The 114139-nt window shown below is 70.5% G+C and carries 101 protein-coding genes and 2 riboswitches; of the genes, 33 read left to right on the top strand and 68 right to left on the bottom strand.

Annotated features, from left to right (window positions below; translation table 11 throughout):
- Positions 1-5: 5 nt before the first annotated feature.
- Complete coding sequence (gene dnaE, locus ACWD3I_RS33710; RefSeq protein ID WP_365396096.1) at positions 6-3545, bottom strand: DNA polymerase III subunit alpha; 3540 nt, start codon at positions 3543-3545, stop codon at positions 6-8.
- A gap of 202 nt (positions 3546-3747) precedes the next feature.
- Between dnaE and ACWD3I_RS33705 the strand changes: the two genes are divergently transcribed.
- From ACWD3I_RS33705 to ACWD3I_RS33685, 5 genes are all read left to right on the top strand, one after another.
- Entirely contained in the window at positions 3748-5073 is a 1326-nt protein-coding gene (locus ACWD3I_RS33705; protein ID WP_365396098.1) for a DUF2252 domain-containing protein, read from the top strand.
- Positions 5074-5157: 84 nt separating this feature from the next.
- Positions 5158-5850, top strand: coding sequence for a hypothetical protein (locus ACWD3I_RS33700; RefSeq protein WP_365396101.1), 693 nt, complete (start codon positions 5158-5160; stop codon positions 5848-5850).
- Between the two features lie 80 nt (positions 5851-5930).
- Positions 5931-6743 (top strand): thioredoxin domain-containing protein, encoded by an 813-nt coding sequence (locus ACWD3I_RS33695; RefSeq protein ID WP_365396104.1) that lies wholly within the window; start codon positions 5931-5933, stop codon positions 6741-6743.
- 79 nt (positions 6744-6822) lie between these two features.
- Complete coding sequence (locus tag ACWD3I_RS33690) at positions 6823-8481, top strand: alkaline phosphatase D family protein (protein ID WP_365396107.1); 1659 nt, start codon at positions 6823-6825, stop codon at positions 8479-8481.
- Positions 8482-8644: 163 nt separating this feature from the next.
- Entirely contained in the window at positions 8645-9634 is a 990-nt protein-coding gene (locus ACWD3I_RS33685) for a zinc metalloprotease (RefSeq protein WP_365396110.1), read from the top strand.
- A gap of 2 nt (positions 9635-9636) precedes the next feature.
- Here the strand turns inward: ACWD3I_RS33685 and ACWD3I_RS33680 are convergent, their stop codons facing one another.
- Positions 9637-10206, bottom strand: coding sequence for a dienelactone hydrolase family protein (locus ACWD3I_RS33680; protein ID WP_365396113.1), 570 nt, complete (start codon positions 10204-10206; stop codon positions 9637-9639).
- A gap of 107 nt (positions 10207-10313) precedes the next feature.
- On the opposite strand from ACWD3I_RS33680, the gene ACWD3I_RS33675 reads away from it, so the two are divergent.
- Entirely contained in the window at positions 10314-11429 is a 1116-nt protein-coding gene (locus ACWD3I_RS33675; protein WP_365396116.1) for a mechanosensitive ion channel family protein, read from the top strand.
- 7 nt (positions 11430-11436) lie between these two features.
- Here the strand turns inward: ACWD3I_RS33675 and ACWD3I_RS33670 are convergent, their stop codons facing one another.
- The 6 genes from ACWD3I_RS33670 to ACWD3I_RS33645 all read right to left on the bottom strand — a co-directional run bounded on the left by ACWD3I_RS33670 (position 11437) and on the right by ACWD3I_RS33645 (position 17141).
- Positions 11437-12177: an SDR family NAD(P)-dependent oxidoreductase gene (locus tag ACWD3I_RS33670; RefSeq protein WP_365396119.1), complete on the bottom strand. Its 741-nt coding sequence runs from the start codon at positions 12175-12177 to the stop codon at positions 11437-11439.
- A gap of 68 nt (positions 12178-12245) precedes the next feature.
- Positions 12246-13832, bottom strand: a complete 1587-nt coding sequence (locus tag ACWD3I_RS33665) for a Na+/H+ antiporter (RefSeq protein WP_365396122.1) — start codon at positions 13830-13832, stop codon at positions 12246-12248.
- Between the two features lie 109 nt (positions 13833-13941).
- Complete coding sequence (locus ACWD3I_RS33660; protein WP_365396125.1) at positions 13942-14412, bottom strand: GNAT family N-acetyltransferase; 471 nt, start codon at positions 14410-14412, stop codon at positions 13942-13944.
- Positions 14409-15353: an RluA family pseudouridine synthase gene (locus ACWD3I_RS33655; RefSeq protein WP_266893643.1), complete on the bottom strand. Its 945-nt coding sequence runs from the start codon at positions 15351-15353 to the stop codon at positions 14409-14411. The genes ACWD3I_RS33660 and ACWD3I_RS33655 overlap by 4 nt, the downstream gene beginning before the upstream one ends.
- A gap of 77 nt (positions 15354-15430) precedes the next feature.
- Complete coding sequence (gene lspA / locus ACWD3I_RS33650) at positions 15431-16030, bottom strand: signal peptidase II (protein WP_365396128.1); 600 nt, start codon at positions 16028-16030, stop codon at positions 15431-15433.
- 61 nt (positions 16031-16091) lie between these two features.
- Positions 16092-17141 carry a TraR/DksA family transcriptional regulator gene (locus ACWD3I_RS33645; RefSeq protein ID WP_365396131.1) on the bottom strand — a complete coding sequence of 350 codons (1050 nt, stop codon included), beginning with the start codon at positions 17139-17141 and terminating at the stop codon, positions 16092-16094.
- Between the two features lie 592 nt (positions 17142-17733).
- On the opposite strand from ACWD3I_RS33645, the gene ileS reads away from it, so the two are divergent.
- The gene (gene ileS, locus ACWD3I_RS33640; RefSeq protein ID WP_365396134.1) at positions 17734-20871 is read left to right on the top strand and encodes an isoleucine--tRNA ligase; all 3138 of its coding nucleotides are present in this window, start codon (positions 17734-17736) and stop codon (positions 20869-20871) included.
- A 193-nt stretch (positions 20872-21064) separates the two neighbouring features.
- Here ileS and ACWD3I_RS33635 read toward each other — a convergent pair whose 3' ends face one another.
- From ACWD3I_RS33635 to rsmH, 16 genes are all read right to left on the bottom strand, one after another.
- A complete protein-coding gene (locus ACWD3I_RS33635; RefSeq protein ID WP_365396137.1) occupies positions 21065-22291 on the bottom strand; it encodes a DivIVA domain-containing protein in 1227 nt (408 codons plus the stop codon).
- Positions 22292-22343: 52 nt separating this feature from the next.
- Positions 22344-22634 (bottom strand): YggT family protein, encoded by a 291-nt coding sequence (locus ACWD3I_RS33630; RefSeq protein ID WP_037937545.1) that lies wholly within the window; start codon positions 22632-22634, stop codon positions 22344-22346.
- Between the two features lie 49 nt (positions 22635-22683).
- On the bottom strand, positions 22684-23325 hold the full coding sequence (locus ACWD3I_RS33625) for a cell division protein SepF (protein ID WP_046263059.1): 642 nt from the start codon (positions 23323-23325) through the stop codon (positions 22684-22686).
- Between the two features lie 130 nt (positions 23326-23455).
- Positions 23456-24175 (bottom strand): YggS family pyridoxal phosphate-dependent enzyme, encoded by a 720-nt coding sequence (locus ACWD3I_RS33620; RefSeq protein ID WP_365396141.1) that lies wholly within the window; start codon positions 24173-24175, stop codon positions 23456-23458.
- A gap of 6 nt (positions 24176-24181) precedes the next feature.
- Positions 24182-24910 (bottom strand): peptidoglycan editing factor PgeF, encoded by a 729-nt coding sequence (gene pgeF / locus ACWD3I_RS33615; protein WP_365396144.1) that lies wholly within the window; start codon positions 24908-24910, stop codon positions 24182-24184.
- Positions 24907-26097 carry a cell division protein FtsZ gene (ftsZ, locus tag ACWD3I_RS33610; RefSeq protein ID WP_365396147.1) on the bottom strand — a complete coding sequence of 397 codons (1191 nt, stop codon included), beginning with the start codon at positions 26095-26097 and terminating at the stop codon, positions 24907-24909. The genes pgeF and ftsZ overlap by 4 nt, the downstream gene beginning before the upstream one ends.
- 276 nt (positions 26098-26373) lie before the next feature.
- Entirely contained in the window at positions 26374-27168 is a 795-nt protein-coding gene (locus ACWD3I_RS33605; RefSeq protein ID WP_365396150.1) for a cell division protein FtsQ/DivIB, read from the bottom strand.
- 25 nt (positions 27169-27193) lie between these two features.
- A complete protein-coding gene (gene murG / locus ACWD3I_RS33600; RefSeq protein ID WP_046263054.1) occupies positions 27194-28291 on the bottom strand; it encodes an undecaprenyldiphospho-muramoylpentapeptide beta-N-acetylglucosaminyltransferase in 1098 nt (365 codons plus the stop codon).
- Positions 28292-28297: 6 nt separating this feature from the next.
- The gene (ftsW, locus tag ACWD3I_RS33595) at positions 28298-29647 is read right to left on the bottom strand and encodes a putative lipid II flippase FtsW (RefSeq protein WP_365396153.1); all 1350 of its coding nucleotides are present in this window, start codon (positions 29645-29647) and stop codon (positions 28298-28300) included.
- Between the two features lie 20 nt (positions 29648-29667).
- Positions 29668-31086, bottom strand: a complete 1419-nt coding sequence (gene murD / locus ACWD3I_RS33590; protein WP_365396156.1) for a UDP-N-acetylmuramoyl-L-alanine--D-glutamate ligase — start codon at positions 31084-31086, stop codon at positions 29668-29670.
- Positions 31068-32141: a phospho-N-acetylmuramoyl-pentapeptide-transferase gene (mraY, locus tag ACWD3I_RS33585; protein ID WP_365396159.1), complete on the bottom strand. Its 1074-nt coding sequence runs from the start codon at positions 32139-32141 to the stop codon at positions 31068-31070. Before mraY ends, murD begins: the two co-directional genes overlap by 19 nt.
- The gene (locus ACWD3I_RS33580) at positions 32138-33538 is read right to left on the bottom strand and encodes a UDP-N-acetylmuramoyl-tripeptide--D-alanyl-D-alanine ligase (RefSeq protein WP_365396162.1); all 1401 of its coding nucleotides are present in this window, start codon (positions 33536-33538) and stop codon (positions 32138-32140) included. The genes mraY and ACWD3I_RS33580 overlap by 4 nt, the downstream gene beginning before the upstream one ends.
- A gap of 4 nt (positions 33539-33542) precedes the next feature.
- Positions 33543-35063 (bottom strand): UDP-N-acetylmuramoyl-L-alanyl-D-glutamate--2,6-diaminopimelate ligase, encoded by a 1521-nt coding sequence (locus ACWD3I_RS33575; protein WP_365396165.1) that lies wholly within the window; start codon positions 35061-35063, stop codon positions 33543-33545.
- Between the two features lie 174 nt (positions 35064-35237).
- Positions 35238-37199 carry a peptidoglycan D,D-transpeptidase FtsI family protein gene (locus ACWD3I_RS33570; RefSeq protein WP_451084254.1) on the bottom strand — a complete coding sequence of 654 codons (1962 nt, stop codon included), beginning with the start codon at positions 37197-37199 and terminating at the stop codon, positions 35238-35240.
- Positions 37200-37204: 5 nt separating this feature from the next.
- Complete coding sequence (locus tag ACWD3I_RS33565; RefSeq protein ID WP_365396170.1) at positions 37205-37723, bottom strand: septum formation initiator family protein; 519 nt, start codon at positions 37721-37723, stop codon at positions 37205-37207.
- A gap of 60 nt (positions 37724-37783) precedes the next feature.
- Entirely contained in the window at positions 37784-38740 is a 957-nt protein-coding gene (gene rsmH, locus ACWD3I_RS33560) for a 16S rRNA (cytosine(1402)-N(4))-methyltransferase RsmH (RefSeq protein ID WP_365396173.1), read from the bottom strand.
- A 354-nt stretch (positions 38741-39094) separates the two neighbouring features.
- Between rsmH and ACWD3I_RS33555 the strand changes: the two genes are divergently transcribed.
- The 4 genes from ACWD3I_RS33555 to ACWD3I_RS33540 all read left to right on the top strand — a co-directional run bounded on the left by ACWD3I_RS33555 (position 39095) and on the right by ACWD3I_RS33540 (position 44732).
- Positions 39095-39703 (top strand): beta-class carbonic anhydrase, encoded by a 609-nt coding sequence (locus tag ACWD3I_RS33555; RefSeq protein ID WP_451084253.1) that lies wholly within the window; start codon positions 39095-39097, stop codon positions 39701-39703.
- Between the two features lie 240 nt (positions 39704-39943).
- The gene (locus tag ACWD3I_RS33550) at positions 39944-40972 is read left to right on the top strand and encodes an AAA family ATPase (protein ID WP_266893611.1); all 1029 of its coding nucleotides are present in this window, start codon (positions 39944-39946) and stop codon (positions 40970-40972) included.
- On the top strand, positions 40972-42348 hold the full coding sequence (locus ACWD3I_RS33545) for a DUF58 domain-containing protein (protein ID WP_365396178.1): 1377 nt from the start codon (positions 40972-40974) through the stop codon (positions 42346-42348). Before ACWD3I_RS33550 ends, ACWD3I_RS33545 begins: the two co-directional genes overlap by 1 nt.
- Positions 42345-44732, top strand: a complete 2388-nt coding sequence (locus ACWD3I_RS33540; RefSeq protein ID WP_365396181.1) for a transglutaminase TgpA family protein — start codon at positions 42345-42347, stop codon at positions 44730-44732. The genes ACWD3I_RS33545 and ACWD3I_RS33540 overlap by 4 nt, the downstream gene beginning before the upstream one ends.
- Positions 44733-44909: 177 nt before the next feature.
- On the opposite strand, the gene ACWD3I_RS33535 is transcribed toward ACWD3I_RS33540, so the two are convergent.
- From ACWD3I_RS33535 to ACWD3I_RS33525, 3 genes are all read right to left on the bottom strand, one after another.
- The gene (locus ACWD3I_RS33535; protein ID WP_171144436.1) at positions 44910-45305 is read right to left on the bottom strand and encodes a DUF3040 domain-containing protein; all 396 of its coding nucleotides are present in this window, start codon (positions 45303-45305) and stop codon (positions 44910-44912) included.
- Positions 45306-45583: 278 nt separating this feature from the next.
- Positions 45584-46354, bottom strand: coding sequence for a methyltransferase (locus ACWD3I_RS33530; protein ID WP_365402240.1), 771 nt, complete (start codon positions 46352-46354; stop codon positions 45584-45586).
- Between the two features lie 174 nt (positions 46355-46528).
- A complete protein-coding gene (locus tag ACWD3I_RS33525) occupies positions 46529-47098 on the bottom strand; it encodes an SAV_6107 family HEPN domain-containing protein (RefSeq protein WP_365402244.1) in 570 nt (189 codons plus the stop codon).
- 187 nt (positions 47099-47285) lie between these two features.
- Here ACWD3I_RS33525 and ACWD3I_RS33520 point away from each other — a divergent pair, with 187 nt between their 5' ends.
- The 5 genes from ACWD3I_RS33520 to ACWD3I_RS33500 all read left to right on the top strand — a co-directional run bounded on the left by ACWD3I_RS33520 (position 47286) and on the right by ACWD3I_RS33500 (position 53344).
- Entirely contained in the window at positions 47286-48041 is a 756-nt protein-coding gene (locus ACWD3I_RS33520) for an ATP-binding cassette domain-containing protein (protein ID WP_365402246.1), read from the top strand.
- Positions 48013-50097 (top strand): YhgE/Pip domain-containing protein, encoded by a 2085-nt coding sequence (locus tag ACWD3I_RS33515; protein ID WP_365402249.1) that lies wholly within the window; start codon positions 48013-48015, stop codon positions 50095-50097. The genes ACWD3I_RS33520 and ACWD3I_RS33515 overlap by 29 nt, the downstream gene beginning before the upstream one ends.
- 44 nt (positions 50098-50141) lie before the next feature.
- Positions 50142-50759, top strand: coding sequence for a TetR/AcrR family transcriptional regulator (locus tag ACWD3I_RS33510; protein ID WP_365402252.1), 618 nt, complete (start codon positions 50142-50144; stop codon positions 50757-50759).
- A 386-nt stretch (positions 50760-51145) separates the two neighbouring features.
- Complete coding sequence (locus ACWD3I_RS33505; protein ID WP_365402255.1) at positions 51146-51763, top strand: DUF4126 domain-containing protein; 618 nt, start codon at positions 51146-51148, stop codon at positions 51761-51763.
- A gap of 66 nt (positions 51764-51829) precedes the next feature.
- Positions 51830-53344, top strand: coding sequence for a phytoene desaturase family protein (locus tag ACWD3I_RS33500; RefSeq protein ID WP_365402258.1), 1515 nt, complete (start codon positions 51830-51832; stop codon positions 53342-53344).
- A gap of 7 nt (positions 53345-53351) precedes the next feature.
- Here ACWD3I_RS33500 and ACWD3I_RS33495 read toward each other — a convergent pair whose 3' ends face one another.
- The 6 genes from ACWD3I_RS33495 to ACWD3I_RS33470 all read right to left on the bottom strand — a co-directional run bounded on the left by ACWD3I_RS33495 (position 53352) and on the right by ACWD3I_RS33470 (position 58381).
- Positions 53352-54293, bottom strand: a complete 942-nt coding sequence (locus ACWD3I_RS33495; protein ID WP_365402261.1) for an SCO2102 family sporulation regulator — start codon at positions 54291-54293, stop codon at positions 53352-53354.
- A gap of 56 nt (positions 54294-54349) precedes the next feature.
- Complete coding sequence (gene metF / locus ACWD3I_RS33490) at positions 54350-55273, bottom strand: methylenetetrahydrofolate reductase [NAD(P)H] (RefSeq protein WP_365402264.1); 924 nt, start codon at positions 55271-55273, stop codon at positions 54350-54352.
- A 98-nt stretch (positions 55274-55371) separates the two neighbouring features.
- A complete protein-coding gene (thiE, locus tag ACWD3I_RS33485) occupies positions 55372-56052 on the bottom strand; it encodes a thiamine phosphate synthase (protein WP_365402267.1) in 681 nt (226 codons plus the stop codon).
- A gap of 291 nt (positions 56053-56343) precedes the next feature.
- The gene (locus ACWD3I_RS33480; RefSeq protein WP_046261263.1) at positions 56344-56715 is read right to left on the bottom strand and encodes an Rv2175c family DNA-binding protein; all 372 of its coding nucleotides are present in this window, start codon (positions 56713-56715) and stop codon (positions 56344-56346) included.
- Positions 56716-56780: 65 nt separating this feature from the next.
- A complete protein-coding gene (locus tag ACWD3I_RS33475; protein ID WP_365402270.1) occupies positions 56781-57998 on the bottom strand; it encodes an NAD(P)/FAD-dependent oxidoreductase in 1218 nt (405 codons plus the stop codon).
- A gap of 32 nt (positions 57999-58030) precedes the next feature.
- Positions 58031-58381, bottom strand: a complete 351-nt coding sequence (locus tag ACWD3I_RS33470; RefSeq protein WP_365402273.1) for a hypothetical protein — start codon at positions 58379-58381, stop codon at positions 58031-58033.
- 52 nt (positions 58382-58433) lie between these two features.
- A riboswitch (TPP riboswitch) is annotated at positions 58434-58545 on the top strand.
- Here ACWD3I_RS33470 and thiO point away from each other — a divergent pair.
- The 6 genes from thiO to ACWD3I_RS33440 all read left to right on the top strand — a co-directional run bounded on the left by thiO (position 58543) and on the right by ACWD3I_RS33440 (position 64207).
- Positions 58543-59697, top strand: a complete 1155-nt coding sequence (gene thiO / locus ACWD3I_RS33465) for a glycine oxidase ThiO (protein WP_365402276.1) — start codon at positions 58543-58545, stop codon at positions 59695-59697. It overlaps the preceding riboswitch by 3 nt.
- Positions 59694-59894, top strand: a complete 201-nt coding sequence (thiS, locus tag ACWD3I_RS33460) for a sulfur carrier protein ThiS (RefSeq protein WP_266893578.1) — start codon at positions 59694-59696, stop codon at positions 59892-59894. The genes thiO and thiS overlap by 4 nt, the downstream gene beginning before the upstream one ends.
- Positions 59895-59897: 3 nt before the next feature.
- The gene (locus tag ACWD3I_RS33455) at positions 59898-60692 is read left to right on the top strand and encodes a thiazole synthase (RefSeq protein ID WP_365402279.1); all 795 of its coding nucleotides are present in this window, start codon (positions 59898-59900) and stop codon (positions 60690-60692) included.
- 118 nt (positions 60693-60810) lie between these two features.
- Positions 60811-62730: a Stk1 family PASTA domain-containing Ser/Thr kinase gene (pknB, locus tag ACWD3I_RS33450; protein WP_365402282.1), complete on the top strand. Its 1920-nt coding sequence runs from the start codon at positions 60811-60813 to the stop codon at positions 62728-62730.
- 60 nt (positions 62731-62790) lie between these two features.
- Positions 62791-63651 (top strand): deoxyribonuclease IV, encoded by an 861-nt coding sequence (locus ACWD3I_RS33445; protein ID WP_266893572.1) that lies wholly within the window; start codon positions 62791-62793, stop codon positions 63649-63651.
- A 76-nt stretch (positions 63652-63727) separates the two neighbouring features.
- Complete coding sequence (locus ACWD3I_RS33440; protein ID WP_365402285.1) at positions 63728-64207, top strand: DUF4396 domain-containing protein; 480 nt, start codon at positions 63728-63730, stop codon at positions 64205-64207.
- A 24-nt stretch (positions 64208-64231) separates the two neighbouring features.
- On the opposite strand, the gene ACWD3I_RS33435 is transcribed toward ACWD3I_RS33440, so the two are convergent.
- Complete coding sequence (locus ACWD3I_RS33435; RefSeq protein WP_365402288.1) at positions 64232-64864, bottom strand: sulfite oxidase-like oxidoreductase; 633 nt, start codon at positions 64862-64864, stop codon at positions 64232-64234.
- 176 nt (positions 64865-65040) lie between these two features.
- On the opposite strand from ACWD3I_RS33435, the gene bfr reads away from it, so the two are divergent.
- Positions 65041-65520 (top strand): bacterioferritin, encoded by a 480-nt coding sequence (gene bfr, locus ACWD3I_RS33430; protein WP_030596293.1) that lies wholly within the window; start codon positions 65041-65043, stop codon positions 65518-65520.
- On the opposite strand, the gene ACWD3I_RS33425 is transcribed toward bfr, so the two are convergent.
- Positions 65517-65750 carry a (2Fe-2S)-binding protein gene (locus ACWD3I_RS33425; protein WP_365402292.1) on the bottom strand — a complete coding sequence of 78 codons (234 nt, stop codon included), beginning with the start codon at positions 65748-65750 and terminating at the stop codon, positions 65517-65519. The genes bfr and ACWD3I_RS33425 overlap by 4 nt on opposite strands.
- 164 nt (positions 65751-65914) lie before the next feature.
- Positions 65915-67264 (bottom strand): class II 3-deoxy-7-phosphoheptulonate synthase, encoded by a 1350-nt coding sequence (locus tag ACWD3I_RS33420; protein WP_365402295.1) that lies wholly within the window; start codon positions 67262-67264, stop codon positions 65915-65917.
- A gap of 63 nt (positions 67265-67327) precedes the next feature.
- Between ACWD3I_RS33420 and ACWD3I_RS33415 the strand changes: the two genes are divergently transcribed.
- Entirely contained in the window at positions 67328-67417 is a 90-nt protein-coding gene (locus ACWD3I_RS33415; protein ID WP_373463852.1) for a trp operon leader peptide, read from the top strand.
- A 104-nt stretch (positions 67418-67521) separates the two neighbouring features.
- A complete protein-coding gene (locus tag ACWD3I_RS33410) occupies positions 67522-69411 on the top strand; it encodes an anthranilate synthase family protein (protein ID WP_365402298.1) in 1890 nt (629 codons plus the stop codon).
- On the opposite strand, the gene ACWD3I_RS33405 is transcribed toward ACWD3I_RS33410, so the two are convergent.
- The 8 genes from ACWD3I_RS33405 to ACWD3I_RS33370 all read right to left on the bottom strand — a co-directional run bounded on the left by ACWD3I_RS33405 (position 69363) and on the right by ACWD3I_RS33370 (position 79969).
- On the bottom strand, positions 69363-70358 hold the full coding sequence (locus ACWD3I_RS33405) for a 2-hydroxyacid dehydrogenase (protein WP_365402301.1): 996 nt from the start codon (positions 70356-70358) through the stop codon (positions 69363-69365). The genes ACWD3I_RS33410 and ACWD3I_RS33405 overlap by 49 nt on opposite strands.
- Positions 70359-70404: 46 nt before the next feature.
- On the bottom strand, positions 70405-71931 hold the full coding sequence (locus ACWD3I_RS33400) for a hypothetical protein (RefSeq protein ID WP_365402304.1): 1527 nt from the start codon (positions 71929-71931) through the stop codon (positions 70405-70407).
- 10 nt (positions 71932-71941) lie between these two features.
- Complete coding sequence (locus tag ACWD3I_RS33395; protein ID WP_365402307.1) at positions 71942-72298, bottom strand: hypothetical protein; 357 nt, start codon at positions 72296-72298, stop codon at positions 71942-71944.
- A 28-nt stretch (positions 72299-72326) separates the two neighbouring features.
- Complete coding sequence (locus ACWD3I_RS33390) at positions 72327-76037, bottom strand: CHAT domain-containing protein (protein ID WP_365402310.1); 3711 nt, start codon at positions 76035-76037, stop codon at positions 72327-72329.
- A 111-nt stretch (positions 76038-76148) separates the two neighbouring features.
- On the bottom strand, positions 76149-77177 hold the full coding sequence (locus ACWD3I_RS33385; protein WP_365402313.1) for a 6-phosphofructokinase: 1029 nt from the start codon (positions 77175-77177) through the stop codon (positions 76149-76151).
- Positions 77178-77309: 132 nt separating this feature from the next.
- Positions 77310-77984: a response regulator gene (locus ACWD3I_RS33380; protein ID WP_046261248.1), complete on the bottom strand. Its 675-nt coding sequence runs from the start codon at positions 77982-77984 to the stop codon at positions 77310-77312.
- The gene (macS, locus tag ACWD3I_RS33375) at positions 77981-79195 is read right to left on the bottom strand and encodes a MacS family sensor histidine kinase (protein WP_365402316.1); all 1215 of its coding nucleotides are present in this window, start codon (positions 79193-79195) and stop codon (positions 77981-77983) included. The genes ACWD3I_RS33380 and macS overlap by 4 nt, the downstream gene beginning before the upstream one ends.
- 27 nt (positions 79196-79222) lie before the next feature.
- On the bottom strand, positions 79223-79969 hold the full coding sequence (locus ACWD3I_RS33370) for a lysophospholipid acyltransferase family protein (protein WP_365402392.1): 747 nt from the start codon (positions 79967-79969) through the stop codon (positions 79223-79225).
- A gap of 160 nt (positions 79970-80129) precedes the next feature.
- On the opposite strand from ACWD3I_RS33370, the gene ACWD3I_RS33365 reads away from it, so the two are divergent.
- Together ACWD3I_RS33365 and ACWD3I_RS33360 are read left to right on the top strand one after the other, a co-directional pair.
- Positions 80130-80909, top strand: a complete 780-nt coding sequence (locus tag ACWD3I_RS33365) for an alpha/beta hydrolase (protein ID WP_266899679.1) — start codon at positions 80130-80132, stop codon at positions 80907-80909.
- Positions 80902-81465 carry a hypothetical protein gene (locus tag ACWD3I_RS33360; protein ID WP_365402318.1) on the top strand — a complete coding sequence of 188 codons (564 nt, stop codon included), beginning with the start codon at positions 80902-80904 and terminating at the stop codon, positions 81463-81465. Before ACWD3I_RS33365 ends, ACWD3I_RS33360 begins: the two co-directional genes overlap by 8 nt.
- 3 nt (positions 81466-81468) lie before the next feature.
- Here the strand turns inward: ACWD3I_RS33360 and ACWD3I_RS33355 are convergent, their stop codons facing one another.
- From ACWD3I_RS33355 to ACWD3I_RS33330, 6 genes are all read right to left on the bottom strand, one after another.
- Positions 81469-82191, bottom strand: a complete 723-nt coding sequence (locus ACWD3I_RS33355) for an endonuclease/exonuclease/phosphatase family protein (RefSeq protein WP_365402321.1) — start codon at positions 82189-82191, stop codon at positions 81469-81471.
- 113 nt (positions 82192-82304) lie between these two features.
- Positions 82305-83258, bottom strand: coding sequence for an ROK family glucokinase (locus ACWD3I_RS33350; RefSeq protein ID WP_266828183.1), 954 nt, complete (start codon positions 83256-83258; stop codon positions 82305-82307).
- Positions 83259-83346: 88 nt separating this feature from the next.
- Positions 83347-83844 carry a DUF5304 domain-containing protein gene (locus tag ACWD3I_RS33345; RefSeq protein WP_365402324.1) on the bottom strand — a complete coding sequence of 166 codons (498 nt, stop codon included), beginning with the start codon at positions 83842-83844 and terminating at the stop codon, positions 83347-83349.
- A 57-nt stretch (positions 83845-83901) separates the two neighbouring features.
- Positions 83902-85071: an ArsA family ATPase gene (locus ACWD3I_RS33340; RefSeq protein WP_365402327.1), complete on the bottom strand. Its 1170-nt coding sequence runs from the start codon at positions 85069-85071 to the stop codon at positions 83902-83904.
- A 20-nt stretch (positions 85072-85091) separates the two neighbouring features.
- On the bottom strand, positions 85092-85535 hold the full coding sequence (locus ACWD3I_RS33335; RefSeq protein WP_266893534.1) for an SRPBCC family protein: 444 nt from the start codon (positions 85533-85535) through the stop codon (positions 85092-85094).
- A gap of 104 nt (positions 85536-85639) precedes the next feature.
- Entirely contained in the window at positions 85640-86437 is a 798-nt protein-coding gene (locus ACWD3I_RS33330) for a metallophosphoesterase family protein (protein ID WP_365402331.1), read from the bottom strand.
- A 311-nt stretch (positions 86438-86748) separates the two neighbouring features.
- On the opposite strand from ACWD3I_RS33330, the gene ACWD3I_RS33325 reads away from it, so the two are divergent.
- A complete protein-coding gene (locus tag ACWD3I_RS33325) occupies positions 86749-88545 on the top strand; it encodes an AMP-dependent synthetase/ligase (RefSeq protein ID WP_365402334.1) in 1797 nt (598 codons plus the stop codon).
- Between the two features lie 19 nt (positions 88546-88564).
- Here ACWD3I_RS33325 and ACWD3I_RS33320 read toward each other — a convergent pair whose 3' ends face one another.
- Both ACWD3I_RS33320 and ACWD3I_RS33315 read right to left on the bottom strand, forming a co-directional pair.
- A complete protein-coding gene (locus ACWD3I_RS33320) occupies positions 88565-90202 on the bottom strand; it encodes a GMC oxidoreductase (RefSeq protein WP_451084252.1) in 1638 nt (545 codons plus the stop codon).
- A gap of 32 nt (positions 90203-90234) precedes the next feature.
- A complete protein-coding gene (locus tag ACWD3I_RS33315; protein ID WP_365402337.1) occupies positions 90235-91377 on the bottom strand; it encodes a glycosyltransferase family 4 protein in 1143 nt (380 codons plus the stop codon).
- Between the two features lie 158 nt (positions 91378-91535).
- On the opposite strand from ACWD3I_RS33315, the gene ACWD3I_RS33310 reads away from it, so the two are divergent.
- Entirely contained in the window at positions 91536-92774 is a 1239-nt protein-coding gene (locus tag ACWD3I_RS33310) for a glycosyltransferase family 87 protein (RefSeq protein WP_365402340.1), read from the top strand.
- A 506-nt stretch (positions 92775-93280) separates the two neighbouring features.
- On the opposite strand, the gene ACWD3I_RS33305 is transcribed toward ACWD3I_RS33310, so the two are convergent.
- Entirely contained in the window at positions 93281-94582 is a 1302-nt protein-coding gene (locus ACWD3I_RS33305) for an MATE family efflux transporter (protein ID WP_365402343.1), read from the bottom strand.
- Positions 94583-94673: 91 nt separating this feature from the next.
- Here ACWD3I_RS33305 and ACWD3I_RS33300 point away from each other — a divergent pair, with 91 nt between their 5' ends.
- Complete coding sequence (locus tag ACWD3I_RS33300; protein WP_365402346.1) at positions 94674-95204, top strand: PadR family transcriptional regulator; 531 nt, start codon at positions 94674-94676, stop codon at positions 95202-95204.
- Here the strand turns inward: ACWD3I_RS33300 and ACWD3I_RS33295 are convergent.
- The 5 genes from ACWD3I_RS33295 to ACWD3I_RS33275 form a co-directional block, all read right to left on the bottom strand.
- Entirely contained in the window at positions 95192-96382 is a 1191-nt protein-coding gene (locus ACWD3I_RS33295; RefSeq protein WP_365402349.1) for a hypothetical protein, read from the bottom strand. The two genes, ACWD3I_RS33300 and ACWD3I_RS33295, sit on opposite strands and share 13 nt — an antisense overlap.
- A 32-nt stretch (positions 96383-96414) precedes the next feature.
- The gene (locus tag ACWD3I_RS33290; RefSeq protein ID WP_365402352.1) at positions 96415-97428 is read right to left on the bottom strand and encodes a C40 family peptidase; all 1014 of its coding nucleotides are present in this window, start codon (positions 97426-97428) and stop codon (positions 96415-96417) included.
- Between the two features lie 249 nt (positions 97429-97677).
- On the bottom strand, positions 97678-98712 hold the full coding sequence (locus tag ACWD3I_RS33285; RefSeq protein ID WP_365402355.1) for a C40 family peptidase: 1035 nt from the start codon (positions 98710-98712) through the stop codon (positions 97678-97680).
- Positions 98713-98922: 210 nt separating this feature from the next.
- Positions 98923-100266 carry an NYN domain-containing protein gene (locus ACWD3I_RS33280; RefSeq protein WP_365402358.1) on the bottom strand — a complete coding sequence of 448 codons (1344 nt, stop codon included), beginning with the start codon at positions 100264-100266 and terminating at the stop codon, positions 98923-98925.
- Between the two features lie 37 nt (positions 100267-100303).
- Positions 100304-100543, bottom strand: coding sequence for a hypothetical protein (locus tag ACWD3I_RS33275; protein ID WP_037719539.1), 240 nt, complete (start codon positions 100541-100543; stop codon positions 100304-100306).
- A 163-nt stretch (positions 100544-100706) separates the two neighbouring features.
- Between ACWD3I_RS33275 and ACWD3I_RS33270 the strand changes: the two genes are divergently transcribed.
- Together ACWD3I_RS33270 and ACWD3I_RS33265 are read left to right on the top strand one after the other, a co-directional pair.
- Positions 100707-101447 (top strand): rhomboid family intramembrane serine protease, encoded by a 741-nt coding sequence (locus ACWD3I_RS33270; protein WP_365402362.1) that lies wholly within the window; start codon positions 100707-100709, stop codon positions 101445-101447.
- On the top strand, positions 101444-101725 hold the full coding sequence (locus ACWD3I_RS33265) for an Lrp/AsnC family transcriptional regulator (RefSeq protein ID WP_046261229.1): 282 nt from the start codon (positions 101444-101446) through the stop codon (positions 101723-101725). Before ACWD3I_RS33270 ends, ACWD3I_RS33265 begins: the two co-directional genes overlap by 4 nt.
- Here the strand turns inward: ACWD3I_RS33265 and ACWD3I_RS33260 are convergent.
- The 7 genes from ACWD3I_RS33260 to ctaE form a co-directional block, all read right to left on the bottom strand.
- The gene (locus ACWD3I_RS33260; RefSeq protein ID WP_365402365.1) at positions 101722-103923 is read right to left on the bottom strand and encodes a protein kinase domain-containing protein; all 2202 of its coding nucleotides are present in this window, start codon (positions 103921-103923) and stop codon (positions 101722-101724) included. The genes ACWD3I_RS33265 and ACWD3I_RS33260 overlap by 4 nt on opposite strands.
- Positions 103924-103986: 63 nt before the next feature.
- The gene (locus ACWD3I_RS33255; RefSeq protein ID WP_365402368.1) at positions 103987-105348 is read right to left on the bottom strand and encodes an aminotransferase class V-fold PLP-dependent enzyme; all 1362 of its coding nucleotides are present in this window, start codon (positions 105346-105348) and stop codon (positions 103987-103989) included.
- 144 nt (positions 105349-105492) lie between these two features.
- Positions 105493-105609: riboswitch (SAM riboswitch) on the bottom strand.
- A gap of 75 nt (positions 105610-105684) precedes the next feature.
- Positions 105685-106749: an anthranilate phosphoribosyltransferase gene (gene trpD / locus ACWD3I_RS33250; protein WP_365402371.1), complete on the bottom strand. Its 1065-nt coding sequence runs from the start codon at positions 106747-106749 to the stop codon at positions 105685-105687.
- A 120-nt stretch (positions 106750-106869) separates the two neighbouring features.
- Positions 106870-108510, bottom strand: coding sequence for a cytochrome bc1 complex cytochrome b subunit (qcrB, locus tag ACWD3I_RS33245; protein WP_365402374.1), 1641 nt, complete (start codon positions 108508-108510; stop codon positions 106870-106872).
- Positions 108507-109568, bottom strand: coding sequence for a cytochrome bc1 complex Rieske iron-sulfur subunit (gene qcrA / locus ACWD3I_RS33240; RefSeq protein ID WP_365402377.1), 1062 nt, complete (start codon positions 109566-109568; stop codon positions 108507-108509). The genes qcrB and qcrA overlap by 4 nt, the downstream gene beginning before the upstream one ends.
- Entirely contained in the window at positions 109565-110374 is an 810-nt protein-coding gene (qcrC, locus tag ACWD3I_RS33235) for a cytochrome bc1 complex diheme cytochrome c subunit (protein WP_046261223.1), read from the bottom strand. Before qcrC ends, qcrA begins: the two co-directional genes overlap by 4 nt.
- A 63-nt stretch (positions 110375-110437) precedes the next feature.
- Entirely contained in the window at positions 110438-111058 is a 621-nt protein-coding gene (gene ctaE, locus ACWD3I_RS33230; RefSeq protein ID WP_171141838.1) for an aa3-type cytochrome oxidase subunit III, read from the bottom strand.
- A 189-nt stretch (positions 111059-111247) separates the two neighbouring features.
- On the opposite strand from ctaE, the gene ACWD3I_RS33225 reads away from it, so the two are divergent.
- Entirely contained in the window at positions 111248-111649 is a 402-nt protein-coding gene (locus ACWD3I_RS33225) for a response regulator (protein WP_046261221.1), read from the top strand.
- Between the two features lie 9 nt (positions 111650-111658).
- Here ACWD3I_RS33225 and ACWD3I_RS33220 read toward each other — a convergent pair whose 3' ends face one another.
- The 3 genes from ACWD3I_RS33220 to ACWD3I_RS33210 all read right to left on the bottom strand — a co-directional run.
- Positions 111659-112921: a L,D-transpeptidase gene (locus tag ACWD3I_RS33220; RefSeq protein ID WP_365402383.1), complete on the bottom strand. Its 1263-nt coding sequence runs from the start codon at positions 112919-112921 to the stop codon at positions 111659-111661.
- 130 nt (positions 112922-113051) lie between these two features.
- Positions 113052-113450 (bottom strand): cytochrome c oxidase subunit 4, encoded by a 399-nt coding sequence (locus ACWD3I_RS33215; protein ID WP_365402386.1) that lies wholly within the window; start codon positions 113448-113450, stop codon positions 113052-113054.
- A partial coding sequence (locus ACWD3I_RS33210; RefSeq protein WP_365402389.1) for a cytochrome c oxidase subunit I occupies positions 113447-114139 on the bottom strand: 693 nt, incomplete at its 5' end. The genes ACWD3I_RS33215 and ACWD3I_RS33210, both read right to left, overlap by 4 nt.

Raw genomic sequence — 114139 nt, 5'->3', positions numbered from 1 at the left:
ATGCCCTATCCCGCCAGGCAGGACGGGCCGAGCAGCACCTTCAAGTCGCCGAAGAGCGCCGGGTCCGGCTTCACCCGGTGCCGGTCGAGGCGCAGGACCGTGGTCTTCGTCGGGCCCTGGAGTCTGATCCGGACCTCGCTCTCGCCCTTGTGGTGGGTGAGGATCTCACCGAGGCGGCTGATCATCGGCGGAGTGACCCTGGTGGCCGGGATGGTGAGGATCACGGGCGCGTTGGTGCCCGCGTTGGACAGGTCGGGGACCTGGAGTTCCATCGCCACCAGCCGGGGCACGTCCTCGCGCTTGTCGAGGCGGCCCTTGACGAACACCACGGCGTCCTCGACGAGTTGGGTCGAGACGAGCTGGTAGGTCGCCGGGAAGAACATGCACTCGATGGAGCCGGCGAGGTCCTCGACGGTGGCGATCGCCCAGGCGTTGCCCTGCTTGGTCATCTTGCGCTGGAGGCCCGAGATGATGCCGCCGATGGTGACGACCGCGCCGTCCGCGTGCTCACCTCCGGTGAGCTGGGCGATGCCCGCGTCGGCCTTGTCGGACAGCACGTGCTCCAGGCCGAAGAGCGGGTGGTCGGAGACGTACAGGCCGAGCATCTCCCGCTCCTGGGCGAGCAGGTAGGCCTTGTCCCACTCGTCGGTGGTGAACTCCACGTCGAGTCCGAAGCCGGGCTCGCTGGTCTCCTCCTCGCCCATCCCGCCGAAGAGGTCGAACTGGCCCTCGGCCTCCTTGCGCTTGACCTGCACGACGTTGTCGATCATCGGCTCGAAGTGCGCGGTGAGGCCCTTGCGGGTGTGCCCCATGGTGTCGAAGGCGCCCGCCTTGATCAGCGACTCCGTGGTGCGCTTGTTGCAGGCGACCGCCTCGACCTTGTCGAGGTAGTCGGGGAAGGAGGCGTACTTCCCCTTGGCCTTGCGGCTCCTGATGATCGACTCGACCACGTTCGTACCGACGTTGCGCACCGCTTCGAGGCCGAAGAGGATCACGTCGTCGCCCTGGGCGGCGAAGTTGTGCACCGACTCGTTCACGTTCGGAGGGAGCACCTTGATGCCCATGCGCCGGCACTCGTTGAGGTAGACGGCGGACTTGTCCTTGTCGTCCTTGACGGAGGTGAGCAGTCCGGCCATGTACTCGGCGGGGTGGTTGGCCTTGAGGTAGGCGGTCCAGTACGAGACGAGGCCGTACGCGGCCGAGTGCGCCTTGTTGAAGGCGTAGCCGGCGAAGGGGACCAGGACGTCCCACAGGGCCTTGATCGCCTCGTCGCTGAAGCCCTTCTTCTTGGCGCCCTCCTGGAAGAGGACGAAGTTCTTCGCCAGTTCGTCGGGCTTCTTCTTGCCCATCACGCGGCGCAGGATGTCGGCCTCGCCGAGCGAGTACCCGGCGATGATCTGGGCGGCCTTCTGCACCTGCTCCTGGTAGACGATCAGGCCGTAGGTGACCGCGAGGACCTCTTCGAGGGGCTCCTCGAGCTCCTTGTGGATCGGGGTGATCTCCTGGAGCTTGTTCTTGCGCAGCGCGTAGTTGGTGTGCGAGTCCATGCCCATCGGGCCCGGACGGTAGAGCGCCGAGACGGCGGAGATGTCCTCGAAGTTGTCGGGCTTCATCAGACGCAGCAGCGAGCGCATGGGGCCGCCGTCGAACTGGAAGACGCCGAGGGTCTCACCGCGCTGGAGCAGTTCGAAGGTCTTGGGGTCGTCGAGCGGCAGGGCCAGCAGGTCGAGGTCGATGCCCTTGTTGGACTTCACCATCTTGACGGCGTCGTCCATGATCGTCAGGTTGCGCAGGCCGAGGAAGTCCATCTTCAGCAGGCCGAGCGACTCGCACTGCGGGTAGTCCCACTGCGTGATGGTCACACCGTCCGTGTGCCGCACCCAGATCGGGGCGTGGTCGACGATGGGCTCGCTGGACATGATCACGCCGGCGGCGTGCACACCCATCTGCCGGACCAGGCCCTCGACGCCCTTGGCGGTGTCGATGACCTTCTTCACGTCCGGTTCGTTCTCGTACATCGCCCGGATCTCGCCGGCCTCGCTGTAGCGCGGGTGCGAGGGGTCGGTGATGCCGTTGAGGTCGATGCCCTTGCCGAGGACGTCGGCGGGCATGGCCTTGGTGAGGCGGTCGCCCATGGCGTACGGGTAGCCCAGCACGCGCGCGGAGTCCTTGATGGCGTTCTTGGCCTTGATCTTGCCGTAGGTGCCGATCATGGCGACCTTGTCGGCGCCGTACTTCTCGGTCACATACCTGATCACCTCGACGCGCCTGCGCTCGTCGAAGTCGATGTCGACGTCGGGCATGGAGACGCGCTCGGGGTTGAGGAACCGCTCGAAGATCAGGCCGTGCGGGATCGGGTCGAGGTCGGTGATGCCCATGGCGTAGGCGACGATCGAGCCGGCCGCGGAGCCTCGGCCGGGGCCGACCGCGATGCCGTTCTTCTTGGCCCACATGATGAAGTCGGCGACGACGAGGAAGTAGCCCGGGAACCCCATCTGGATGATGACGTCCATCTCGTACTCGACCTGCTTCTGCCGGTCCTCGGGGACGCCGCCCGGGAAACGGCGCTCCATGCCGAGGCGGACCTCCTCCTTGAACCAGGTGACCTCGGTGAAGCCCTCGGGGATGTCGAACTTCGGCATGAGGTTCTTCGCCTCGAACATGCCGGAGGTGTCGATCTGCTCGGCGACCAGGAGGGTGTTGGCACAGCCCTGCTGCCAGGCGTCCGAGGAGTCGACGGCGTACATCTCGTCCGTGGACTTCAGGTAGTAGCCGGTGCCGTCGAAACGGAAGCGGTCCGGGTCGGAGAGGTTCTTGCCGGTCTGGATGCACAGCAGGGCGTCGTGCGCGGTCGCCTCGTGCGCGTACGTGTAGTGCGAGTCGTTGGTCACCAGCGGCGGGATGCCGAGCTTCTTGCCGATCTCCAGGAGTCCGTCGCGGACCCGGCGCTCGATCTCGATGCCGTGGTCCATCAGCTCCAGGAAGTAGCGGTCCTTGCCGAAGATGTCCTGGTACTCGGAGGCCGCCTTCAGCGCCTCGTCGAACTGGCCCAGGCGCAGGCGGGTCTGGAGCTCGCCGGAGGGGCAGCCGGTGGAGGCGATGAGACCCTCGGACCACTGGGAGATGGTCTCCTTGTCCATCCGGGGCCACTTCTGCAGCCAGCCCTCGGCGTACGCGTCCGAGGACAGCTTGAAGAGGTTGTGCAGACCGGTCGAGTTGGCCGCCCAGATCGTCTTGTGGGTGTAACCGCCCGAACCGGAGACGTCGTCCCGCTTCTGGTGCGGCTGGCCCCACTGGATCTTGCGCTTGTTACGCCGGGACTCGGGGGCGACATAGGCCTCGATCCCGATGATCGGGGTCACCCCGGCCTTCTTCGCGGTGTGGAAGAAGTCGTACGCCCCGTGGAGGTTGCCGTGGTCGGACATGGCGATATGGGTCATGCCCATCTCGTTGCACGCGTCGAACATGTCCTTGAGCCGCGCGGCACCGTCCAGCAGCGAGTACTGGGTGTGGACGTGCAGGTGCGTGAACGGCGGCTTTGACACGGTTCGGCCTCCATGGAAAACGGTCGGCGACAGGCGGACGGACAGTTCGGGGGACAGCGTCGAAGTCTATGCCTCGGCACTGACACTCCGAGGGCTGCCCCGCGTACCTTCACAGCGAGGGTTTCGCGGGCACTTTCGTCCGGCCCCGCCCGTTGAGACGACAGAAACGCTGTCGTACACATGCACCAGGAGGCACCCAGCGATGTCGGTACCGCAGCTCAACGACGAGCCTCGCGGCGAGGAGATTCTCGCCGTCTTCGACACCGCCTTCGGCGAGCTCCTGGCCGCCGACCCGGCCGCGTTCCGAGTGAAGTTCCGGAAGATGGCGGCCTCGGCGTTCGCGTTCTACCGGGGTACGGCGTGCCTCTTCTACAACGACCTCGACTCGGACAAGCGGGGCGGCCCGTACCTGGACGAGCGCACCTCGCGCGTGTGGATCCACGGCGACCTGCACGCCGAGAACTTCGGCACGTACATGGACTCCACCGGCCGGCTGATCTTCAACGTCAACGACTTCGACGAGGCGTACGTCGGCCCCTTCACGTGGGACCTCAAGCGCTTCTCCGCCTCGATCGCCCTCATCGGGTACGCCAAGGCGCTCAGCGACGAGCAGATCACCGAGCTCGTCAAGGTGTACGCGGCCGCCTACCGCGAGCGCATCCACGCCCTGGCCACCGGCGCCAAGAGCGACGAGGTGCCGCCCTTCACCCTGGACACCGCCGAGGGCCCGCTCCTGGACGCGCTGCGCGACGCCCGCTCGCTGACCCGCTTCAGCCTCCTGGACTCGATGACCGAGATCCGCGACTTCGAGCGCCGCTTCGCGCCGGGCGGCGGCTCCATCGAGCTGGACGCGGCCACCCGCTACAAGGTGCTCGCCGCCTTCGACGGCTATCTGGAGACGCTGCCGGAGACCTCACTGACCCGCCCGGACTCGTACCGGGTGAAGGACGTGGTCGGCCGCCGCGGCATCGGCATCGGCTCGGCCGGTCTGCCGTCGTACAACATCCTCCTGGAGGGCCACAGCGACGCCCTCGAGAACGATGTGGTGATCTACATCAAGCAGGCCCAGACCCCGGCCGTCTCCCGGCACATCACCGACCCGGCGATCCGTGACTACTTCCAGCACGAGGGCCACCGCACGGTGCTCTCGCAGCGCGCCCTGCAGCAGCACGCCGACCCGTGGCTGGGCTGGACCGAGCTGGGCGGCTCGGGTCAGCTGGTCGCGGAGGTCTCGCCCTACGCCGTCGACCTGGACTGGGGCGACATCGACGACCCGGAGGAGATCGCGGCGGTCGTCGCCGACCTCGGCCGGGCCACCGCCACCATGCACGGGGCCGCGGACGACCAGTCCGGCGAGTCCCTGGTGCCGTTCTCGACCGAGCGGGCCATCGACGCGGCCATCGCGGCCGACGAGGACGGCTTCGCGGACCTGCTGGTCTCCTTCGCCCACGACTACGGGGCACGCGCGCGTACCGACCACCAGATCTTCGTGGACCTGTTCCGCAACGGCCGCATTCCGGGCCTCTGACCGAATCGATCGATAACGATAGGGCCGCTCACAGGGACCCTTTAGGGGTCCCTTACAGGCCCGCGTGACACACTCTCCTCCGCTATGGACATATCCGGGACCCGACTGCGAGCGCTCCGCGCGGCGCTGTTCACGGCACTCGTCGTGACACTCAGCACCGCGTCGCACGTGCTGCTGTCCCGGGTCCCGCTGCCTCTGAACACGGTGGCCCTCGTCGCGGCCGCCGTGTTCGTCCTCGCCTACGCCCTCGCCGGCCGCGAGCGGAGCTTCGGGCGGATCGCCGCCCTGCTGGTGCCGCTGGAGCTGGCCGCCGACACCGTCCTCACCGCCGGCCAGCACGTCTGTTACGGCGCGGCGGGCGGACCGGTCACCGGTCCGCTGCGCTCGGTCGGCTGGGACGTGTTCTGCGGTGACGGCAGCAGCGTCGGCAGCCCGCTGGCCCGTGTGACCGGCACCGACACCGACCGCCTCGCGGGCGCCCTCGCCCACGCCGACCCGCAGGCCGCCTGGCTGCTGCTCGGCGCGCACATCGGCGTCGGCCTCCTCGCCGCCGCCTGGCTGCGCCGCGGCGAGCGCGCCCTGGCCCAGCTGGTCGGCGCGGTGACGGCGACCACGTTCCGGCCGCTCCTGCTGGCCGTCGCCGCGGTGGCGGTACGACGGACCCCGGCGACCCGCGCCCCGCGGCACCCCGGTCGTCGTACGGCCGTCGTCCGCGACCGGATCCTCGTGCACTCCCTGGGACGGCGTGGACCGCCGTGCTCGGTCGCTGTCGCCTGACCGGACAGCACCCGAGCACCACCAGTCCCCCCCATGCATCCCGCACACGAGGTGTGCGCGTCCCCTTACGGAGATCACCCATGAGCAAGCGGAACAGCCAGGCGTCGAAGACGGCGGCCCGTGAGCGGCTGCGCCAGGAGCGCGAGCGCCAGGCCAAGAAGGACAAGATCAAGCGGCAGGTCATCGTCGCCTGCTCCCTCGTCGGCGTCCTCGCGATAGCCGGCGGCATCAGCTACGCGGTCGTCCAGGGCAACAAGCCGGACTACTGGGAGGCCGCGAAGGACGACAAGCTCGTCAAGCCGGCCAACACCACGGGCACGAACGGCACGACCGTCACCATCGGCAAGACCACCGCCAAGAAGACCCTCGTCATGTACGAGGACCCGCGCTGCCCCGTCTGCGCCTCGTTCGAGCAGACCGTCGGCTCGACCGTGGACAAGGACGTCGAGGACGGCAAGTTCAAGATCCAGTACGTCGGCGCCACCTTCCTCGACAACGGCCTGGGCGGCGAGGGTTCGAAGAACGGGCTCAGCGCGCTCGGCGCGGCGCTCAACGTCAGCCCCGAGGCCTTCCTCGAGTACAAGACCGCGATGTACTCGACGAAGTGGCACCCGGAGGAGTCCGACGACAAGTTCAAGGACGACGCCTACCTCATCAAGATCGCGAACACGGTCGACGCCCTGAAGGACAACAAGACGTTCCAAAACGCCGTGAAGAACGGCACCTACGACAAGTGGGCGCTGGAGATGTCCAAGACGTTCGACGACAGCGGGGTGACCGGCACCCCGACGCTGAAGATGGACGGCAAGGCGCTGACCGGTTCCGACGGCAAGAACGCGCCGATGACGGTGGCCGACTTCAACACGGCGCTCGAGGCGGCCCTCAAGGCCTGACCGACCGTCATCCGAAGAGCGGGCGAACTTTTACCGGTTCGCCCGCTCTCGTTCATACCGATCAGTAACCTGATCGGTCGTGACCAGTAGATTCAGAGCATCCGAGCGTCTCAACTCCCTGTCACCGCGCCGCCGTACGGTGGTCAAAGCCGCCGCTGCCGGCGCGGTACTGGCCGGCCCCCTCGCCGCCGCGATCCCGGCCCGCGCCGCCGAGGCCCCCGCCTTCCTGCACGGTCTCGCCTCCGGCGACCCGCTCCCGAACGGCGTCCTGCTGTGGACCCGGGTGACGCCCAGTGCCGGGGCGATACCCGGCTCCGGGCTCGGCCCGGACACCGAGGTCGGCTGGGTCGTCGCCAAGGACAAGGCGTTCACCGACGTCGTCGCCAAGGGCACCACGACCGCGACCGCCACCACCGACCACACCGTCAAGGCCGACATCCGCGGCCTGGAACCGGCCACCGACTACTGGTTCCGCTTCTCCGCGGGCGGCACCGACTCCCCGGCGGCGCGCACCCGCACCGCGCCGGCGGCGGACGCGGCCGTGACGAACCTCCGCTTCGGCGTGGTCTCCTGCGCCAACTGGGAGGCCGGCTACTTCTCCTCGTACCGCCATCTCGCGGCCCGCGGCGACCTGGACGCCTGGCTGCACCTGGGCGACTACATCTACGAGTACGGCACCGGCGAGTACGGGACGCGCGACACCGTCGTACGCCCGCACGCGCCGGCCCACGAGATCCTCTCGCTGGCCGACTACCGCACCCGGCACGGCCGTTACAAGACCGACCCGGACCTTCAGGCGCTCCACGCGGCCGCTCCGGTCGTCGCCATCTGGGACGACCACGAGTTCGCCAACGACGCCTGGTCGGGCGGCGCCGAGAACCACACCGAGGCCACGGAGGGTGCCTGGGCCGCGCGTCAGGCCGCCGCGAAGCAGGCCTACTTCGAGTGGATGCCGGTGCGCACGGCGATCGCCGGCACCACCTACCGGCGGCTGCGCTTCGGCAAGCTCGTCGACCTGTCGCTCCTCGACCTGCGCTCGTTCCGCTCGCAGCAGGTGGCCGTCGGCAACGGCTCGGTCGACGACCCGGACCGTACGCTCACCGGGCGCGCCCAGCTCGACTGGCTGAAGGCGGGGCTGAAGTCCTCCGACACCACCTGGCGGCTGGTCGGCAACTCCGTGATGATCTCGCCGTTCGCCATCGGCTCGCTCTCCGCGGACCTCCTCAAACCGCTCGCCGAGCTGCTGGGCCTGCCGAAGGAGGGGCTCGCCCTCAACACCGACCAGTGGGACGGCTACACGGACGACCGCCGCGAGCTCCTCGCCCATCTGCGCTCCCACGCGATCCGCAACACCGTGTTCCTGACCGGCGACATCCACATGGCGTGGGCCAACGACGTGCCGGTGAACGCCGGGACGTACCCGCTGTCCGCCTCGGCCGCCACGGAGTTCGTCGTGACCTCGGTGACCTCCGACAACCTCGACGACATCCTCAAGGTCCCCGAGGGCACGGTCACCGCGCTCGCGGCCCCGATCATCCAGCTCGCCAACCGGCACGTCCACTGGGTCGACACGGACCGCCACGGATACGGCGTCCTGGACATCACCGCCGAGCGGGCGCAGATGGACTACTACGTGCTGTCCGACAGGACGAAGGCGAACGCGACCTCGTCCTGGGCCCGTTCGTACCGCACGCGCAGCGGCACGCAGAAGGTCGAGCGGACGTACACCCCCGTGTAAGTCTCCTTCTGGCCAACGGCGGGTGGTGCGGGCCGCGTTCGTCCACGCAAGCGCCACTCGCCCGGCCAGAAGGCACAGGCTGAGCATGTACACGTAACCTCCCGGGCGGCGGCCAGGAAGATCTCTGCGTCCGCTCTCCCCGACGCATCCGGCAGGAGTCAGCATGCGTGCACTTGCCCGGATATCCCCCCTTGTGCGCAGACGCTTTCTCGGCACGGCCGTTGTGGCCGGAACCCTGGTGCTCACTCCCCTGTCGGCACCGACCGGAGTCGCGGCGGCCCAGGCTCCGGCCGCCGACTGCGCCGACACGGACACCCACACCGCGGCCCGCGAGGCCCGCCCGGCGCACGGCGGGACCGTCGCCGAGCCCAACGAGATCAGCGCCGCGAAGGCCCAGTCGATGGACGCCGATCTGCGCACCAAGCTCGACGAGCTGCCGTCCTCCGGCAGTCGCAGCCTCGCCGCGGCCGCCTCGACGACCATCCCGGTGTACTTCCACGTCATCCACGACGGGACGACCGGCCGGCTCGGCTCCTCCGACATCAGCGCCCAGCTGAACGTCCTGAACGCGGCCTACGCCGGCCAGGGCACCGGGAACGTCGACTCCGGCTACCGGTTCACGCTGGCCGCCACCGACTACACCGACAACGCGGCCTGGTACAACGTCGGTTACGGCTCCACGGCGGAGAAGGCGATGAAGACCGCCCTGCGCAAGGGCGGCGCGAACGCGCTCAACGTCTACACCGCCAACCTCGGCGACGACCTCCTCGGCTGGGCCACCTTCCCCAGCTCCCACAAGTCCAGCCCCTCGATGGACGGCGTCGTCCTCCTCGACGAGTCCCTGCCCGGCGGCTCGGCCACCAACTACGACGAGGGCGACACCGCGACCCACGAGGTCGGCCACTGGATGGGGCTGTACCACACCTCCCAGGGCGGCTGTAACGGCAAGGGCGACTACGTCGACGACACCCCGGCCGAGAAGAGCGCCGCCTACGAGTGCTCGGTCGGCCGCGACACCTGCACCGACAAGACGGGTGTCGACCCGATCCACAACTTCATGGACTACACGTACGACGACTGCATGTACCGGTTCACCTCGGGTCAGGTGACGCGGATGCAGCAGAACGGGGCCGCCTACCGCGCCGCGGGCTGACCCTAGAGGGATTCCAGGAAGCCGAGCGCCACCCGCCAGGTGGCCTCGGCGGCCTCCTCGTCGTAGTCCGGCAGGTCGGGGTCGGTGTAGAGGTGGCCGGCCCCGGCATATCTGTACACCTCGACGTCGGCGCCGGCCCGGCCCATCTGCAGATACCAGGAGCTCAGCCAGTCGTCGGTCTCGAACTGGTCCGGCTCGGCCACATGCAGCTGGACCGGCAGGTCGTCCACGGACGCGTTGGCCGCGATGTCCGAGGTGCCGTGCAGAAGCAGCAGCCCGCGCGCCTTGTCGTCACCGAGGGCGAGGGTCTGCGCGACGGAGGCGCCGAACGAGAACCCGGCGTACACCAGGCCCCGCTCCGAGTAGGCCGCGGCGGCCAGCACGGCCCGCTTGAGCAGTTCGTCCTTGCCGGTCCGCTCCTTGAACTCCATGCCCTCCTCGACCGTCTCGAACGTATGCCCCTCGAAGAGGTCCGGCGTCCACACCTCGTGCCCGGCGGAGCGCAGCCGGTCGGCGGCCTGGCGTACGGCGGGCCTCAGGCCGTAGGTCGAGTGAAAGAGCATGATGTTCATGAGGCCATGGTGCCAGCCGGGTACGACAGTGCCGTTCCGCGGCCGTACCCACATCGCCGCCGAAGTCACATGTTCATGTCCGCCCCGGGCCGGTTAGGTTCGGGGACATGGAGAACGTACTCCGCCCGCTGATCGTGATCGGTGGCTCGGTTCTGCTCACGCTGGTCATCGGCTGGGCCACGGACCTGCTGCTGCGCAAGGCCGACGAGCGGCACAACGAGACCCCGCTGTGGGGTCTGCTGCGCCGTGGCCGCATCCCCTACCAACTCGTGATCTGCGCGGCCCTGCTCAGAGGTTCCTACGACGAGGCACGGCTGCTGCGGGAGCACCGGGTCGGCATCGGGCAGGCCCTGACGCTGGTGCTGATCGGGGCGACGGCCTGGCTGGTGATCCGGATCGCGGCCGCGGTCGTCGAGACGACGTACACGCGCTACGCGCGCGCCAGCCGCGACCCGGCCCGGGTCCGCCGCGTGCGCACCCAGGTGACGCTGATCACGCGGGTGGTCGCCGCCGTCGTCGGTGTGGTCGCGGTCGCCGCGATGCTGCTGACGTTCCCGCCGATGCGCGCGGCCGGCGCCTCGCTGCTGGCCTCGGCCGGCATCCTCGGCATCGTCGCCGGTGTCGCGGCGCAGTCCACGCTGAGCAACATGTTCGCGGGGCTGCAGATCGCGTTCGGCGACATGGTGCGCATAGGGGACACGGTCGTCGTGGACGGCGAATGGGGCACGGTCGAGGAGATCACGCTGACCTTCCTGACCGTGCGGACGTGGGACGAGCGCCGGATCACGATGCCCGTCTCCTACTTCACGTCGAAGCCGTTCGAGAACTGGTCGCGCGGCGGTGCCCAGATGACCGGCATCGTCTACTGGCATCTGGACCACTCGGCGCCGATGGAGGCGATGCGCGAGAAACTCCGCGACATCCTCCGCGGCTGCCCCGCCTGGGACGGCCGCGCCTGCGACCTGACCGTCACGGACTCCACCCCGAACACCATGCAGGTGCGAGCCCTGGTGACCGCCAAGGACGCGGACGACATCTGGACGGTCCGGGTCACGGTCCGCGAGCGCATGATCCAGTGGCTGTCCGAACAGCACCCGCACGCCCTGCCCCGCGTCAACACCGCGGACGCGTCCCTGCCACCGGGCACCAACGGCAACCGCCCGTCCCCCTCCCCGGACGGCACCCCCCGCCGTGCCCACGAGCCCCCGAGGACCGGCCGCTGACGGCCACTCACCGACCCCGCTCGGCACCCCCGTTGACCTGCACGATCTGCGAGGTGACATGCCCGGCGCCCGGCGAGGCCAGCCATTGCAGGGTGCCGGCGATGTCCCCGGGCGTCCCGGCGCGACCGTTCGCGGTGTCGGCGACGAGCCGTGCGCGCCGGGCGGGGTCGATGGCCGCCCCGAAGAACTCGGTGTCCTCGATGTAGCCGGGCGCGACGACGTTCACGGTGATCCCGCGCGGTCCGAGCTCCCGGGCCAGGTCATGGGCGTACGGATGCAGTCCGGCCTTGGCCGCCGCGTACGCCCCGCTGCCGGACCCCCGGTAGGCGGCGATGGAGCTGACGAACAGCACCCGCCCGCCGGACTCGGCGAGCCGGTCCTTCAGTGCCTCGGTGAGCAGCGCCGCGGTCAGCAGATTGAGCCGGAAGTTGACGGTCCAGGCGTGCGCGACGGCGTCCAGCGGATCGTCCCCGGAAGCGGGCGGTTCGAGCTGCCCGGTCCCGCCCGCGCTGTGGACCAGCACATCCACGGTCCCCAGCTCCCGGGCGACGAACCCGGCGACCTCACGCACCTGCGCCGTATCGCTGAGATCGGCCGCGTACGTCAGCGCCCCCGGCACCCCGGCCTTCTCCAGCACCTCGGCCCGCCGCCCGAGCAGCAGCACCCGATCCCCGTCCGCCGCGAAGGCCTGCGCCGCCGCGAGCCCGATCCCCGTACCGCCACCACTGATCACGATGTTGCGAGACATGCCCCCACCCTAGGAAGGGCCGCCCGCATCGTCGCCGCCCTTCACACGATTGCCATACGACGGACAGATCACCGCAGGCTGCGCACGTCGAGGTGTCTCAGCACCCGGTCCACGACCTCGGGATCGGCTCCCGGCTCACTGCGTGCCGCCAGCACCTCGTGCCGCGCGGCGCTCATCATCTCGCCCTGGATCCGCCGGATCCTCCTCAGCCGCTTCACCCGCTGCTCGTGCGCCTCCCGCCGCTCCTCGTCCGCCATGTCCGGGCTGATCCGCACCCCGATCTCGAACGCCCGCCGCAGCAGCTGCTCGGTCAGCTCCTCCGACAGCTCCTCGACCTCCTCGATCTCCTTCAGCCTGCGTTTGGCCGCCTTGGCCGCCCGGATCGCCAGCGTCTTCTCGAACTCCTTCTCCCGCTCGGTGTCGGCCTTCACGCCGAGCTTCTTCACGAGCCAGGGCAGGGTCAGTCCCTGGAGCACGAGGGTCGCCATGATGACGCCGAACGCGATGAAGACGATCTCGTCCCGGTCGGGAAAGGCGGACCCGTCGTCGGTCTTCAGCGGGATCGCCAGGGCCAGCGCCACGGACGCCACCCCGCGCATCCCGGACCACCACATGACGACGGTCTCCCGCCAGGTCATCGGGATCTCCTCGTCGTAGTCCTGCTTGGCGTGCAGCCGCTTGGCGACCCAGGTCGCGGGCAGCAGCCACAGCAGCCGTACGAGGACGACGACCCCCACGATCGCGGCCGCCCAGCCGAGCATCTCGCCCCACCGCCCGGACGCGGTCCGGATGGCGTTGTGCAGTTCGAGCCCGATCAGCCCGAAGGCCACGCCGGTGACCAGCGTGTCGACGATGTCCCAGAACGCGTGCCCGGCGAGCCGTGTGAGCACGTCGTCGGCGTCGGTGGCGTACTCGGCGAGGAAGAGGGCGGTGGTGAGCACGGCGAGCACCCCGGAGCCGTGCAGCTCCTCGGCCAGCACATAGGAGGCGTACGGCACGAGGAGGGTGAGGCCGATCTGCAGGGTCGCGTCGTCGAGCAGATCCATGAGCTTGTTGGCGCCCCAGCCGAGGGCGACGCCGACGACGACGGCGACCACGGCGGACAGCACCAGGTCCAGGCCGGCCCGCCAGGGCGAGAACGTGCCGCTGACGGCCGCGGCGATCGCCACGTGGTACAGCACGATCGCCGTCACGTCGTTGAAGAGCCCCTCGCCCTCCAGGATCGACACCAGTCGGCGCGGCAGCCCGAGCTGCCCGGCGACGGCGGTCGCCGCGACCGGGTCGGGCGGTGCGACCAGCGCCCCGAGGGCCACGGCGGCGGCGATCGGCAGCCCCGGCACGATCGCGCCCGCGACGACGGCCACACACAGGGTGGTGACGAACACCAGCGCCACGGCGAGCAGGAAGATCGGCCTGATGTTGGCCGCGAACTGCCGCCAGGAAGTCCGCCGTACGGCGGCGTAGAGCAGCGGCGGCAGCAGGAGCGGCAGGATCAGCTCCGGCGAGATCTCGACGTTGGGCACGAAGTCGAGCAGCGCGAGGACGATCCCGAGCAGGGTCATCAGCACCGGTGCCGGCAACCCGACCCGGTCCCCGACCGGGACGCTCACCACGGCCCCGAGCAACAGCACGAACAGCAGGGCCAACTGATCCACGGTCAGGACTCCGATGAGCTCTGGGGCGTTCGGACGACAGACCTCAAGCCTGCCACGCCACGGTTCTCACCAGCGTTTCGGCACCCTGTGTCACAGAGCGCACTCCGCGCTACAGAGCGCGCCGCATCCCCTGGTGCGCTATCCCCGCCTCCAGGTACTCCGGCCCGTACGCCTCGTACCCCAGCCGCTCGTAGAACCCCAGCGCATGTGTCTGCGCGTGCAGATCCACCGCCGCCAGCCCCAGCGCGCGTGCCGCGTCCTCGATGCCCCGCACGAGCGCGACACCGACCCCCAGGCCGCGCGCATCCTGGGTGACGGCGAGCCGCCCGAGCGATCCCAGCGTCAGGTCACCGCCGACCTTGTCCGCGGCGGGAGAGCCGTACAGCAGCCGTCCGGTGCCCAGCGGCACCCCGTCGTCCCGCACGGCCAGCACGTGCACGGCGACGGCGTCGTACGCGTCGTACTCCAGGTCCTCCGGCACTCCCTGCTCGGCGACGAAGACCTCCTTGCGCACCGCGAAGCACAGCTCGCGGTCGGCGGGGTCCTCGGCGACCCGGACCGCGTACGACGGCAGGCTCATCCGTACGTCTCCTCGCGGACCTGGTCCAGGGCCTTCTGCAGGTCGGCCGGGTAGTCGCTCTCGAACTCGACCCACTGTCCGTCCCCGGGGTGCTCGAAGCCGAGGCGGACGGCGTGCAGCCACTGGCGGCTCAGGTGCAGCCGCTTGGCGAGGGTCGGGTCGGCGCCGTAGGTCAGGTCGCCGACGCAGGGGTGGCGGTGGGCGGCCATGTGGACGCGGATCTGGTGGGTGCGGCCGGTCTCCAGCTTCACGTCGAGCAGGGAGGCCGCGCGGAACGCCTCGATGAGGTCGTAGTGGGTGATCGACGGCTTGCCCTCGGCCGTGACCGCCCACTTGTAGTCGTGCTGGGGGTGGCGGCCGATGGGCGCGTCGATGGTGCCGCTCGTCGGGTCCGGGTGGCCCTGCACGAGCGTGTGGTAGCGCTTGTCGACCGTGCGCTCCTTGAACTGGCGCTTGAGCGAGGTGTACGCCCGCTCCGACTTGGCGACCGTCATGAGGCCTGAGGTGCCCACGTCCAGCCGGTGCACGATGCCCTGGCGCTCGGCGGCGCCGGAGGTCGAGATGCGGTAGCCGGCGGCGGCGAGACCGCCGATGACGGTCGGCCCGCTCCAGCCCGGCGAGGGGTGCGCGGCGACGCCGACGGGCTTGACGATCACGACCACGTCATCGTCGTCGTGCACGATCTCCATGCCCTCGACGGGCTCGGCGACGATCTGCACGGGCGCCGGCGCCTGTGGCATCTCCACCTCGAGCCAGGCGCCGCCGTGGACCCGCTCGGACTTCCCGACCACCGACCCGTCGACCGCGACCTTCCCCGCGGCGGCGAGTTCGGCGGCCTTGGTACGGGAGAAGCCGAACATGCGGGAGATGGCGGCGTCGACACGCTCGCCCTCCAGGCCGTCGGGCACGGGCAGGGTACGGATCTCGGGAATCGGGCTCACCCGACGAGTATGCAGGACAGCGCCGACGGCCCCGACGCGAGCCTGTGGAAAACCCTCGGCCGGGACCCCTCGGCCCCTCAGTCCTTGTGGACGGTCCCGTCCGGGTCGAGGCCCTTGAAGGACAGCAGCACGATCAGGATGCCGCCGCACACGATCGCCGAGTCGGCCAGGTTGAACACCGCGAAGTGCTTGGGCGCGATGAAGTCCACGACCGCGCCCTCGAAGACGCCGGGCGAGCGGAAGATCCGGTCGGTGAGGTTGCCGAGCGCACCGCCCAGCAGCATGCCCAGCGCGATCGCCCAGGGCAGGCTGTAGAGCTTGCGGGCGAGCCGGGCGATCACCACGATCACGGCGGCCGCGATCACCGTGAAGATCACGGTGAAGGCCTCGCCGAAGCCGAAGGCCGCGCCCGCGTTGCGGATCGCCTCGAACTTCAGCCAGTCCCCGATGATCTCGATCGGCGCATGGTGCTCCAGCTTGGCGACCACGATCATCTTGCTGACCAGGTCGAGGACGTACGCGAACGTGGCGACCGCGAACAGCACGGCGATCCGCCGCTTTCCCCTGGGCCGCGCCTCGGCGCTGCCCTGCCCCTCCGCACCGGACGACTGCTCCGGCTCGGTCTCCGCTCCCTCCGGGGAGTCCGGCGTACCGATGATGCGCTCCGCCTCTGCCACGTGAGTCCCTCGACCTAGGTACCTGACTGAGGACGAGGGTACGGCACGCCCCACCGCACCCTCAGTACCGGCGTTCCTGCTTCTGCTTGCACTCCACACAGAGCGTGGCCCGCGGGAAGGCCTGCATACGCGCCTTGCCGATGGCGTCGCCGCAGTTCTCGCACAGGCCGTAGGTGCCCGCGTCGAGCCGCTCCAGGGCGCGCTCGGTCTGGATCAGCATCTCGCGCGCGTTGGCCGCGAGGGCCATCTCGTGCTCGCGTGTGATGTTCTTCGTGCCGGTATCGGCGTCGTCGTCGCCCGCGCCGTCCCCGGAGTCCCGCATCAGGCCCACCAGGGACTGCTCGGACGTCGTGATCTCGGCGCCCAGCCGCAGCGCCTCGGACTGCAGCTCGGCACGCGCCTCCGCGACCTCCTCCGGCGTCCAGGGGTCCTCGCCGGGGCGGACCGCGAGCTCGCCCGGCTCCACCGCCGCGGCGAGGCGTGCCTTGGGAACGGCGGTCTTCGCCGCCGTGGCCGTGCCAGGAGTCTTCTTCGCAACCACCGTCGTGGCTCCCGTCTGCTTCGCGGCCTGCGCCGCGCCCGCCTTCTCGGCCGTGCTCTTGCCGGCCGCACTCTTCGTGGAGGTGCTCTTCGTCGAGGTGCTCGTCGCGGCAGCGGTCCTCTTGGCTGCCGTCTTTTTGGCAGCCGCCTTCTTGGCAGCCGCCTTCTTGGCAGTCGTCTTCTTGGCAGCCGCCTTCTTGGCAGTCGTCTTCTTGGCAGCCGCCTTCTTGGCAGTCGTCTTCTTGGCAGCCGCCTTCTTGGCAGTCGTCTTCGTGGCCGCCGTCTTCGTGGCCGCCGTCTTCTTCGCGGCGGCCTTCTTGGCCGCCGGTCTCTCGGACCCCTCCTCCTCGACGGCCTTCCGCGCGGGAGCCGCCTCGGACGCCGTGGCCTTCTTGGCCGGGGTCTTCTTCGCGGCGCCGCCCACCGTCTTCACGGCCTTGGCGGCACCCCCCTCGGCACCCCCCTGTGCGCTCTTCTTCCCACCCACGTCCTTGGCCGCACCACCGGAGGCCTTGGCAGCCCCCGAACTGCCCGACGCCGACTGCTGTACGGCGGTCTTCTTCGCCACCATGGCCGCGGCCCCTTCACATATTGTGATCTTGCACGCGAATCGTGCTGGGACGATAAATCGACTCGAGTCCCACGGCAACGGGGCACACCGCCCGATTCGCCCGGCTCGCGCACGGGGCGCGCCGAACCTGCATGCGTTGTGCCCAGCTCCCCGCCGGGTAATCCGCCGTGCCGTGCGTCCCAGAATCCGAACGTGCGTACCGCTCCATTCGGGTCACTCCCCGCCGTGCGACGCCCGCGTCCCCCGGGCCCGGAAAACCGGTCGGCCGCTGTCCGTGCGGCGCCGTACACTGGGCGGAGCGAAAAGCATGGATGGGGACGAGTAGCGGCGTACGCAGCCCAGAGCGACCCGGGGACGGTGGAAGCCCGGGGGCGAGCGCGACGTGAAGATCACCCCGGAGCCGCCGGAAGAAGCCCCCACGTGGGGTGGTAGACCCGGCATCGCGACCCCAATGAGGGGGCTCATCGGTGTGGAAGGCGCACCGGGGAGCCAAGGAGGGTGGTACCGCGGGAGCGCGCCGAAACCGGCGTACACAAGACAGCTCTCGTCCCTCCGGACGGAAGGCAGCAAGTCCGCCGGAGGAAGCTCGCTGATGACATCGCCTACGTACCGCCAGGTGCCCGCCCAGGTCGACCTGCCCGCCCTCGAGCACGCCGTGCTCGATTTCTGGCGCGAGCAGAAGATCTTCGCCAAGAGCCTGGAGCAGTCCGAGGGCCGCCCCGAGTGGGTGTTCTACGAGGGCCCGCCCACCGCCAACGGCATGCCCGGCGCCCACCACATCGAGGCGCGCGTCTTCAAGGACGTCTTCCCCCGCTTCCGCACCATGCGCGGCTACCACGTGGCCCGCAAGGCCGGCTGGGACTGCCACGGCCTCCCGGTGGAGCTCGCGGTGGAGAAGGAGCTCGGCTTCTCCGGCAAGCAGGACATCGAGGCGTACGGCATCGCGGAGTTCAACGCCAGGTGCCGCGACTCCGTGCTGCGCCACACCGACGCCTTCTCCGAGCTGACGACCCGCATGGGCTACTGGGTCGACCTCGACGACGCCTACGTCACGATGGACCCCGAGTACATCGAGTCGGTCTGGTGGTCGCTCAAGGAGATCTTCAACAAGGGCCTGCTGGTCCAGGACCACCGTGTCGCCCCCTGGTGCCCCCGCTGCGGCACCGGCCTCTCCGACCACGAGCTGGCGCAGGGCTACGAGACGGTCGTCGACCCGTCCGTGTACGTCCGTTTCCCGCTCACCTCCGGTCCGCTCGCCGGTGAGGCCGCGCTCCTGGTGTGGACGACCACGCCCTGGACGCTGGTCTCCAACACCGCGGTCGCCGCCCATCCCGACGTCACCTACGTCGTGGTGACCGACGGCCAGGAGAAGCTCGTCGTCGCCGAGCCGCTCGTCGCCAAGTCGCTCGGCGAGGGCTGGGAGACCACCGGCCAGTCCTTCACCGGCACCGAGATGGAACGCTGGACCTATCAACGTCCGTTCGAGCTCGTGGAGTTCCCGGAAGCGGCACATTTCGTCGTCAACGCCGAATACGTCACGACCGAGGACGGTACGGGCCTGGTCCACCAGTCCCCCGCCTTCGGTGAGGACGACCTCAAGGTCTGCCGCGCGTACGGCCTGCCCGTGGTGAATCCCGTCCGCCCCGACGGCACCTTCGAGGAGGACGTCCCCCTCGTCGGCGGCGTCTTCTTCAAGAAGGCGGACGAACAGCTCACCGCGGACCTCCAGCAGCGCGGCCTCCTCTTCAAGCACATCCCGTACGAGCACAGCTACCCGCACTGCTGGCGCTGCCACACCGCGCTCCTCTACTACGCGCAGCCGTCCTGGTACATCCGCACCACCGAGGTCAAGAACCGTCTCCTCCAGGAGAACGAGAAGACCAACTGGTTCCCGGACACGGTCAAGCACGGCCGGTACGGCGACTGGCTGAACAACAACATCGACTGGGCGCTGTCCCGCAACCGCTACTGGGGCACCCCGCTGCCGATCTGGCGCTGCGAGGACGACCACCTGACCGTGGTCGGCTCCCGCGCGGAGCTCACCGAGCTGACGGGCACGGACCAGGCGGGCCTGGACCCGCACCGCCCGTTCATCGACGACGTCACCTTCGACTGCCCGCAGTGCGCGAAGACCGCCACGCGCGTGCCGGAGGTCATCGACGCCTGGTACGACTCGGGTTCGATGCCCTTCGCGCAGTGGGGCTACCCGTACAAGAACAAGGAGCTGTTCGAGAGCCGGTACCCGGCGCAGTTCATCTCCGAGGCCATCGACCAGACGCGCGGCTGGTTCTACACCCTCATGGCCATCGGCACCCTGGTCTTCGACAAGTCCTCGTACGAGAACGTCGTGTGCCTCGGCCACATCCTCGCCGAGGACGGCCGCAAGATGTCCAAGCACCTGGGCAACATCCTGCAGCCGATCCCGCTGATGGACCAGCACGGCGCGGACGCGGTGCGCTGGTTCATGGCGGCCGGCGGTTCCCCGTGGGCGGCCCGCCGCGTGGGCCACGGCACGATCCAGGAGGTCGTCCGCAAGACGCTCCTGACGTACTGGAACACGGTCGCCTTCCAGGCCCTGTACGCGCGTACGTCGAACTGGGCGCCGTCCGCGGCCGACCCGGCCCCGGCCGACCGCCCGGTCCTGGACCGCTGGCTGCTGTCCGAACTCCACGCGCTCACCGACCAGGTGACGCAGGCTCTGGAGGCGTACGACACCCAGCGCGCCGGCAAGCTCCTGTCCGCGTTCGTCGACGACCTGTCCAACTGGTACGTCCGCCGCTCCCGTCGCCGCTTCTGGCAGGGCGACAAGGCCGCGCTGCGCACGCTGCACGAGGTCGTCGAGACGGTGACGAAGCTGATGGCCCCGCTGACCCCGTTCATCACCGAGCGGGTCTGGCAGGACCTGGTGGTTCCGGTCTCCCCGGGCGCCCCGGAGTCGGTGCACCTGGCGTCCTGGCCGGAGGCGGACCTCGACGCCATCGACCCGGAGCTGTCGAAGCAGATGGTCCTGGTGCGCCGGCTCGTGGAGCTGGGCCGGGCCACGCGCGCGGAGTCGGGCGTGAAGACCCGTCAGCCGCTGTCCCGTGCGCTCATCGCCGCGACCGGCTTCGACGCCCTCGACCGTGAACTGCACGCGCAGATCACAGAGGAGCTGAACGTCGAGTCCCTGGCGTCGCTGAGCGAGGTCGGCGGCAGCCTGGTGGACACCACCGCCAAGGCCAACTTCCGCGCCCTGGGCAAGCGTTTCGGCAAGCGCGTCCAGGACGTGGCGAAGGCCGTCGCGAACACCGACGCGGCCGCCCTGTCCCTCGCCCTGCGCGAGGGCACGGCGTCGGTCGAGGTCGACGGCGAGACGATCACCCTGGCCCCGGACGAGGTGATCATCACGGAGACACCGCGCGAGGGATGGTCGGTGGCGTCCGACTCGGGTGCGACGGTCGCTCTCGACCTGGAGATCACCGAGAAGCTGCGGCAGGCAGGCCTCGCCCGTGACGCGATCCGTCTGATCCAGGAGGCCCGCAAGAACAGCGGCCTCGACGTGGCCGACCGCATCGCGCTGCGCTGGACGTCCACGGACCCGGCGGTGATCGCGGCCCTGACCGAGCACGCGGGCCTGATCGCCGACGAGGTCCTGGCGACCGCCTTCAACCAGGGTGAGGCGGACGCCACATACGGCGATGCCTTCACCGACGAGGGTCTGTCGCTGACGTTCCGCCTGCGCAAGGCGTAACCGCAGGACAGCCGAGGGCCCGGTCCCCCCACTCGGGGGGCCGGGCCCTTCCGGTTCCCTCGCCTGCACAGACACAAGCGCAGGCGCAAGCACAGGCACGGCGATCAACACGCGTAAAAGGGGCGAGCCCCGGACCGGAGTCCAGGGCTCGCCCCTTTGAACGCTGCCGACGCCTAAGGCGTACTACAACTCGTCAGTTGTCGTCCTCGTCGATGAGGAACCCGCGCATCGGCGACGGGGCCTGGCCCATCGGGCCGGGGCCCTGCGGCCGGACCGGAGCCATCGGCTGGGTCATCGCGGGCGACATCTGCTGCTGGCCACCGTAGGACGGCGCCGCCGGAGCCGGGGCTCCGCCCATGCCGCCCGGGTTGCCGCCGTACGACGGGGCGCTCGCGCCGGCCGGGGCCATGGAAGGCGCCGGGGACGGCGGAAGCGACGCGGTCGCGGGCGTGCGCGGCGGGGCCAGCGAGTCGTCGGCCTGGGTCTCCAGCTGACGCAGCTGCGACTCCAGGTAGGACTTCAGCCGCGTGCGGTACTCGCGCTCGAAGCCACGCAGGTCCTCGACCTTGCGCTCCAGCGTGGCGCGGGCGGACTCCAGGGAGCCCATCGCGACGCGGTGCTTCTCCTGCGCGTCCCGCTCCAGGGCGTCCGCCTTGGCACGGGCGTCACGCTCAAGACCCTCGGCACGCGAACGCGCCTCGCCGACGATCTTGTTGGCCTCGGAACGCGCCTCGGCGATCGCCTGGTCGGCGGTCTGCTGGGCCAGCGAGAGGACACGCGCGGCGCTGTCGCCACCGGGACCCTGACCGGGGCCGCCCATGGGGCCACCGCCCATGGGGCCACCCATCGGACCGCCCATGGGGCCGCCCATCTGCTGCTGCATGGGGGGCTGGCCACCCATCGGACCCTGGCCCATCGGACCCTGACCCATCGGACCGGGACCCTGACCCATCGGGCCGGGACCCTGCGGGCCACCCTGACCGCTGGGACCGGCAGGCAGCTGCGGCGCACCGCTCGGCAGCTGGGGCGGGCCACCCATGGGGCCGCCCATCTGCTGCTGCGGCGGGCCCGATATGCCGGCCGGCACGGGGCCGCCGGGCCCACGCATGCCCTGCTGCGGCATTCCACCCTGCTGGGGCATACCCTGCTGCGGCATACCCTGCTGCTGCATTCCGCCCTGCTGCTGGTCCTGGGGGCCGCCGGGGCCCTCCGGAGGCTTGCGCATGTTCTGCTGGTTCTGGGCAGCAGCACGCGTCGCCGCGGCCAGTTTGGCGCGCAGGTCCTCGTTCTCGCGCAGCAGGCGCGTCAGTTCGGCTTCGACCTCATCGAGGAAGGCATCGACCTCGTCCTCGTCATAGCCTTCTCGGAGGCGGACGGTCGTGAACTGCTTGTTCCGCACGTCCTCGGGGGTCAACGGCATCTCTTCACCTCAACGTAGTCATCGGCAGTCGGCAAGACCGTATCGTCCACTGTCACCTCGCGAGATTCCCCACGATGGAGATCAAGATGTAGACGATGATCATCAGTACGAAGAAGGACAGGTCGAGCGCCACGCCCCCGAGACGCAGCGGCGGGATGAACCGCCGCAGAAGCTTCAGCGGTGGATCGGTGACAGTGTAGGTGGCCTCCAGAACGACCACCATCGCCTTGCCAGGTTGCCACGAGCGGGCGAACTGGAAGACGTAGTCCATGACCAACCGGAAGATGAGCACGATGAGGAACACCATCAGCGCGATGTAGATCACCTGCGCGAACACGCCCATGGCCTGTCTTTCCCTCTCCCCTGTTCCTACTTCTTACCGGTCGGCTGTCTCAGCTCTGATTGAAGAACCCGCCCTCTGCGATACGGGCCTTGTCCTCCGCCGTGACATCGACGTTAGCAGGCGACAACAGGAACACCTTCTGCGTCACCCGCTCGATGCTGCCGTGAAGACCAAACACCAAACCAGCCGCAAAGTCGACAAGTCGCTTGGCGTCTGTGTCATCCATCTCAGTCAGATTCATGATCACCGGGGTGCCCTCACGGAAGTGTTCCCCGATGGTACGGGCCTCGTTGTAGGTCCGCGGGTGAAGCGTGGTGATCCGGTAAGGCTCTCGTTCCGACACGACCTTGGGCATGATCACCGGTGCGTTCTTCTCCAGGCTTTGACGTTCTTGTGTGATGGACGCCACGGGCGCGATCCGCGCGGGACGTCCGGATTCAGCGGCCAGCGAAGCGGAACGGGCGATCGGCTCACGCGACACCGACGGCTGTACGATTCGCACCTCTTCGTCCCTTTGGGACTGATGTGCGCTGTGCGCCTGGTGCACCGGCTCATGCCGCCGGTGGTCACGCTCGGGCTCCGGGTCCAGTTCGGGTTCGAAGTCGTCATCGGGGTCGAAACCGCGGCCGTCGTAACCATCGTCCTCCACGAGGCCGAGGTAGACCGCCATCTTGCGCATCGCGCCGGCCATGCTCTGAGTCCTCCGCTCTGTGGTGGATCGGCTGACGAACTGCCAAGTGCCCGCGATCCACGTGGTCGTTACACCCGCCTTTCGGCGGTAATGACCATATTTTCTGCTGTGGTCCGACTTCCTGGCGACGTTACCCGAGCCTCGCGCGGACTCCGAGTACCGCCGTACCGACGCGCACATGTGTCGCTCCGGCCGCCACGGCCTGCTCGAGATCCGCACTCATCCCTGCCGACACCATGTTCGCAGCCGGATGGGCTCGGCGCAGGTCGGTCGACAAATCCATCAACCGCTCGAACGCAGCGAGTTCGCGTCCCGCGTAAACACCGGTGAGCGGCGCGACGGTCATCAGACCCGCCAGCCGCAGACCCGGCGCCTCCGCCACGAGTTCGCCCAACTCTTCGATTCCATCGGGTCCGACGCCCCCGCGCTCCCCGCGTCCGCCTTCGCTCGCGTCGAGCGCGACCTGGATCAGACAGCCGAGTTCCCGCCCCTGCCGCTCCGCTTCCCTGGAGAGCGCCGTGACGAGTCGACCACGGTCGACGGATTGCACCATATCGGCATAACCAGCCACAGAACGCACCTTGTTGGTCTGCAGCTGGCCCACGAAATGCCAAGTCAGCGGCAAATCCGAACACTCGGCGGCCTTGGGTGCCGCGTCCTGGTCCTTGTTCTCGGCGACGTCGCGCACCCCGAGTTCCGACAGCATGCGCACATCGCTCGCGGGGTAGGTCTTGGTGACCACGATCAGGGTCACCTCCTCGCGCTTGCGGCCCGCGGCCGCGCACGCGGCGGCGATCCGGTCCTCCACCTGCGCCAGGTTTGCGGCGAGTTCGCCCTTACGGTCCGTCATGCTCTCTCAGTCCAGCCAGACATATCCCGCGAGTCGCCCCGTGGTGCGATCGCGGCGGTACGAGTAGTGGTCGCCCGACTCGAGCGTGCACACCGGCGACTGCTCCCGGTCGCGCACCCCGAGCCGTTCGAGCTGCGCGTGCACTCCGGCGGTCACGTCCACCGCGGGAGTGCCCCAGCTCGTCTCGGCGTACGCCGCCGGTTCGACGGCGGCCACGTCGGCGCGCATCGCGTCCGGCACCTCGTAGCACCGGCCGCAGACGGCGGGTCCGGTGCGGGCGACGATCCGGGCGGGCTCGGCGCCGAGTTCGGTCATGGCCCGTACGGCGGCGGGAACGACCCCGGCGATCATGCCGGGCCGCCCCGCGTGGGCCGCGCCGACGACTCCGGCGACGGGGTCGGCGAGCAGAACGGGCGTGCAGTCGGCGGTGAGGACGGCGAGGGCGAGGCCGCGCTCGGCGGTGACGGCGGCGTCGACCTCCGGCACCGGACGGTCACCCCATGCCTCGGAGACCACGGCCACCTCCGCCCCGTGCACCTGGTTCATCCAGACCACCCGGCCGGGGTCGATCCCCAGCGACTTGGCGGCCAGTTCGCGATTCGTGCGTACGGCGCCGGCGTCGTCGCCGACCGCCCCGCCGAGGTTGAGCTCCTCGTACGGAACGGCGCTCACCCCGCCCCACCTGTCGGTGAAGGCGAAGTGCGCGCCGCTCACGGTGTCGCGCTGTCCTATCACTTCAGGAAGTCCGGCACGTCCAGCTCCTCGGCCGCACTGTCCGAGTAGGTCCGCGACGGCGGGACCGGCGGGGCGACCGGGAGGTCGGCCACCGGCTCGGGCTCCGGCTCCTCCTTCGGCGTGACGCTGCCGAGCGAGCCGAAGGACGGGCGGGACTCGGTCTGCCGTGCCGGAGTGGGCTCCTCGCGGCGGGCCGAGGTCGAGGTCGAACCGAGGACGGTGTCCCGACGGGCCGGCGGCTGGCCGCCGTCGAAGCCGGCCGCGATCACCGTGACACGTACCTCGTCGCCGAGGGCGTCGTCGATGACCGCGCCGAAGATGATGTTGGCCTCGGGGTGGGCCGCCTCGGAGACCAGCTGGGCGGCCTCGTTGATCTCGAACAGACCGAGGTCGGAACCACCGGAGATGGACAGGAGGACGCCGCGGGCGCCGTCGATGGAGGCCTCGAGGAGCGGCGAGGAGATCGCCATCTCGGCGGCGGCCACCGCGCGGTCGTCGCCGCGGGCCGAGCCGATGCCCATGAGCGCCGAACCGGCCTCGGACATGACCGACTTGACGTCGGCGAAGTCGAGGTTGATCAGACCGGGCGTGGTGATGAGGTCGGTGATGCCCTGGACACCGGAGAGCAGGACCTGGTCGGCCGACTTGAAGGCGTCGAGGACCGAGACCTGGCGGTCCGAGATGGACAGCAGCCGGTCGTTGGGGATGACGATGAGGGTGTCGACCTCTTCGCGGAGTTCCGCGATGCCGTCCTCGGCCTGGTTGGCGCGACGGCGGCCCTCGAAGGTGAAGGGGCGGGTGACCACGCCGATGGTGAGGGCGCCGAGATTGCGGGCGATGTTGGCCACGACGGGCGCGCCGCCGGTACCGGTGCCGCCGCCTTCGCCGGCCGTCACGAAGACCATGTCGGCCCCCTTGAGGACCTCCTCGATCTCCTCGCGGTGGTCCTCGGCCGCCTTGCGGCCGACGGCCGGGTTGGCTCCGGCGCCGAGTCCGCGGGTGAGTTCGCGGCCGACGTCGAGCTTGACGTCGGCATCGCTCATCAACAGCGCCTGAGCGTCGGTGTTGATGGCGATGAACTCGACGCCCTTGAGACCGACCTCGATCATCCGGTTGATGGCATTGACACCACCGCCGCCGACACCGATGACTTTGATGACTGCGAGGTAGTTCTGCGGTGCTGCCACGTCGAAGGCCTCTCGCCTCGAGTTACGTGTCGTCGTCTCGCGGGTGATGCGATACGCGACGGATGCCGAATGGGACGGTCCATAGCGCCGACCCGAACCCTAACGTTGAAGTTTAGGGTTACCAGTGTGTCTGTTCCCTGGAGTCTTCTGAACAGGACACTAAGTCGACAAGTGGCGCACGTTCAACGAACACGCCGAACCTCCCGTTTTTCTTTTCACCCTATGTGATCAGCCGTAGCGGTAGCCAACCAGGGTGCTGGCCTGCGCGAATGTACGTCAACTCCCTGATGACGCAGGGGCGGTGGGGACCGAGACGTCGAAGTACCGCGCATCGGGCGCCGCTTTCAGAAGAGCGGTGAGCGTACGGGCCTTGGCGGCACCCTTCTCGCCACTCCCCCACGCAACCGTCCTGCCGTCGCCCAACTCCAGTGAGATGTCGTCGTACGAACGCACCTTGACGGTCCGGACACTCCTCGCGACGGCGGCCGGAATGTCACCGGCGACCCGGACGGCTTCGCGCACGAGCCGGTCCTCGCCGAAGCGGCGCAGACTTGCGGCCGCGGAGCCCGACTCGGAGACCGTCAATTCCAGTGCGGGAACGTCTTTCGGGGCTTGGGAAACCGTGGCAAAACGGACGCCTTCGTCGTCCACTTCGACAAACTTTCCGCCCTTTTCGACAATCAGAACCGGAGTGCGCTCGACCACTTTCAGGTCGATTCCATGAGGCCAGGAGCGGGCCACGTCAACCGAGTCAATTCGGGGCAATTTCCGGAGCAACCGTGCCTCAATCGCATCGGTGTCGACGGAAACCAGCGGCGATCCGACCGGTACGTCGGCCGCCTCGCGTACCTGTCCGGGCGTAAGAACATCGGTACCGGAGACTGCCACCCGCTCCACGCGCAGCCACTGCGAGCCGTACAGGGCCCAGACGCCGCCCGCGCCCAGCAGGACCAGCACGACGGCGAGAACGATGATCGTACGAGGCCGAGGCACCCTCAACCGTCGGACAGGGGGCGGGCCGGACGACTCCTGCTGGCGTTCACCGCGCTCGGCGGTCGTCGTTCCGGCCACGCTGCCTGCCCTTCGTCACATGTGCCTAGCGGTGTGCACGGTTGGCGGCGATCGCCTCGTACACCATGCCGACGAGCAGGTCGTCGGCGTCCCGGCGGCCGAACTCGGCGGCGGCGCGGGACATCTGGTAGAGCCGGTGCGGGTCGGCGAGCACGGGCAGCACGTTCTGCTGGACCCACTCGGGGGTGAGCTCCGCGTCGTCGACCAGCAGACCGCCGCCGGCCTTGACCACCGGCTGGGCGTTGAGCCGCTGTTCGCCGTTGCCGATGGGCAGCGGGACGTAGGCGGCCGGCAGTCCGACGGCGGAGAGTTCGGCGACGGTCATCGCGCCCGCACGGCAGAGCATCATGTCGGCCGCGGCGTACGCGAGGTCCATCCGGTCCACGTACGGTACCGGGATGTACGGGGGCATCCCCGGCATCTGGTGCACCTGCGGCAGTTCGTTCTTCGGGCCGACCGCGTGCAGGACCTGGATGCCGGCCTGCTGGAGCCAGGGGGCGACCTGCTGGACGACCTCGTTGAGCCGGCGGGCGCCCTGGGAGCCGCCGGAGACCAGGAGGGTCGGCAGGTTGGGGTCGAGGCCGAACATCGCGCGGGCCTCGGGGCGGACCGCGGCCCGGTCGAGGGTGGCGATCGTGCGACGCAGCGGGATGCCGATGTAGCGGGCGCCCCGGAGCTTGCTGTCCGGCGTGGAGACGGCGACCTGGGCGGCGTACCGCGAGCCGATCTTGTTGGCGAGGCCGGGGCGGGCGTTGGCCTCGTGGATGATGATCGGCACCCCGAGCCGCTTGGCGGCGAGATAGCCGGGCAGGGCCACGTAACCGCCGAAGCCGACGACGGCGTCCGCCTTGGTGCGCTCCAGGATCTGCTCGGCGGCCTTGATCGTGCCGCGCAGCCGGCCCGGGACGGTGATCAGCTCAGGGGTGGGTTTGCGTGGCAGCGGCACCGCCGGGATCAGCGCGAGCTCATAGCCGCGCTGCGGGACGAGCGTGGTCTCCAGGCCGCGCTCCGTGCCGAGGGCCGTGATCCCCACGGTCGGGTCCTGCCTGCGCAGGGCGTCCGCGAGGGCGAGCGCGGGCTCGATGTGGCCGGCGGTCCCCCCACCGGCGAGTACGACATGCACCGAAATTCACCGCTCTCCGGACGAACGCGCCGAGGCACGCCGTCGCATCGTGTTCCATCTCCGAGGCCCCGTGGGCCCCCCGCCACCCCGCTTTCTACCAAAGCGGGGCTGCCGCAGCGAAAGCGCTGCCCGTGCAGCGGGCTCGTCACGTGCGAAGGCGATCAGCAGCCCGATGGCGAACATGGTCGGCAGCAGGGCGGATCCTCCGTAGGAGAACAGCGGGAGCGGGACACCGGCGATCGGCAGCAGGCCGAGCACCGCACCGATGTTGATCACCGCTTGTGCGGTGATCCAAGTGGTCACGCCTCCCGCGGCATACCTGACGAAGGGGTCCTCCGTGCGGCCGGCCACGCGGATACCCGCATAGCCTAGAGCCGCGAAGAGGGCCAGCACCGACAGCGTCCCCGCCAGGCCCAGCTCCTCACCGGTGACGGCGAAGATGAAGTCCGTGTGCGCTTCCGGGAGTTGGCCCCATTTTTCCACACTGGCGCCGAGCCCGGAGCCAAAGATTCCGCCGGATGCGAGCGCGTAGATTCCGTGCACGGCCTGCCAGCAGGCGTCGCCCGGGCCCGGGTCGGTGGCGCCGATGCACTGGAGCCGGGCCATCCGGTTGGGGCTGGTCTTGATGAGGATCACGCCGATCGCGGCGGCGACCGACAGTACCCCGACGAACAGCCGGGTCGGCGCCCCCGCGAGCCACAGAAGGCCGAAAAGGATCGCTGTGAGGATGATCGCGGTACCCATGTCGCCGCCGAGCATGATCAGCCCGAGCAGCATGAAGGCGACCGGGACGAGCGGCACCAGCATGTGCTTCCACTGGGTCAGCAGCTTCTTGTCCTGTTTGCGGGCCAGCAGGTCGGCGCCCCACAGCACCAGGGCGAGCTTGCCGAACTCACTGGGCTGGACCTGGAAGGAACCGCCGAGCGCGATCCAGTTCTGGTTGCCGTTGACCGCCATCCCTATCCCCGGCACCTGCACCAGCGCCATGAGGAACACGGCGCCCGCGAGGATCGGGTAGGCCAGCGCCCGGTGCAGCTTCACCGGCATCCGCGAGGCGACGAGCAGCAGTACGGCGCCGATCGCGGCGGCCAGGAGCTGTTTGCGGAAGAAGTACGAGCCCGGCAGCGACATCTGCAGCGCCTTGATCTGGGAGGCCGAGTAGACCATCACCAGACCGAGCACGGTGATCAGCAGACTGCCGCCGAGGATCAGGTAGTACGCCGTCAGCGGCCGGTCCCAGGCGTTGCGCGCGCGTGTGTAGAGCCGTTGGACGGGATTCTGGCGCGCTGTCCGGGAAGCGGCGGGGCGTCTGACGGCCCGCTGCACGGGCGGTCGGCCGGTACGGCTGCTGGGCATCAGAGCCTCCGCTACGTCGGTCAGGAGCCGAGTTCGCGAACCGCCTCCGCGAACGCGTCACCGCGCTTGTTGTAGTTGGTGAACATGTCCATGGAGGCACAGGCCGGGGCCAGCAGCACCGTGTCGCCGGGCTGTGCCAGCCGCTTCGCCTCCGTCACCGCCTGGAGCATCGCCCCAGTGTCGGTCCGGTCGAGGTCGACCACGGGTACTTCCGGCGCGTGTCGCGCGAGGGCTTCGCGGATCAGAGCCCGGTCGGCGCCGATCAGAACGACAGCACGAAGTCGCTTTGCCGACTTGGCGACCAGTTCGTCGAAGGAAGCGCCCTTGGCGAGCCCGCCCGCGATCCAGACGATGGACTCGTACGCCGCCAACGAGGCTTCCGCCGCGTGGGTGTTGGTGGCCTTGGAGTCGTCGACATAGGCGACGCCGTCCACGTCGGCCACGTGCGCGATGCGGTGCGCGTCCGGAGTGAAGGCCCGCAGACCGTCCCGTACGGCCTTGGGGGGCACCCCGAAGGCGCGTGCGAGCGCCGCCGCGGCAAGGGCGTTGGCGATGTTGTGCGGGGCCGGCGGGTTGACGTCGGAGATCTCGGCGAGCTCCTGGGCGTTCTTCTGCCGGTTCTCGACGAAGGCGCGGTCGACCAGGATGCCGTCCACGACGCCGAGTTGGGAGGGGCCAGGGGCGCCGAGGGTGAAGCCGATGGCCCGGCAGCCCTCCTCGACGTCCGCCTCGCGCACCAGGTCCTCGGTGGCCCTGTCGGCCACGTTGTAGACACAGGCGACGCGATTGCCCTCGTAGATACGGCCCTTGTCGGCGGCGTACGCCTGCATGGAGCCGTGCCAGTCGAGGTGGTCCGGCGCCAGGTTCAGGACGGCGGCGGAGTGGGCGCGCAGGGAGGGGGCCCAGTGGAGCTGGTAGCTCGACAGCTCCACGGCGAGTACGTCGTACTGCTCCTCGCCGAGCACCGCGTCCAGCAGGGAGACGCCGATGTTGCCGACGGCGGCGGTGCGCAGGCCGGCCGCCTTCAGGATGGACGCCAGCATCTGGGTGGTCGTGGTCTTGCCGTTGGTGCCCGTGATCGCGAGCCAGGGGGCCGCGTCGGGGCCGCGCAGCCGCCAGGCGAGCTCCACGTCGCCCCAGACCTCGACGCCGGCCTCGCGGGCCGCCGTGAACAGCGGCTTGTCGGGCTTCCAGCCGGGTGCGGTGACGATGAGCTCGGTGCCCTCGGGCAGGGTCGCACCGTCGCCGAGACGCACCGGGATGCCCAGTGCCTCCAGTTCGGCGGCCTGCTCACGCGCGCGTGCGTCGTCGCCGTCGTTGACGACCGTGACGATCGCTCCACGCGCGTGCAGCACCTTGGCCGCCGGGACGCCGGAGACGCCGAGTCCGGCGACGGTGACGTGCTTCCCCTGCCAGTCGGTCACTTTTCCGCTGCCCATCCCGCGTAGAAGAGCCCCAGGCCGACGATCACACAGATGCCCTGGATGATCCAGAAACGGACCACGACAAGGACTTCCGACCAGCCCTTGAGTTCGAAGTGGTGCTGGAGCGGCGCCATTCGGAAGACACGCTTGCCGGTGAGCTTGAAGGAGCCGACCTGGATGACGACCGACATCGTGATGAGGACGAACAGACCGCCCATGATGGCCACGAGGAGCTCGGTGCGGGAGCAGATCGCCAGGCCCGTGAGGACACCGCCGAGGGCGAGCGAACCGGTGTCGCCCATGAAGATCTTCGCCGGCGAGGTGTTCCACCACAGGAAGCCGAGGCAGGCGCCCATCAGCGCCGAGGCGATGACCGCGAGGTCCAGGGGATCTCGCACCTCGTAGCAGGCCCCCGGGTTGGTCAGGGTGGTCGCGTTGGCGCAGGACTCCTGGAACTGCCAGACACCGATGAAGGTGTAGGCACCGAAGACGAGTACGGAGGCGCCGGTGGCCAGGCCGTCCAGACCGTCCGTCAGGTTCACGCCGTTCGACATCGCGAGGATCATGAACAGCGCCCAGACCACGAACAGCACCGGGCCGATCTTCCAGCCGAAGTCCGTGATGAACGACAGCTTGTCGGAGGCCGGGGTGTTGTTGCGGGCGTCCGGGAACATCAGCGCGAGCACCGCGAAGCTGATGCCGACGATCAGCTGACCGGCCATCTTGGCCTTGGCCCGCAGGCCCAGCGAGCGCCGCTTGACGATCTTGATGTAGTCGTCGAGGAAGCCGACCAGACCCATGCCGACCATCAGGCCGAGCACCAGCAGACCCGAGTAGGTCGGCGGGTAGCCGGTGATGATCTTGGACAGGAAGTAGGCGGCCACCGTCGCGAAGATGAAGGCGATACCGCCCATCGTCGGCGTACCGCGCTTGCTGGCGTGCTCACGCGGGCCGTCGTCGCGGATGTACTGGCCGTACCCCTTGCGCGCGAGCAGCTTGATCAGCAGCGGGGTGCCGACCAGGGTCAGGAACAGACCAATGACTCCTGCGAACAGGATCTGCTTCATCATCGGGCGGCAACCTCACCCTCGGCGCCGAGCAGCGCCGTGGCGACGCTCTCCAGGCCGACCGAACGGGACGCCTTCACGAGTACGACGTCTCCCGGGCGCAGCTGACTGCGCAACAGGTCGACCGCCGCCTGTGCGTCGGACACGTGCACCGACTCCTCACCCCACGAACCCTCGTTATATGCGCCCAGTTGGAGCCAGGACGCTTCCCTGCCCCCGACCGCGACGAGCTTGCTGACGTTGAGCCGGACGGCGAGCCGTCCGACCGCGTCGTGCTCGGCGAGCGCCTCGTCCCCGAGCTCGGCCATCTTGCCGAGCACCGCCCAGGTCCGCCGCCCCCGGCCCATGGCTGCCAGGGCGCGCAAGGCGGCCCGCATGGACTCTGGGTTGGCGTTGTAGGCGTCGTTGACGACGGTCACGCCGTCCGGGCGCTCGGTGACCTCCATCCGCCAGCGGGAGAGGGAGCCCGCCTCGGAGAGCGCGGTGGCGATCTCTTCCGCGGACATACCCAGCTCATGGGCGACGGCGGCCGCTGCGAGCGCGTTCGACACGTGGTGCTCACCGTACAGGCGCATGGTCACGTCGCTTGCACCGGAGGGTGTGCGAAGCCTGAAGGAGGGCTGTCCGGTGTCCGTGAGTCTCACGTTCTCGGCGCGTACGTCCGCTTCGTCGGACTCTCCGAAAAGGATCACCTTCGCCTTCGTACGGGATGCCATGGCCCGTACGAGAGGATCGTCGGCGTTGAGAACGGCCGTGCCGTCCGCCGGCAGACCCTCGACGATCTCTCCCTTGGCCTGCGCGATCTGCTCCCGGCCGCCGAACTCGCCGATGTGGGCGGTGCCGACGTTGAGGACGAGGCCGATCTTCGGGGGCGTCAGATCCGTGAGGTAGCGGATGTGGCCGACGCCGCGGGCGCCCATCTCCAGGACGAGGAACCTCGTCTCGTCGGTGGCGCTGAGGGCGGTCAGCGGCAGCCCGATCTCGTTGTTGAGCGAGCCGGGGGTCCACACCGTCGGGGCCTTGCGCTGCAGCACCTGGGCGATCAGGTCCTTGGTGCTGGTCTTGCCCGCCGAGCCGGTCAGGGCGACGAGGGTCGCGCCGAGACGTCGTACGACATGACGGGCGAGGGCACCGAGGGCCCGCTGCACGTCGTCCACGACGATCGCGGGCACACCGACGGGCCGCGACGCCAGTACGGCGACCGCGCCCGACGCGACGACCTGCTCCGCGAAGTCGTGGCCGTCGACGCGTTCGCCGACGAAGGCGACGAAGAGACTGCCGGGCTCCACCTCGCGGGAGTCCCGGACCACGGATCCGGTGACCTGGACGGACGGATCCGGTATGTCGTGGGTCTGCCCGCCGACGACTGAGGCGATCTCGGCGAGAGAGAGGGCGATCACAAGTTCATCCCTGGGTCTTCTGGATGGCTTCTCGAAGCACCTGGCGGTCGTCGAAGGGACGGACCACTCCGGCGATGTCCTGGCCCTGCTCGTGGCCCTTGCCCGCGACCAGCACGGTGTCGCCCGGCTGTGCGCGGGAGACGGCGGCGACGATCGCGGCGGCCCGGTCCTCGAAGACCTGGACCTCGCCGCGCTCGTGTGCCGGTACGGACGCCGCACCCTCGAGCATGGTTGCAAGGATCGCGAGCGGGTCCTCCGAGCGGGGGTTGTCGGAGGTCAGTACGGCGGTGTCGGCGAGCCGGGCCGCGGCGGCGCCCATCGGCGCGCGCTTGGTCGTGTCGCGGTCCCCGCCACAGCCGAGCACGATGTGCAGCTTGCCCTCGGTGACCTTGCGGAGCGCTTTGAGAACGGACTCGACGGCGTCCGTCTTGTGGGCGTAGTCCACGACCGCGAGATACGGCTGACCGGCGTCCACGCGCTCCAGGCGCCCCGGCACGCCCGGCACCGCGGCGATGCCGTCGGCGGCGGTCTGCGGGTCGAGGCCCGCGGCGGCGAGAGCGGTGATCGCGGCGAGGGTGTTGGCCACGTTGAAGGGCCCGGCGATCGGTGACCTGGCGGCGATCCGCTCGCCCTTGGGGCCGACCACGGTGAACGTCGAGTCCATCGGACCGACCTGGACGTCCTCGGCACGCCAGTCGGCGTCGGGGTGGCCCTCGGCGGAGAAGGTGACGACCGGGACCGTGGCTTCCTTGGCGAGCCTGCGGCCGTACTCGTCGTCGACGTTGACCACGCCGAGCCGGCTGCGTTTCGGCGTGAAGAGCTGTGCCTTGGCCCGGAAGTAGTCCTCCATGTCGGAGTGGAACTCCATGTGCTCCGGGCTGAGGTTGGTGAAGACGCCGATGTCGAAGACACAGCCGTCGACCCGGCCGAGCACCAGCGCGTGGCTGGACACCTCCATCGCGACCGCCTCGACACCGCGCTCGCGCATGACCGCGAACAGGGCCTGGAGATCGGTGGCTTCGGGGGTGGTGCGCTCGGACTTGATGCGCTCGTCACCGATCCGCATCTCGACGGTGCCGATGAGTCCGGTGTTTCGGACGGCCTTCAGGCCGCCCTCCACCAGGTACGCGGTGGTGGTCTTTCCGGAGGTGCCGGTGATGCCGATCTGGAGCAGATCGCGGCCCGGACGGCCGTAGATGGTGGCCGCGAGTTCGCCCATCCGCGCGCGCGGGTCGTCGACGACCAGCACCGGAAGCCCCGTCGCCGCGGCGCGTTCGGCGCCGGTCGGGTCGGTCAGCACGGCGACCGCGCCGAGGCCGGCGGCCTGGGTGACGAAGTCGGCGCCGTGCAGGCGGGCACCCGGGAGGGCGGCGTACAGGTCGCCGGGGCGGACGGCCCGCGAGTCATGGGTGATGCCCGTGACCTCCGCGGTGTTCCCCGGCTGTTCGGCACCCAGTTGACCGGCGAGCTCCGCGAGGGGTGTGGCGGAGACCTGAACCGGCCTGGGCGGCCCGGGATATGTCACGGGATGGCCCTTCTGGGTGGTTTGGGACTGATCAGCGTGTGGCACGGCGGTGAGCGTACCGGGCACACCCCGTTCGGAGCGAAGTGAGGGCACGGGCGCGCCCTGGTTCCCGGAATCGGGAGTGATCGTTGTCACGAGCTGGTTCCTGGGTGGTTCCGTGCCGAGCAGTGCAGGTCAGGGTTTGAAGGTGACGGGGAGGCTGGCGGACTTGGCCCCGGTGGGCGGGACCTGGAGGGTCTTCAGGGCGAACTCCATGACCTGCTTGTAGACGGGTCCGCAGATCTGGCCGCCGAAGTAGCTGCCCTTGGTGGCGTTCTGGATGGCGCAGTAGACGGTGACGCGGGGGTTGTCGGCGGGCGCGAATCCGGCGAACGAGGAGGTGTAGCCGTGGTACTTGCCGGTGGCCGGATCCACGCGGTTGGCCGTACCCGTCTTGCCCGCGACCCGGTAGCCGGGAATGCGCGCCTTGGCGCCGGTGCCCTCCCGGTCGTCCACGACCGACTCCAGCATCCGGGCGAGGGTCTTCGCCGTCTTCTCGCTGATCACCCTGGACTTCTCGGGCTTCGCGGCGGGCGTGAAGCGTCCGTCGGGTCCCTGGGTGCCGCGGACGAGCGTGGGTTCGACGCGTACGCCGCCGTTGGCGATCGTCGAGTAGACGGACGCGGCCTGCATCGCGGTGAGGGAGACGCCCTGGCCGAAAGGAATCGTGTACTGCTGCGAGGTCGACCAGTCCTGCGGCGCCGCGAGGATGCCCTTGGTCTCGCCGGGGAAGCCGAGGCCGCTGTAGCTGCCCAGGCCGAACTTGCGCAGATACGAGTAGAGGACCTGGTTGGCCTGCGCCTGGGTCTTGCCGAGCTGGCCGGTCGCCAGGATGGTGCCGATGTTGCTGGACTTGGCGAGCACGCCGTTGAGCGTGAGGTACCAGGTCTCGTGGTCGATGTCGTCCTTGAAGAGCCGGTCGCCGCGGTGCAGCCGGTTGGGCACGACGACGTGCGTCTGCGGCGTGGCGACGTTCTCCTCCAGCACGGCGGCCATCGACATGACCTTGGCGGTGGAGCCGGGCTCGTAGGCGTCCTCCAGAGCCCAGTTGTGCAGGGTGCTCGGATCGGCCTGGGACAGGTCGCCCGGGTCGAAGCCGGGCGAGTTGGCCATGGCGAGGATCTCGCCGGTCTGTGTGTCCTGCACTATCACGTACCCGCGGTCCGCCTTGGACTTCTTCACCTGCTCGGTGATGGCGTCCTGCGCGGCCCACTGGATGTCCCGGTCGATGGTGAGCTCGACGTCGCTGCCGGGGACCGCCGGGGTCTCGGTGGAGCCCGCGGTCGGGACCTGGCGGCCGCCGGACTGGGCGTAGCGGATCTTGCCGTCCTTGCCGGACAGCAGGGTGTTCAGCTTCTGCTCGACCCCGCCGCCGCCCTTGCCGTCTGCGTTGACCCAGCCCAGTATCCCGGCGGCGAGGTCGCTGTTCGGGTACACGCGCTTGCTGGTGGCGACCGCGAAGACACCGGCGAGGACATTGACGGTGGTGCGGTCGTCGTCGGCCTTGGTGGCCAGTGCGCTCTTGAGGTCCTTGATCTGCTTCCAGACCTGCGGCGTCTGCCGGCCGGCGAGCTTGACGTACTGCCCCTTGGTCCGCAGCTTCTCGGTCAGCCCGGTCTGGTCCTGGCCGAGGATCGGGGCGAGCAGGGCGGCGGCCTGCTCGGGTCCGTCGTCGATCTTGAGCTGCTCGCGGCTGAAGAGCGTGGGGTCGGCCGTGATGTCGTACGCGTCCACGCTGGTCGCCAGGGCCACGCCGGAGCGGTCGGTGATCTGGCCGCGCTCGGCGGCCAGGGTGTAGCCGACGTACCGGTTCTGCTCGGCCTTGGCGGCGTAGGTGCCGGCGTCGACGGCCTGGACCTGGAGCAGCCGTACGGAGAAGGCGATCAGTACGAGGGTCAGGCCGAGGCCGACCATGCGGAGCCGGGGCCGGGGACTGCCGAGCCGGATGATGCGCGGGCCAGTGGGGCGCGCGGCCTGGGGGCGGGGCGCCGGGCGGCGGGCCGGGCGGGCTCCGGGGCCCGCGGGGCGCCGTCGGGCGTCGGGGGCGGGCCTGGTGGGTCCGGGCACGCGGCGGCGCGGCGGTTCCCTGTCGGACACTTCCGTCACCTGCCGGGGGTCGGGGTCGCGGAGGACGGGGCGGTGGAGGGGGTGGGCGTGGGAGTCGGAGTGGGCGACGGCGAAGGGGGCGCCGACGTGGCGGTCAGCGGGACGATCGCCTCGGGCGGCTGTACGACCTGGGCCGAGGACTGTTCGGCCGCGGCGCCCGGGACGCCCTTGACGGTGCCGTCGGGGTCGAGGAAGGCGGGATCGCCGCCGGGGACCATGCCGAGCTCTCGGGCGCGGCGCTGGAGGGCGTCCGGGGCGGAGTAGGAGTCGATGTCCCGCTGGAGGGCCTGCTCCTGGTCGGTGAGGCTCTTGGTCTCCTTCTGGAGGTCGTCGAGTTTGAACGACCCTTCGGAGAGCGCGGAGTTCAGCACGAGGAGCCCGATGAGACCGCCGCCCAGAAGCAGGACGACGAGGAGGACGAACGGGGTGCGGGCGGCCTGCCCTCGGCCCCCCGTGGTCGGGAAGAGCCGTGCCAGCCGAGCGGCCCGGCCCTTGAGTTCAGGTTTCCTGCTCACTGCACCTCCAGTGAGTCCGGTTTCCGTACTCGCTCACGCGCCCCGGCCCCCTCGTGTCCGTCATTCCAGCGCCTCCCTGATGCGCTCGGCGCCGCGCAACCGCGCGGGAGCCGCTCGCCGGTTCTCGGCGATCTCTTCCTCCGTGGGAAGTTCGGCACCGCGCGTGAGCAGCTTGAGCCGCGGCTGGTACTGCTCGGGGACGACCGGCAGCCCGGGGGGCGCGGTGGTGGCGGCACCGGCCGCGAACACCTGCTTGACCAGGCGGTCCTCGAGCGAGTGGTACGACAGGACGGCGATCCGCCCGCCGACCGCGAGGGCCTGCACGGCGGCCGGGATCGCCCGCTCCAGGACGGCCAGTTCACCGTTGACCTCGATGCGCAGCGCCTGGAAGGTGCGCTTGGCCGGGTTGCCGCCGGTGCGCTTGGCGGCCTGCGGCAGGGAGTCCCGGATCAGCTCGACGAGCCGCGCGCTGTAGGAGAAGGGCTCCTTGTCGCGCTCGCGCACGATCGCGGACACGATCCGCTTGGCCTGCTTCTCCTCGCCGTACGCCCGCAGGATCCGTACGAGTTCGCCGGCCGGGTAGGTGTTGAGGACCTCGGCGGCGCTGACGCCGGTCGTCTGGTCCATGCGCATGTCGAGCGGGGCGTCCTGGGCGTAGGCGAAGCCGCGGTCGGCCTCGTCGAGCTGCATGGAGGAGACGCCGAGGTCGAAGAGGACGCCCTGCACGCGCGGGAGGCCGAGCCGCTCCAGCACCTCGGGCAGCTCGTCGTAGACCGCGTGGACGAGGGTGGCGCGCTCCCCGTACGGCGCGAGGCGCTCGCCGGACAGGCGCAGGGCCTCCTTGTCGCGGTCGAGGGCGACGAGCCGGGCCTCGGGGAACTGCTGGAGGAGGGCCTCGCTGTGGCCGCCGAGGCCGAGCGTGCAGTCGACGACGACCGCTCCGGGGGCCTGGAGGGCGGGGGCCAACATGTCCAGGCACCGCTGGAGCATCACCGGGACGTGTCGACTCTGGCTCAAGGGGCCCTCTCAGATCCGGCGAGGCGGTACGCACCGCCGGGTCCCCGCCCGCTCGTGAAGGGGAGGCCTGCCGGCGCCAAGAGCGTCAGCCGGCCGGGAGCGGGAGGAGGCCGAGCCGTACGTGCGCGCCGCGCACGTGGGGAGATCCGGCGACCTGGCCGGTTTCTCCTGGGGAATTCAGTCCAGCAGGGAGACCTCGCCTCCCGCTTCGCGTCACTTTAGTCCACGGTGACTCGCGGTCAATCAACCGGCCTGCGCGTCGCGGCCCGGCTCCGGGACGGAGCGACGGGCCACCGGAAATCACCCGCTCGGACGCATACCGCCCGCTGTGGGTTACCTCACACGAAGGACGTGATGACGCTCTTTTTCCCTTCTCACGACAGGACCGGAACGGCTGTGACCAGTACCGTCGTGGCTATGACGACTTCTGCATCCGGCGCCACCGCAACCGAAGGCGCCATACCGGGCGACACCGTCACCGACCGTCTCGTCGAGGCGAACGAGCGGTACGCCTCCGCCTTCACCGACCCCGGCATGGACGCCCGTCCCGTCCTGCACGTGGCCGTGGTGGCCTGCATGGACGCCCGTCTCGACCTGCACAAGGCGCTCGGCCTGGAGCTCGGCGACTGCCACACCATCCGCAACGCGGGCGGCGTGGTCACCGACGACGTGATCCGTTCGCTCACCATCAGCCAGCGCAAGCTCGGCACCCGCAGCGTCGTGCTCATCCACCACACCGGCTGCGGCCTGGAGCAGATCACCGAGGACTTCCGCACCGACCTGGAGATGGAGGTCGGCCAGCGCCCGGCCTGGGCCGTGGAGTCCTTCCGGGACGTCGACCAGGACGTACGGCAGTCCATGCAGCGGGTGCGCACCTCGCCGTTCCTGTTGCACGCCGACGACGTCCGTGGCTTCGTGTTCGACGTGAAGACGGGCCTGCTGCGCGAGATCGACCCCTCCTGACCCACCACCGAAGCTGTCGTTCTCCTGTTGATTTCCGGTTCAGGGGTGCCCAAAAGGCCGCAAGCCCCGACATATCGCGGGCAGTTGTCCACAGGCGAGTGACACGAATCGGTAACGGCAGCCAGAATGCGTGGATGGACGTCGCGCGGAACCTTTTCCGGGCGGTGTCCGTGATTCGGGGTGGGCCGGTCCGCAACGCAGAGCGTCGGCCCGGAGAAAGAACGGGCCGAGGAGGGCCGGGTGACGACCTATGACGATCGAGCGAGCCTCACAGATCTGACTGCCACTGTGGAGCGTGTCCGCAGTTCGGTAGAGGGTGTGATCGAGGGCAAGCCCGAGGTCGTACGGCTTTCGCTGACCGTACTGCTCGCCGAAGGGCATCTTCTGATCGAGGATGTACCGGGCGTCGGCAAGACCATGCTCGCGAAGGCACTGGCGCGGTCCATCGACTGCTCGGTGCGGCGTATTCAGTTCACGCCCGACCTGCTGCCCTCGGACATCACCGGGGTGTCCATCTGGGATCAGCAGCGCCGGGACTTCGAGTTCAAGCCGGGGGCGATCTTCGCGCAGATCGTGATCGGCGACGAGATCAACCGCGCCTCGCCGAAGACCCAGTCGGCACTCCTGGAGTCCATGGAGGAGCGGCAGGTGACCATCGACGGGCAGACGTACGAGCTGCCGAGCCCGTTCATGGTGGTGGCCACACAGAACCCGGTCGAGATGGAGGGCACCTATCCCCTGCCGGAGGCCCAGCGCGACCGCTTCATGGCGCGGGTCTCCATCGGCTACCCCAGCGCGGAGGCCGAGCTGCAGATGCTCGACATCCATGGCGGGGCGAGCCCCCTGGACGACCTCCAGCCGGTGGCGCACGCGCACGACATCGTGAAGCTGGTCGACGCCGTCCGCGGCGTCCACGTCGCCGACACGGTCCGGCGGTACGCGGTGGAGCTGGTCGCCGCCACGCGCACCCACCCCGACCTCAGACTCGGCGCCTCCCCGCGCGCGACGCTGCATCTGCTGCGCGCGGCGAAGGCATCCGCCGCCCTGAGCGGCCGGGAGTACGCGCTGCCGGACGACATCCAGGCGCTCGCCGTCGCTGTCCTGGCCCACCGGCTGCTGCCCACCGCCCAGGCACAGCTCAACCGGCGTACGGCGGAGCAGGTGGTGCAGGAGATCCTGCAGCGCACCCCGGTGCCCCAGCAGCAGGGCGGCGCCGGGCTCGGGCACGGCACGCAGGCGTACGGCCAGCAGCCGCCGCGGAGGCTGTGATGACCACCGCCGCCGGGCCGGCCCACAGCGAGGCCGACCGGGGCGACAAGGGCGGGGTGCGCACCGCGCTGGCCGGTCTGACGACCCGCGGCCGTTCGTTCCTGGCCGCCGGGATCGCAGCCGCCATCTGCGCGTACGTCCTGGGGCAGAGCGATCTGCTCCGGGTCGGGCTGCTCCTCGCGCTGCTGCCGCTGGTCTGCGCGACCGTGCTCTACCGCACCCGCTACCGGGTGGCCGGCAGCCGCCGGCTCTCCCCCGCGCGCGTGCCCTCCGGCAGCGAGGCCCGTGTCCATCTGCGGATGGACAACGTCTCGCGGCTGCCCACCGGTCTGCTGATGCTCCAGGACCGGGTGCCGTACGTCCTCGGCCCGCGTCCCCGCTTCGTGCTGGACCGGGTGGAGGCGGGCGGCCGCCGCGAGGTGTCCTACCGCGTCCGCTCCGACCTGCGCGGCCGCTATCCGCTGGGCCCGCTCCAGCTGCGTCTGACCGACCCGTTCGGCATGTGCGAGCTGACCCGGTCCTTCTCGTCGTACGACACCCTGACGGTGATCCCGCGCGTGGAGCCACTGCCGCCGGTGCGCTTCGCCGGTGAGGCGAAGGGCTACGGCGACGGGCGGAACCGCTCGCTCGCCCTGGCCGGCGAGGACGACGTCATCCCGCGCGGATACCGCTACGGCGACGATCTGCGGCGGGTGCACTGGCGTTCCACCGCGCGCTACGGCGAGCTGATGGTGCGCCGCGAGGAGCAGCCGCAGCGCGCCCGCTGCACGGTGCTGCTGGACACCCGGGGCCTCGCCTTCCGCGGCGCGGGCCCCGACTCGCCCTTCGAGTGGGCCGTGTCGGGCGCGGCGTCGGCGCTGGTGCACATGCTCGAACGGGGCTTCTCCGTACGACTGCTGACGGACACCGGCAGTTCGGTGCCCGGCGAGGGCGCGGACGGCTTCGCGGGCGCGAGCCAGGAGTCGGCGGACGCGGCCGGGCTGATGATGGACACCCTCGCGGTGATCGACCACTCCGACGGCACGGGTCTGTCCCGGGCCTACGACTTGCTGCGCGGGGGCAACGAGGGACTGCTGATCGCCTTCTTCGGCGACCTCGACGAGGAGCAGGCCGCGGTGGCCGCCAAGATGCGTCAGCGCAGTGGCGGCGCGGTCGCCTTCGTGCTGGACGGCGGCCGCTGGGGGCGGGAACCGACCGATGTGGCCGGCCCGTTGGACAGGAGCGAGGAGCGGTTGCGGATGCTGCGCGAGGCGGGCTGGACGGCGCTGAGCGTGCCGCGTGGCGCCTCCTTGAGCGATTTGTGGCGCCAGGCGGACCGCGAGCGCACCGGCATCGGTGCGACGAGCGGGCCGGGCAGTGAGGGGGCACGCGCATGAGCGGGCGGGCACGACTGGCGCTGTGCGCCTGGGCGGCCACCCTGATGGCGTCCTGCGCCCTGCTGCCCCTGGTCGAACCGGCCTCGTGGATCCTGCAGGCGGCCTTGCTGCTCGGTGTCCAGTCGCTGGTGGGCGCGGCGACCCGGCGGGTGCCGCTGGCGCGGCCGCTGACCGTGGCCGCACAGGCCCTGGTCACGCTGATGATGCTGACCCTGGTCTTCACCCGGGAGCAGGCGGTCGCCGGGCTGGTCCCGGGTCCGGAGGCGTTCCAGCGGTTCGCCGATCTGTTCCAGCAGGGCGGCGACGACGTCGCGCGGTACGCGATCCCGGCACCGCTGGAGTCCGACGGCATCCGGCTGATGATCCTCGGCGGTGTGCTGGTCATCGGCCTCGCGGTGGACACCCTCGCCGTGACCTTCCGCAGCGCGGCTCCGGCCGGGCTGCCGCTGCTGGCGCTGTACTCCGTCGCAGCGGGGCTCTCCGACGGTGGCGCCGACTGGCTGTGGTTCCTGGTCGCGGCGGCCGGCTATCTGATGCTGCTGCTGTCCGAGGGACGCGACCGGCTCTCCCAGTGGGGCCGGGTCTTCGGCGGGGCACCGCGCACCCCGGGCGGCGAGCCCGGCGTGGTGGCGCCGGTCCGCACCGGGCGGCGCATCGGCGCGGTCGCGCTGGGGCTCGCCCTGGTGGTGCCGGTCGCGCTGCCCGCGATGGACGGCGGCCTCCTGGACGGCACCGGGGCGGGTGTGGGCGGTGGCAGCGGGAGCGGCGGCACCATCTCCGCGGTGAACCCGCTGGTGTCCCTGCGCGACAACCTGAACGTGGACGAGGACCGCCAGGTCCTGTCCCTGCGCACCGAGCCCGAGGACCAGGGCAGCCTCTATCTGCGGATCGTCTCGCTGGACGACTTCGACGGCCGGACCTGGAAGCCGTCCAAGCGCAACATCGAGAAGGTGCCGGACCAGCTGCCCACGCCGATCGGCCTCGGCGCCGACATCCGGCGCGCCGAGATCACGACCAGTGTCACGGCCGCCAAGGACTACCGCCAGGACTGGCTGCCGATGCCGTACCCGCCCAGCGGTGTGCGGATCGACGGGGACTGGCGCTACGAACCCGAGGGCATGACCCTCGTCGGCGACCACGACCAGACCACGAGCGGGGCGGCGTACGAGGTCAAGAGCCTTGTCGTGCAGCCGACGGCGGAGCAGCTGGCGGCCGCCCCGGCGCCGCCCGGGGACATCAGGCGCGACTACACCGAGGTGCCCGACTCGCTTCCGGCGGTCGTGGCCACCACGGCTCGTGAGGTCACCCAGGGCTCCGCGAACCACTACGAGCAGGCGGTCAAGCTCCAGGAGTACTTCTCCCTGACGGGCGGTTTCCAGTACGACACCCAGGTGCAGGTCGGCTCCGGCTCCCAGGCGATCGCCCGGTTCCTGAAGGACAAGCAGGGCTTCTGCGTCCACTTCTCCTTCGCGATGGCGGCGATGGCCCGCACCCTGGGCATCCCGGCCCGGGTGGCGGTGGGCTTCGCGCCGGGTACGCCGCAGGCCGACGGCACGGTGTCGGTGGGGCTGCGGGACGCCCACGCCTGGCCCGAGCTGTATTTCGAGGGCGTGGGCTGGACCCGCTTCGAGCCCACCCCGACCCGGGGCACCCAGCCCGAGTACACGCAGACGGACAGCCCCGACAGCAACCTGCCCGACCCGGGCGTCCCGTCCCGGTCGGCGAGCGCCGCGCCCTCCACCGCCCCCTCGGCGAGCGAGAGCTGCACGGCGGAGCAGAAGAAGCTGGAGGCGTGCCCGAGCGAGTCCGCCGCGGCCCTGCCGGTCACGGACGGCGGTGGTCCGAAGTGGACCGTCGTGCTCGCATGGGTCCTCGGCGGGCTCGCCGCGCTGGCGATCCCGCTGGCCCCGATGGTGTGGCGCCGCCGCACCCGGGCGGTACGGCTGGGGGCGCACGGCCGCAGCGAGGCGGACGCGGCGCTGCACACCCTGGCGGTCTGGCTGGAACTGACCGATACCGCGTGGGACTTCGGGATCCTGCCGGACGATTCGCAGACCCCGCGCAAGGCGGCGGCGCGGATCGTGAGACTGGGGCATCTCGACCCGACGGCCGCGACCGCGGTGCACCGGGTGGCGGACGCGGTGGAGCAGGTTCTCTACGCGCCGCGGCCGCGCCCGACGGCGGGGCTCGCGGAAGACGTCCGACAGGCGATCGCCGGACTGGCCGTCCCGGTGACCCGGCGTACGAAGCTGCGGGCGATGTTCGCGCCGCGTTCAACCGTACGAGTGGTGTGGGCGGTCTCGGAGTGGTGGACCGGTGTGACGGCCCGTGCGGCGGCGGCCAGGCCGACGCTGCGCAAGCAGCCGTCGGGCCAGGAGGGCTGAGTCCGCGGAGCAACGGCTGAGGCCCCGACCCGTGCGAGCGGGTCGGGGCCTCAGCCGTTGGGTCGGACGCTGATCGGGCGATCACCGAAGGGGCGATCGGCGCCGTCAAAAGGGCGTGCGTGAGGGGGTGACCACCCGCCGGGTGGTCACCCCCTCACGCATCAGCTATTGGTCGAGCTAATGGCCGCCCTGCTCGTCGCGGCGCTTCTGCCAGCGCTGCTCGATACGGTCCATCATGGAGCGCTTCTGCCTGGCCTGACGGCGCGCGTGCGGGGCACCGGCCGCGGGCTGTTCACCCGGCTTGGGGGCCTTGCGCCAGCCGGTCACGGCGAGTACCGCACAGCCCAGCATGACGAGGAAGCCCACCACGCTGAGCCAGACCTGCTTGGCGACCATTCCTGCCATGAGGAGCGCGATACCCACGAGGAAGCCCGCGACCGCCTGGTAGACCCGTCGCCGGGTGTACGTGCGCAGCCCGCTTCCCTCAAGCGCTGTCGCGAACTTGGGATCTTCGGCGTACAGCGCTCGCTCCATCTGCTCGAGCATTCGCTGCTCGTGCTCCGAGAGCGGCACGGAATCCTCCTCATCGTGCAGTCGCCGGGGCGACCCGGGGGGTCCCTTCAGGATAGGCAGGGAATCGCCCCCGTGAAACCCGCCCCTCTACGCCAATTGGCCAACCGGGATTCCGCCATGCACGTCCCGGCCCGCTAGATCTTGCATTCCCCAGCGGCCGACCCGTCATGCCGGACGGTCTCCCTCGATCATACGGCGCCAGGCGCCCGATCGGGGGGCCTGTGGCGTACTCCATCTGCACCCAAGTCCCTGATCAGCGCTGCACCAGGAGAGCTGCCTCAGGCCTCGACGGTCCCTCGGGTCTCACCGAGCACGTGAAGCTGCGTGGCCACGGAGTGGAAGGCGGGGAGTTCGGCCGCCGCCTCCTCCAGCTTGAGCAGGGCCTCCAGGGCTCCGGGCTCGGTGTCGACCAGCACGCCGGGGACCAGGTCCGCGAAGACCCGCACGCCGTGCACGGCACCGACCTCGAGGCCCGCGCCCTCGACCAGCTCGGTGAGCTGGTCGGCGGTGAAACGCCGCGGCACGGGGTCACCGGTGCCCCATCGTCCGTTCGGGTCCTCGAGCGCCTGCTTGGCCTCCTTGAAGTGGCCGGCGAGGGCGCGGGCGAGCACGGCGCCGCCGAGGCCCGCCGCGAGCAGGCTGAGGACGCCCTCGGAGCGCAGGGCGGCCACCACGTTGCGGATGCCCTCGGCCGCGTCGTCCACGTACTCCAGGACGCCGTGGCACAGCACCGCGTCGTAGGCGCCGCGCTCGACCACGTCGAAGAGACCGTGGGCGTCGCCCTGGACACCGCGCACCCGGTCGGCGACGCCGGCCTCGGCGGCGCGGCGCTCCAGGGCGAACAGCGCGTTGGGGCTGGGGTCGACGACGGTGACCCGGTGGCCGAGCCGGGCGACGGGCACGGCGAAGTTGCCGCTGCCGCCGCCGGTGTCGAGGACGTCCAGGGCGTCCCGGCCCGTGGCCTTGACCCGCCGTTCGAGGGCGTCCTGGAGGACCTCCCAGACCACGGCGGTACGGAGAGAGGCGCGGGGTCGCAGCGGGTCCGACACGGCAGTTGACTCCTCGTCGCGGCACCGCCTCTTGCACGGCGGAGCGATCGGTCTGCCCTCCCCGCCCGGGTACCGGAGAAGGAGGGCTTCAGGCGCCCTCCACCCTATTGCCTCCGTCACCTCGCCCGACCACCGTGGCATCCAGGTGGCAGCGCCCGTGCCGTGCCGGCGGGGTCAGCCCGCGTCCGGCATGTCCCGGCCCGTGTCGTGGTCGTCGGGCTCCGGCCGGTCCGTGTCCTGGCGGGGCTGGGGCAGGACCGGCTGGAGGACCAGCATTCGTTCGACGAGGCGCAGGAACATCGCCACGTCACGTATGAGGTCGTCAGCGTCCCGGCGCGTGGCCGCACCCTGGATGCCTGCCTCGGCACGGGCGCGGCGCCGGGCGCCGGCGGCGAAGAGCGCGCTCCACTCGGCGAGCTCGGGGGCTATTTCGGGGAGCACTTCCCAGGCGCTCCGGATCTTGGCCCGGCGTCGTGGCGAGGGTTCCGGACGCCCGCGCGCGGCGAGCACGGCGGCGGCGGTGCGCAGGGCGGCGAGGTGGGCCGTCGCATAGCGCTCGTTCGGTGTCTCCAGGACGGCGGCCTCGTCGAGTCCGGCACGGGCCTGGGCGAGCAGATCGAGGGCGGCGGGCGGGGCCGTGGTCCGGCGGAGCACGGGGTGTACGTCGCTCGCCGGTCCGGTCAGTGAGGGGGCAGGGCCGGTGGCGCGGCGCCGGCGGGCGGCTGCTGCGTGGTAGGTGGCCATGACGAACCTCCTGTCGTCTGTGTGACGGCACGTCCCGATACGGGATGCCGTATGTGCCCATCGTGAGGTATGCCACTGACAATCCGTTCTGACCTGGGCTTTTGCTTCGATCGAAGGTTCGGGTTAGTTTTTGCACTGACCAGTCAGTTCAAAAACTCCGGCAGTTCTGGACATCAGGGGGTGGGCTGTGGGCGGAGTCGCCGTCACAGCCGAGGAATTCGGGCTCAAGGGGCCGCGCGGCTGGGCGTTCCGCGGGATCGGCCTCGATGCGGAGCCCGGGGCGCTGATCGCCGTCGAGGGGGTGTCGGGGTCGGGCCGTACGTGTCTGCTGCTCGCGCTCACCGGGCGGATGAAGGCGTCCGAGGGGACGGCGGCCGTGGGCGGGGCCCGGCTGCCGAAGCAGCTCGCGGCGGTGCGGCGGATGAGCGCCGTGGCCAACGTCGCCGGTGTCACCGACCTCGACCCGGCCCTGACCGTCGGGGAGCACCTGCGCGAACGGGCGCTGCTGCAGCACCGGTTCGGCGACTCCCTGCGCGGGCTGCTGCGGCCGCGTGCCGAGCGCGCGAACGAGGCGAAGCTGCGGATCGACACCGCCCTGAGCGCCGCCGGTCTCGACCGGGATGCCCTGCCCAAGGGCTCCCGGACGGCCGTACGCGATCTGGAGCGGCTGGAGGCGCTGCGGCTGTCCGTCGCGCTCGCCCTGATCGGGAGGCCGCGGCTGCTCGGCGTCGACGACACCGATCTGAAGCTGTCCGACGCGGAACGGGCCGAGGTCTGGGCGCTGTTGACGTCGATCACCGAGGCGGGGACCACGGTCGTGGCGGTGTGCAGTGAGGCACCCGAGGAGGCTGCCGTGAAGGTGTCCACTCAAAGTGCCCCTCAGGGCTCGGCTCAGAAGAAGAAGGAGGACGTCGATGCGCTCGCCGCGACTGGCCGCGCTTGAGCTGCGGCGTTTCGGACGGGGGAAGCTGCCGCGGGCCGCGCTGGTCGCGCTGCTGGTGCTGCCCCTGCTCTACGGCGCCCTGTATCTGTGGTCGTTCTGGGATCCGTACGGCCGGCTGGACCGCATCCCCGTGGCGCTCGTGAACGACGACAAGGGAGCCACCGCCGACGGGAGGAAGCTCGCGGCGGGCGACGACATCACCCGGGGGCTGCACGACAGCGACGTCTTCGAGTGGCACGAGGTGAGCGCCGCCGAGGCACGCGCGGGTGTGGAGGAGGGCACGTACTACCTGTCGCTGACCGTGCCGACCGACTTCAGCGCGCGGATCGCGTCCAGCGCGGGCGACTCCCCCGAGACGGGCGCACTCCAGGTGCGGACCAACGACGCGAACAACTACATCGTCGGGCAGATCTCGCGCACGGTCTTCAGCGAGGTGCGCCAGGCCGCGTCCACGAAGGCGTCGCGGTCCTTCCTGGACCGGATCTTCATCTCGTTCTCCGACATCCACGGCGCGACGGTCAAGGCCGCCAAGGGGGCCGACAAGCTCGAGGGCGGGCTCGGAAAGGCCGAGAAGGGGTCCAAGGACCTCGCCGACGGGCTGACGGACGCCAAGAGCGGCAGCGGCGATCTGGCCAAGGGGCTCAAGAAGCTCGACAAGGGCGCGGGCGACCTGGAGGACGGCTCGCAGCAGGTCGCGGAGGGCACCCAGACGCTCGCCGACAAGGTCAACGGGGTCGCGGCGAAGGCGGGCCCGTTCCTCGAGGACAACGAGAAGACGATCGGTGACACCGCCCAGCTCGTCGCGGACTCCAGCAAGGCGATCCGCAAGCACCTGGACACCCTGGTGACGACGGCCCCCGTGGCCGCCAAGGGCGCCCGCACGGCCTCCGAAACGCTGGACGAGATCCATCGGACGCGCTGCGAGAAGGCCGTACTGCCCGACGCGGCCTGCGCCGACCTGGAGAAGGCCAAGGACGCGGCCTCCGACGTGGCGACCATCGCCGACGACCTCAACACCCTCGTGGGCGACCAGGACGGCGACCTGAAGAAGCTCGACAAGAACCTGGCGAACCTGCAGAAGCAGGCCCAGGCGATCGCCGACCGGGCGCCGCACCTCTCCGAGGACCTCGACGACGCCGTCTCCAAGGTCAACGAACTGAACACGGGCGCGGGGAAGGTCGCCGCGGGCGCCAAGAAGCTGCACACGGGGCTCGGCACGGCCAAGACCGGTGCCGGTGACCTGGACGAGGGGGTCGGCAAGCTCAGGACCGGCGCCGCCGATCTGAACGGCGGCATGTACAAGCTGGTCGACGGCTCCGGGAAGCTCTCGGACGGGCTGCACGACGGAGCCGACCAGATCCCCGACTACGACAAGCGGGACCGCGACGAGCGGACCGAGGTCATGGCCGACCCCGTCCAGCTGGTCTCCAAGGACATGCACAAGGCGCCCAACTACGGCACCGGGTTCGCCCCGTACTTCATCCCGCTGTCCCTGTGGGTGGGCGCGATGGTGGCGTACATGCTGGTCGCACCGATGAACCGGCGCGCGCTCGCCGCGGGCGCCCCCGCGTGGCGGATAGCGCTGGCCGGCTGGCTGCCGGTGGTGGCGGTCGGGGTGCTCCAGACGGTGGCCCTGATGTCGGTGCTGCACTGGGCGATCGGCCTGCAGATGGTGCGGGCGGTCGGCACGGTGGGCTTCCTGTTCCTGGTGACGGCGTGCTTCGCGGCGATCGTGCAGTGGCTGAACGCCCGCTTCGGGGCGGCGGGACGGATCCTCGTCCTCGCCTTCCTGATGCTCCAGTTGACGTCCGCGGGCGGCACGTACCCCGTGCAGACCAGCCCTGGCTTCTTCAACGCGCTCCACCCCTTCCTGCCGATGAGTTACGTCGTCGAGGCGCTCCGCAGGCTCATCACGGGCGGCGGTCTCGGTCCGGTCTGGCACGCGTGCGTGGTGCTCGTCGCCTTCACCGCGGGCGCACTCGCACTGACCGCGCTGTCGGCCCGCCGTCGCCAGGTGTGGACGCTCGACCGGCTGCACCCGGAGCTGAGCCTGTGACCTCGACGACCGCCGGGTCTCCGGCAGCTGTGAGAATCGGGGGCATGGAAAGCAGCAGCGGCAGCACGCGCCGCGAGGCCACCCGGCAGAAACTCTACGAGGCGGCCGTCACGCTCATCGCGGAGCAGGGCTTCTCCGCCACCACCGTCGACGAGATCGCCGAGCGGGCCGGGGTGGCGAAGGGCACGGTCTACTACAATTTCGCGAGCAAGTCCGTCCTGTTCGAGGAGCTGCTGCGGCACGGTGTGGGACTGCTCACCGCCTCCCTCCGGGAGGCCGCGGAGCGGACGGCGCGGGAGGGCGGCAGCAAGACGGACGCCCTGGACGCGATGATCCGGGCCGGCCTGGTCTTCATCGACCGCTATCCGGCCTTCACCCAGCTGTACGTGGCCGAGCTCTGGCGCACCAACCGGGCCTGGCAGTCCACGCTCATGGTGGTCCGGCAGCAGGCGGTGGCGGTCGTCGAGGACGTGCTGCGCGAGGGCATCGCGAACGGCGAGTTCCACGAGGCGATCGATGTCTCCCTGACCGCGTCCGCCCTGGTCGGCATGGTGCTGGTGGCGGCCCTGGACTGGAAGGCGTTCCAGGCGGAGCGCTCCCTGGACGATGTGCACTCGGCACTGTCGCGGCTGCTGCAAGGACGGGTGAGCGGCCGGGGCTGAGCCGGCGGTACGCGCGCGTAGACAGACGAAAGCGCCGGTCCGCTGTGGCCGCGTCCCCCGCGGGCCACCTCGAACCGGCGCCTTCTCCTGCTCCCCCGTGCTCCCCCGATTCCCCCGTTGGACCCCCGTTCGGTCGTTCCCCCGGGCCCCCCGTGCCTCGCTCCCGCCGACTTCCGCCGGCGGAAGGAGCGGATCCGGGGCGGCTCCGCTCCGGCGCCCCGTGTCGCCGGTGCCGAGCCGTTCCCCTTCTCCGTGGCTCCACTCTCTCGTTCGCGCAGGTCGGCCCCCATCCGCGCGCGTACTCATCTCGCCCACTAGGTACGGATACTCAGACCTGCGTACTCAGGCCCAGGACGCTCCGTTGCCGAGTGGTTACGATCGCCTCCGTGTCGGTACTCCCTCTCGTCTTCACCAGCGGCTGGGCCAGCGGAATCAACGCCTACGCCGTCGTGCTGCTGCTCGGCGTCTTCGGCGCGACCGGGCTGAGCGACGACGTCCCCGAGACGCTCCAGCGCCCTGAGGTCCTCATCACAGCCGGTGTGCTGTTCCTGTGCGAGGCGGTCGCGGACAAGATCCCGTACGTCGACTCGGCGTGGGACTCGGTCCACACGCTGATCCGCCCTGCCGCGGGCGCCTGGGTCGGTGCGGTGCTCGCCGGGCAGAGCGGTTCGCTCAACGACGTGGTCGCGGGTCTGGTCGGCGGTTCGACGGCGCTGGCCAGCCATGCCGTCAAGGCCGGGACGCGGATGGCGGTGAACACCTCGCCCGAGCCGTTGAGCAACGTGATCGTGAGCCTGGCCGAGGATCTCGGGGTCGCCGGGATCGTCACCTTCGCCATATTCCACCCGGAGGCGGCGGCGATCATCGCAGGCGTACTGCTGGTCGGCGGCCTGGTGATACTCGTCTTCCTGATCTCCCGGATCCGACGGTTCCTGCGCCGCCGGGCGCAACGGCGGGAGGAGAAACGGCTCGCGGGACGGACGGGACACCCACCGGGCTGGTGACCCCCGGCAGCCCTCGGACGGTGCCCGCGGCCGGGGCTGTCGGTGGTGGCCGATAAAGTCGCAGGCATGGCACGGATTGCGGTGATCGGCGCCGGGATGGGCGCGATGGCGGCCGCCGCCCGGCTGGCCGTCGCGGGCCACCGGGTGGCGGTGTACGAGCGTACGGAGACGTACGGCGGTGCGGTGCGCCGCCTCGAGCGCGACGGCTTCGCCTTCGACACCGGACCGGGGCTGCTCACACTTCCCGCGGTCTACCGCGATCTGTTCGTCAAGACCGGCAAGGAGCCGCTGGAGTCGGTCGTCGAGCTGGTCCAGGTCGACCCGTCGACGCGGCATCTCTTCGCGGACGGCACCGAGGTCAGTCTGCCGAACGCCTCCCGCGCGGGTGTCGTCTCGGCGCTGGACGAGGCACTCGGCTCCGACGCGAGCGCCCGCTGGGGCGACTTCCTGGTCCGGGCCCGCGAGGCCTGGGACCGCACCCGCAGGCCGCTCCTGGAGGAACCCCTCTGGCCGAACTGGTCGGTGCTGGCCGACCGCGAGCCCTATCCGTCGGTCCCGCACAAGAAGCTGCTCCGCACCCGCCGGGCCGGCACGCTCGCCGAGGTCGGCGCCTGGGAGCTGCGCGATCCGAGACTCGTCGCCCTCCTGGAGAGCCACGCCCTCGCGTACGGCCTGGACCCGCGCGTCGCCCCGGCGAGCGCGGCGGTGCTGCCGTACATGGAGCACGCCTTCGGCACCTGGTATGTCCGCGGCGGCATGCGGGAGTTGGCGCGCGCGGTGCACGAGCGGTGTGTGGCGCGCAGGGTGGAGTTCCACTTCGGCGCCGAGGTCACCGGGGTGCTGGAGAAGGACGGCCGGGCTGCGGGGCTCGAACTGGCCGACGGGGAGGTGGCGGAGGCGGACTTCGTCGTCGCCGGTGTCGCTCCCGATGTGCTGAGCCGCTGCGTGCGGGGCACCGCGGTGCGGGAGGACGGTGCGGTTCCTCCGCTGCGCGGGCTGCCGAGCCGTATGACGGTGCTGGTGGCGCTGCGCGGCGGGCGCCCACAGGGAGCGGCGCACCGGACGGTCGTGCACGCGGAGGACCGGGAGCGCGAGCTGGACCTGCTGTTCGGCTCGTCCCGGGGGCTCGACGTACGCCCCACGCTCACCGTGCTGCGCCCCGACGACCCGGGTGTGGTCCCGAGCCCGGACCACGAGGCGATCACCCTCACCGCCACGGTGCCCGCCCACGCCGACCGGGACCGGCCGACGTCCGAGGTCTTCGACGATCACGCGGACAAGCTGATCACCGCTGCCGAGCGTGCCGTACCGGACCTGCGCGAGCGCCTTCTCTGGCACGAGGTGCGTGTCCCGGCCGACATCGCGGAGACGACCGGTGCGGAGGGGGGCGCGGTTCCCGCCCCGGCTCTCGCCGCGGCCGAAGGTCGCCTGCTGCACCCGGCGAACACCACCGGGCTGTCCGGTCTGTTCACCGTCGGCGGCTGGTCCCACCCGGGCGGAGGCCTCCCGCACGCCGGGATGTCGGGTGCGCTGGTGGCCGGGCTGATCGTGGAGGGGCCGGAGTTCCGGGGCTCTCGGTGACCGCTGGTCAGAAGCGGTACTGCTCGTCGTAGCCGTTGCCCTGCTGGCCGTTCCCCTGCTGGCCGTTGCCCTGGTAGGGGTACTGCTGCTCCTGCGGCAGTTCGCCGCCGTACGTCTCGTCGGTGCGCTGCTGCGGGACCCACACGCCGCCGGCCGGGGTCTCGCCGTAGGTGGGGTTGCCGTACTGGTCCTGGCCGTAGGCCTGCTGACCGTACTGCTGCTGGCCGCCGTAGGAGGTGTCGTAGCCGCCGTAGGTCTGGGTGCCGATGTACGGGTCGGAGTAGGCGGCGTACTGCTGCTGTCCGGCCATGTCGTAGCCGTACTGCTGCTGGTCGTAGCCGGTGTAGCCGTCGTAGCCGTAGTTCTGGTCGGCGCCCTGGGCGGCCGTCGCGTACTGGTCCTGGGTCTGGCCCTGGCCGGCGTACGTGCCGTCGTTGTATATGCCGTAGGAGCCGGTGTCGTCGGGCATCGGCTGCGGCTCGTAGACCTCGGCGGCCGCGGGGCGGGCGGGCGTGAACACGTCGTCGCGGTCGTAGTCGTCCTGGCCGTAACCGGGCGCGTTCGAGGCGTAGTTGCCCTCGTCGCCGTAGGCGGCGTCCGTCGCCTCGAGGTCGGAGACCTCCAGGGTCGGCTCCTCGCGGCCGCGTTCGCGGCGGCCGCCGCGCTTGCCGCCGACGAGGCCGCCCAGGGCCTCCGGCGGATTGACCGCCCAGCCCTGTTCGAAGCCGCGGCGGAAGGAGAGGGTGACGTAGGTCTGGCCGACCGCGAAGGCGATGGCGCCCAGTCCGATGACGACCACCGACGGGATGAGCACACCGAGTACGACGCCCACGAAGCCGGCGAAGGCGAGCAGTCGCCAGCGAAGCCGCGCCTTGTACTGCAGCAGCACCTCGCCCAGCAACCACAGCGCGACGATTCCGAACGCGATGTAGAGGACCGTCCAGCCCATGTACGCCCCTCTCCCAGTGACCGCTACGCAGTGTGTCGTATATCGGTGCGGCCGGTCTAGGCCTGCGGTGGGTGGTGCAGGCCCAGGTTCTCGTAGATCTCCAGCGACGCCGTGGAGTTGTTGAGCGTGATGAAGTGCAGTCCGGGCACTCCCTCGGCCAGCAGCCGGGCGCAGAACTCCGTGGCGAACTCGATACCGATGGAGCGTACAGCGGCCGGATCGTCTTTTGCTGTGAGGATCCGCTCTTTCAGGACAGAGGGGATGGCCGCGTTGCTGAGCTGTGGCAGGCGCTCCAGCATCCGCACGCTGGTCACCGGCATGATCTCGGGGATGACGGGGGTCTCGCAGGCCGCTTTGACGACTCGGTCACGCAGTCGCAGATAGGACTCCGGCTGGAAGAACATCTGCGTGATGGCGTAGTCGGCGCCGGCCCGGCACTTGTCGACGAAGTGCGCGACGTCGGCGTCCCAGTCCCCGGACCGCGGGTGCATCTCCGGGAAGGCGGCGACGCCGACACAGAAGTCGCCCGATTCCTTGATGAGCCGGACGAGTTCGGCGGCGTAGGTCAGACCCTGCGGGTGGGCCACCCAGTCGCCCATCGGGTCGCCGGGCGGGTCGCCGCGGACGGCCAGGATGTTGCGGATCCCGGCGTCGGCGTACTGGCCGATGATGTTGCGCAGTTCGGCGATGGAGTGGTTGACCGCGGTGAGGTGGGCGACCGGCGTGAGCGTGGTGTCCGCGACGATCTGCTCGGTCTCCTTGACGGTGCCCGCGCGGGTGGAACCGCCGGCACCGTACGTGACGGAGACGAAGTCCGGGGCGACCGCCTCGACCCTCCTCAGCGCGCTCCACAGGTTCCGCTCACCCTTGGGGGTCTTCGGCGCCGAGAACTCGAACGAGTACGTCGCCTTGCCCGTGGCGAGCATGTCGCGCACGGTGCGTGCGCGGTCAGTCCTGGTGGATGCGGTTCCGAGGGCCATACCCGCAGGTTAGCCAGGGGGCAGCGGTCACCCAACCGGATCCGGGAAATTTGCCCGTTTTGTCGACTTGTTGTCCACCCTTCGGACACCGGGGCCGGTCACACCGGGTCCCTGAGCCTCTTCGCGAACTCCGCCGCCGCGGCTCCGGGGTCGTCGGCCTCCGTGATGGCCCGTACGACGACGACCCGGCGGGCGCCCGCCTCCAGCACCTCGTCGAGGTTGCCGAGGTCGATGCCGCCGATGGCGAACCAAGGGCGGTCGGTCTCGAGGGAAGCGGTGTACCGGACCAGGTCGAGGCCGGGTGCGTGGCGGCCGGGCTTGGTCGGGGTCGGCCAGCACGGGCCGGTGCAGAAGTAGTCCACGCCCTCCTGGACGGCGGCCGCGGCGGCCTCGGCCTCGGAGTGCGTGGAGCGGCCGACGAGGATGTCGTCGCCGAGGATCGCGCGGGCGGCGGGGACCGGGAGGTCGCCCTGGCCGAGGTGGAGCACGGCGGGCGGCCAGGGGTGGGTGGCCCGGGCCGCGTGCGCCAGGTCGGCGCGGTCGTTCACCGAGAGGACCTTGCCGTACATGTGGCACTTGTCGGCGAACAGTTCCAGCCAGCCCAGTTCCTCGTCCGCTTCCAGGGTCTTGTCACGGAGCTGGATGAAGTCGACGCCGTTCTCCAGGACCGCGTCCAGGAAGTCGGGCAGGTCGCCCTGCTTCTTGCGGGCGTCCGTGCAGAGATAGAGCCGGGCGTCGGCCAGCTGGGCGCGGGCGTCGGTGTCGGACGTGACGGGCATGGGTGTCCCCCGATGTCGGTGGCGTACGGGCTGCGGGCCGGTGCGGTCGACCTGGGCGGGCCGGGCGTAGTGAACCACAGGGACGGCTCCGCGGCCCACGCCCCGGCCCCAGGTGCGACGGGCGGACACGACCCACGTCCTGGCGACGAACCCGCAGGTCATCGACGCCGGGCGTGGGACGCGTCCGCCCATCACCGCTGTGGCACGGTGCCGCCCTGCGCACGGGGGCGGTCGCGACCGTGCGGGTGCGCGGGTGGCGGACCGTGCGCCGGGCGGTTCGGCGGTCCTGGGTCAGACGGCGAGCGCCTGGGCCCTGCGCTTCACCTCCGTGCCGCGGTTCTCGCTCAGCGCCTGGGCGGGGGTGCCCGGCAGGCTGTCGTCGGGGGTGAAGAGCCACTCCAGCATCTCTTCGTCGGAGAAGCCGTCGTCCCTCAGAAGCGTCAGGGTCCCGGTGAGGCCCTTGACGACCTTCTGCTCGACCCCGTCGATGAAGGCGGCGGGGACGTGCAGTGCGCGGTTCTCACCACGGCGTACGGCGATGAGCTGGCCGTCCTTGACCAGCTGGCGCGCACGCGTCACCTCGACATCGAGGATTTCCGCGATGTCGGGGAGGGTGAGCCAGGCAGGGACGAGAGCATCGATCTTTGCGTCAATCTCGGTCACGACATCAAGCCTGCCATCCCGCACTGACAGTCGGAAGCCAGACCCCCGCGACCTGGGCTTTCGAACTACACTGTCGCCGCCTTCAGGGGCCTCGCCGGGTCCGCCAGCAGCTCCGGGTCCAGCTCCGGCCCCGCCTCGATCAGCCGCCGTCCCTGTGCCAGGTCCCGGGGCCGGCCCACCGCCAGCAGGGCGATGAGGCGGTTCTCGCGCAGCCAGCAGACCGTCCAGGCCGGGCCGGACGGGTCGCCGCGCCACAGCACCGTGTCGGCGGACGTGTGGTGGCCGACGTACTGGACGAAGCGGCCGAACTGCTCGGACCAGAAGTACGGCACGGGGTCGTAGACCGCGGGCGTCTCGCCGATGATGTTGGCCGCCACCGTGCGCGGGCCCTGGAGGGCGTTGTCCCAGTGGTGGACCAGCAGTCGCTCGCCGTACCTTCCCGAGGGGAAGGACGCGCAGTCGCCGACCGCGTAGACGTCCGGCGCGGAGGTGCGCAGGCGGTCGTCGGCCACGACCTCGCCGTGCGCGCCGAGCTCGATGCCCGAGCCGGCCAGCCAGGCCGTGGCGGGGCGGGCGCCGATGCCGACCACGACGGCGTCCGCGGGCAGCCGTGTGCCGTCGTCCAGGAGGACCTCGCCGGGCCGCACCCGCTCCACGCGCGCGTGGGTGCGCAATGTGGCACCGGCGTCGGCGTACCAGGACGACATCGGCGCGGCCACCTCCGCAGGGAGCGCCCCCGCGAGCGGCCTTTCGGCGGCCTCGACGACCGTCACCGCGCAGCCCGCCTCGCGCGCGGCGGTGGCGAACTCGGCGCCGATCCAGCCCGCGCCGACCACCACGATGTCGTGCTGCCGGGCGAGTACGGGCCGCAGCCGCTCGGCGTCGTCGAGGGTGCGCAGCAGATGGACGCCGGGGACGCCCTCCGCGCCGGGCAGCCGGATCGGTTCGGCACCGGTGGCGAGGACCAGGACGTCGTACGGCACGGGCCCGGACCCGGTGTCCAGTTCGTGCTCGGCGGGGCGGACGCCCAGCACCTCGCGGCCCAGTTCCAGTGCGATGCCGAGCGCCTCGAAGTCGATGTCGAAGGCGGAGCCCTCGGCCTTGCCGAGCAGTACGGCCTTGGACAACGGCGGCCGGTCGTACGGCTGATGCGGCTCCGCGCCGATGAGGGTCACGGTGCCGGTGAAACCCTGTTCGCGCAGGGCTACCGCGGTCTGCACGCCGGCCATGCCCGCGCCGACCACGACCACGCGCCGCTGAGACTGCTCCGTCTGCTCGCTCACCGGATCACCATAGACAACTGACAATTTGTCAGTCAGCGGTCATGCACCGTGACCTGCTCCACAACGCTCGTCCCGCTGCCCGGCTGCGACTCCCACTCCCAGCTCTCCTCCAGCCGCACCCGCCCGTCCGGCAGCTCGACGACCGTGGACACGCAGTGCCCCGACGAGGTCGTCCCGTCGTGCTTGAGCTGGACGTACCGGAAGTCGAGCCGGTCGCCCTCCCGGGTACCCACCAGATGCCCGCGCACGACGTCGCCGCCCCCGTACTCGGCCCAGATCTCGCCGCTCTTCTCGTGGTACGTGAACCGGGTGCGGGTACCCACCTGACCTGCGGCCTGGTCGACGACGGGGGCGAGGACGAGGCCGTCCAGCGAGCGGGGCATGGCAGCAGGCTCCCTTACACAAGCGCAAAACCAAGAGCTAGGGTGGCCAACGTAGAGCACTCGCGGGAGCCCGGACGCACCGGGCTGAGAGGGAGGCTGGCGGCCTCCGACCGTACGAACCTGATCCGGGTCATGCCGGCGAAGGGAGGGGCTGGACGCCCATGTCCTCACGTACGTCAGACGTCCTGGTCGTCGGGGGCGGAATCATCGGCCTTGTCACGGCCTGGCGGGCCGCGCAGCGCGGTTTCGCCACGGCCGTCGTCGATCCCGAACCGGGCGGCGGGGCCGCCCGGGTGGCCGCCGGGATGCTGGCCGCCGTCACGGAACTGCACTACGGCGAGCAGACCCTGCTGGGCCTGAACCTGGCCTCGGCCCGCCGCTATCCGGAGTTCGCGGCCGAGCTCACCGAGCTCACCGGCCACGACCTCGGCTACCGCCGCTGCGGCACGCTCGCCGTCGCGCTGGACGCCGACGACCGTGCCCATCTGCGGGAACTGCACGCTCTTCAGCAGGAGTCGGGCCTGGAGTCGGAGTGGCTGTCCGGGCGGGAGTGCCGGCGCCTGGAGCCGATGCTCGCGCCGGGCGTGCGTGGCGGGCTGCGGGTCGACGGCGACCATCAGATCGACCCCCGGCGGCTGGTCAAGGCGCTGCTGGCCGCCTGCGAGCGGGCGGGCGTGGTCTTCCACCGCCTCTGGGCCGAGCGCCTGGACCTCGTAGGGGACCGGGCCGCCGGCATCACGGCCACCGACGGCACCCGGCTGGGCGCGGCCCAGGTGGTGCTCGCCGCCGGCAGCCTCAGCGGGCGGCTCGCCGGTGTTCCCGACGACGTCCTGCCGCCGGTGCGGCCCGTGAAGGGGCAGGTGCTGCGGCTGACCGTGCCGCAGCGGTACGCGCCCTTCCTGAACCGGACCGTGCGTGCCGTGGTCCGTGGCAGCCAGGTCTATCTGGTGCCGCGCGAGAACGGCGAGCTGGTGATCGGGGCGACCAGCGAGGAGCAGGGCTGGGACACCACGGTGACCGCGGGCGGGGTGTACGAGCTGCTGCGCGACGCCCATGAGCTGGTGCCGGGCATCACGGAGCTGCCGCTCACGGAGACCCGCGCCGGGCTGCGCCCCGGTTCCCCCGACAACGCTCCGCTGCTCGGACCGACCGAGCTCCCTGGGCTGCTCCTGGCGACCGGCCACTATCGCAACGGTGTGCTACTCACGCCGGTCACCGGCGACGCGATGGCCCATGTGCTGACCACGGGTGAACTGCCGGACGAGGTCCGCCCCTTCACCCCCCGGCGTTTCACCTTCACGGAGCTGCCCGCATGAACATCTCCGTCAACGGAGAGCCGCGGGAGATCGCTCCCGGCACGGCTCTCGACACCGTCGTGCGGGCCCTCGCCCCGGCCCCCGCCGGAGTGGCCGCGGCCCTCAACGAAACCGTCGTCCCGCGCGGACAGTGGCCGTCGACGTCCCTCCGCGAGGGAGACCGCGTCGAGGTCCTCACCGCCGTCCAAGGAGGCTGACCCATGGCCGACGATCCCTTCGTCCTCGGCGGCAGGACCTTCTCCTCCCGCCTGATCATGGGCACCGGCGGCGTGCCCAGCCTGGATGTGCTGGAGCGGGCGCTGACCGCCTCCGGCACCGAGCTGACCACGGTCGCGATGCGGCGGGTGGATCCGAATGTGCACGGCTCGGTCCTCTCCGTGCTGACCAGGCTCGGCATCGAGGTGCTGCCCAACACCGCGGGCTGCTTCACCGCGGGCGAGGCCGTGCTGACGGCCCGCCTCGCGCGCGAGGCCCTCGGCACCGATCTGGTCAAGCTGGAGGTCATCGCCGACGAACGCACCCTGCTGCCGGACCCCATCGAGCTCCTGGACGCCGCGGAGACCCTGGTCGACGACGGTTTCACGGTGCTGCCGTACACCAACGACGACCCCGTCCTCGCGCGGAAGCTGGAGGACGTGGGCTGCGCGGCGATCATGCCGCTGGGATCCCCGATCGGCTCCGGGCTCGGGATCCGCAACCCGCACAACTTCCAGCTGATCGTCGAGCACGCGCGCGTGCCGGTGATCCTGGACGCGGGGGCCGGTACGGCGTCGGACGCGGCGCTCGCGATGGAGCTGGGGTGCGCGGGTGTGATGCTCGCCTCGGCGGTGACGCGGGCCCAGGAGCCGGAGCTGATGGCGCACGCGATGCGGCACGCGGTGGAGGCGGGCCGGCTGGCGTACCGGGCGGGGCGCATCCCCAAGCGGCATTTCGCCGAAGCCTCGTCCCCCAAGGAGGGGTTGGCGCGACTGGATCCCGAACGCCCCGCGTTCTGAACGTACGTTCGACGCAGGTCGGAATTCGTTGCGACGTCCGTCACAGGACGGCTTCAGTCCCGCCCCGATCTCGCCCGAACCCGCGGCCCTGTCAGTCGCGGCTCGTACACTCACCTGCGTGGATACGACCCTTCAGGACCCTCTGGTCGGGCAGGTGCTCGACGGCCGCTATCGCGTGGACGCGCGGATCGCGGTCGGCGGGATGGCCACGGTCTACCGGGCCGTGGACACCCGCCTCGACCGCGTGCTCGCGCTGAAGGTGATGCACCCGGGCCTCGCCGCCGACGTCACCTTCGTCGACCGGTTCATCCGCGAGGCCAAGTCCGTCGCCCGGCTCGCCCACCCCAATGTGGTGCAGGTCTTCGACCAGGGCACCGACGGGTCGTACGTCTATCTCGCCATGGAGTACGTGGCGGGCTGCACCCTGCGTGACGTGCTGCGCGACCGTGGCGCACTGCAGCCGCGGGCCGCGCTCGACATCCTGGAACCGGTCCTCGCCGCGCTCGGCGCCGCGCACCGCGCGGGGTTCGTGCACCGGGACATGAAGCCCGAGAACGTGCTGATCGGGGACGACGGCCGGGTCAAGGTGGCCGACTTCGGGCTCGTCCGGTCCGTCGACACCGTCACGAACACCACGGGCACCGTGCTCGGCACGGTCTCGTATCTCGCGCCGGAGCAGATCGAGAGCGGCACCGCCGACCCCCGCGTCGACGTGTACGCGTGCGGTGTCGTGCTCTACGAGATGCTGACCGGCGAGAAGCCGCATGACGGGGACTCCCCCGCCGTGGTGCTCTACAAGCACCTCCACGAGGACGTCCCGCCGCCCTCGGGCATCGTGCCGGGGCTGGCGTTCGAGCTGGACGAGCTGGTCGCCTCGGCGACCGCCCGCACCCCGGAGATCCGCCCGTACGACGCGGTGGCGCTGCTCGCGCAGGCCCGCGCGGCGCGCGGCGCGCTCAGCGAGGAGCAGCTGGACCTGGTGCCGCCGCAGGCCCTGTCCGTCGCGCACAGCGGCGCCGAGGACCGCACCAGCGTGATCCCGCGCTCACTGACGGTGCCACGGCCGCTGCCGGTCAACGAGGACGGGCCCGTGCTCAACCACACGAGCCGGTTCGCGTCTCCGCCGCCCCCGCCGCCCCGGCGCCGTTCGGGACCTCCTCGCGGGCCGCTCGCGATCGTCGTCGCCCTGCTGCTGATCCTCGGTGTCGGAGCCGGCGTCTGGTACATCAACTCCGGCCAGTTCACCAAGGTCCCGGCGCTGATCGACAAGACCGAGACGCAGGCCCGGGACCGGCTGGAGGAGGCCGGCCTCGAACTCGGCAAGGTGAAGCAGGAGTACAGCGACACCGTGAAGCGCGGCCGGGTCATCGGCTCGGACCCGACCGTGGGCACCCGCATCCGGAGCAACGACTCCGTGACGCTGACCGTCTCCAAGGGCCCCGAGACCGTGAAGCTGGGCGACCTGAAGGGCCTCCGTCTCGACAAGGCGAGGGCACGGCTCAAGGGCGACGGCCTCGAACCGGGCATGGTGACCCGGGAGTTCAGCGAGGACGTCATCAAGGGCTTCGTGATCAGCACCGACCCGGAGGCGGGCAGCACGCTCCGTTCGGGCGCGGCGGTCGCCCTGGTCGTCAGCAAGGGCAGCCCGGTGGACGTCCCGGACGTCACCGGCGAGAGCCTGGAGGACGCGAAGGCGGACCTGGCGGACGCGGGCCTGAAGGTGAAGGTCGCCTCCGAGCAGGTCAACTCCGAGTACGACAAGGGCCTGATCGCCGCGCAGACCCCGCAGGACGGCAGCAGGGCCGCCGAGGGCGACACCGTGACGCTGACGATCTCCAAGGGTCCGGAGATGGTCGAGGTCCCAGACGTGGTCGGCGACAGCGTCGACGACGCGAAGGCCGAGCTGGAGGGGGCCGGTTTCGAGGTCGACGAGGACCGCGGGCTCCTCGGGTTGTTCGGCGACACGGTCAAGAACCAGTCGGTGGAGGGCGGCCAGACCGCCCCCAAGGGCTCGACGATCACCATCGAGATCCGCTGACCGGGCCGATCGCCATCCCCTGACGGGGCACCCCGCGCCGCGTGACACCCTGGACGGGTGATGACTCAGCGCAACCCCGTCGGCGGCCATGTCCCCGTGGCCGGCGGTCTGAACTCCGTCGGTCTGTCCTACGCCCGTGATCTCGCGGCCGAGACCGTGCAGGTCTTCGTCGCCAACCCGCGCGGCTGGGCCACACCCACCGGCAACCCGCGGCAGGACGAGGAGTTCCGTGCGGCGTGCGCGGCGGAGTCGATCCCGGCGTACGTCCATGCCCCGTATCTGATCAACTTCGGCTCGCACACCGAGGCGACGGTGGAGAAGTCGGTGGAGAGCCTGCGGCACTCGCTGCGGCGCGGGCGGGAGATCGGGGCGCTCGGTGTCGTCGTGCACACGGGCAGCGCGACCGGCGGACGGGACCGGTCCGTCGCCCTCAAGCAGGTCCGGGAGTACATGCTGCCGCTGCTCGACGAGCTCACCCATGACGACGACCCGTATCTGCTCCTTGAGTCGACCGCCGGTCAGGGCGCCTCGCTCTGCTCGCGGACCTGGGACTTCGGTCCGTACTTCGAGGCGCTGGACGCCCACCCCAAGCTGGGCATCTGCCTCGACACCTGCCACATCTTCGCGGCCGGCCACGACCTGACCGGCCCCTCCGGTATGCACCAGACCCTCGACCTGCTGGTGGACACCGTCGGCGAGGGCCGTCTGAAGCTGATCCACGCCAACGACTCCAAGGACGTGGTCGGCGCCCACAAGGACCGGCACGCGAACATCGGCGCCGGCCACATCGGCGAGGACCCGTTCCGGGCGCTGATGACCCACCCCGCCACCGAGGGCGTACCGCTGATCATCGAGACGCCCGGCGGCAAGGAGGGACACGCGGCGGACGTGGAGCGGCTGAAGAAACTGCGAGACGCATAGCCCGTCACGGAATACCCCTGGGGGGTATACGGTTCTTGCTCGGTGCAGGAACCGTCACCTGACATTGGGGGCACTCATGCAACACGAGGCGCACGCGGGACACGCTCACCACCAGACAGGCGGCAGCTGGGCCGTGGCCGTCCGGGCCACCCTCCACTGCCTAACGGGGTGCGCCATCGGCGAGGTGCTCGGCATGGTCATCGGCACCGCGCTCGGCTGGGGCAACACCCCGACCCTGATCCTGGCGATCGTCCTCGCCTTCTTCTTCGGCTACGCGCTCACCCTGCGCGGCGTCATCAGGGCGGGCCTGGGTCTGCGCGCCGCACTGAAGGTGGCGCTGGCCGCGGACACCCTGTCCATCGCCGTGATGGAGCTGGTCGACAACGGAGTGATCGTGCTGTGGCCGGGAGCCATGGACGCCGAACTCGCCGACCCGCTGTTCTGGGGTGCGCTGGCGATCGCCCTGGCCATCGCCTTCGTCCTCACCACGCCGGTCAACAAGTGGATGATCGGCCGCGGCAAGGGCCACGCGGTGGTGCACCAGTACCACCACTGACCAGTACCAGCACCGGCCGGAACCCTAGAGGTCGGGCCCGTCCCCGGGCACCTCCTGGTAGGAGTAGCGCTGCTCCCGCCAGGGGTCGCCGATGTTGTGATAGCCGCGCTCCTCCCAGAAGCCACGGCGGTCGGCGGTCATGTACTCGACGCCGCGGACCCATTTGGGCCCCTTCCAGGCGTACAGATGGGGGACCACCAGCCGGAGCGGGAAGCCGTGCTCGGCGGTGAGCAGCTCGCCGTCCTTGTGGGTGGCGAAGATCGTGCGCTCGGCGGCGAAGTCCGCGAGGCGCAGGTTGGAGCTGAAGCCGTACTCGGCCCACACCATCACATGGGTGACGGCCGGGGCCGGCGGGGCGATGTCCAGGATGGTCCGGGCGGGGACGCCGCCCCACTCGGCGCCGAGCATGCTGAACTTCGTGACGCAGTGCAGATCGGCCACGACGCTGGTGTGCGTCAGAGCCGTGAACTCGTCGTGGTTCCAGCACTGTTTCTCACCGTCGGCGGTGGCTCCGAAGACGCGGAACTCCCAGCGTTCGGGGCGGAACTTGGGGACGGGTCCGTAGTGCGTGACCGGCCAGCCGCGCTGGATCCGCTGTCCCGGCGGAAGCTCGGATTGTGCCGCTTCTCCTGACTCGCGTTCCACCGGCTGACCCATGACTCCATCCTGACAGACCCGGGGCAGTGCACATGACCAACCTCTGACCAATTCGCCTCAAACCGGACTAAGCATGCCCTTACTTACTAAGTGAAGACTTACTGGACGATCTTCGATACCGGTGCAAGGATGCGGCGCAACCTGCCAGTTCCCCCCGGTTGGAAGGAGCCTCTGCGATGCAGGGCGACCCCGAGGTCATCGAATTCCTCAACGAGCAGCTCACCGGCGAGCTCACCGCGATCAACCAGTACTTCCTGCACGCGAAGATGCAGGAGAACTTCGGCTGGACGAAGCTCGCCAAGTACACGCGCCACGAGTCGTTCGACGAGATGAAGCACGCCGAGGTGCTCACCGACCGGATCCTCTTCCTGGACGGGCTGCCGAACTACCAGCGCCTGTTCCACGTCCGGGTCGGGCAGACGGTCAAAGAGATGTTCGAGGCCGACCGGCAGGTCGAGGTCGAGGCGATCGACCGCCTCAAGCGCGGTATCGAGGTGATGCGCGCCAAGGGCGACATCACGTCCGCGAACATCTTCGAGTCGATCCTCGAGGACGAGGAGCACCACATCGACTACCTCGACACCCAGCTGGAGCTGGTGGAGAAGCTCGGCGAGGCGCTCTACATCGCGCAGCTGATCGAGCAGCCGGAGAGCTAGGCGGCCTCGTCCAGCCCGGCAAGAACCGGCTGACCCTGATCGGCGAGCTCACGTGTCGGGCAGGCGCCCCGGCCCAGCAGCGCCTGGATGCGCCGTACACAGGAACCGCAGTCGGTGCCCGCCTTGCAGGCGGAGGCTATCTGGCGCGGGGTGCAGGCACCGTCCGCCGCGTGCTTCTTGACCTGCTGCTCGGTGACGCCGAAGCAACTGCAGACGTACACGCGGTTCACCTCCCGCCGGGATCGATAAGTGGTGCCGTCCCGATTAATCGGTGAGGCTAACCTAACCTTACCCGGCACGCAGGAACCGCAAAAGTGGAGTGGGGCGCGGATCGTATGTGATCCGCGCCCCACCTCATGCTCCTGTAACAGGCGCATCCACTGCTGATCTGCTACTAGTCCCGGTACAGCTCCGCGACGAGGAACGCCAGGTCCAGGGACTGGCTGCGGTTGAGCCTCGGGTCGCAGGCCGTCTCGTAGCGCTGGTGCAGGTCGTCGACGAAGATCTCGTCGCCGCCGCCCACGCACTCGGTGACGTCGTCACCGGTGAGCTCCACGTGGATGCCGCCCGGGTGGGTGCCCAGGCCCTTGTGGACCTCGAAGAAGCCCTTGACCTCGTCGAGCACGTCGTCGAAGCGACGGGTCTTGTGGCCGGAGGCCGCCTCGTAGGTGTTGCCGTGCATCGGGTCGGTGATCCAGGCGACGGTCGCGCCGGAGGCGGTGACCTTCTCGACCAGCTCGGGCAGCTTGTCGCGGACCTTGTCCGCGCCCATCCGCACGATGAAGGTGAGGCGGCCCGGCTCGCGGTCCGGGTCGAGGCGCTCGATGTACTGGAGCGCGTCCTCGGCCGTCGTCGTCGGGCCCAGCTTGATCCCGATCGGGTTGCGGATCTTGGAGGCGAACTCGATGTGCGCGCCGTCCAGCTGGCGGGTGCGCTCACCGATCCAGACCATGTGGCCCGAGACGTCGTACAGGCTGCCCGTACGCGAGTCGACCCTGGTCAGCGCCGACTCGTAGTCCAGCAGCAGCGCCTCGTGCGAGGAGTAGAACTCGACGGTCTTGAACTCCTCCGGGTCGGTCCCGCAGGCCCGCATGAAGTTCAGCGCCTGGTCGATCTCGCGCGCCAGCTGCTCGTAGCGCTGCCCGGACGGGGACGACTTCACGAAGTCCTGGTTCCAGGCGTGCACCTGGCGCAGGTCCGCGTAGCCACCCGTGGTGAAGGCGCGCACCAGGTTGAGCGTGGAGGCGGAGGCGTTGTACATCCGCTTCAGGCGCTCGGGGTCCGGGATGCGGGCCTTCTCGTTGAACTCGAAGCCGTTGACCGAGTCGCCGCGGTACGTCGGCAGGGTCACGCCGTCACGGGTCTCGGTGCCCTTGGAGCGCGGCTTGGAGTACTGGCCGGCGATACGGCCGACCTTCACGACCGGCACCGAGGCGGCGTACGTCAGCACGGCGCCCATCTGGAGCAGGGTCTTGAGCTTGTTGCGGATGTGGTCGGCGGACACCGCGTCGAAGGCCTCGGCGCAGTCGCCGCCCTGGAGGAGGAACGCCTCTCCCTTGGCGACGGCCGCCAACCGGGCGCGCAGCTGATCGCACTCGCCCGCGAAGACGAGCGGCGGATACGACTCGAGGTCCGCAACGACTGCGCGCAGAGCCTCGGTGTCGGGGTACTCGGGCTGCTGCGCCGCGGGCAGGTCTCGCCAGGTGTTGCCGGCGCTCTGGCCGGTCTTAGCGTTCACGGTCACGGCCTCAACATTACGGGGTCGTGTCGCGTCGTTTTCGCACGGCTCGACAGGTGAGACGCACCCATGCTCAGGTGCGCGTGGGGTAAGGTGCGTCGCATGTTCGCGCACTCGACCCAGAACTGGTGGTGGACCGCTCATCCGGCGGCCCACTGACTGCGCGTACGCAAGACTTCGCGAAGGCCGCCCGAGGGGCGGCCTTCGGCGTTTCCGGGGTCCGTTCCTCCCAGTGAACTCTCACCGAGAAGGACAACGGACCCATGCATCTGATCGACCTGCTCGACGATCCCCGCCCGTTCGCCCTGCTGCGCCGTCGTACGCCGGGCCATGACGAGCGGACCGTGGAGCTGCTGCTCGGCCCGGTCACCACGTACGACCGTCTCGCCGACCTCCCCGACGAAGGCCTCGCCCTGGTTCCCTTCCGCCAGATCCGCGAGCGCGGCTTCGACGTGCGGGACGACGGGACGCCGCTCGCGGTGCTGACGCCCGAGGAGACCCACACGCTGGATCTGGAGGAGGTCCTGGCCCAGCTCCCGGCGCACGACGTGCGTGTCGAGCGCGGTGGCTTCGACGTCGGCGACGAGGAGTACGCCGGGATCGTCGGGCGCGTGCTGCGGGAGGAGATCGGGCAGGGCGAGGGCGCGAACTTCGTGATCCGGCGGACGTACGAGGGTGAGATCCCGGGGTTCGGAAGAGCCGATGCCCTCGCCCTGTTCCGGCGACTCCTCGAAGGTGAGCGCGGCGCGTACTGGACTTTCGTCGTCCACACCGGTGACCGGACCCTCGTCGGCGCCAGCCCCGAGGTGCATGTGCGCATGTCCGGCGGCACGGTCGTCATGAACCCGATCAGCGGGACGTACCGCTATCCCGCCGAGGGGCCGACGCCCGAGCACCTGCTCGACTTCCTCGCCGACGGCAAGGAGATCGAGGAGCTGTCGATGGTCGTCGACGAGGAGCTCAAGATGATGTGCACCGTCGGCGACATGGGCGGGGTCGTCATCGGGCCGCGGCTGAAGGAGATGGCTCATCTCGCGCACACGGAGTACGAGCTGCGCGGGAAGTCATCGCTGGATGTGCGGGAGGTGCTGAAGGAGACCATGTTCGCGGCGACCGTCACCGGCTCGCCCGTGCAGAACGCCTGCCGGGTCATCGAGCGGCACGAGGTCGGGGGGCGCGGCTACTACGCGGGGGCGCTGGCGCTGCTGGGGAAGGACTCCGGCGGGGCCCAGACCCTGGACTCCCCCATCCTCATCCGCACCGCGGACATCGACGCGGACGGCCGGCTGCGGGTACCGGTCGGCGCCACGCTCGTCCGCGGCTCGGACCCGGCGGGCGAGGTGGCCGAGACGCACGCGAAGGCGGCGGGGGTGCTGGCGGCGCTGGGCGTGCGTGCGCGGCGGCCGCGCGAGGAAGGCGTACGTCCCCGGCTGGCCGACGACCCCCGGGTGCGGGCCGCTCTCGACGGTCGCCGGTCGTCGCTCGCCCCGTTCTGGCTGCGGATGCAGGAATCCCCCGGGAAGGACGCGGAGCTCACCGGCCACGCCCTGGTCGTGGACGGCGAGGACACCTTCACGGCGATGCTCGCGCACGTCCTGCGGTCCAGCGGGCTGGAGGTCACCGTCCGGCGGTACGACGAACCCGGTCTGCGCGAGGCGGTCCTCGCCCATGAGGGTCCGGTGGTCCTGGGCCCCGGTCCGGGCGACCCCTGCGACCTGACCGACCCCAAGATGGGCTTCCTGCGTGACCTGACCGCCCACGTCGTCCGCGAGAACCGGCACGGTGTGCTCGGCGTCTGCCTCGGGCACGAGCTGCTGGCGGCCGAGCTGGGCCTGGAGATCGTACGGAAGGAAGTGCCCTACCAGGGCGCGCAGACGACGGTCGACCTGTTCGGGCGGCCGGAGACCGTGGGCTTCTACAACAGCTTCGTGGCGCACTGCGACGACGAGACGGCGGCCGAGCTGGCGGCGCACGAGGTCGAGGTCAGCCGGAGCGCCGCGGGCGAGGTGCATGCCCTGCGCGGGCCGGGCTTCGCCGGGGTGCAGTTCCACCCGGAGTCGGTGCTCACGCTGAACGGTGCCGCGGTCGTACGGGAGTTGGTGGGTCAGCTGCGCGGGACGAGCACGTTCTCGGAGCGGCGGCCGGCCTTGTAGTCGAGGACGTTGCGCACCGTGGCGTCGACGATCTGGCCGACGGCGTCCTCGGTGTAGTACGCCTGGTGGGACGTGACCAGGACGTTCGGGAAGGTGACCAGGCGGGCCAGGGTGTCGTCCTCGATGGCCTCCAGGGACTTGTCGAGGAAGAACAGGCCCGCCTCCGCCTCGTACACGTCGAGGCCGACGCCCGCGAAGCGGCCGGCGCGCAGCTCGTCGACGAGGGCCGTGGTGTCGATCAGGCCACCGCGGCTGGAGTTGACCAGGATCGCGTCGTCCTTCATCGCCTTCAGGGCGTCGGCGTCGATGAGGTGCTCGGTCTCCGGCATCAGCGGGACGTGCAGGGTGACGAGATCGGACTCGGCGAGGAGCTGTTCCTTGGGGACGTACTCCATGCCGAGTTCCCTGCAGGCGGGGTTCTCGGCGACGTCCCATCCCAGCAATCGCATGCCGAAGCCGTGGGCGATCCGGGTGAAGGCCTCGCCGATCTTGCCGGTACCGAGGACGCCGGCGGTGCGGCCGCGCAGGTCACGGCCCATCAGGCCGTCGAGACGGAAGTCGAAGTCCCGGGTGCGGGTGGAGGCGCGGACGATACGGCGGTTGACCGCCATCGCGAGGGTCCAGGCGAACTCGGCGACGGAGTACGGCGAGTAGTACGAGACCCGGGCGACCGTCAGGCCGAGCCGTTCGGCGACCTTGAGGTCGATGTTGTTGAACCCGGTGGACCGCTGGGCGATCATCCGTGTGCCGCCGGCCGCGAGGACTTCCAGGACACGGGCGCCGAGTTCGGCGTTGACGCTGGTGGAGATCACCTCGTAGCCGGCCGCGATGGGGGCGGTGTCCTCGTTGAGGAAGACGTCGAGGCAGCGGACCTCGTGGTGGTCCCGGAAGGCCCGCTGGATCAGGGGCTTCTCGTCCGCCTGGACACCGAAGGCGAGAATCTCCACGCGGCCCTCCGGGGTGCGCCGGAATTGTCTGGTACTGGCGAATATCTCACAGACCCCTACGGAGCCGCTCCGTCAGGGCGCGGCCCTGCTGCGGGGACGGGCGGGGTTCGGCGAGGCGGCTGTGGAGACGAGCGAGATGCAGGTCCACGGTGGCCTCGACGAGCTCCGCGTAGGCCTCGGCGGCGAGCGCGGCCCTTCGCCGCGCGACGGCGGCGGTCACCACGGCGATCAGCGCGGCCGGCCACCAGCACAGGGCGAGCGGCAGATACAGCAGCGCCCAGCCACCCAGCGCGAACGCGGCGTCCAGGCGGGTCCGGGTCTCGGTGAGGGTGTCGCGGGTGGACGTGGGGAGAAGGAGCCACAGACGGGGCCAGACGGTGGCGAGGTCGATGCCGTACTCGGCCCCGAGGCGGACGGCGGGAGCGTGGAGACGATCCCCGAGGCGCGTGGGATGTTCGGGACGGATCAGGGAGCGGGCGTTGCGCCGGGCGGCATGGACCGCGGCGTGCCGGTCGTGGTGGGCGGCGATCCCGGCGTAGCGGGCGGCGCGGGTGGCGTGGTGCTGCGCGGGTCGAGCGGGGGTGCTGCCGGTGGGGCGGGCCGGGGCGGGGCCGGAGGGGGCGGTGGCGTGGGCCGCGACGGAGCCGGCGGTACGAGCCGCGACGGAGCCGGCGACCTCAGCCACGTCGGGATCGACGGACGAAGCGGCACCGGCGCGGGCCCGGGCGGGGAGGGGAGCCGTGGCGGGCTGGGTGATGTCGGGACCGGTGGCGGAGAGGCCGGTGGCGTGGGCCGCAACGGAGCCGGCGCCCTCAGCCACGTCGGGATCGACCGACGAAGCCGCACCGGAGCGGGCCCGGGCGGGGAGGGGAGTCGTGGCGGGCTGGGTGATGTCGGGACCGGTGGCGGAGAGGCCGGTGGCGTGGGCCGCGACGGAGCCGGCGCCCTCAGCCACGTCGGGATCGACCGACGAAGCCGCACCGGACCGGGCCGGGTCCGGGACAGTGGCATGGGTCGCGTCGGGACCGGCGGTGGGGTGGGCCGGGTCCGGGGTGGTGGCTGAGCGGGCGGCGGGAGGGGTCCCCGTGGCCTGGGTCCGAGCGGTCTGTCTCTCGGCGTGGCGGGCGGCCTGGGTCGAGGTGAGCTGTCTGCGGGCGGCTGCCTCCGCCAGGGCGCGCTGGCTGCGGTAGGAGGTGTCCTCGGCGGTCCAGGCTCTCTCGCGGCGGGCGGTCAGGCGGGCCGAGAGGGCGGTGAAGGGGTGGGGCCACGGGCCGCACAGGGCTCGTTCGACCGGGCCGGCGAGTGCCTGGGCGAGGGCGCCGACGGCGGCGGAGACGGGGACCGCGGCGAGGATCAGCAGGACGGCGCGGGCGACCACGCTGTCCTGCTGCCCGGGGTCGCCCTCGGTGAGCGCGGTGAAGCCGTCCCACAGGGCACGCCAGTCATGCCGGCCGCTCCGGCCGAGCCGCACGACGGCCGCCGCGACGAGCAGATAGGCGAGGCCCGGCAGGACAAGCAGGGTGAACCACCGCTCGGCCAGCTTCCGGCCGAGCTCGGCGAGGAATCCCGTCACCGGATGTCCCTCATACGTCGGGGACGAAGGTCAGTACACGCTCGTGGAGCAGGCACTCGGGTGGGCCCTCACCGGCGAAGCGCTGCTCCACACGCTGACAGGCATCGATCGGGCAGAGGTAGCGGCCGGGGACGGGCGGGCCGGGAGCGGCGACCGGGGTAGGGGCGTGACGTCCGAGCAGCGGATCGGTGATGGCAGGGGCGAGGGAGCGGAGCACCTCACCGAAGTCCGCGCCCTCGCGCAGCCGCCGTACGGCCTGTTCGAACTCCGCCCGCCGGGGACCGCTCAGCATCCGCAGTACTGCCAACTCCCGGCAGAAATCGGCGTGCAGCGTGCTCAGCGCGGCGGGATCGTCCGGAAGTGCCATGGTCCGATCGTAGGACCCCGCACCCCTCTCACGCCCCCGAATGCACATGCGCCGCCCAGCTCAACGGCCGCTCCGGACACCGCACTCGAAGCCGTCGTACGGCGCGGTGCAGCGCGAGTGCCGCGGGCGGCGCCCCCGGCCCCGCCGCCGCCAGCTCGCCGTAGACACCCTCCGCGATCTCGGCCGACGTGTCGTCGTCGGCCCGCCAGAGCGTGCCGATCACCTGCGAGAAACCGGCGAGTTGGAGGGAGCCTGCGAGGTGCAGGGCCTCGTCGGGCAGCCGGGTTCCGCCCAGTGCCGTCTCGCACGCCGAGAGATACGCGAACTCGGCGGCGGGCAGCCGGAGTCGGGTCATATCCCGCACGGACAGCGTGCCGCCGGGCAGCAACAGCCGTCCCTCGGAGGGCTGTTCGGGGTCCTGGACGCCGTGGCAGGCGAAGTGCACCCAGGAGTGCCCGGCGAGCGCGACCCGTACGGCGTCGGCGTGGGCCGCGTCCCCGGACAGCAGCGTGCCGCCGACCGTGCGGTGGGCGAGCTCGGCCTCGCGCAGGGCGCCCGGCAGCGGGGCCTGGCCCGGCGTCTCCGGTACGGCGACGATGAGCGGCTCCCGGTCCACGGGCACGGCACGGTCCCGGGCTCGCAGCAGGGCCGTGAGGCTCGGGGTGTACGAGGAGACGACCCGGTCGGGCACGGCGCCGGCGGCGTGCAGCGGCAGGAAGGTCAGCGGTCCGGAAGGGCACCACCACAGGCGGGGCGGTTCCTGGCCGGGCGGGGGCGGTCCGGTGATGTCGAGGGCGTCGAGGACCGGCTCGGCGACCGTGCTCCACAGCCACTCCAGGAGGTCGCCGACGGACTGCTCGGCGAAGGCCCGGGCCAGCCCGGAGCGCCCCGCCGCGGCGACCGCCTGGAAGAGCAGCTCGCCGCGCTCCCGGGCCTCTGCGTGGGTGAGGCCGGGCAGCGGGCAGACCGTGAGGTCCGTGCCGTCGAGCAGCAGCGCGTGCCCGGTGCCTTCCTCGCTCACGGTGACGACCACGACCGGCCCCCGCACTCCCGCGGGCAGGAGCTGTCCGGCTCGGGGCGGCCGCAGGAAGTCCGTGAAACCGTCCCGGGCACGGATCGCGTCGAGGGTCTCGTGCCATTCACGGGCCAGCCGGTGCCGGCGGTCGGCAGCCGCCGCGGAGGGGTCGTCGGTGACCTGTTCGAGTGCTCGGCGCACCGTGTCGAAGCGGATGGCGAGTTCGGGTGCGGCGGCTGCCAGGTCCTCGGTCTCGGTGCGGAGTTCGAGAGCCTGGGCGGCGAGGATGCCGCGGCCGGCCTCCAGCAGCTCCAGCGCGTCGCGCGGTTTCCCGGCAGCCAGTGCGATCTTCGCGGCGAGCGACCCCAACTCCGTTTCGCTGAGCGTCTTTTCCTGATCGGAACGGTCGGCGCCGCGCCACACCACGAGGGGCAGTGTCTCGATCGCGGCCCGCGCGGCGGTGAGGGCGCGCTCCGTGTCGCCGGTGGCGTGGGCCACCTCCGCCAGCCGCAGCGCGGCCGAGACGTTGTGGGCCGGGGGCTGGGCCGGATCGGCGGCCAGCTCGGCGTTGACGGCGATCGCCTGGTCGACGATGGCGTCGTGGTTCCCGTCCGCCGCCGCGATGTCGCCCAGGACCCAGGACACGGCCCCCAGGCCGCCGCCGCGCAGCGGATGCCCGGACGGCGCGAGCCGCAGACACTTCCGGGCGGCTGCCAGAGCCAGGTCCAGATCCTCCCGGTCACCGCCGATGCGGTGTCGCTCGCGCAGCGCGTGCGAGAGGTTGCCGTACAGGAGGGTGCGGCGCAGCACATCCGCCGGAGCCTCCCGCAGGGCCGTCTCGTAGTGGCGTACGACGGTCTCGGCGGCCTCGATCCCGGCGTCGGGCAGCTGGGCGCGGGCCAGGAGGACGCTGCCGAGCGGGACCGCCAGGCCGCTGGGCTCCGTGGTGGTCATGGCTCGTTCCACCAGGCGCTGCGCCCGGTCGAGTTGGGCACTGTCCTTGGTCTCGCGGGCGTACCGGACCAGCAGGGAGGTCGCGTTGCCCAGGAGCACCGGGAGCTCCGCGGCGACGACCGCCATGTGTCCGGCCAGCCGCTCCGCCTCGTCCACCGCATCGCGCAGTGAGGCCAGGTGCCCGGTGCGGGTGTGCCGTTCGGCCAGGGCCAGGACCAGGGCGACCCGCAACTGGTCGGGGGCCTCGGTGTTCCCGCGGTCGGACAGCTCGGCGTTCCCGTGGTCGGGCAGAGCGGCGAGTCCTTCACGGCAGTGGTGCACCGCCTCGTCCAGCACGGCCGGGTCCCCGCCGGAGCGGCAGCGGTGGACGAGCACCGTGGCGAGCAGCGACAGGGCCAGGCCTCGGTCGGCGGCGGAGCGGGTGTGTTCCAGGGTGCGGCGGGCGGCCTCTTCGACGGGGCCGTAGTCGGGCACGGCCATGGCCTCGGAGTGGGCGAGCAGCAGGAGACAGCGCGCACGCAGGGGCCTGAAGTCGCCGGCGTGCGCTCCGTCGGGGGCAGTCAGCCGGGTCACGGTCGTCAGAGCGCGGGTGATCACCTCGTGGTCGCCGGTCTCGCGGTACTCGTGCATCGCGGCGGCGCCGTACGAACTGACCGCCTCTGCCGAGGTGTCCGGCCCCGACAGGCCCTCCGCCATGAGGTCCAGCGCGCGCCGCCGGTCCGCGGTGTCGCCGCGCAGCTGGTAGCGGTACTGCAGATGCCGGCCGAGATGGGCGGCGTATTTGAGCGGCTGGGCCGCGTGGAGCTCCTCGTAGGCCTCGATGGCCTCGTCGAGGATCTCCGGGTCGTGCCGGCGGGCGAAGCGCTGGGCGAGCAGATCCGCGTACACGTGCTCCACCCTGTTCCTGATCCGGGGGTACAGCGGATGCCGGCGGACCGTGCGCTGCAGCTCCAGTGCCTCGTCGAACCGTTCGACGCTGTTGCCCGCCCCGAGGACGGCCTCGATGGAGGTGCTCATCGCCCGGGTCGCGAAGTAGAGCCACTCGGGGCTCGCCGGGTCGGTACGGGAGAGCGCGGTCCGGGCGAGGTGGGGAGCGTCCGCGAGGAGTGCGGGGTTCCGCATTCGGCGGGCGCGGTCGGTGAGCAGCTCGGCGAGACGGCAGGCGCGGGCGGCGGAGGGTGTCGCGGGCGGAGCGGATTCGTGGGCGGCACGGGCGTGGGCGATGGCCGCGTCCTCGTCGCCGGAGTCGTCGCCGTCCCGGAAGCGCTGTTCCGCGGCGAGTGAGAGGAGTTCGTGCATCGCGGCGCGCCGGGGGTCGTCCGGGGCGGAACCGCTCAGACAGCGCGTGCCGCACAGGAGGGTGGCGTCCAGGCACCAGCGGCGGAGGTGCGCGGGGGTGCCCTCGTCCCGGGCGTGGTCGAGGAATCCGGCGGTCATGCGGCCGGCGGCGTTCACCGTCTCCGCGTCGACGCGGGCCGTCGGGTCGACCAGGGGGCGCAGGTCGGGGGGCGTGGCCGCGGGGCGCGCGCGGTGCAGCAGGGCGAGGGCGAGCAGGACCGCCGCGTGCTCCGGCGGATGGCCGCCCCGCCCGCCCCTGGCGTCGACCGACCGCCCGGCCGCCCGGAGCAGTTCGCCGAGCCCGGCCACCTGCCGCGGCGAGGGAGTCGGCGGCACCCCGCCGTCCCGGACGGCGGGCCAGACCGTGGCGAGTTCCCCCTCGTGCCGCTCCAGCAGCGCCCGCAGCTCCCGCCCGCTCCACCACCCGACCATCGGTCCTCCCCCCGTGACATCTATGCCGAACGCCGCCACGGTAACCGCGGCGGCGCTCAGATGTCGCACAACTCGAGTCACAGGAAGGGGAGTTGTTCCCGGCCCTCGGTCTCAGCCGAAGAACACCCCGACCTCCTCGTACAGCTTCGGGTCCACCGTCTTCAGCTTGGCCGTCGCCTCCGCGATCGGCACCCGCACGATGTCCGTGCCCCGCAGCGCGACCATCTTTCCGAAGTCGCCGTCCCGGACGGCCTCGATGGCGTGCAGGCCGAAGCGGGTGGCGAGCCAGCGGTCGAAGGCGCTGGGGGTGCCGCCGCGCTGGATGTGCCCGAGGACCGTCGTACGGGCCTCCTTGCCGGTCCGCTTCTCGATCTCCTTGGCCAGCCACTCGCCGACCCCGGACAGCCGGACGTGTCCGAAGGAGTCCAGCGACTCGTCCTTGAGGACCACGTCGCCGTCCTTGGGCATGGCCCCCTCGGCGACGACCACGATCGGGGCGTACGAAGCCTTGAAGCGGGAGGTGATCCAGGCGCAGACCTGGTCGACGTCGAAGCGCTGCTCGGGGATGAGGATGACGTTGGCGCCGCCGGCCAGCCCCGAGTGGAGGGCGATCCAGCCCGCGTGCCGGCCCATGACCTCGCAGACCAGGACGCGCATGTGGGACTCGGCGGTGGTGTGCAGCCGGTCGATCGCCTCCGTGGCGATGCCGACCGCGGTGTCGAAGCCGAAGGTGTAGTCGGTGCCGGACAGGTCGTTGTCGATGGTCTTCGGTACGGCGACGACGGGGACGCCGTACTCGTCGTTGAGGCGTGCGGCCACGCCCAGGGTGTCCTCGCCGCCGATGGCGATGAGCGCCTCGACCTCCTGCTTGGCGAGGTTCTCCTTGATGCGGCGGATGCCGCCCTCCGCCTTCAGCGGGTTGGTCCGCGAGGAGCCGAGGATGGTGCCGCCGCGGGGCAGGATGCCGCGCACGGCGGGGATGTCGAGGCGGACGGTGTCGTTCTCCAGTGGTCCTCGCCAGCCGTCCCGGAAGCCGACGAAGTCATAGCCGTACTCCTGCACGCCCTTGCGGACGATGCCCCGGATGACGGCGTTGAGCCCGGGGCAGTCGCCGCCTCCGGTCAGTACTCCGACCCGCATGGAAATGTCCCTTCGCCGCGGTTGCCTGTGAGGGTCACGCTAATGGTGATCCAGGTCACACAGCGATGGGTGGGAAGGGCAATTCCGGTGAATCAGCGGGTCGTTGGTTTACGCGTCGTCAAGCCGGCGCTTCTACTCGTCGTCGAGCCCGCGCTCTATGGCGTACCGGACGAGCTCGACCCGGTTGTGAAGCTGCAGCTTGCCCAGGGTGTTCTGGACGTGGTTCTGGACCGTGCGGTGCGAGATGACCAGACGCTCGGCGATCTGCTTGTAGCTCAGGCCCTTGGCGACCAGCCGCAGCACCTCGGTCTCCCGGTCGGTGAGCTGCGGCGCCTTGGGCTGGTCGGTGTCCGGGGCGGGCGCGGGCTCGGAGGCCAGCCTGCGGTACTCCCCGAGGACGAGTCCGGCGAGGCCGGGCGTGAAGACGGGGTCCCCGACAGCCGTGCGGCGCACCGCGTCCAGGAGTTCCTCGGTGGACGCCGACTTCAGCAGATAGCCGGTCGCGCCCGACTTCACGGCCTCGAGGACGTCCGCGTGCTCACCGCTCGCCGACAGCACGAGAACCCGCAGCGCCGGGTTGTGCCCGACGAGTTCCTTGCAGACCTGGACGCCGGGCTTCAACGGCAGGTTCAGGTCGAGCACGAGCACATCCGGCCCGGCGGCCTTGGCACGGCGTACGGCCTGGTCGCCGTCGCCCGCTGTGGCCACCACGTCGAAGCCCGACGCGTCCAGGTCACGGGCGACCGCGTCGCGCCACATCGGGTGGTCGTCGACCACCATCACCTTGATCGGGCCCTGGTCACTCATCGCTGTCCTGCCTTCCCCCGTGAAACCTTCGGTACCTTCAGCTCGACCTCCGTGCCCTGCCCGGGCACCGAGATCAGTTCGGCGCTGCCGCCGAGTTCGCTCAACCGCCCCCGGATCGACAGGGCCACCCCCATCCGCCCCTCCCCCTCGGCCTGCGCGAGCCGCCCCTCGGGGATGCCGGGCCCGTCGTCCCGTACGGTCACCACGACCTCGTCGGGCTCGTCCTCGACGAGGATCCACGCACGCGCATGCTCACCGGCATGCTTCCGTACGTTGTCCAGGGCGGCCCCCACCGCGGCGGCCAGCTCCTTCGCGGCGGCCGGGGTCAGTTCCACCGGGGCACCGGGCTCGGCGAAGCTGACCTTGGCGGCGGCGAACGGGGCGAGCAGCGCGCGAAGATCGACGGGACCCTCGGGGTCCGGCTCGTCGACGGCTCGTACGACCGCACCCTGTGCCGCGTCCTCGGACACCCACGAGACGGGCCTCAGCCCACCGGAGACCAGCGTGCGCAGCGCCACCTCCTGCTCGCCGGCCATCCGGCCCAGCTCGGCCGCCTCGCCGCCGATGACGGCACCGCGCCGCTGCACCATGGCGAGCACCTGGAGAACGCTGTCGTGGATGTCCCGCGCGAGCCGCTCCCGCTCCCTGGTCGCGGCCTCGATCTCCAGGGCGCGGGCGAGGGTGCGCTCGGAGGCGCGGGCGACCTCGACGACGTAGCCGATGGCGATGGAGGCGACCCAGACGAGGATGACGTTGTGGACGGTGTCCCGGGCCGGGTGGCCGCGCTCGATCAGGTTGGCGGCGGCGACCGGTGTGGAGGCGAACGCGGCCCAGCGCCAGCCGCCCTTGATGGCGTACGCGAGGACCGAGCCGGCGGTCCATATCGACGGCAGGGTGGGGCCACCGGTGTCGATGTGGTGGTCGCTGACGGCCAGCGGGGTCAGGAGGATGCCGGTGATCGCGACGGCGAGGTCCACGGCCAGGAAGCGCTTGGTGCAGGCGGCCTCGTTCTGGACCCGGGGCAGGGTGGCGAGCGTCCAGCCGCACAGGACGACGTAGTACGCGACGGCGATGCCCGGCCGGTCGTAGTTCTCGTAGTTGGTGGCGAACAGTCCGACCGCGTACAGCATGGTCAGTACCCGGTATCCGGTGAGCGCACGCCACAGCGGCAGCTCCACCGACATCCTCATCACACGCTCACGCCTGGCCATGTCCCCACCCCCGGCCCCGAAGCCCCGTCAGGACTCGGAGCGTTCCTTCTCAGCCTTCGCGAGTGCGGCCTTCGCCGCCTTCTCCGCTTCCTTCTCGGCCTTCGCCGCGTCCGAGATCTGCCGCTTGGCGGCGGTCGCGTACATGTCGACGTACTCCTGGCCGGAGAGCTTCATGATTTCGTACATGACCTCGTCGGTCACCGCGCGCAGCACGAAACGGTCGTGCTCCATGCCCTGGTACCGGGTGAAGTCCAGCGGCTCGCCGATGCGGATGCCCGGCCGCATCAGCTTGGGCATCACCTGCCCGGGCGGCTGGATCTTCTCGGTGTCGATCATGGCGACCGGGATGACGGGCGCGCCGGTGGCGAGCGCCACGCGCGCGAGGCCGCCCGGCTTGCCCCGGTAGAGGCGGCCGTCGGGCGAGCGCGTGCCCTCCGGGTAGATCCCGAACAGCTCACCGCGCTCCAGCACCTCGATGCCGGCCTTGACCGCCGCCTCGCCCGCGCCGCGCGCACCGGAGCGGTCCACGGGGAGCTGACCGGCGCCCTTGAAGAACGCGGCCGTGAGCCGGCCCTTCAGCCCCGGCGTGGTGAAGTACTCCGCCTTGGCGATGAAGGTGACCTTGCGGTCGAGGACCGCGGGCAGGAAGAAGGAGTCCGAGAAGGACAGGTGGTTGCTCGCCAGGATCGCGGGGCCCGCGGCGGGGATGTTCTCGAGGCCTTCCACCCAGGGCCTGAAAGCGACCTTCAGCGGCCCGCCGATGGCGACCTTCATCGTTCCGTACAACAACCCCGTGCCTCCTGTGTCTGTCGGTGAGACCTTAACCCGGAGCGCTGCCAAAGGGCCCGACGACCCTGGTCGGTGTCAGTGCGGTCGCGTACGGTGAACCACACCTGGACTCGTTCACATCCTTCTCATGAACAGGAGACCGAAGGTGCCGGTCCTCCCTGGAGCCGAGCCGTTCCGCCACGAGGGCGGGGAGACAGGCGTCCTCCTCTGCCACGGCTTCACCGGTTCCCCGCAGTCGCTCCGCCCTTGGGCGGAGTACCTCGCCGAGCGCGGTCTGACCGTGTCCCTGCCCCTCCTTCCGGGGCACGGCACCCGCTGGGAGGACATGGCACTCACCGGCTGGCAGGACTGGTACGCCGAGGTGGACCGCGAGCTGCGGGCCCTGCGCGAGCGCTGCGCCCAGGTGTTCGTGGCGGGTCTGTCCATGGGCGGCGCCCTCGCCCTGCGACTGGCCGCCAAGCACGGAGACGCGGTCAGTGGAGTGGTGGTCGTCAACCCGGCGAACCGTATGCACGGCCTCGCGCCGTACGCCCTTCCGGTGGTGCGCCATCTGCTGCGGACGACGCCGGGGATCGCCGACGACATCGCCAAGGAGGGTGCTCACGAGCTGGGATACACCCGGGTGCCGCTGCACTCCGCGCACTCCCTGCGGCAGTTCTTCCGCATGGTCGACGGTGAGCTCCCGCAGGTCACCCAGCCGCTGCTGCTCCTGCGCAGCGCCGAGGACCATGTGGTGCCGGCGGCCGATTCCGCGCGCGTGCTGAGCCGGGTGTCCTCGACGGACGTATCGGAGATCGTGCTGGAACAGAGTTACCACGTGGCGACGTTGGACCATGACGCGGAGCGGATCTTCGAGGAGAGCTTCGCGTTCATCGGCCGGCTCGCAACCGGTATCGGCAAGGAAGGGACGGCCGCACGTGGCTGAGCACGACTCCGACCGCGAGGACCGCGAGCCGGACGAGCAGGGCGTGCCCTTCGACGAGGCGGCCGCCTGGGAGGCGATCGTCGCCGGGTACGGCGACGAGCCGAAGGATCCGCCGGGCTCCAAGCCGTTCAAGTCGGTGGAGGACCTGGCACTGCTGGAGCCGGAGACCAACTCCGAGGAGCCGAAGGAGGACGAGAAGCCCGCCTCGGCCAAACCGCTGGGCAGCTCCGTCGCCTTCGCGCCCGGTGTCGGCCCGCGTGACTACACGGCGCCCGAGCCGGTGGAGGAGGACTTCGACGAGGACGACGAGGGCCACTTCGTCCCGCCGGAGCCGCCGCCGCTGCCGGCCGCGGACACCACCGCGAAGTTCGCGTGGCTGGCTGTCATGGGCGGCCCCCTGCTGCTCCTGCTGGCGATACTGCTCAGCTGGGACATGACCTGGTGGCTCGCCACCATCGGCATCGGCGGTTTCCTGGGCGGGTTCGCGACGCTCGTGATGCGGATGCGGACGGATGAGGACGAGGACGACGACCCGGGGCGCGGGGCTGTCGTCTGAGTCTCAGCTCGCCGGAACTCTGAGGGCGGCCAGGACCGGAAGATGGTCCGTGGCCGCCCTCAGGTCTGTCCCGGTGACGCCGGGGAGTTCGAGCGGTACGCCGCAGCCGAGCACCTCGATGCCCTTCGTCGCGAAGATCGCGTCGATGCGCTGGTGGGGTTCGGTGCGGGTCCAGGTGTGTTCGGCGCCGTCGGGGGCCGTGGCCCAGCAGTCCTGGAGAGTGTCGGAGAGACGGGTGAACGTGCGGCCGCCCGGGCGTTCGTTGAGGTCGCCGCCCGCGATCGCGTGCTCCACGCCCAGTGCGGCCAGACGGTCCAGGAGCATGCCGCCCTGCTCGTAGCGCTCGTCCTTCCGCAGGGAGAGGTGGCAGCTGAGTACGCCGAGGCGGGCGCCGCCGATCCGGACGACCGCGGTGGCGAAACCGCGTCGGTGCTGTCCTGGTGCGAGTGGGAGAAGGACGTCTTCCGTGCGCTCGACCGTGGTGCGGAGGTTGCACAGGATCGCCGGTCCCGCGGCTGTGGCACCGCCGGTGAGGGTGACGAGGTCCGCCGCGCGGGCCAGGCGGGCGAGTTTCTTGCGCCAGCGGAAGAAGCGGGGGGCTTCTTGGACGAGTACGAGGTCCGGTGCGCAGGCGCGGATGATCCTTGCCAGCGCGTCGGTGTCGTCCCGCATGGAGCGGATGTTGTAGCTCAGGACTCGGACGAGGGCTGAATCGTCGGATGCCATGGTGAGCAATTTACGCCTGATGACGAGGGGCGCGAGGGAGATGTGCGACTGCCGGATCGTCGTGGCTCGTCGCGCAGTTCCCCGCGCCCCTGAGTGGGTCACCCTGCCCCCGACTACATGATCGGGTCGGGTTCCCTCGCCAGGTCCGCCGCGCCCACCAGTCCGGCCTTGTTGCCCAGCTGGGCCGCGATCACGTCCGCCACCGGACGCCAGTTGCCGCCGACCAGCCAGCGCTTGTAGGACTTGCGGATCGGGTCGAGGACCAGTTCGCCCTCGTCCGAGAGGCCGCCGCCGACGATGAACGCGGACGGGTCGAAGAGGGAGGCGAGGTCGGCGAGGCCGGCGCCGGCCCAGCGGGCGAGCTCACGGTAGGAGTCCACGGCGACCGGGTCGCCCTGGCGGGCGGCCATGGAGATGTGCTTGCCCTCGATGCCGTCGGGGCTGCCGTCGCCGAGGCCGAGGAGGAGCTCGGCGTTCTCCGGGGTGGCGTTGGCGCGCTGCTTGGCGTACCTCACCAACGCGCGCCCCGACGCGTACTGCTCCCAGCAGCCCTGCGAGCCGCAGCCGCACAGCAGACCGTCCGGGACCATCCGGATGTGGCCGAACTCGGCGGCGACACCGAAGTGGCCGCGGCGCAGCTTGTTGCCGATGATGATGCCGCCACCGAGGCCGGTGCCGAGCGTGATGCAGATGACGTTGCGGTGGCCCTTGCCGGCGCCGAACTTGTACTCGCCCCACGCGGCCGCGTTGGCGTCGTTCTCGACGACGACGGGGAGGCCCACGCGGGCCTCGACCTTCTCCTTCAACGGCTCGTTGCGCCAGTCGATGTTGGGTGCGAAGTAGACCTCCGAGCGCTGCCGGTTGACGTAACCGGCAGCACCGATACCCACGCCGACGATCTCGTGCCCGGCGCGCGCGCCGTCCACCGCGGAGGCGATGGCGTCCACGATGCCCTCGGGCGTGCCCGGGGTCGGCACCTTGTGGGTCGAGAGGATGTTGCCTTCCTCATCGACCACGCCGGCCGCGATCTTCGTGCCGCCGATGTCGACGCCGATGGTGAGTCCCATGAATCCCTCAGTTTCGGTCGAGCCCCGCTACGGCCCACCGTACCCGAGGGCCTGCCGCCAGACTCCCGTCGTCCGCCCGCAGGGACCTCTAGTCCAGGTCGATGCGCTCGCCCGGTCCGGAGTCGTCGCCCCGGTCCTGACGGGGCTCTTCCGGGGCCTTCGGATCGGTGGTCCGCTGGGTCCAGCGCTGCTCCTGGGCCTGGACGGCGGAGCGGTAGGCGGCCAGCAGTTCGGTGCCCGCCGCGGCCAGGTGGTCGAAGACGTCCGGGTTGCGCTCGATGACGGGCTCGACGGCGGCCTTGGCCTGCTGGACGACCTGGTGCACCACCTGCTGGGCGGCGGGTCCCGCGACCGCTCCGAAGAGGGGCGACTGGAGCGAGGACAGCTTGTCGGTGACGGCGTCGACGAGCTTGCGCAGTTCCTCGGCGGCCGACCCCGCGGGCTGGCCGTACTCGGCGCGACGGCGGGCCTTCTCCGCCGCGAGGTCCTCGGCACAGGCCGTCGCCCAGGCGTCGGCGTCGGTGGCCCGCACCTCGTCGACAGCCTCACGACCGACGGCGTCTGACGGGGGGAGCTCTTCGCTCATGACGGACTCCTGACTGCGGTTCGTCCCTACGACGTTACCCGAATGGGCGTACCACGTTCACCGTGTCTCCGGCCAGAGGTCCGGGTCCGGCGCGAACCGGATGCACAGCTCCCCGTCGCGCAGGGCGGCGCCGGCGACGGTGCAGCGACGCAGGGCGGAGGGAAGGGGCACGATACGGCGGAACTGCCCGGCGGTGACCACGATTTCGTCGCCGCGCCGGATGAGGTCGAGCTCGTCGCGTATCGCGCCGGGCAGCGGGATGTGCCAGACGAGCACACCGTCGTCGGCGAGGCGGTCGGCGACGGACCATTCGACGGCGGAGGTGGCGCCGTCGACACCGGGGACGGTGAGGGCGGCGAGGTCGTCGGTGCCGCGCGGGTCGTGGCCGAGGTGGCGGACCGGTCGTACGGCGTGCGTCTCCTGCCACTCCTCCAGCGCTTTGCGCTGCTGGGCGGCGAGACCGGCGAGCCAGGTGTCCTGAGCCTGCTCGGGCAGGACCCGGTTGGCCACCAGGACGTCGGGGCGCAGGCCGCGCAGGGCGAGGGCGAGGCCGGCGGAGCGCACGGCGTCGGCGCCGGCCGGGCCGGGCTCGGCGACCAGCCGTACGACGGTGTTCCGGTCCGCGACGACCGCCTCGACCGCGGCCAGCTCCATGTCCCACCGCGCGGCGGTCTCGTACAGCCACTCCGAGGGCATCGGCACCCCGGCCAGCCGTCCGAGCATGGGCCGCAGCGCACGGGCCGCCTGTCGCTCGGGCGGCAGGAGACGGCGCAGATAGCGGCGGAGTTCCTCGGGCAGGGCGAGCAGCGCGAGCGCCTGCTGAGTGGGCGGAAGGTCCACGACGAGCAGGTCGTGCCGCTCGGAGAGGGCCGCGTCGCGCAGGGCGCGGAGCAGGGTCAGTTCCTCGGCGCCGGGGAGGGGGGTGACCTCCTCGGCGTCCAGCCGGGAAGCACCGAGAAGATCGAGAACGTTGGCGGCACGCTCCTGGAAGGCGGCGAGGTCGTCCCGGAACCCGGCGGTGGCGTCGGGCCGCCAGGCGGTGAGCCCCTCACGGACCCGCACCGGCGTCGCCCCGGTCGCCGTTCCGAGCACCGCGCCGAGGCTGTCGGTGCGATCGGCGCTCAGCACGAGCGTGCGAACGCCGGACAGGGCGGCGGCGAGAGCGGTGGCGGCCGCAACGGTCGTACGACCGCTACCACCAGGCCCGGTGATCAGGAGGGTGTGCATGGGACTGAACGGTAGTCCCCCTACTTCGCCCCCGACTCCACCCGCTTCTTCAACCCGGCCAGCGCCCGGTCGATGATGACCTTCTCGGCCTTGCGCTTGATCATCCCCAGCATCGGGATCTTGACGTCGACCGTCAGCAGATAGGTGACCTCGGTCGACCCGCTGCCCACCGCCTTCAGGATGTACGACCCGTCCAGCGAACGCAGCATCTGGGACTTCACCAGCGTCCAGGAGACCTCGTTCTCACCGGTCCACGTGTATCCGAGGACCTGGTCGTCCTTGATCGCCCCCGCGTCCATGACGAGCCGCACCTGCTCGGCACGCCCCTGTGCGTCGGTCGCGAGGACCTCCGCCTCCTTCACCTCGCCGGTCCAGTCCGGATAGCGGGCGAAGTCGGCGATCACCCCCATGACATCGGCCGGTGCCGCCTCGATCGTGATGCTCGAGCTGGTGTGTTCCGCCATCGCTGTGGCTCCTCCAGATGCGGGCCGGTAGGGCAGGTCGTGCTGCGCACGTGTGTGCAGCGTGAAGGCTACCGCGCACGTGAGCGCCCGACTTCACCGCCCACTCACCATTCCAGGGCCCAGGGTCTGCCGCTCCCCGCGAAGTGCCCCACGTTCACGCACTCGGTCGCCCCGATCCGCATCCGCCGCACCAGCGGCTGATGGACGTGCCCGAACAGGGCGTACCGGGGCCGGGTGCGCCGGATCGCGTCCAGCAGCGCCCGGCTGCCCCGCTCGAAGCGGCGCGCGACGGTGTCGTAGACCAGCTCCGGCACCTCGGGCGGGATGTGCGTGCACAGCACGTCGACCTCGCCGACCGCCTCGATCTTCGCCGCGTACTCCTCGTCGCTGATCTCGTACGGCGTGCGCATCGGTGTCCTGAGCCCGCCGCCCACGAACCCGAACACCCGTCCCCCGATCTCCACCCGCTCGCCGTCCAGCACGGTGGTGCCGGGTCCGGCGTACTCCGGCCACAGTGGTGGCATGTCGACATTGCCGTAGGTGGCGTACGTCGGTGTCGGGAAGGCCGCGAACATCTCGGCGTACTGCTTGCGTACCGCTTTCTCGATCGCGGCCGCCCGGTCGGTGCCGATGCCGGCCCACAGCCGGGCGCCGAACTCGCGGGCCTCCTCGAAGCGGCGGGCCGTGCGCAGTTCGACGATGCGGTCGGCGTTCTCCGCTCCGAACAGGTCGGGGAAGATGCCGCGCGAGTGGTCGGCGTAGTCGAGGAAGAGGACCAGGTCACCCAGACAGATCAGGGCGTCCGCGCCCTCGCCGGCTCTGGCCAGGTCACGGGCGTTGCCGTGCACGTCGCTGACCACATGTACGCGTGTCCTCCGGTTACCGGCCGGTGTGGGTGCCATGACGATCAAGGGTAGGCGTGTGCGGCATACGTGAACAGTGGCGATGGGGCCTGCGGTTACTGGCTAGTCATCAAATGGGTGGACTACTGTGCGCGAAAAGAAGCACCAATCTGTGTGACGCAGCGAACATCTCGCCGGACCCCCCTGTCGGAGACGCCATACCGGCGGGTAACGTCCGGGCAGTCCAGTCGTGCTCAGGATTTCAACAAGTGGCGCAACCACAGAAGATCCCGAGCACCTGCCCGAGCCTTGGACCGCACCGTCGCATCGCACAACGTCGTGGCGCCGGCGCCCTATGAGGAGCAGCAGTCTTGCGCGAGTTCAGCCTTCCGGCTTTGTACGAGGTCCCTGCGGACGGCAATCTCACGGACATCGTCCGTAGAAACGCCGCGCAGCATCCCGACGTCGCCGTGATCGCCCGCAAGGTGGGCGGTGTCTGGCAGGACGTGACCGCCACGACCTTCCTGGCCGAGGTCCACGCCGCCGCCAAGGGCCTCATCGCCTCCGGGGTCCAGCCCGGCGACCGTGTCGGCCTGATGTCGCGCACCCGCTACGAGTGGACGATGCTCGACTTCGCGATCTGGTGCGCGGGCGCGATCACCGTGCCGGTGTACGAGACCAGCTCGGCGGAGCAGGTCCAGTGGATCCTCTCCGACTCGGGCGCCACCGCCATCGTCGTCGAGCTGGACTCCCACGTGGCCGCCGTCGAGTCGGTGCGCGACGGGCTGCCCGCCCTGAAGCACATCTGGCAGATCGAGGCCGGGGGCGTGGAGGAGCTGGGCCGGCTCGGCAAGGACATCAGCGACGCCGCCGTCGAGGAGCGCAGCTCGCTCGCCAAGGCCGACGACCCGGCGACCATCGTCTACACGTCCGGCACCACCGGCCGCCCCAAGGGCTGTGTGCTGACCCACCGCAGCTTCTTCGCGGAGTGCGGGAACATCGTGGAGCGCCTGCGCCCGCTCTTCCGCACGGGCGACTGCTCGGTCCTGCTCTTCCTCCCGCTCGCGCACGTCTTCGGACGGCTCGTGCAGGTCGCGCCGATGATGGCGCCGATCAAGCTCGGTCTCGTGCCGGACATCAAGAACCTCACCGACGAGCTGGCGTCCTTCCGGCCGACCCTGATCCTCGGTGTCCCGCGCGTCTTCGAGAAGGTCTACAACTCGGCCCGGGCCAAGGCGCAGGCGGACGGCAAGGGCAAGATCTTCGACAAGGCCGCCGACACCGCGATCGCGTACAGCAAGGCGCTGGACACCCCGTCGGGCCCGTCGCTGGGTCTGAAGATCAAGCACAAGACCTTCGACAAGCTGGTCTACAGCAAGCTGCGCGCGGTCCTGGGCGGCAAGGGCGAGTTCGCCATCTCCGGCGGCGCCCCGCTCGGCGAGCGCCTCGGTCACTTCTTCCGCGGCATCGGCTTCACGGTCCTGGAGGGCTACGGCCTGACCGAGTCCTGCGCGGCCACCGCCTTCAACCCCTGGGACCGCCAGAAGATCGGCACGGTCGGCCAGCCGCTGCCCGGCTCGGTGGTCCGGATCGCGGATGACGGCGAGGTCCTGCTGCACGGCGAGCACCTGTTCACGGGCTACTGGAACAACCCGGGCGCGACCGAGGAGGCGCTGGCCGACGGCTGGTTCCACACCGGCGACATCGGCACCCTCGACGAGGACGGCTACCTCAGGATCACCGGCCGCAAGAAGGAGATCATCGTCACCGCGGGCGGCAAGAACGTCGCCCCGGCCGTGATCGAGGACCGCATCCGCGCGCACGCGCTGGTCGCGGAGTGCATGGTGGTGGGCGACGGGCGGCCGTTCGTGGGCGCGCTGATCACCATCGACGAGGAGTTCCTGGGCCGCTGGGCGGCCGAGCACGGCAAGCCGGCGGGTGTCACCGCGGCGTCGCTGGTCGACGACCCGGATCTGAACGCGGCGATCCAGGCCGCGATCGACGACGGCAACGCCGCGGTGTCGAAGGCGGAATCGGTGCGGAAGTTCCGCATTCTCTCCTCCCAGTTCACGGAGGACTCGGGCCACCTGACGCCGTCCCTGAAGCTCAAGCGCAACGTGGTGGCGAAGGATTACGCGGACGAGGTCGAGGCGATCTACCAGAAGTAGCAGGCCCTCTGAAAGAGCGTCATGGCGCGGTGTCCTCCACGAGGACCCGCGCCATCGTCCGTTCGGCGAGCGCCGTGATCGTCACGAACGGGTTCACCCCGATCGATCCGGGCACGAGCGAGCCGTCGGTGACGTACAGCTTCGAATACCCCTTCACCCTCCCGTAGTTGTCGGTCGCCCTGCCCAGCACACAGCCACCCAGCGGGTGGTAGGTGAAGTCGTCGGCGAAGGTCCGGTTGGTCGAGCCGAACAGGTCGGTCCGGTAGATCGTGGTGTTCGCCGAGTTGATCCGGTCGAAGAGCTTCTTGGCCATGCCCGAGGACACGGCGCTCTGCGCGGCGGTCCAGCCGAGGTTCACGCCGCCCGTGGCGCTGTTGTACGTGAACGTCGCGCGCTGCGGGTTCTTGGTGATCGCCAGATAGAGGCTGACCCAGTGCTCCAGTCCCGTGGGTAAAGGAGCGATCTCCGCGAAGACGGGGTTGGCGGTGTTCGCCCAGTCGTCGATGCCCATGACCGGCATGGTCGACTGGTTCGCCCCGACGGTGTCCCACAGGTGGTTGGCGCGGCCGAGCATCGTGTTGCCGTTGGGTCCCCAGCCGGCGCCGACGCTCGCGTCCAGGGCGGGCAGGGTGCCCGTGTCCCGGGCCCGGACGAGGAGTTCGGTGGTGCCGAGGCTGCCGCCGCCGAGGAAGAGGTAGGTGCAGCCGTACTGCTTGGTCTCGACGACCGTGCCGGCGTCGTTGATGCGGTCGGCGGTCAGCACGTACGTGCCGTCGCTCGCCCGGCTGACGGCCCTGACCCGTTCCATGGTGTTGATGGTGACGTTGCCGGTGCCGAGCGCGGCGGCGAGATACGTCTTGTCGAGGCTCCTCTTGCCGTGGTTGTTGCCGTAGATGACCTCCTGCGCGAGAGCCGACTTGGTCGCCGTGCCGGCGGCCTCCTTCTGCATGTGGGCGAAGTCGTAGGTGCTGGGCACGAAGGTGGTCCTCAGACCGGTGTTCTGGGCGTGCTTGCGGGAGATGCGGGAGAACCGGTACCACTCCGTCGACTCGAACCACGTGGGGTCGACGGTGTTGACGCCGAGCATGGAGTTGGCGCGCGGGAAGTAGGTGCCGTACATCTCGTCGGCGTCGACGGTGGGGAACTGCTCGGCGAAGTACGACTTCAGCGGGGTCACCGCCATGCAGCCGTTCACCAGGGAGCCGCCGCCGACACCCCGCCCCACGAACACGGACATGTTGGCGAAGCGCACCCGGTCCAGGACGCCCGGGTACAGGCCGATGTCCTTGTTGACGACGTCCAGCCACAGGAAGGTGGCCAGCGGCGCCTCGGTGCGGGTGCGGAACCACATGGAGCGCTGGTCCGGGTCGGCGGTGGAGCAGAAGACCTTGCCGTCGGAGCCGGGGGTGTTCCAGAGCCGGCCCATCTCGATCATGATCGTGCGGATGCCCGCCTGGCCGAGGCGGAGGGCGGCCACGGCGGCGCCGTAGCCCGAACCGACCACGATGGCGGGGGCGTTGTCGACGGCGGCCGGTTCTACGGCCTGTGCCGACTGGAGACCGATGCGGGTGAGACCTGCGGCGGCGGCCGTCTGGAGGGCGGCCATGCCCAGTATGTGACGTCTCGTCAGCTGACGCTGCATCAGTTTTGCTGTCATGCGCGCAGCATCGGCGGATTATCCGCTTCCGGCTATAGCAACGTCTTCAACTTTTCCGCCAACAGATCCCAGCGCCACTTCTCTTCGACCCACTCCCGCCCCCGCTCCCCCATCCGGCTCCGCAGTTCCGCGTCCGCGAGGAGTACGACGACGCGCTCGGCCGTCTCCTCCACCGAGCCGCCCCGCACCACCCAGCCGGTCTCGCCGTCCAGTACGGCATCCGGGGCACCGCCCGAGTCCCCCGCCACCACCGGCAGCCCCGTCGCCGACGCCTCCAGGTACACGATCCCCAGCCCCTCGACGTCCAGCCCGCCCCGACGGGTCCGGCAGGGCATGGCGAAGACGTCCCCGGCGCCGAAGTGCGCGGGCAGCTCGGACCAGGGCACCGCACCGGTGAAGCGGACGGAGTCGGCGACCCGGGTCTCCGCGGCGAGCCTGCGCAGCTCCTTCTCGTACGGCCCCCCGCCGACGATCAGCAGCACCGCGTCCGGCTCGGCGGCGAGGATCCGCGGCATCGCCAGGATCAGCGTGTCCTGCCCCTTGCGCGGCACGAGCCGCGAGACACACACCACCACCGGCCGGTCGGTCAGCCCGAGCCGGGCCCGCACCGCATCGCCACCCGACCCCGGATGGAAGGTCTTCTCGTCCACCCCCGGCGGCAGCTGCACCATCCGCGAGGCCGCCGCGGGCGTCAGCGCCCCGGCGATCCGCGACCGCGTGTACTCGCCGAGGTAGGTGATCGTGTCCGTGCCCTCCCCGATCCGGCGCAGCAGCTGCCGCGCGGCGGGCAGCTGGGCCCACCCCGCCTCGTGCCCGTGGGTCGTGGCCACCAGGCGCTGCGCGCCGGCCCTCCTGAGCGCGGGCGCCATCAGCCCGAGCGGCGCCGCCGCCCCGAACCACACCGACGTGCAGCCGTGCTCCCGCAGCAGTCCGACGGCCGTACGCGTGGCCGCGGGCGTCGGTAGGAGCATCGTCGTACGGTCGCGTACGACGGTGAAGGGCTGCTCGGCGTCGAAGGCGGCCGTAGCCTCGGCGCCCTCGCGGCCGCGCTTCCAGGTGGACGCGTAGACGACGAGCCGTTCCGGGTCGAGCCGCAGCGCCATGTTGTGCAGGAAGGCCTGGATACCGCCCGGCCTGGGCGGGAAGTCGTTCGTCACGATCAGGGTCTTGTGCATCGCCGCCGACCCTATCCAAAGCACCCGCCCGCCCTGGCCCAAGGCCCGCCCACAGCTCGGCGCGGCCGCGTTTATGGCAAGCACACAGGTGGACGGGACATCATGGCCATCTCAAGAGTGGCAATCTCAGGAACGGCGACGGGCGAACAGGGGCTCCGGTGGACATTGCGGGTGCGAGGCGGTCTCCGGCCGGACTGCTGGTGACCTGGGGGCTGACGCGGCTGCTGCTGCTCCTGTTCGTGCTCAAGGTCTTCGTCTTCCCCGGCCCGGACGTCACCAGCGATGTCTCCGTGATCTACCAGGGCTGGTACGACGTCCTGCGCACCGGAACGTTCCCGCTGGACGACGTCACCTGGCAGTACCCGCCGGCCGCCGCGCTCGCGATCCTCTCCCCCGGGCTGCTGCCCTTCCTCCCGTACGCGACGGCGTTCTTCGTCCTCGCCTTCCTCGCCGACCTGGTCGCCTTCTCCCTGCTGCTGTACGCGGGCCTGCGCCCCGGTCGCTCGCTGCGCGGCGCCTGGGTGTGGGTGGTGGGCGTACCGCTGCTCGGGCCGACCGTCTACGCCCGTTACGACGTGATGGTCACCGCCGTCGCGGTGGCCGCGCTGCTCGCGGGCGCCCGGCACCCCCGCGTGATGGGCGTTCTCGTGGGCTTCGGGGCGATGCTCAAGGTGTGGCCGGCGCTGTTGCTGGTCGCCGTCCGCAGGCGCAGCACCTGGATGGCTACGGCGGTCACCGCGGCCGGCCTCGCGGCCCTGTTCTCCGTCGCCATGCCCGGCGCCTTCGCCTTCCTGACCTTCCAGGCCGACCGGGGCACCGAGGTGGAGTCGCTGGGCTCCCTCGTCTTCCATGTGGCCCGGCAGTACGGCTGGGACGGCCAGGTGCTGCTCAACTACGGTTCGGTCGAGTTCCTCGGCCCCTGGGTCAACGTCGTCAGCACGGCCGCCCTCGCCCTGACCGGTCTCGCCTTCGGCTGGCTGCTGCTGTGGCGGCTGACGGCCACCCGGTTCGAGGCGCACACCGCGGCCGACGCGGCCTTCGTGGCGGTGCTGATGTTCACCACGACCAGCCGGGTGATCAGCCCGCAGTACATGGTGTGGCTGATCGGTCTCGCGGCCGTGTGCCTGTGCTTCCGGGCGAGCCGGATGGGGGTGCCCGCCCTGATCGTGCTGGTGGCGTCCTTCGTGACGGTGCTGGAGTTCCCGATCTACTTCGGCAACGTCGTCGCCAGCGACGGCCTCGGCGTCACCCTGCTGTTCATCCGCAACGGCCTGCTGGTCGTGGCGGCCGTCCTCGCGGCCGTCGAGCTGTGGCGCTCGACGGTGTCGCCCGAGGCCGAGACGCCGGTGCCCGCTCAGGCCGCGCTCACCGCCGAGGAGACCTCGGTCTCCTCCTGACGTCGGCCGCTTCGGAGCGGGGCTCCGCCACCACCCGTCGCACCCCCTCCGACACCGCCCACCGATCGCCACCGCACCCCTCGGTGCCCTGCGGCCAAGACGTTCGACAGCACCGCCCCAGCCCGGGACATCGCCGCCCCTCAGACCGAAGCCCGCGCCACCAGGACCTCGGCCTCCTCCTGACGTCGGCCGCTTCGGAGCGGGGCTCCGCCACCACCCGTCGCACCCCCTCCGACACCGCCCGCCGATCGCCACCGCACCCCTCGGTGCCCTGCGGCCAAGACGTTCGACAGCACCGCCCCAGCCCGGGACATCGCCGCCCCTCAGACCGAAGCCCGCGCCACCAGGACCTCGGTCTCCTCCTGACGTCGGCCGCTTCGGAGCGGGGCTCCGCCACCACCCGTCGCACCCCCTCCGACACCGCCCGCCGATCGCCACCGCACCCCTCGGTGCCCTGCGGCCAAGGCGTTCGACAGCACCGCCCCAGCCCGGGACATCGCCGCCCCTCAGACCGAAGCCCGCGCCACCAGGACCTCGGTCTCCTCCTGATGCCGGGCTTTGCGAAACACCGCACCGACCACCGCGCACTGCACGGCCATGGCCAGCGCCAGCGCCAGGCACACCCCCGGCAGCCCGAGCCCCGACAGCCCGTACGCCAACGGCAGTTGGAGCGCCGTGCCGAGCAGCGTCACCCGCAGCAGCACCGGCGCTCCCCCGCTGCCCTCGAAGACCCCGCCGAGCGCGATGAAGCCGGCCATCAGCAGCAGATAGGGCCCGACGCAGCGCAGGAAGAGCACTCCGTCGTGGGCGACCCCGGGCCCGGCACCGAAGGCGGCCATGACCCAGGGAGCGGTCAGGGCCAGCAGGACAGCAGCCCCCAGCGCGAACCCCCCGGACACCAGCACCGCCTGCCGCCCGATCGCCCGCCGCGCGTCCCGGCCTGCGCCCAGCAGATGCGCGGTGTGGATGGAGGCGGCCTGGCGTACGGCGTAGAAGCCCATGGTGGCCACGTACATGACCTTGTACGCGATCGAGTACCCGGCCACCGCCGTCACCCCCAGCCGCGCCACGATCGCGACCAGCACCAGCGCCCCGCCCTGCCGCACGGTGAAGTCGGCGGCCATGGGCAGCCCCGTGCGCAGCGTCCTCCAGAAGGCCACCCCGGGCCCGGCGGCGGTGCGCAGCAGCGCGTTCCGCCGTAGCGCCACCAGTCCCACCCCCAGCGCCACGCCCCGGCACAGCACCGTCGAGGCGGCGGCGCCCCGGACGCCGTAGAGATGGATGAGGAACGGATCGCAGACCAGGATCAGCCCGTTGGCGAGCAGCGCGAGCCGCATCGGGGTCCTCGTGTCCCCCGCGCCCTTGAGGATCCCGTCGACCAGCTGCTGGGCGAAGAACACGGCGATGCCCGGCATCGAGACCGCGAAGTACCCGACCGCCAGCGGCAGCGCCTCGCCCCCGCCGAGGACCAGCCGGGCGAGCGGTTCCCGCAGCAGGAACCCACCGGCCACCACCAGCGGCGTGATCGCCCCGAACACCGCCCAGCCCCCGCGCACGGCCGCCCGCACGGCCCCCGGATCCCGCGCGCCCCGGGCGTGCGCGACCAGCACGGTCGTACCGGAGCCGAAGACCAGGGCGACGCCGAGCAGCACGTTCTCGGCGTTGGTCGCCACCGCGACGGCGGCGACGGCCGGGCCGCCGAGCCGGGAGACCCAGACGGTGTTGATGATCCCGGCGGCGACGGAGGCCAGGAGCGAGAAGTAGACCGGGTGAGCGAGGGCGATGAGCTGCTTGCGATGACTGTTCACGGGTGGACCCCCCTCTTATCGAGCTACCTCTAATCGAGGTAGCTCGATAAGAGGTAGCATGGTGTCACGACACCCGCAAGGAGGAACCACGGTGCTGGAGCTGTCGATCCTGGGCTTCCTGGCCGAAGAGCCCCTGCACGGCTACGAGTTGAAGGAGCGCATCAAGGCGCTCAGCGGCCATGTCCGCCCGGTCAGCGACGGCGCCCTCTACCCCGCGATCACGCGCCTCATCAAGGCCGGCAAGCTCGACCAGCACGAGGAGCCGGGCGCGAGCGCGGCCCCGCGCCGCATCCTCTCCCTCACCGACGAGGGCCGCGAGGACCTGCTGGAGCGCCTGCGCCGGCCCAAGCAGGCCGAGATCACCGACCAGGTCCGCTTCAACACGGTCCTGTCGTTCCTACGACACCTGCCGGACCGCCATGAACAGGCCGAGGTGCTGCGCCGCCGCCTGGACTTCCTGAACGCGCCCACGAGCTTCTTCTACGACGGCGGGGAGCCGGTCCGCGCGGAGGAGACGGACGACCTTTTCCGTGCGGGGATGCTGCGGGTGGCGCGAGCCACCGGGGCGGCGGAACACGCCTGGCTGACGGAGGCGATCGAGAAGCTCGGTCAGCCCAGCTGAGCGCGCAGATAGTCCTTCCACCGCGCGGTGAAGTCGTCCAGGTCCGTGCCGAGCACCCGTTCCAGCGCGTCCTCGACCGCCCCGGCCCGCTCCTTGTGGGCGCCCACGGCCTCGTAGAACTCCCGCAGCTTCGGCTCGCCCCACTGGTCCGCGACCATCCGGCACGCCATCCAGCCGCTCTCGTAGGCCTGCGCCAGCTCGGTCGCGTCGCCGCTGAAGCCGAAGTCCGCGTCCTCGGGCAGCGCCGCCGGCACCCGCCCGTCGGTCACCGCCCGCCAGAGCTCGGGGGCGGCCTGCGCGGGCGAGCGGCCGGAGCCGAGGTAGCCGACGAAGTCGGCGTACCCCTCGGACAGCCACAGGGGCGTGGCGGCGCTGGTGTGGGCGCGGGTGGCGACATGCGTGGTCTCGTGGGTGAGCACGACCTGCTTGCCGACATCACCGAGGACACCGTACGCGTCGGGGTTGACGATGATCCGGTCCGCGGGCGCGCTCGCCGGGGAGCCCGTCTCGCCCGTGGTGACGGCCGCGATCCCGCGGTACGAGGAGGCGGGCGAGCCGAGCAGCCGCGCCATGCCGTCCAGGGAGGTCGGTACGAGGACGACGACATGCCGGGACCAGTCGGTGCCCCAGGCCGCCGAGACGGCCGGAACGGCATGGTCCGCCAGATCGGCGAAGGAGTGCAGGACCTCGGTCGACTGCTCGGCGCCCAGGACGAGGCTGTGCTCGCCGCGCACGACGGCCACCTCGCCCTGGTCCCAGAGCTGCTCGGCGGACTTCTCGGCGGGCTTCTCCGTGTCCACGTACCACTGGCCGCTCGCGTCCAGGCTCAGCGTGAGAGTGCGGCCGACGCTGACCGGTGCGTTGTCGTAGCCCTGTATCCGGTAGTCGAGCTCGGCCTCGGCGGTGGCCGTGGCCCCGTCGCGGTGCAGGGCGGTCAGTCGGTACGACCAGGCCGCGAACGGCACGCCACGGGCGTTCTCGAACCAGTCCAGGTCCCCCGTCCTGCGAAAGGCCGCCCGGTCCCGGTCCAGGACGGCGGCCGAGCGCCGGTCCAGGAGCCGCTGGACATCGGCCCTGGCCGTGTCGGAGGCGGGCCCGCCGCCGCATCCCACCAAGGAGACCAGCAGCAGGCACAGCGCCACGACACCGTGCTTCGACGCCCGCCCTCGACCAGCCATTTCCCGATCGTACGGCGGCGGCGAGGCGTTGGTCAGACCCTGGTGACCGTCGCCCCCGGCATCATGCCCACCGGGTCGTAGCGCACCGGTGCGCCGGGGTAGGGCGCGTGGATGACCTGGCCGTTGCCCACGTACATCCCGACATGGCTGGCGTCCGACCGGTAGGTGACCAGATCACCGGGCTGGGCCTGGGAGAGCGGGACCTGGCGGCCGGCGTGGCGCTGGGCCTGCGAGGTGCGCGGCAGCGAGACACCGGCCTGGCGGTACGACCACACCATCAGGCCCGAGCAGTCGAAGCCGGAGGGACCGGTGGAGCCCCACACGTACGGCTTGCCGAGCGCGCCGCGGGCGGCGGCGACCGCGGCACCGGCCCGGGCGTTGGGCGGGACCGCGCTGCCGAGGTCGGGCATGTCCGCACGGCCCGACCGCGAGGCCCGGTCGTAGGCGGCGCGCTCCGCGGACGGCAGGGAGTTGAGGAGCTCACGGGCCTTGGCGAGCTTCTTCTCGACGGTCCGCTTGTGGGTCGCCACCGCCTTGCGGCTCTTCTCCAGCTCGGAGAGCTGCCCGGCCGCCTCCACGCGCTCCTGGGTGAGCTCGCGCATCGCCTCCTGGAGGTCCTTGAGCTCACCGGCCTGGTGGGCGCTGATCCGGTCGAGGGCGGCGGCCTTGTCGAGGTAGTCGTCCGGGTCGTCGGAGAACAGCAGGGCCAGGGAGGGGTCGAGGCCGCCGGCGCGGTACTGGGCGCCGGCCAGCGAACCGAGCGCCTCCCGCATGGAGTTGATGCGCTCCTGCTGCCGGGCGATCCGGTCCTGTGCGGTGGAGACCTGCTTGCGGAGGGTGTCGGCGCGTTCGTCAGCTTTGTTGTAGGCCTCGGTGGCCTGCTCGGCCTGCTCGTAGAGACGGTCCACCTCGGCACGGGTGTCGTCGTGCGGCGCGGCCGACGCCGGTACGGCTCCGAGGGCCGCGGCGGTGGCTGACAGGACACAGAGCGCGGCGGACGCGCCCCGGTCGAACCCGGACGGTACAAGGCGGCGATGGGACCCCACGGGAAGCCGCACTCCTTCCGCTGGCGGACAAGGACCTTCCCCGCCCGAGCAGAAGGCGCTCAGGGGGAAACGCGGCCGACAGTAACCCTGTGACCGGGCGGCGACCAACGACCTCCGTGAGCACACAACGTGACACCCCGCCACAGACGCAGGTCATGGGCGGGGCGTGGGGTCAGTTCACGTCGTGGTGATTCGCCCGAACGGGCGGCACGGTGTCGCGATCTTGAAGGAGTGCGAGGCCTACGAGGCTCAGATCCGGACGCCGAACTGGAACGGCATGTTGCCGATCGACTCGTAGCGGACGACCGTGCCGGTGCGCGGGGCGTGCAGGACCTGACCGTTGCCGGCGTAGAAGCCGACGTGGTGCTGGTCGCCGTAGAAGATGACCAGGTCGCCGACCTTGAGGTCGGACTGGCTGTAGATCTTCGTGCCGTAGTTGGCCTGGGCCTGCGAGGTACGCGGTATGCCGACGCCGGCCTGGGCGAAGGCCCAGGAGGTCAGACCCGAGCAGTCGAAGGAGGAGGGGCCGGAGGCGCCGTAGACGTACGGCGAGCCGATCTTGCTCTGGGCGGCCTGGAAGGCGGCGAGGGCGCGACCGGAGGCGGGAGCGGTGCTGCCGAGGTCGACGCGCTCGCTGGCGGAGCGGCTGGCGCGGGCGTCCTCGGCGGCGATGGCGGCCTTCTCGGCGGCCGTCAGCGTGTTGAGGAGCTTCTGCGCCTCGCCGAGCTTGCCCTGGACTTCCTTCTTCTTCTTGGCCAGCTCGGTGCGGGTGCTCGAGAGGTCCTTGAGCTTCTCGGAGGCCTCGGAGCGCTCCTGGGCGAGCTCGCGCTGCTTCTCCTGGATCTTCTTCAGCGCGTCGACCTGCTGGGCGCTGAGCTGGTCGGCGGTGGACGCCTTGTCCAGGTAGTCGTCCGGGTTCGACGACAGGAAGAGCTGGAGGGAGGAGTCGATGCTGCCCGTGCGGTACTGGGCGGCGGCCGCCAGGCCCATGGAGTCCCGGAGGTCGTTGAGCTCCTCCTGGCCGCGGGCGACGTTGTCCTGGATGGTGGAGATCTCCTTCTGGAGCTTCTCCTGCTTCTCCTTGGCGCCGTTGAGCTTCTCGGTGGCCTGCTCGGCCTCCTCGTAGAGCTTGTCGACCTTGGACTTGACCTCGTCCTTGCTGGGCTTCTCGCTCGGTGCCGCGTTGGCGGCGTTGGCGCTCAGAGCGACTGCAGCGGCAGCAGCTGTGGTCAGCACGGTCACGCGCGTGCGGCTCGGCTGCTTGGGTCGACGGTGGGACGCCACGGAGGTGAGCTCCTTCTTGTGAGTGATCACCCGTTCGGAGGTTCGAGCCCAGACCCTAGTGACCTTCTTGTGATCAGTTCAAATCCTCACGAGAAAAAACCCGTCACAGACTGCATTCTTTACACACAACTCACGAGCAGTAATGCTCGATTGACGCTACGTTGCGTGACGATTCCGCCAATTCGGGCATTAAACCCGGAAGTTAAACGATCAGGACAGTCGCTTCAAAAGCATCGCCGAAGCGACAGGCCGGGCCCCCGCCTTGGCCACCCCGTCGGCGACCTCGCGGTCGGTGGAGGCGACGATGACCGGCCGCCCCGGCGGCTCGGCGCGCACCAGCTGACGGATCAACTCATCAGCGGTGACACCGGGCTTGGAGAACAGCACCCGCACCCCGCGCGGCGGCGCGAGCAGCACCGGCGCGGCCAGCTCGGCCCCGTCGAAGACACACGTCACTTCTGCCCCGGTTTGGGCGGCGAGCTGCGAGAGCTGTCCGAGCAGCCTGAGCCGCTGCTTCTCCAGGGGCATCTGGGGATAGCCGGTCTTGGTGACGTTGTAGCCGTCGACCACCAAGTGCGCCTGCGGCAGGGCGAGAAGCTGGTCCAGGATCGCGGGGTCGTTCTCGGACAGGGCCCGCGCCGCGATGTCCTTCGGGGTCATTCGTCCCGGTTCGACCGCGTCGACCGTCTCGGCCGGCCGCACGGACACCGGCGGCAACGCCAGCTCCCGGCGCAGCCCTTGGGCCGCGTCGAGCACGGTGTCCAGAAGCAGCCGTACCCGCATGTCCTCGACGCTGCGCCCCTCGCGGGCCGCCCTGCGGGTGGCCTCGAGGGCGGCCTCGACCTCGCCCAGGCGGCCCTTGAGCCGCCGAGCCTCGACCTCGGCGGCGGAGACCTGGGTCTGCCCTTCTGCGCGCACGGTCTCGATCTCGCCCTGGATCTTGCGCAGGGCGGCCTCACCGCGCTTGACGTCGCTGTGGGCGGCGCGCAGCTTCCGGTGCAGCGATTCGGCTTCCTTCTTCGCCGACTCCAGCTCGGTGCGCAGCCGCTCGGTCTCGGTCCGGGTGTGCTCGCGCGCGTGCGCGAGCTCCTCGCGCAGTCGCTCCAGCTCGGCGCGGCTCTCCTCGTCGGCGCGCTCGGCGTCGGCCCGCTGGGCCTCCTCACCGGCCGCCGTCACGAGCTTCACCCAGCCGGTGGGGCGCAGTACATAGGCCGCGGCCGCCACATCGAGCGGATCCGCGGCCGGGGGCGGTGAGCCGGAGTCGAGGGCGCCGGAGAGCTCCGGCTGGGTCTCTCTGAACTTCTCCCCGATCCGCTGGCGGAACAGCGGATCGGTCTCCAGTGCCGCGGCCATCGCGTTGCCGGCGAACTTGGCCCGCCGGTTGGGCGCGAACCGCGCGTACTGTCTGAGCTGTGCGGGCAGTTCGCCGACGGTCAGCCCGCCGAAGCCGTCGGACACGATCTGTACGACCCGGCGGCGCACGCCGTCAGGCAGCGGACGGTCGAGCACCTCAGCGGCGCCGTCGCCCGGCCCCCCGCCTGCGCTCTCCACCATCCGTCAACACCCCAACCGTTCCGCGGGGCCCGCTCCCTCAGGAGCCGGCGCCCGGCCTGTCCACGAGTTCCACCTGATCCACGGCATTGCACCAGCGGCAGCGCACCGACTCGATGGTCTCACTGACCACCTCGCGCTCCTCGACCTTCGGCTCACCGGCGAGGTCGAGGTGGACGTACTCGACGACCTTCGACGAGCGGGTCACGTCGAAGCGCGTGAGGTTGCCACAGAGGGTGCAGCGCCACCGCGTCGAGGCGGTCGGCAGGGGAACCGTCATCGTGACTGTGCTCATTCCTTCTAGGTCTCTATTGTCCGTGACGCACCGGTCTCCCGGCGCGTGTGGCCGTAACCCTACGGCCTGGCAGGGACTCGCCGCTGGTCCGTCCATGGCGGCGAGGCGGTCTGTCGGCTTGCGTCCCGTTACGTCATGCTCTGTGTTCATGATCAGCAACTGGAGCGTGGTGGCCGCCCGGGCGAGCAGATCGCTGTGGCGGTCGGCGCCGATGACCTACGGCCTCATCGCCCTGTGCTGCGCGCTCTTCGTGATCGGCCCGGCGGCGGGCCTCAATCCGGCGTACGGCTCCGGCGACGCGCTGCTGGCCGCCCAGCGCGCCTACTTCCACCGCTGGGGCGTGGTCCCCGCAGAACTGTTCGAGGGTTCGGCCAGAGCCGTGCTCACCCCGGCGACAGCGCTCTTCGTCCACGGCAGCTGGGTCCACCTCCTCGGCAACATGCTCTTCCTCTATGTCTTCGGCGTGCTGACCGAGGAACGGATGGGCCGCGTCCAGTTCACCCTCTTCTACCTGGGCTGCGGCTATCTCGCCCTCCTGGGCTACGCGGCCGCCAACGCCGAATCCGAGCAGTCGCTGGTCGGCGCCTCGGGGGCGATCTCCGCGGTCCTCGGAGCGTTTCTCTACCTGTTCCCCGGGGCCCGGGTGACAAGCCTGCTCCCGTTCCTCTTCTTCCTCCCGCTGCGCTTCCCGGCCTGGGTCGTGCTGCCCTTCTGGGCGGCCCTGCAGTGGCTGGCGGCGGGACAGGCGTCGCACGGCCCGGGGGTGGCGTATCTGGCGCACCTGGTGGGCTTCGGCCTGGGCTTCACCTTCGCGTGGGTGCGATTCGGCCGTGCCACTAGAGTGAAGACCGCCCGAGCTCCGGCCCCCGAGGGAGAGAACCAGCAGTGATCACCGCGATCGTCCTCATCAAGACCAGCGTGGACCGGATCCCCGAGATCGCCGAGTCGATCGCGGCCCTGGACTCCGTGAGCGAGGTCTTCTCCGTCACCGGCACCTACGACCTGATCGCCATGGTCCGGGTCAAGCAGCACGAGGACCTCGCCGAGGTCATCCCCGGCAGCATCAGCAAGATCCCGGGCGTCGAGGGCACCGACACCCACGTCGCCTTCCGCACGTACTCCCAGCACGACCTGGAGGCGGCGTTCGCGATCGGGCTGGACAGCTAGACGGTCATGTCGAGGGCGACGATGCCCTTGTTCGTGCCGGCGTAGACACGGCGGCCGCGGACGACGGGGCTCAGCAGGACGCCCGGATCGGCACCCACCTCGGCCTTCCAGCGCAGCTTGCCCTGTATGTCGAGGGCGTGGATCTCGGTGTCCGTGCGCACGTAGACGGTGGAGTCCACCAGCACCGGGTCCGAGAACGCCCCGCCGCCGCCGTACGTCCAGGCCACCTCGCCGTCCTTGGTGATCGCCCGGAGCGTCGCCTCCGCGGCGGTCACCCCCAGGAAGTCGAAGGTGGCCGCCTTCGCCGGGACGTAGGAACCGGCGATGCCCTGCTCCCTCCACTTCACGCCGCCCGCGAGGTTCAGCCCGAACAGTTCGTTCGCCTGGTTCCCGGTGCTCACGACCACGGTGTCGCCGCTCACGGCCGGGCGGCCGACATCACCGTCCAGTCCGGCGTCCAACGGTGTGGCGGCGCCTTCGTCGGTGATGCCGTAGAGGTGGTTGTCGTAGCAGGGCACGTAGAGGACGCGGTCGGCCACCACGAGTTCCTCGTACGGCGCACCACCCAGCGAAGCCTTCCAGCGCACCTCGCCCCGGCCGCCGTACGCCCGCACGACACCCGGACCGTCGAAGGTGCTCAGAGCGGAGCCGACGACGACGGCACCCCCGAGCACCGCGGGCTGCCGGAAGTACGGGCTGGGCAGATCCCGCGTCCACATCCGCTCGCCGTCGGCGCTCACCGCGATGAGCCGGCCCGGTTCGGCCGGTTCCCCGTCCGCGTTCACGGTGTCGGTGACCACGGCGACGAAGATCCCGTCGGCGGTGACGACCGGCCTGGTGACGGTGGCCTCCCCCTTGATGAGGGACACCCCCCAGCGTTCCTTGCCGTCGCTGCCCACGGCCCGCAGGGTCCCGTCGGCCACGGCGATGTACAGCGTCCGACCGTCGGCGGACAGCGCCCCGCACGGACCCCCGGCCACGCTCGGCGCGCCGCCGGCCTCGTACGTCCAGCTCACAGCCGCCTTCCGGGCGACGGCCCCCGGCGTGCTCGCGCTCCCGCTCTTCCCCTCAGCATCGATGTCCGGCCTCCCGAGCCACCACCAGCCGCCCGCTCCCCCGACGGCGGCGACCACGGCTCCTCCCGCCGCGACCCGCAACAGCCCGCGGCGCGACGGCCGTACACCTGGTGCGGCCGCCGCTCCCTCGGACACCTCCCACGCGTCCGGCACCGGCGTATCCGCCACCGTCACCGGCGCCACGTACTCGACCCGGCTCTCCCGGTCCCCCGACTCCCCCTGCGGAAGCCACCGTTCGTCACCCCTGGCAGCCGCGGACTCCGCCGAGGCGGCGCTGAACCAGCCCGGCCGTACGCTCTCCCGCAGCGACCCCGCCGTATGCCCCACGGCCTCGACCACCGCCTCCGGCGTCGGCCGCTCCCCCGGCTCGTCCCGCAGACAGGACTCCACCAGCGGCAGCAGCCCGTCCGGGACGCCCATCAGGTCGAAGTCCCGGGTCAGCACCCGCAGCAGGATCACCGAGTCCTGGCCCTCGCCGAAGGGCTCGCGGCCGCTCGCCGCGTACGCCAGCACCGCGCCCAGGGCGAAGACGTCGCTCGGCGGGCCGACCTGGCCGCCGTTGCGGATCTGCTCGGGCGAGACATAGCCGACCGAGCCGACGATCGCGCCCGTGCGGGTCATCGCCGTGGCCTCCAGCGCCCGCACGATCCCGAAGTCGATGACCCGGGGGCCGTCCGGCGCGAGCAGGATGTTGGAGGGCTTGAGGTCCCGGTGGACCATGCCCTTGGCGTGGATCGCGCCCAGCGCCTCACCCAGCGCCGCCGCCAGCACCCGTACCGCCGCCTCCGGCAGCGCCCCGCCGTCCAGCACCGCGTCCCGGAGGTTCGGGCCCTCCACGAACTCCGTCGCCATCCACGGGTGCTCGCCCTCGGGGTCGGCGTCGACCACGCGCGCGGTGAACGTCCCCGTCCCGCCGACCGTCTGCGCGGCCCGCACCTCCTGCCGGAACCGGGCGCGGAAGGTGCGGTCCTGGGCGTACTCGGACCGCACGACCTTCACCGCCAGCCGCAGTCCCGCCCGTGACTCGGCGAGATAGACCTCGCCCATGCCGCCCGAGCCGAGCCGGCCCCGTACCTCGTACGGGCCGATCCTGCGTGGGTCCGTCGCGCGCAGCACCTGCACTTCCTGCTCCCCCGTCAACGTGAACCTGTCGAGGAGGCAGGGTATAGCAGGCCCGTCAGCAGGTCAGACCGCCGGGACGCAACGGCCGTCCTCCGTGCGGTACTTCCACTTCGCACCGTCCTGGACGAGCTCCTTGACGGCGGTCACGAAGCGCTCGACGTGCTCGTCCGGCGTCCCCGCACCGAAGCTCACCCGGATCGCGTTGAGGGACTTCTCGCCGGGCGCGGCCTCCGGAGCTCCGCACTCGCCCTGGGTCTGGGGGTCGCTGCCGAGGAGGGTGCGGACGAGGGGGTGGGCGCAGAAGAGACCGTCGCGGACGCCGATGCCGTACTCGGCGGAGAGGGCGGCGGCGAAGTGGGAGCTGTTCCAGCCCTCGACGACGAAGGAGATCACGCCGACGCGCGGGGCGTCGTCCCCGAAGAGGGAGAGGATCCGGACCTCCGGGACCTCGGCGAGGCCTGTCTTCACCCTCTCGATCAGGTACTGCTCACGGGCGACCAGGGTGTCGAAGCCGGCCTCGGTGAGCGCCTTGCAGGCCGACGCGATGGAGTAGGCGCCGATCACGTTCGGGGAGCCGGCCTCGTGGCGGGCCGCGGTCTCGTGCCACTCGACGTCCACGCCGCCGTCCTCACGACGGGTGACCTTGCGGCTGGCGCCGCCGCCCGCGAGGTAGGGATCGGCGGCCTGGAGCCAGTCGGCGCGGCCCGCGAGGACACCGGAGCCGAAGGGCGCGTACAGCTTGTGGCCGGAGAAGGCGATCCAGTCGACGTCCAGGTCCTGCACGGAGACCGGGTGGTGGGGGGCCAGCTGAGCGGCGTCCAGGACGATCCGGGCGCCGTGCGCGTGGGCGGCGGCGGCCAGCTCGCGCACCGGCCACAGCTCGCCGGTGACGTTGGAGGCGCCGGTCACGCAGACCAGGGCCGATCCGTAGGGGTCCCGGGCGGCGAGGGCCTGCTCCAGGGTCTCGACGGCCTGCTGCGGGGTGCGCGGGGCGTTGAGGTAGGTGACGCGGGCGTCCTTCCAGGGCAGCAGGCTCGCGTGGTGCTCGGTCTCGAAGACGAAGACCTGGCAGTCGGCGGGGAGGGCCTGGGCGAGGAGGTTCAGGGAGTCCGTGGTCGAGCGGGTGAAGATCAGCTGGTCGTCGGCGCGGCAGTCCAGGAACTCGCTGATCGTGTTCCGGGCGTTCTCGAAGAGGTCCGTCGACAGCTGGGAGAGGTAGCCGGCGCCGCGGTGGACGCTGCCGTAGTAGGGAGCGTAGGCCGCCACGTCGTCCCACACGCGCTGCAGGGCGGGCGCGCTGGCCGCGTAGTCGAGGGCAGCGTAGGTGACCTCGCCACCGGTGACGAGCGGGACGGTGACATCGCTTCCCAGAACGGACAGCGGGGCACAAATGGTCTGGGCGGCGGCAGCGGTGGAGACAGACATGGGAACTCCCGTGAGAGAGCATGCCGAAGAAGGACATGCGGAGGTGAGGAAAAGGGTGCGCGGAGGCGGGGCTCGGCAGCCCTATCGCATTCGCTTGCTCACGGAAGACTCCCTCGAACGACCAGGACCCCTGGATTCGAGAGGGGCCCGCGCTTGCCGTAGACCTCGCTGCCTACGGCCTGGTCTTCACCCGGGGCACCCCGCCACGGACGGAGGGTTGCCGGACAGTCGGCCGGGGCCTCATGACTGTCACTCATGACCTGGTACAGGAACGTACGCGATGTGATCGTCGTCCCGCAACCCGTGTCCGGATCGCGGGACGACCATCGGTGGACGTCAGGCGTTGCTGGCCGCCGCCCAGCGCTCCAGCGTCCGCTTGGCCGCGCCGGAGTCGATCGACTCGGCCGCCTTCACCATGCCGGCCCGGATCTGGTCCACGAGCGGTGCCTCCGTCGGTGCGAACGCCATCAGCGCCGCGGCCGAGTTGAGCAGTACCGCGTCCCGCACCGGTCCGGTCCCGCCGTCCAGCAGACGTCGGGCGACCTCGGCGTTGAACGAGGCGTCCGCGCCCCGCAGCGCCTCCACCGGCACCAGTTCGAGACCGACGTCCCGCGGGTCGAAGGCCTCCTCGCGCACCTTGCCGTCGCGGACGATCCACACTCGTGAAGTGGCCGTGGTCGTCAGCTCGTCGAGACCGTCGTCACCGCGGAAGACCAGCGCGGAGGAGCCGCGCTCGGCCAGCACTCCGGCGATGAGCCCCGCCATCCGGGTGTCGAAGCAGCCGACCGCCGAGGCGGTGACCCGCGCGGGGTTGGTCAGCGGGCCGAGCAGGTTGAACGAGGTAGGGATCCCGAGATCCCGGCGGACTCCGCCGACGAACCGCATCGACGGGTGGAACTTGGCCGCGAAACAGAAGGTGATGCCGGCCTCGTCCACCACCTGGGCCACCCGCGCGGGCGACAGGTCCAGGTTGATGCCGAGCTTCTCCAGGACGTCGGAGGAACCGCTCGCCGAGGACGAGGCCCGGTTGCCGTGCTTGACGACCTTCGCCCCGGTGCCCGCGATCACGATGGCGGACATCGTCGAGATGTTGACCGTCTTCGCCCGGTCGCCGCCGGTGCCGACGATGTCGACGGCCGGCCCGGGGATGTCCAGCGGCTGCGCGTGCGCGTACATCGCCTCGACGAGACCGGTGATCTCCTCGACCGTCTCCCCCTTGGCCCGCAGCGCCACCATGAACCCCGCGATCTGGGCGTCCGTGGCCTCGCCGCTCATGAAGCGGTCCATCGCCCACGCCGTGTCACCGGAACTCAGGTCCTGCCCGGCGAGCAGGGCGCTCAGTACGTCGGGCCAGGAACGGCCCGCCGCGATGTCGCCTCCAGCGGGGGTCACAGCGCTCATAAGGCCGCTCCAGGATGTCGTAGAAGAGTGTGCCCCCACCCTATCCAGCCGCAGGGCACGGCAAAGGGCCCCGTCCGTTGTTCGGACGGGGCCCTTCGGCGCGCGTGGCGAGCGCAGCGATCAGTGGTGGCCGTGGCCGCTCGTGATCTCCTTGTACTCCTCGGCGGTCGGCTTGGGGATCTGGGACTCCTCGCCGAAGTAAGCCTTGCTCAGCTTGACCCGCAGCTTCTCGGAACCCTTCACCTTGCGCTCCACGCCGTTGTCGTCGACCGTCGGGCCGATCTCGGCCGGCACGTACTGCTCGTGCGCGGTGAGCGTGTGCAGCGCGTCCTGGGTGAGCGGCTCGTGCACCTCGATGAACTCACCGTGCGGCAGGCGCTTGATGATGCCCGACTCGCGGCCGTGCAGCACCTTGTCCTTGTCGCGGCGCTGGAGGCCGAGGCAGATGCGCTTGGTCGCGATGAACGCGAGCACCGGGGCCACGAAGAACGCGATCCGGACGAACCAGGTGATCGAGTTGATCGACAGGTGGAAGTGCGTGGCCCAGAGGTCGTTTCCACCACCGATGAGCAGCACCATGTACCAGGTGATCCACGCGACGCCGAAGGCCGTACGGGTCGGCGCGTTGCGCGGGCGGTCCAGGATGTGGTGCTCGCGCCTGTCGCCGGTGACCCAGGCCTCGATGAACGGGTAGACCGCGATCGCGACCAGGACCAGCGGGAAGATCACCAGCGGGATGAACACACCCAGGACGAGCGTGTGACCCCAGAAGTTGATCTCCCAGCCCGGCATCACTCGGATCAGACCCTCGGAGAAGCCCATGTACCAGTCGGGCTGGGCGCCCGTGGACACCTGGTCCGGCCGGTAGGGGCCCATGGACCAGATCGGGTTGATCGAGGCGATCGCCGAGATGACCGCGATGACACCGAAGACCAGGAAGAAGAAGCCTCCGGCCTTGGCCGTGTAGACCGGGAACAGCGGCATGCCGACCACGTTCTTGTTGGTCTTGCCGGGGCCCGCGTACTGCGTGTGCTTGTGGACGAACACCAGGATCAGGTGCGCCACCATCAGGCCGAGCATGATGCCCGGCAGCAGCAGGATGTGGACCGAGTAGAAGCGGGCCACGAAGTCGCCGCCCGGGAACTCGCCACCGAACAGGAAGAACGACAGGTACGTGCCGACGATCGGCACGGACAGGACCGCGCCCTCCATGAAGCGGACACCGGTGCCGGAGAGCAGGTCGTCCGGGAGCGAGTAGCCGGTGAAACCGGTGAACATGCCCAGGACGAACAGCAGGAAGCCGAACAGCCAGTTGACCTCACGCGGCTTGCGGAACGCACCCGTGAAGAACACGCGCATCATGTGCACGAACATGCCGGCGAGGAAGATCAGCGCCGCCCAGTGGTGGATCTGCCGGATCAGCAGACCACCGCGCACATCGAAGGAGATGTGCATGGTCGAGTTGAACGCCTCGGACATCAGCTGTCCCTGCAGCGGGACGTAGCTGCCGTGGTACTCCACCTCGTTCATCGACGGGTGGAAGAACAGCGTCAGATACACACCCGTGAGGATGATGATGATGAAGCTGTACAAGCAGATCTCGCCCAGCATGAACGACCAGTGGTCGGGGAAGATCTTGCGCATGTTGGCCTTGGCCAGGGAGTAGATCCCCAGCCGGCCGTCGGCCCAGTCGGCGAGCTTCTCGCCGGCCGGCGCCTTCCCGCGGTCGCGGGCGGGCTCGTTGTTCTCGTTGGTGCTCATCCGCGCTCCCAGAAGGCAGGACCGACAGGCTCTTCGAAGTCGCCCTGCGCTTCGAGGTAGCCCTCGTCGTTCACGGCGATGCGCAGCTGCGGCAGGGCGTGACCGGCGGGGCCGAAGATCACTCGGGCGCCGTCGGAGAGGTCGAAGGTGGACTGGTGGCAGGGGCAGAGCACGTGGTGCGTCTGCTGCTCGTACAGGGAGATCGGGCAACCGACGTGGGTGCAGATCTTCGAGTACGCGACGATGCCCTCGTGGGACCACTCGAGCTCGCGCTTGTCCTTGATGTCGTCCGGCTGGAGCCGGACGATCATCAGGGCCGCCTTGGCGATCTCCGTCTGGAACTCGTGGTCGTCCTCCTCCAGGCCATCGGGCTTGGCGAAGGTCAGCGAACCGACGACGACGTCCGAGGGGCGCAGCGGCTCGTTCGTGTTCATGTTGACGAGCAGCAGCCCCTTCTTCCACATGGTGTGGCGGAGCTTGGTCCCGGGCAGCGGGCCGAGGTCGCGCAGCAGCACGACTCCGGCGAGCGGCACCAGGGTGAGCGCACCGAGCATCGTGTTGCGGATCAGCTTGCGACGGCCGATCGCGGACTCCTTGGTGCCCGCCTTCCAGTCTTCGAAGACCTTCTCGCGGACCTCGGCAGGGGCCGAGATCGGGTGCCGCTCGTCGACCATCTCCTCGTCGGACATCAACGTGCGGGCCCAGTGGACCGCGCCCGCGCCGATCGAGAAGAGCGCCACACCGAGGGTCAGACCGAGCGCGAAGTTCAGCGCGTTGATGTGACCGATCGGGAAGACGAAGATCGCCTTGTCGTGCGGCACCGCCACGTACGAGGCGATGAAGGCGACCGTGGCCAGCATCGACAGCGTGAACAGGAAGGCGACCACACGCTCGGAGCGCCGGGCGGCCACCTCGTCGATGTCCTGGACCCGGTGCTCGTGGGGCGGCAGGCCGGGGTCGGCGAACGGGTGCTTGTCGTCCGCGACGCTTACCGCACCATGTGCGTCCTGCTCTGCGGGCAGGTTCTCGTTCTCTTCCGGAATGTCTTGGCTACTCATGACTTCTTGGCCTTTGCGGTCCGGGCGGCGAGCCAGACGGCAACCGCGATGAGCGCACCGAGTCCGAACACCCACGCGAACAGACCCTCGCTGACCGGACCGAGTCCGCCCAGTTCGAGGCCGCCGGGGCTCTCGGTGTCCTCCCCGTTGACCGCGTCGAGGTACGCGATGATGTCCTGCTTGTTCTGCTCCGACAGGGTGGTGTCGGGGAACGACGGCATGTTCTGCGGGCCGGTCTGCATGGCCTCGTAGATGTGCTTCGGGTCGACGCCCTCGAGGTCGGGCGCGAACTTGCCGTGCGTCAGCGCGCCACCCTTGCCGGTGAAGTTGTGGCACTGCGCGCAGTTGGTGCGGAACAGCTCGCCACCCTTGGCGATGTCCGCTCCGTCCGGGCTGTACTCGTTCTTCGTCGGGATGGCCGGACCGGCACCCAACGAGGAGATGTACGCGGCGAGCTGGTCGATCTCGGCCTGCGTGTAGATGACCTTCTTCTTCGGGACCTGCGCGCCGGGCTGCTGGGCCGGCATACGGCCGGTGCCGACCTGGAAGTCGACGGCCGCGGCGCCCACACCCACGAGGCTCGGGCCGTCGGTGGTGCCCTGACCACCGGTGCCGTGGCAGCTTGCGCAGCCCACGGCGTACAGCTTCTTGCCCTCCTCGATGGTGAGGGACTGGGCGGTCTCATCGGCCTGCGCCTTGTCCGCCGGCGCGAACGCGGCGTACAGCCCCCCGGTGGCCGCCAGCGCGAGGAGTAGGACGACGACCGCCGCCAGCGGATGGCGTCGTCGTGCGGAGAGCTTTTTCACGGATTACCCCGGTGTCAGGATCTTCTGCGTCGATGCTTCTGGAATGTGCGGGAGCGGGCCCGGCTACTTGATCAGGTAGATCGTGGCAAAGAGGCCGATCCAGACGACATCGACGAAGTGCCAGTAGTAGGACACGACGATGGCTGCGGTCGCCTGCTCGTGCGTGAACCTCTTGGCCGCGTAGGTACGGCCGAGGACGAACAGGAAGGCGATGAGGCCACCCGTCACGTGCAGACCGTGGAAACCGGTGGTCAGGTAGAAGACCGAGCCGTACGGGTCCGAGGAGAGCGAGAGGCCCTCGTGCTTCACCAGCTCGGTGTACTCGTACACCTGGCCGCCGATGAAGATCGCACCCATCACGAACGTGACGATGAACCACATCCGGAGCTTCTTCACGTCACCGCGCTCGGCGGCGAAAACGCCGAGCTGGCAGGTGAGGGAGGAGAGCACCAGGATCGTGGTGTTCGTCGCCGAGAACGGGAGGTTCAGGAAGTCTGCCTTCTCCTTCCAGAACTCGGGACCGGTCACCGATCGGAGGGTGAAGTACATCGCGAAGAGGGCCGCGAAGAACATCAGCTCGGAACTCAGCCAGATGATGGTTCCGACGCTGGTGAGGTTCGGCCGGTTGACCGACGGGTGCGCGTGCCCGGTTTCTACTGTCGTTGCTGTCGCCACGACCGACATTATGTCGGTCCCTTATCCCGCCCTCACTCCCGGGGGTGCCGTTCGGGGTGTCCGCAGCGTGTGTACTGCCCGTATGGCCCATCGCGGGGGTGTTCAAGCGGGTGTTGACCGGCTGTTCAAGGGAGTAGCATCCGCCGCATCGGGCTCTGCCCGTTCATGGCCGTACGACACTGATGTCACGGAGGATCCATGCAGGCGACCGCCACGGTGCTGGTCTACAGCGACGACTCCAACACCCGCGAGCAGGTGCGGCTCGCCACCGGACGCAGGCCCGCTCCCGACGTCCCCCAGGTCGAGTTCGTGGAGTGCGCGACGCCTGCCGCCGTCATCAAGGAACTGGACCGGGGCGGGATCGACGTCGCTGTCCTGGACGGCGAGGCCGTGCCCATGGGCGGCATGGGACTGTGCCGGCAGGCCAAGGACGAGATCTTCAACTGCCCGCCGGTGCTGCTGCTGATCGGGCGCCCCCAGGACGCCTGGCTGGCCACCTGGAGCCGTGCCGAGGCCGCGGTGACGCATCCCGTGGACCCGGTGGAGTTCGCGTCGGCGCTGGCGTCCCTGCTGCGTCAGAAGAGGGCTCTGAGCGCCTGATACGGCCGCTCAGACCGATTCGGGACGCAGTCTCGCCTTCTCCTCCGGGCGGGGGCCGTCGGGGCTTCCGCCCACCAGGGCGCTGCCGTTGCGCCACTTCTTCCAGCCGAGGTTCCAGTCCCCGAAGCCGTTGCCGAAGGCCTCCATGGTGTCGCCGTAGGAGTTCACGACCTTGACGACGTCACCCTCACGGACGTTGTCGAAGAACCACTCGGCGTTGCCGGTGCTCATGCCCGTGCAGCCGTGGCTGACGTTGGCGTAGCCCTGTGACCCGACCGACCAGGGGGCGGCGTGCACGTACTCGCCGCTCCAGGTGACGCGGGTGGCGTAGTAGACGGGCAGGTCGTACGACTCCGAGGAGCCCTCGGAGATACCGATGCTGGTGCCGCGCATCCGTACGAAGTACTCCTTGCCCAGTACGACCTTGACGCCGTTGCGGGTCTCGAAGCCGGGCTTTCCGGTGGTGACCGGGATGTCGTTGATCGCCTTGCCGTTCTTGTAGACCGTCATGGAGTGCGAGGACGCGTCCGTGACGGCGATGACCCGGTCGCCCGTGGTCAGCTTGAGGGGCTTGACCTTGCCGCCCCACAACCGGTCGCTGATCTTGATGCCGTCCAGGTTGCTTCGAACCTGGATGGTGGCCTTGCTGGGCCAGTACTCCTTGGGCCGGTAGTGGAGTTCCTTGTCGTCCACCCAGTGCCAAGCGCCCTCCACGGCGGGCATCGAGTCGACCTTGAGCGCGCGCTCCACGATGGCCCGCTGCGCCTTGTCCTTGACGGGCTTGCTGAGTTCGGCCGTGATGGGCTGGCCGACGCCGTACGTGCCCGCCTTGGGGCCGAAGGTGACCTTCAGGCGCTTCTTGGTGAGGGGCTTGCCGGTGTCGAAGGCGAGGACCTTGCGGCCGGGCGCCCCGTCCTCGTCCTCGGTGCTCACCCGCACCGTGTAGTGGGCGCTGGCGGCCAGCGGGCTGGTGCTGTGCCAGCGGGTGCCGTCGGCGGAGAGTTCGCCCGCCACATAGCGTCCTGTCGCGTCCAGCGCCGTGACGTCCGTGATGCGCCCGTCGTCGTCCTCGGCGGTGACTTCCAGGGGCTTGTCCGGGTCGGCCTTCTTGCCGTCGTCCGAGGGGCCGTTGAAGGAGATCTGGTCCGCCGCGTCGTACGGCGCCGCCGACAGCGGGCTGCCCTCGCTGCTGCAGGCGGTGCCGCCGGCGGTCAGGGCGACCACCAGCAGCGTGCAGGAGATGACGGTGCGTGTACGCGGAGTCTGGCTCATGACTTCACGCTAGGAAGCTTCGTCAGCGGCGGCGCGGTGGGTAACTCGTACGAGGGAACAGCACTGCTGCAAAAGCGGGAGCCCGGACGCTCCTGACGGAGTGTCCGGGCTCTTTTGCGCTCAGCTCGTGCTACTGGGTGCGGTTCTCACCGCGGTAGTACTCGAAGACCCAGCCCCACAGGCCGATCATGATCAGCGGCGCCGAGAAGTACATCAGCCACCAGCCGATCGCGATCGACAGGAACGCCAGCGCGCCACCGATGGCGAGCGACAGCGGCTGCCAGCTGTGCGGGCTGAAGAACCCGACCTCGCCGGCGTCGTCCGCGACGTCCGCCTCCTTGTTGTCCTGCGCACCGACGTCGACCCGCTTGGCCGTGAAGCCCAGGTAGAAGCCGATCATGATGCACAGGCCGAAGGCCAGGAAGAGCGCCGTGGTACCGGCCGGCTCCTTCGACCACACGCCGTAGACGACCGCCATGGCGAGCACGAAGACGCTCAGCCACATGAACATCCAGCCTTGGACCTTCACTTGCCGGCCTCCTTGCCACCAGCCAGGGCCTTCTCACCGTGAGGCGCGTTCTCGAGCTGGTCGAGAGCCGCGATCTCCGGGTGATGCAGGTCGAACGCCGGGGATTCGCTGCGGATCCGCGGCAGGGTGAGGAAGTTGTGCCGCGGGGGTGGGCAGGACGTCGCCCACTCGAGCGAGCGGCCGTAGCCCCACGGGTCGTCGACCTCGACCTTCTTGCCGTACTTGGCCGTCTTCCACACGTTGTAGAAGAAGGGCAGCACCGACGCGCCGAGGACGAACGAGCTGATCGTCGAGATCGTGTTCAGGGCGGTGAAGCCGTCGGCCGCGAGGTAGTCCGCGTAACGACGGGGCATGCCCTCGGCACCCAGCCAGTGCTGGACCAGGAAGGTGCCGTGGAAGCCGATGAACAGCGTCCAGAAGGTGATCTTGCCGAGGCGCTCGTCGAGCATCTTGCCGGTCATCTTCGGCCACCAGAAGTGGAAGCCGGAGAACATCGCGAAGACGACGGTGCCGAACACCACGTAGTGGAAGTGCGCCACCACGAAGTACGAGTCCGAGACGTGGAAGTCCATCGGCGGCGAGGCCAGGATGACACCGGTCAGACCACCGAAGGTGAAGGTGATCAGGAAGCCGGTGGCCCAGAGCATCGGTGTCTCGAAGGACAACGAGCCCTTCCACATCGTTCCGAT

The sequence above is a fragment of the Streptomyces sp. NPDC002817 genome (genome assembly GCF_053592055.1).
Note: the sequence above shows the minus strand (reverse complement) of the source record. Positions and strands in the feature narration are given on the sequence as shown.

Coding starts and splice junctions, on each gene's coding strand:
- ACWD3I_RS33705 (WP_365396098.1), top strand. CDS start 3,748: ATGTCGGTACCGCAGCTCAACGACGAGCCTCGCGGCGAGGAGATTCTC.
- ACWD3I_RS33700 (WP_365396101.1), top strand. CDS start 5,158: ATGGACATATCCGGGACCCGACTGCGAGCGCTCCGCGCGGCGCTGTTC.
- ACWD3I_RS33695 (WP_365396104.1), top strand. CDS start 5,931: ATGAGCAAGCGGAACAGCCAGGCGTCGAAGACGGCGGCCCGTGAGCGG.
- ACWD3I_RS33685 (WP_365396110.1), top strand. CDS start 8,645: ATGCGTGCACTTGCCCGGATATCCCCCCTTGTGCGCAGACGCTTTCTC.
- ACWD3I_RS33680 (WP_365396113.1), bottom strand. CDS start 10,206: ATGAACATCATGCTCTTTCACTCGACCTACGGCCTGAGGCCCGCCGTA.
- ACWD3I_RS33675 (WP_365396116.1), top strand. CDS start 10,314: ATGGAGAACGTACTCCGCCCGCTGATCGTGATCGGTGGCTCGGTTCTG.
- ACWD3I_RS33670 (WP_365396119.1), bottom strand. CDS start 12,177: ATGTCTCGCAACATCGTGATCAGTGGTGGCGGTACGGGGATCGGGCTC.
- ACWD3I_RS33660 (WP_365396125.1), bottom strand. CDS start 14,412: ATGAGCCTGCCGTCGTACGCGGTCCGGGTCGCCGAGGACCCCGCCGAC.
- ACWD3I_RS33645 (WP_365396131.1), bottom strand. CDS start 17,141: ATGGTGGCGAAGAAGACCGCCGTACAGCAGTCGGCGTCGGGCAGTTCG.
- ileS (WP_365396134.1), top strand. CDS start 17,734: ATGACATCGCCTACGTACCGCCAGGTGCCCGCCCAGGTCGACCTGCCC.
- ACWD3I_RS33635 (WP_365396137.1), bottom strand. CDS start 22,291: ATGCCGTTGACCCCCGAGGACGTGCGGAACAAGCAGTTCACGACCGTC.
- ACWD3I_RS33630 (WP_037937545.1), bottom strand. CDS start 22,634: ATGGGCGTGTTCGCGCAGGTGATCTACATCGCGCTGATGGTGTTCCTC.
- ACWD3I_RS33625 (WP_046263059.1), bottom strand. CDS start 23,325: ATGGCCGGCGCGATGCGCAAGATGGCGGTCTACCTCGGCCTCGTGGAG.
- ACWD3I_RS33620 (WP_365396141.1), bottom strand. CDS start 24,175: ATGACGGACCGTAAGGGCGAACTCGCCGCAAACCTGGCGCAGGTGGAG.
- ftsW (WP_365396153.1), bottom strand. CDS start 29,647: ATGCCCAGCAGCCGTACCGGCCGACCGCCCGTGCAGCGGGCCGTCAGA.
- murD (WP_365396156.1), bottom strand. CDS start 31,086: ATGGGCAGCGGAAAAGTGACCGACTGGCAGGGGAAGCACGTCACCGTC.
- mraY (WP_365396159.1), bottom strand. CDS start 32,141: ATGATGAAGCAGATCCTGTTCGCAGGAGTCATTGGTCTGTTCCTGACC.
- ACWD3I_RS33555 (WP_451084253.1), top strand. CDS start 39,095: ATGACGCTCTTTTTCCCTTCTCACGACAGGACCGGAACGGCTGTGACC.
- ACWD3I_RS33545 (WP_365396178.1), top strand. CDS start 40,972: ATGACCACCGCCGCCGGGCCGGCCCACAGCGAGGCCGACCGGGGCGAC.
- ACWD3I_RS33540 (WP_365396181.1), top strand. CDS start 42,345: ATGAGCGGGCGGGCACGACTGGCGCTGTGCGCCTGGGCGGCCACCCTG.
- ACWD3I_RS33525 (WP_365402244.1), bottom strand. CDS start 47,098: ATGGCCACCTACCACGCAGCAGCCGCCCGCCGGCGCCGCGCCACCGGC.
- ACWD3I_RS33515 (WP_365402249.1), top strand. CDS start 48,013: ATGCGCTCGCCGCGACTGGCCGCGCTTGAGCTGCGGCGTTTCGGACGG.
- ACWD3I_RS33510 (WP_365402252.1), top strand. CDS start 50,142: ATGGAAAGCAGCAGCGGCAGCACGCGCCGCGAGGCCACCCGGCAGAAA.
- ACWD3I_RS33500 (WP_365402258.1), top strand. CDS start 51,830: ATGGCACGGATTGCGGTGATCGGCGCCGGGATGGGCGCGATGGCGGCC.
- ACWD3I_RS33495 (WP_365402261.1), bottom strand. CDS start 54,293: ATGGGCTGGACGGTCCTCTACATCGCGTTCGGAATCGTCGCGCTGTGG.
- metF (WP_365402264.1), bottom strand. CDS start 55,273: ATGGCCCTCGGAACCGCATCCACCAGGACTGACCGCGCACGCACCGTG.
- thiE (WP_365402267.1), bottom strand. CDS start 56,052: ATGCCCGTCACGTCCGACACCGACGCCCGCGCCCAGCTGGCCGACGCC.
- ACWD3I_RS33470 (WP_365402273.1), bottom strand. CDS start 58,381: ATGCCCCGCTCGCTGGACGGCCTCGTCCTCGCCCCCGTCGTCGACCAG.
- thiO (WP_365402276.1), top strand. CDS start 58,543: ATGTCCTCACGTACGTCAGACGTCCTGGTCGTCGGGGGCGGAATCATC.
- thiS (WP_266893578.1), top strand. CDS start 59,694: ATGAACATCTCCGTCAACGGAGAGCCGCGGGAGATCGCTCCCGGCACG.
- ACWD3I_RS33455 (WP_365402279.1), top strand. CDS start 59,898: ATGGCCGACGATCCCTTCGTCCTCGGCGGCAGGACCTTCTCCTCCCGC.
- ACWD3I_RS33445 (WP_266893572.1), top strand. CDS start 62,791: ATGACTCAGCGCAACCCCGTCGGCGGCCATGTCCCCGTGGCCGGCGGT.
- ACWD3I_RS33440 (WP_365402285.1), top strand. CDS start 63,728: ATGCAACACGAGGCGCACGCGGGACACGCTCACCACCAGACAGGCGGC.
- ACWD3I_RS33435 (WP_365402288.1), bottom strand. CDS start 64,864: ATGGGTCAGCCGGTGGAACGCGAGTCAGGAGAAGCGGCACAATCCGAG.
- bfr (WP_030596293.1), top strand. CDS start 65,041: ATGCAGGGCGACCCCGAGGTCATCGAATTCCTCAACGAGCAGCTCACC.
- ACWD3I_RS33415 (WP_373463852.1), top strand. CDS start 67,328: ATGCTCAGGTGCGCGTGGGGTAAGGTGCGTCGCATGTTCGCGCACTCG.
- ACWD3I_RS33410 (WP_365402298.1), top strand. CDS start 67,522: ATGCATCTGATCGACCTGCTCGACGATCCCCGCCCGTTCGCCCTGCTG.
- ACWD3I_RS33395 (WP_365402307.1), bottom strand. CDS start 72,298: ATGGCACTTCCGGACGATCCCGCCGCGCTGAGCACGCTGCACGCCGAT.
- ACWD3I_RS33390 (WP_365402310.1), bottom strand. CDS start 76,037: ATGGTCGGGTGGTGGAGCGGGCGGGAGCTGCGGGCGCTGCTGGAGCGG.
- ACWD3I_RS33385 (WP_365402313.1), bottom strand. CDS start 77,177: ATGCGGGTCGGAGTACTGACCGGAGGCGGCGACTGCCCCGGGCTCAAC.
- ACWD3I_RS33380 (WP_046261248.1), bottom strand. CDS start 77,984: ATGAGTGACCAGGGCCCGATCAAGGTGATGGTGGTCGACGACCACCCG.
- macS (WP_365402316.1), bottom strand. CDS start 79,195: ATGGCCAGGCGTGAGCGTGTGATGAGGATGTCGGTGGAGCTGCCGCTG.
- ACWD3I_RS33370 (WP_365402392.1), bottom strand. CDS start 79,969: ATGAAGGTCGCCATCGGCGGGCCGCTGAAGGTCGCTTTCAGGCCCTGG.
- ACWD3I_RS33355 (WP_365402321.1), bottom strand. CDS start 82,191: ATGGCATCCGACGATTCAGCCCTCGTCCGAGTCCTGAGCTACAACATC.
- ACWD3I_RS33350 (WP_266828183.1), bottom strand. CDS start 83,258: ATGGGACTCACCATCGGCGTCGACATCGGCGGCACGAAGATCGCGGCC.
- ACWD3I_RS33345 (WP_365402324.1), bottom strand. CDS start 83,844: ATGAGCGAAGAGCTCCCCCCGTCAGACGCCGTCGGTCGTGAGGCTGTC.
- ACWD3I_RS33340 (WP_365402327.1), bottom strand. CDS start 85,071: ATGCACACCCTCCTGATCACCGGGCCTGGTGGTAGCGGTCGTACGACC.
- ACWD3I_RS33335 (WP_266893534.1), bottom strand. CDS start 85,535: ATGGCGGAACACACCAGCTCGAGCATCACGATCGAGGCGGCACCGGCC.
- ACWD3I_RS33330 (WP_365402331.1), bottom strand. CDS start 86,437: ATGGCACCCACACCGGCCGGTAACCGGAGGACACGCGTACATGTGGTC.
- ACWD3I_RS33320 (WP_451084252.1), bottom strand. CDS start 90,202: ATGACAGCAAAACTGATGCAGCGTCAGCTGACGAGACGTCACATACTG.
- ACWD3I_RS33315 (WP_365402337.1), bottom strand. CDS start 91,377: ATGCACAAGACCCTGATCGTGACGAACGACTTCCCGCCCAGGCCGGGC.
- ACWD3I_RS33295 (WP_365402349.1), bottom strand. CDS start 96,382: ATGGCTGGTCGAGGGCGGGCGTCGAAGCACGGTGTCGTGGCGCTGTGC.
- ACWD3I_RS33280 (WP_365402358.1), bottom strand. CDS start 100,266: ATGGTGGAGAGCGCAGGCGGGGGGCCGGGCGACGGCGCCGCTGAGGTG.
- ACWD3I_RS33275 (WP_037719539.1), bottom strand. CDS start 100,543: ATGACGGTTCCCCTGCCGACCGCCTCGACGCGGTGGCGCTGCACCCTC.
- ACWD3I_RS33270 (WP_365402362.1), top strand. CDS start 100,707: ATGATCAGCAACTGGAGCGTGGTGGCCGCCCGGGCGAGCAGATCGCTG.
- ACWD3I_RS33255 (WP_365402368.1), bottom strand. CDS start 105,348: ATGTCTGTCTCCACCGCTGCCGCCGCCCAGACCATTTGTGCCCCGCTG.
- trpD (WP_365402371.1), bottom strand. CDS start 106,749: ATGAGCGCTGTGACCCCCGCTGGAGGCGACATCGCGGCGGGCCGTTCC.
- qcrB (WP_365402374.1), bottom strand. CDS start 108,510: ATGAGCACCAACGAGAACAACGAGCCCGCCCGCGACCGCGGGAAGGCG.
- qcrA (WP_365402377.1), bottom strand. CDS start 109,568: ATGAGTAGCCAAGACATTCCGGAAGAGAACGAGAACCTGCCCGCAGAG.
- ctaE (WP_171141838.1), bottom strand. CDS start 111,058: ATGTCGGTCGTGGCGACAGCAACGACAGTAGAAACCGGGCACGCGCAC.
- ACWD3I_RS33225 (WP_046261221.1), top strand. CDS start 111,248: ATGCAGGCGACCGCCACGGTGCTGGTCTACAGCGACGACTCCAACACC.
- ACWD3I_RS33220 (WP_365402383.1), bottom strand. CDS start 112,921: ATGAGCCAGACTCCGCGTACACGCACCGTCATCTCCTGCACGCTGCTG.